The sequence below is a fragment of the Zafaria sp. Z1313 genome, from assembly GCF_050563205.1.
GTDB lineage: Bacteria > Actinomycetota > Actinomycetes > Actinomycetales > Micrococcaceae > JAZDCJ01.
Genome location: NZ_JBNWUK010000003.1, coordinates 86,952 through 198,075, shown reverse-complemented (window position 1 = coordinate 198,075; position 111,124 = coordinate 86,952). Strand labels below are relative to the sequence as shown.

107 protein-coding genes (2 of these 107 only partly in view) are annotated in these 111,124 nt (G+C 72.7%); 46 read left to right on the top strand and 61 right to left on the bottom strand.

Annotated features, from left to right (window positions below; all coding sequences use genetic code 11):
* A protein-coding gene (locus ACQ3I4_RS05680) for a beta-galactosidase (RefSeq protein ID WP_430633067.1) crosses the window boundary here: on the top strand, nt 1-596 show its 3' portion. 1 nt of this gene lie to the left of the window's left edge; the window shows 596 of its 597 coding nt (coding positions 2-597); the start codon is cut by the window's left edge — 2 of its three bases fall inside, at nt 1-2; its stop codon occupies nt 594-596.
* Entirely contained in the window at nt 593-1,624 is a 1,032-nt protein-coding gene (locus ACQ3I4_RS05675) for a beta-galactosidase (RefSeq protein ID WP_430633048.1), read from the top strand. Before ACQ3I4_RS05680 ends, ACQ3I4_RS05675 begins: the two co-directional genes overlap by 4 nt.
* Here ACQ3I4_RS05675 and menD read toward each other — a convergent pair.
* The 3 genes from menD to ACQ3I4_RS05660 form a co-directional block, all read right to left on the bottom strand.
* Nucleotides 1,621-3,558 carry a 2-succinyl-5-enolpyruvyl-6-hydroxy-3-cyclohexene-1-carboxylic-acid synthase gene (gene menD, locus ACQ3I4_RS05670; RefSeq protein WP_430633047.1) on the bottom strand — a complete coding sequence of 646 codons (1,938 nt, stop codon included), beginning with the start codon at nt 3,556-3,558 and terminating at the stop codon, nt 1,621-1,623. The two genes, ACQ3I4_RS05675 and menD, sit on opposite strands and share 4 nt — an antisense overlap.
* 162 nt (nt 3,559-3,720) lie before the next feature.
* The gene (locus ACQ3I4_RS05665; RefSeq protein WP_430633046.1) at nt 3,721-5,889 is read right to left on the bottom strand and encodes a PhoX family protein; all 2,169 of its coding nucleotides are present in this window, start codon (nt 5,887-5,889) and stop codon (nt 3,721-3,723) included.
* A 59-nt stretch (nt 5,890-5,948) separates the two neighbouring features.
* Nucleotides 5,949-6,971, bottom strand: coding sequence for an o-succinylbenzoate synthase (locus ACQ3I4_RS05660; protein WP_430633045.1), 1,023 nt, complete (start codon nt 6,969-6,971; stop codon nt 5,949-5,951).
* Between the two features lie 61 nt (nt 6,972-7,032).
* Between ACQ3I4_RS05660 and ACQ3I4_RS05655 the strand changes: the two genes are divergently transcribed.
* Nucleotides 7,033-7,938 (top strand): phosphatase PAP2 family protein, encoded by a 906-nt coding sequence (locus ACQ3I4_RS05655; protein WP_430633044.1) that lies wholly within the window; start codon nt 7,033-7,035, stop codon nt 7,936-7,938.
* Between the two features lie 46 nt (nt 7,939-7,984).
* On the opposite strand, the gene ACQ3I4_RS05650 is transcribed toward ACQ3I4_RS05655, so the two are convergent.
* The 6 genes from ACQ3I4_RS05650 to ACQ3I4_RS05625 form a co-directional block, all read right to left on the bottom strand.
* Nucleotides 7,985-9,319 carry an MFS transporter gene (locus ACQ3I4_RS05650; RefSeq protein ID WP_430633043.1) on the bottom strand — a complete coding sequence of 445 codons (1,335 nt, stop codon included), beginning with the start codon at nt 9,317-9,319 and terminating at the stop codon, nt 7,985-7,987.
* Between the two features lie 31 nt (nt 9,320-9,350).
* Complete coding sequence (locus tag ACQ3I4_RS05645) at nt 9,351-10,280, bottom strand: MBL fold metallo-hydrolase (RefSeq protein WP_430633042.1); 930 nt, start codon at nt 10,278-10,280, stop codon at nt 9,351-9,353.
* 130 nt (nt 10,281-10,410) lie between these two features.
* Nucleotides 10,411-10,605 carry a hypothetical protein gene (locus ACQ3I4_RS05640; protein ID WP_329861563.1) on the bottom strand — a complete coding sequence of 65 codons (195 nt, stop codon included), beginning with the start codon at nt 10,603-10,605 and terminating at the stop codon, nt 10,411-10,413.
* A 202-nt stretch (nt 10,606-10,807) separates the two neighbouring features.
* Nucleotides 10,808-12,325 (bottom strand): dihydrolipoamide acetyltransferase family protein, encoded by a 1,518-nt coding sequence (locus ACQ3I4_RS05635; protein ID WP_430633041.1) that lies wholly within the window; start codon nt 12,323-12,325, stop codon nt 10,808-10,810.
* A gap of 2 nt (nt 12,326-12,327) precedes the next feature.
* Complete coding sequence (locus ACQ3I4_RS05630) at nt 12,328-13,416, bottom strand: alpha-ketoacid dehydrogenase subunit beta (RefSeq protein ID WP_430633040.1); 1,089 nt, start codon at nt 13,414-13,416, stop codon at nt 12,328-12,330.
* Entirely contained in the window at nt 13,413-14,615 is a 1,203-nt protein-coding gene (locus ACQ3I4_RS05625) for a thiamine pyrophosphate-dependent enzyme (protein ID WP_430633039.1), read from the bottom strand. The genes ACQ3I4_RS05630 and ACQ3I4_RS05625 overlap by 4 nt, the downstream gene beginning before the upstream one ends.
* Before the next feature lie 255 nt (nt 14,616-14,870).
* Here ACQ3I4_RS05625 and ACQ3I4_RS05620 point away from each other — a divergent pair, with 255 nt between their 5' ends.
* Nucleotides 14,871-15,320: an Lrp/AsnC family transcriptional regulator gene (locus ACQ3I4_RS05620; protein ID WP_430633038.1), complete on the top strand. Its 450-nt coding sequence runs from the start codon at nt 14,871-14,873 to the stop codon at nt 15,318-15,320.
* Between the two features lie 550 nt (nt 15,321-15,870).
* On the opposite strand, the gene ACQ3I4_RS05615 is transcribed toward ACQ3I4_RS05620, so the two are convergent.
* The 7 genes from ACQ3I4_RS05615 to ACQ3I4_RS05585 all read right to left on the bottom strand — a co-directional run bounded on the left by ACQ3I4_RS05615 (nt 15,871) and on the right by ACQ3I4_RS05585 (nt 21,995).
* On the bottom strand, nt 15,871-16,650 hold the full coding sequence (locus tag ACQ3I4_RS05615) for an enoyl-CoA hydratase/isomerase family protein (protein WP_430633037.1): 780 nt from the start codon (nt 16,648-16,650) through the stop codon (nt 15,871-15,873).
* 25 nt (nt 16,651-16,675) lie between these two features.
* Nucleotides 16,676-17,845 carry a 1,2-phenylacetyl-CoA epoxidase subunit PaaE gene (gene paaE, locus ACQ3I4_RS05610; RefSeq protein WP_430633036.1) on the bottom strand — a complete coding sequence of 390 codons (1,170 nt, stop codon included), beginning with the start codon at nt 17,843-17,845 and terminating at the stop codon, nt 16,676-16,678.
* A complete protein-coding gene (gene paaD, locus ACQ3I4_RS05605) occupies nt 17,842-18,342 on the bottom strand; it encodes a 1,2-phenylacetyl-CoA epoxidase subunit PaaD (protein WP_329861573.1) in 501 nt (166 codons plus the stop codon). Before paaD ends, paaE begins: the two co-directional genes overlap by 4 nt.
* A gap of 9 nt (nt 18,343-18,351) precedes the next feature.
* Nucleotides 18,352-19,236 (bottom strand): 1,2-phenylacetyl-CoA epoxidase subunit PaaC, encoded by an 885-nt coding sequence (paaC, locus tag ACQ3I4_RS05600; RefSeq protein ID WP_430633035.1) that lies wholly within the window; start codon nt 19,234-19,236, stop codon nt 18,352-18,354.
* Nucleotides 19,233-19,535, bottom strand: coding sequence for a 1,2-phenylacetyl-CoA epoxidase subunit PaaB (gene paaB, locus ACQ3I4_RS05595; RefSeq protein WP_329861574.1), 303 nt, complete (start codon nt 19,533-19,535; stop codon nt 19,233-19,235). Before paaB ends, paaC begins: the two co-directional genes overlap by 4 nt.
* A gap of 2 nt (nt 19,536-19,537) precedes the next feature.
* Nucleotides 19,538-20,527, bottom strand: coding sequence for a 1,2-phenylacetyl-CoA epoxidase subunit PaaA (gene paaA / locus ACQ3I4_RS05590; RefSeq protein ID WP_329861575.1), 990 nt, complete (start codon nt 20,525-20,527; stop codon nt 19,538-19,540).
* Between the two features lie 103 nt (nt 20,528-20,630).
* Complete coding sequence (locus ACQ3I4_RS05585; RefSeq protein WP_430633034.1) at nt 20,631-21,995, bottom strand: DUF2252 domain-containing protein; 1,365 nt, start codon at nt 21,993-21,995, stop codon at nt 20,631-20,633.
* A gap of 267 nt (nt 21,996-22,262) precedes the next feature.
* Between ACQ3I4_RS05585 and ACQ3I4_RS05580 the strand changes: the two genes are divergently transcribed.
* Entirely contained in the window at nt 22,263-23,744 is a 1,482-nt protein-coding gene (locus ACQ3I4_RS05580) for an alanine/glycine:cation symporter family protein (RefSeq protein WP_329861579.1), read from the top strand.
* A 58-nt stretch (nt 23,745-23,802) separates the two neighbouring features.
* Here ACQ3I4_RS05580 and ACQ3I4_RS05575 read toward each other — a convergent pair whose 3' ends face one another.
* Together ACQ3I4_RS05575 and ACQ3I4_RS05570 are read right to left on the bottom strand one after the other, a co-directional pair.
* Nucleotides 23,803-24,405: a response regulator transcription factor gene (locus tag ACQ3I4_RS05575; RefSeq protein WP_329861580.1), complete on the bottom strand. Its 603-nt coding sequence runs from the start codon at nt 24,403-24,405 to the stop codon at nt 23,803-23,805.
* Nucleotides 24,402-25,664: a sensor histidine kinase gene (locus tag ACQ3I4_RS05570; protein WP_430633033.1), complete on the bottom strand. Its 1,263-nt coding sequence runs from the start codon at nt 25,662-25,664 to the stop codon at nt 24,402-24,404. The genes ACQ3I4_RS05575 and ACQ3I4_RS05570 overlap by 4 nt, the downstream gene beginning before the upstream one ends.
* 199 nt (nt 25,665-25,863) lie before the next feature.
* Here ACQ3I4_RS05570 and ACQ3I4_RS05565 point away from each other — a divergent pair, with 199 nt between their 5' ends.
* Complete coding sequence (locus ACQ3I4_RS05565) at nt 25,864-26,328, top strand: hypothetical protein (RefSeq protein WP_430633032.1); 465 nt, start codon at nt 25,864-25,866, stop codon at nt 26,326-26,328.
* A gap of 18 nt (nt 26,329-26,346) precedes the next feature.
* Here the strand turns inward: ACQ3I4_RS05565 and ACQ3I4_RS05560 are convergent, their stop codons facing one another.
* Nucleotides 26,347-27,903, bottom strand: coding sequence for a serine hydrolase domain-containing protein (locus ACQ3I4_RS05560; protein ID WP_430633031.1), 1,557 nt, complete (start codon nt 27,901-27,903; stop codon nt 26,347-26,349).
* A 93-nt stretch (nt 27,904-27,996) separates the two neighbouring features.
* Here ACQ3I4_RS05560 and ACQ3I4_RS05555 point away from each other — a divergent pair, with 93 nt between their 5' ends.
* The 6 genes from ACQ3I4_RS05555 to ACQ3I4_RS05530 all read left to right on the top strand — a co-directional run bounded on the left by ACQ3I4_RS05555 (nt 27,997) and on the right by ACQ3I4_RS05530 (nt 35,471).
* Nucleotides 27,997-30,159 (top strand): S9 family peptidase, encoded by a 2,163-nt coding sequence (locus ACQ3I4_RS05555; RefSeq protein ID WP_430633030.1) that lies wholly within the window; start codon nt 27,997-27,999, stop codon nt 30,157-30,159.
* Nucleotides 30,160-30,291: 132 nt separating this feature from the next.
* Nucleotides 30,292-30,756 carry a hydroxyphenylacetyl-CoA thioesterase PaaI gene (paaI, locus tag ACQ3I4_RS05550; protein ID WP_329861586.1) on the top strand — a complete coding sequence of 155 codons (465 nt, stop codon included), beginning with the start codon at nt 30,292-30,294 and terminating at the stop codon, nt 30,754-30,756.
* Between the two features lie 113 nt (nt 30,757-30,869).
* Nucleotides 30,870-32,189: a phenylacetate--CoA ligase family protein gene (locus ACQ3I4_RS05545; RefSeq protein ID WP_329861588.1), complete on the top strand. Its 1,320-nt coding sequence runs from the start codon at nt 30,870-30,872 to the stop codon at nt 32,187-32,189.
* A 28-nt stretch (nt 32,190-32,217) separates the two neighbouring features.
* Entirely contained in the window at nt 32,218-32,832 is a 615-nt protein-coding gene (locus ACQ3I4_RS05540) for a TetR/AcrR family transcriptional regulator (protein WP_430633029.1), read from the top strand.
* A 45-nt stretch (nt 32,833-32,877) separates the two neighbouring features.
* Entirely contained in the window at nt 32,878-33,570 is a 693-nt protein-coding gene (locus tag ACQ3I4_RS05535) for a nicotinamide mononucleotide transporter (RefSeq protein ID WP_430633028.1), read from the top strand.
* 224 nt (nt 33,571-33,794) lie between these two features.
* On the top strand, nt 33,795-35,471 hold the full coding sequence (locus tag ACQ3I4_RS05530) for a thiamine pyrophosphate-dependent enzyme (protein ID WP_430633027.1): 1,677 nt from the start codon (nt 33,795-33,797) through the stop codon (nt 35,469-35,471).
* A gap of 97 nt (nt 35,472-35,568) precedes the next feature.
* Here the strand turns inward: ACQ3I4_RS05530 and paaZ are convergent, their stop codons facing one another.
* A complete protein-coding gene (paaZ, locus tag ACQ3I4_RS05525; protein WP_430633026.1) occupies nt 35,569-37,704 on the bottom strand; it encodes a phenylacetic acid degradation bifunctional protein PaaZ in 2,136 nt (711 codons plus the stop codon).
* Between the two features lie 220 nt (nt 37,705-37,924).
* On the opposite strand from paaZ, the gene ACQ3I4_RS05520 reads away from it, so the two are divergent.
* On the top strand, nt 37,925-38,857 hold the full coding sequence (locus ACQ3I4_RS05520) for a serine protein kinase RIO (RefSeq protein ID WP_430633025.1): 933 nt from the start codon (nt 37,925-37,927) through the stop codon (nt 38,855-38,857).
* Nucleotides 38,858-38,909: 52 nt separating this feature from the next.
* Here ACQ3I4_RS05520 and ACQ3I4_RS05515 read toward each other — a convergent pair whose 3' ends face one another.
* The gene (locus ACQ3I4_RS05515) at nt 38,910-39,362 is read right to left on the bottom strand and encodes a MarR family winged helix-turn-helix transcriptional regulator (protein ID WP_430633066.1); all 453 of its coding nucleotides are present in this window, start codon (nt 39,360-39,362) and stop codon (nt 38,910-38,912) included.
* 155 nt (nt 39,363-39,517) lie between these two features.
* On the opposite strand from ACQ3I4_RS05515, the gene ACQ3I4_RS05510 reads away from it, so the two are divergent.
* Nucleotides 39,518-39,763 (top strand): hypothetical protein, encoded by a 246-nt coding sequence (locus tag ACQ3I4_RS05510; RefSeq protein ID WP_430633024.1) that lies wholly within the window; start codon nt 39,518-39,520, stop codon nt 39,761-39,763.
* A gap of 30 nt (nt 39,764-39,793) precedes the next feature.
* Here the strand turns inward: ACQ3I4_RS05510 and ACQ3I4_RS05505 are convergent, their stop codons facing one another.
* The gene (locus tag ACQ3I4_RS05505; protein ID WP_430633023.1) at nt 39,794-41,398 is read right to left on the bottom strand and encodes an ATP-binding cassette domain-containing protein; all 1,605 of its coding nucleotides are present in this window, start codon (nt 41,396-41,398) and stop codon (nt 39,794-39,796) included.
* 127 nt (nt 41,399-41,525) lie between these two features.
* Here ACQ3I4_RS05505 and ACQ3I4_RS05500 point away from each other — a divergent pair, with 127 nt between their 5' ends.
* The 4 genes from ACQ3I4_RS05500 to ACQ3I4_RS05485 are packed head-to-tail and all read left to right on the top strand — an operon-like array spanning nt 41,526 to nt 46,788.
* The gene (locus ACQ3I4_RS05500) at nt 41,526-41,711 is read left to right on the top strand and encodes a hypothetical protein (RefSeq protein ID WP_430633022.1); all 186 of its coding nucleotides are present in this window, start codon (nt 41,526-41,528) and stop codon (nt 41,709-41,711) included.
* Nucleotides 41,712-41,720: 9 nt separating this feature from the next.
* Nucleotides 41,721-42,941 (top strand): pyridoxal phosphate-dependent decarboxylase family protein, encoded by a 1,221-nt coding sequence (locus ACQ3I4_RS05495; RefSeq protein ID WP_430633021.1) that lies wholly within the window; start codon nt 41,721-41,723, stop codon nt 42,939-42,941.
* Entirely contained in the window at nt 42,938-44,275 is a 1,338-nt protein-coding gene (locus ACQ3I4_RS05490) for a lysine N(6)-hydroxylase/L-ornithine N(5)-oxygenase family protein (RefSeq protein WP_430633020.1), read from the top strand. Before ACQ3I4_RS05495 ends, ACQ3I4_RS05490 begins: the two co-directional genes overlap by 4 nt.
* Nucleotides 44,272-46,788, top strand: a complete 2,517-nt coding sequence (locus ACQ3I4_RS05485; protein ID WP_430633019.1) for a GNAT family N-acetyltransferase — start codon at nt 44,272-44,274, stop codon at nt 46,786-46,788. Before ACQ3I4_RS05490 ends, ACQ3I4_RS05485 begins: the two co-directional genes overlap by 4 nt.
* 11 nt (nt 46,789-46,799) lie before the next feature.
* Here ACQ3I4_RS05485 and ACQ3I4_RS05480 read toward each other — a convergent pair whose 3' ends face one another.
* The 6 genes from ACQ3I4_RS05480 to ACQ3I4_RS05455 are packed head-to-tail and all read right to left on the bottom strand — an operon-like array spanning nt 46,800 to nt 52,221.
* Entirely contained in the window at nt 46,800-47,870 is a 1,071-nt protein-coding gene (locus ACQ3I4_RS05480) for a hypothetical protein (protein ID WP_329861608.1), read from the bottom strand.
* 50 nt (nt 47,871-47,920) lie between these two features.
* A complete protein-coding gene (locus ACQ3I4_RS05475; RefSeq protein ID WP_329861609.1) occupies nt 47,921-48,508 on the bottom strand; it encodes a GNAT family N-acetyltransferase in 588 nt (195 codons plus the stop codon).
* Between the two features lie 9 nt (nt 48,509-48,517).
* Nucleotides 48,518-49,240, bottom strand: a complete 723-nt coding sequence (locus tag ACQ3I4_RS05470; RefSeq protein ID WP_329861610.1) for a tyrosine-protein phosphatase — start codon at nt 49,238-49,240, stop codon at nt 48,518-48,520.
* Nucleotides 49,241-49,291: 51 nt separating this feature from the next.
* On the bottom strand, nt 49,292-50,161 hold the full coding sequence (locus tag ACQ3I4_RS05465) for a 3-hydroxyacyl-CoA dehydrogenase family protein (protein WP_329861611.1): 870 nt from the start codon (nt 50,159-50,161) through the stop codon (nt 49,292-49,294).
* Between the two features lie 2 nt (nt 50,162-50,163).
* The gene (locus ACQ3I4_RS05460; RefSeq protein WP_329861612.1) at nt 50,164-51,000 is read right to left on the bottom strand and encodes an enoyl-CoA hydratase/isomerase family protein; all 837 of its coding nucleotides are present in this window, start codon (nt 50,998-51,000) and stop codon (nt 50,164-50,166) included.
* Nucleotides 51,001-52,221 (bottom strand): acetyl-CoA C-acyltransferase, encoded by a 1,221-nt coding sequence (locus ACQ3I4_RS05455; RefSeq protein WP_329861613.1) that lies wholly within the window; start codon nt 52,219-52,221, stop codon nt 51,001-51,003. It lies immediately after the preceding gene.
* A gap of 318 nt (nt 52,222-52,539) precedes the next feature.
* On the opposite strand from ACQ3I4_RS05455, the gene ACQ3I4_RS05450 reads away from it, so the two are divergent.
* Nucleotides 52,540-53,973 (top strand): MFS transporter, encoded by a 1,434-nt coding sequence (locus ACQ3I4_RS05450; RefSeq protein ID WP_329861614.1) that lies wholly within the window; start codon nt 52,540-52,542, stop codon nt 53,971-53,973.
* 86 nt (nt 53,974-54,059) lie between these two features.
* Here the strand turns inward: ACQ3I4_RS05450 and ACQ3I4_RS05445 are convergent, their stop codons facing one another.
* Complete coding sequence (locus ACQ3I4_RS05445; RefSeq protein WP_329861615.1) at nt 54,060-55,538, bottom strand: amino acid permease; 1,479 nt, start codon at nt 55,536-55,538, stop codon at nt 54,060-54,062.
* A gap of 184 nt (nt 55,539-55,722) precedes the next feature.
* Between ACQ3I4_RS05445 and ACQ3I4_RS05440 the strand changes: the two genes are divergently transcribed.
* Nucleotides 55,723-56,166 (top strand): VOC family protein, encoded by a 444-nt coding sequence (locus ACQ3I4_RS05440; protein WP_329861616.1) that lies wholly within the window; start codon nt 55,723-55,725, stop codon nt 56,164-56,166.
* Nucleotides 56,167-56,182: 16 nt separating this feature from the next.
* Here ACQ3I4_RS05440 and ACQ3I4_RS05435 read toward each other — a convergent pair whose 3' ends face one another.
* Nucleotides 56,183-57,154, bottom strand: a complete 972-nt coding sequence (locus ACQ3I4_RS05435; protein WP_329861617.1) for a helix-turn-helix transcriptional regulator — start codon at nt 57,152-57,154, stop codon at nt 56,183-56,185.
* A 62-nt stretch (nt 57,155-57,216) separates the two neighbouring features.
* Between ACQ3I4_RS05435 and ACQ3I4_RS05430 the strand changes: the two genes are divergently transcribed.
* From ACQ3I4_RS05430 to ACQ3I4_RS05410, 5 genes are read left to right on the top strand one after another with little or no spacing between them, the layout of a single operon-like run.
* The gene (locus tag ACQ3I4_RS05430; protein WP_329861619.1) at nt 57,217-58,290 is read left to right on the top strand and encodes an ATP-binding cassette domain-containing protein; all 1,074 of its coding nucleotides are present in this window, start codon (nt 57,217-57,219) and stop codon (nt 58,288-58,290) included.
* Nucleotides 58,287-59,039: an ABC transporter permease gene (locus ACQ3I4_RS05425; protein ID WP_329861621.1), complete on the top strand. Its 753-nt coding sequence runs from the start codon at nt 58,287-58,289 to the stop codon at nt 59,037-59,039. The genes ACQ3I4_RS05430 and ACQ3I4_RS05425 overlap by 4 nt, the downstream gene beginning before the upstream one ends.
* A gap of 51 nt (nt 59,040-59,090) precedes the next feature.
* Nucleotides 59,091-60,044, top strand: coding sequence for a 1,4-dihydroxy-2-naphthoyl-CoA synthase (locus tag ACQ3I4_RS05420; protein ID WP_430633018.1), 954 nt, complete (start codon nt 59,091-59,093; stop codon nt 60,042-60,044).
* 3 nt (nt 60,045-60,047) lie between these two features.
* Nucleotides 60,048-61,301, top strand: coding sequence for an AMP-binding protein (locus ACQ3I4_RS05415; RefSeq protein WP_329861622.1), 1,254 nt, complete (start codon nt 60,048-60,050; stop codon nt 61,299-61,301).
* A 37-nt stretch (nt 61,302-61,338) separates the two neighbouring features.
* Nucleotides 61,339-62,232 carry a 1,4-dihydroxy-2-naphthoate polyprenyltransferase gene (locus ACQ3I4_RS05410; protein WP_329861623.1) on the top strand — a complete coding sequence of 298 codons (894 nt, stop codon included), beginning with the start codon at nt 61,339-61,341 and terminating at the stop codon, nt 62,230-62,232.
* On the opposite strand, the gene ACQ3I4_RS05405 is transcribed toward ACQ3I4_RS05410, so the two are convergent.
* Nucleotides 62,229-62,528, bottom strand: a complete 300-nt coding sequence (locus ACQ3I4_RS05405; RefSeq protein WP_329861624.1) for a DUF4229 domain-containing protein — start codon at nt 62,526-62,528, stop codon at nt 62,229-62,231. The genes ACQ3I4_RS05410 and ACQ3I4_RS05405 overlap by 4 nt on opposite strands.
* Before the next feature lie 54 nt (nt 62,529-62,582).
* Here ACQ3I4_RS05405 and ACQ3I4_RS05400 point away from each other — a divergent pair, with 54 nt between their 5' ends.
* The 4 genes from ACQ3I4_RS05400 to ACQ3I4_RS05385 all read left to right on the top strand — a co-directional run bounded on the left by ACQ3I4_RS05400 (nt 62,583) and on the right by ACQ3I4_RS05385 (nt 64,245).
* The gene (locus tag ACQ3I4_RS05400) at nt 62,583-62,975 is read left to right on the top strand and encodes a PLD nuclease N-terminal domain-containing protein (protein WP_329861626.1); all 393 of its coding nucleotides are present in this window, start codon (nt 62,583-62,585) and stop codon (nt 62,973-62,975) included.
* 65 nt (nt 62,976-63,040) lie between these two features.
* Entirely contained in the window at nt 63,041-63,373 is a 333-nt protein-coding gene (locus tag ACQ3I4_RS05395; RefSeq protein ID WP_329861628.1) for a hypothetical protein, read from the top strand.
* 27 nt (nt 63,374-63,400) lie between these two features.
* Nucleotides 63,401-63,913, top strand: a complete 513-nt coding sequence (locus tag ACQ3I4_RS05390) for an SUMF1/EgtB/PvdO family nonheme iron enzyme (RefSeq protein ID WP_329861630.1) — start codon at nt 63,401-63,403, stop codon at nt 63,911-63,913.
* 104 nt (nt 63,914-64,017) lie between these two features.
* A complete protein-coding gene (locus ACQ3I4_RS05385) occupies nt 64,018-64,245 on the top strand; it encodes a formylglycine-generating enzyme family protein (RefSeq protein WP_329861889.1) in 228 nt (75 codons plus the stop codon).
* A 26-nt stretch (nt 64,246-64,271) separates the two neighbouring features.
* Here ACQ3I4_RS05385 and ccsB read toward each other — a convergent pair whose 3' ends face one another.
* The 5 genes from ccsB to ACQ3I4_RS05360 are packed head-to-tail and all read right to left on the bottom strand — an operon-like array spanning nt 64,272 to nt 69,150.
* Nucleotides 64,272-65,390, bottom strand: coding sequence for a c-type cytochrome biogenesis protein CcsB (gene ccsB / locus ACQ3I4_RS05380; RefSeq protein ID WP_329861631.1), 1,119 nt, complete (start codon nt 65,388-65,390; stop codon nt 64,272-64,274).
* 14 nt (nt 65,391-65,404) lie between these two features.
* Nucleotides 65,405-67,063, bottom strand: a complete 1,659-nt coding sequence (gene resB / locus ACQ3I4_RS05375) for a cytochrome c biogenesis protein ResB (RefSeq protein WP_329861632.1) — start codon at nt 67,061-67,063, stop codon at nt 65,405-65,407.
* Nucleotides 67,063-67,854, bottom strand: a complete 792-nt coding sequence (locus tag ACQ3I4_RS05370; RefSeq protein WP_430633065.1) for a cytochrome c biogenesis CcdA family protein — start codon at nt 67,852-67,854, stop codon at nt 67,063-67,065. Before ACQ3I4_RS05370 ends, resB begins: the two co-directional genes overlap by 1 nt.
* A complete protein-coding gene (locus ACQ3I4_RS05365; RefSeq protein ID WP_329861634.1) occupies nt 67,854-68,483 on the bottom strand; it encodes a TlpA family protein disulfide reductase in 630 nt (209 codons plus the stop codon). The genes ACQ3I4_RS05370 and ACQ3I4_RS05365 overlap by 1 nt, the downstream gene beginning before the upstream one ends.
* Nucleotides 68,484-68,487: 4 nt before the next feature.
* Nucleotides 68,488-69,150 (bottom strand): histidine phosphatase family protein, encoded by a 663-nt coding sequence (locus ACQ3I4_RS05360; RefSeq protein WP_329861635.1) that lies wholly within the window; start codon nt 69,148-69,150, stop codon nt 68,488-68,490.
* Between the two features lie 172 nt (nt 69,151-69,322).
* Here ACQ3I4_RS05360 and ACQ3I4_RS05355 point away from each other — a divergent pair, with 172 nt between their 5' ends.
* Nucleotides 69,323-69,868, top strand: coding sequence for a YceI family protein (locus ACQ3I4_RS05355; protein WP_329861636.1), 546 nt, complete (start codon nt 69,323-69,325; stop codon nt 69,866-69,868).
* Nucleotides 69,869-69,976: 108 nt separating this feature from the next.
* The gene (locus ACQ3I4_RS05350) at nt 69,977-70,837 is read left to right on the top strand and encodes a hypothetical protein (protein WP_329861638.1); all 861 of its coding nucleotides are present in this window, start codon (nt 69,977-69,979) and stop codon (nt 70,835-70,837) included.
* A 102-nt stretch (nt 70,838-70,939) separates the two neighbouring features.
* Here the strand turns inward: ACQ3I4_RS05350 and ACQ3I4_RS05345 are convergent, their stop codons facing one another.
* Together ACQ3I4_RS05345 and ACQ3I4_RS05340 are read right to left on the bottom strand one after the other, a co-directional pair.
* Nucleotides 70,940-71,584 (bottom strand): redox-sensing transcriptional repressor Rex, encoded by a 645-nt coding sequence (locus ACQ3I4_RS05345; protein WP_329861640.1) that lies wholly within the window; start codon nt 71,582-71,584, stop codon nt 70,940-70,942.
* Complete coding sequence (locus ACQ3I4_RS05340; RefSeq protein WP_329861641.1) at nt 71,581-71,835, bottom strand: glutaredoxin family protein; 255 nt, start codon at nt 71,833-71,835, stop codon at nt 71,581-71,583. Before ACQ3I4_RS05340 ends, ACQ3I4_RS05345 begins: the two co-directional genes overlap by 4 nt.
* 83 nt (nt 71,836-71,918) lie before the next feature.
* On the opposite strand from ACQ3I4_RS05340, the gene ACQ3I4_RS05335 reads away from it, so the two are divergent.
* Nucleotides 71,919-72,731 (top strand): HAD family hydrolase, encoded by an 813-nt coding sequence (locus tag ACQ3I4_RS05335; protein ID WP_329861642.1) that lies wholly within the window; start codon nt 71,919-71,921, stop codon nt 72,729-72,731.
* Nucleotides 72,732-72,882: 151 nt separating this feature from the next.
* On the opposite strand, the gene ACQ3I4_RS05330 is transcribed toward ACQ3I4_RS05335, so the two are convergent.
* Together ACQ3I4_RS05330 and ACQ3I4_RS05325 are read right to left on the bottom strand one after the other, a co-directional pair.
* On the bottom strand, nt 72,883-72,981 hold the full coding sequence (locus ACQ3I4_RS05330; RefSeq protein ID WP_003792170.1) for a 30S ribosomal protein bS22: 99 nt from the start codon (nt 72,979-72,981) through the stop codon (nt 72,883-72,885).
* A 128-nt stretch (nt 72,982-73,109) separates the two neighbouring features.
* Nucleotides 73,110-73,322, bottom strand: a complete 213-nt coding sequence (locus tag ACQ3I4_RS05325; RefSeq protein ID WP_329861825.1) for a helix-turn-helix domain-containing protein — start codon at nt 73,320-73,322, stop codon at nt 73,110-73,112.
* 285 nt (nt 73,323-73,607) lie between these two features.
* Between ACQ3I4_RS05325 and ACQ3I4_RS05320 the strand changes: the two genes are divergently transcribed.
* Nucleotides 73,608-74,987, top strand: coding sequence for an alpha-hydroxy acid oxidase (locus tag ACQ3I4_RS05320; protein ID WP_329861826.1), 1,380 nt, complete (start codon nt 73,608-73,610; stop codon nt 74,985-74,987).
* A gap of 46 nt (nt 74,988-75,033) precedes the next feature.
* On the opposite strand, the gene gdhA is transcribed toward ACQ3I4_RS05320, so the two are convergent.
* The 3 genes from gdhA to ACQ3I4_RS05305 all read right to left on the bottom strand — a co-directional run bounded on the left by gdhA (nt 75,034) and on the right by ACQ3I4_RS05305 (nt 78,351).
* Nucleotides 75,034-76,374 (bottom strand): NADP-specific glutamate dehydrogenase, encoded by a 1,341-nt coding sequence (gdhA, locus tag ACQ3I4_RS05315; RefSeq protein WP_329861827.1) that lies wholly within the window; start codon nt 76,372-76,374, stop codon nt 75,034-75,036.
* 141 nt (nt 76,375-76,515) lie between these two features.
* Nucleotides 76,516-77,070: an ArsR/SmtB family transcription factor gene (locus tag ACQ3I4_RS05310; RefSeq protein WP_329861828.1), complete on the bottom strand. Its 555-nt coding sequence runs from the start codon at nt 77,068-77,070 to the stop codon at nt 76,516-76,518.
* A gap of 81 nt (nt 77,071-77,151) precedes the next feature.
* Nucleotides 77,152-78,351, bottom strand: a complete 1,200-nt coding sequence (locus ACQ3I4_RS05305; RefSeq protein WP_430633064.1) for an acetoin utilization protein AcuC — start codon at nt 78,349-78,351, stop codon at nt 77,152-77,154.
* Nucleotides 78,352-78,495: 144 nt separating this feature from the next.
* On the opposite strand from ACQ3I4_RS05305, the gene ACQ3I4_RS05300 reads away from it, so the two are divergent.
* The 3 genes from ACQ3I4_RS05300 (at nt 78,496) to ACQ3I4_RS05290 (ending at nt 81,020) form a co-directional block, all read left to right on the top strand.
* Complete coding sequence (locus tag ACQ3I4_RS05300; RefSeq protein ID WP_329861829.1) at nt 78,496-79,914, top strand: TrkH family potassium uptake protein; 1,419 nt, start codon at nt 78,496-78,498, stop codon at nt 79,912-79,914.
* On the top strand, nt 79,907-80,578 hold the full coding sequence (locus tag ACQ3I4_RS05295) for a potassium channel family protein (RefSeq protein WP_329861830.1): 672 nt from the start codon (nt 79,907-79,909) through the stop codon (nt 80,576-80,578). The genes ACQ3I4_RS05300 and ACQ3I4_RS05295 overlap by 8 nt, the downstream gene beginning before the upstream one ends.
* Nucleotides 80,579-80,747: 169 nt before the next feature.
* Nucleotides 80,748-81,020: a hypothetical protein gene (locus tag ACQ3I4_RS05290; protein WP_329861831.1), complete on the top strand. Its 273-nt coding sequence runs from the start codon at nt 80,748-80,750 to the stop codon at nt 81,018-81,020.
* Nucleotides 81,021-81,260: 240 nt separating this feature from the next.
* Here ACQ3I4_RS05290 and proC read toward each other — a convergent pair whose 3' ends face one another.
* From proC to ACQ3I4_RS05260, 6 genes are all read right to left on the bottom strand, one after another.
* On the bottom strand, nt 81,261-82,130 hold the full coding sequence (gene proC / locus ACQ3I4_RS05285; protein WP_329861832.1) for a pyrroline-5-carboxylate reductase: 870 nt from the start codon (nt 82,128-82,130) through the stop codon (nt 81,261-81,263).
* Nucleotides 82,099-82,935, bottom strand: coding sequence for a sugar phosphate isomerase/epimerase family protein (locus ACQ3I4_RS05280; RefSeq protein ID WP_329861833.1), 837 nt, complete (start codon nt 82,933-82,935; stop codon nt 82,099-82,101). The genes proC and ACQ3I4_RS05280 overlap by 32 nt, the downstream gene beginning before the upstream one ends.
* Complete coding sequence (locus tag ACQ3I4_RS05275) at nt 82,932-83,972, bottom strand: Ppx/GppA family phosphatase (protein ID WP_329861834.1); 1,041 nt, start codon at nt 83,970-83,972, stop codon at nt 82,932-82,934. The genes ACQ3I4_RS05280 and ACQ3I4_RS05275 overlap by 4 nt, the downstream gene beginning before the upstream one ends.
* 25 nt (nt 83,973-83,997) lie before the next feature.
* A complete protein-coding gene (gene topA, locus ACQ3I4_RS05270; RefSeq protein WP_329861835.1) occupies nt 83,998-86,739 on the bottom strand; it encodes a type I DNA topoisomerase in 2,742 nt (913 codons plus the stop codon).
* Between the two features lie 112 nt (nt 86,740-86,851).
* A complete protein-coding gene (locus ACQ3I4_RS05265; RefSeq protein ID WP_329861836.1) occupies nt 86,852-87,493 on the bottom strand; it encodes an ArsR/SmtB family transcription factor in 642 nt (213 codons plus the stop codon).
* 11 nt (nt 87,494-87,504) lie between these two features.
* The gene (locus ACQ3I4_RS05260; protein WP_430633017.1) at nt 87,505-89,160 is read right to left on the bottom strand and encodes a DUF7059 domain-containing protein; all 1,656 of its coding nucleotides are present in this window, start codon (nt 89,158-89,160) and stop codon (nt 87,505-87,507) included.
* Between the two features lie 42 nt (nt 89,161-89,202).
* Between ACQ3I4_RS05260 and ACQ3I4_RS05255 the strand changes: the two genes are divergently transcribed.
* Both ACQ3I4_RS05255 and ACQ3I4_RS05250 read left to right on the top strand, forming a co-directional pair.
* Nucleotides 89,203-89,829, top strand: coding sequence for a hypothetical protein (locus tag ACQ3I4_RS05255; RefSeq protein ID WP_430633016.1), 627 nt, complete (start codon nt 89,203-89,205; stop codon nt 89,827-89,829).
* Between the two features lie 4 nt (nt 89,830-89,833).
* A complete protein-coding gene (locus ACQ3I4_RS05250; protein ID WP_430633015.1) occupies nt 89,834-90,454 on the top strand; it encodes a GNAT family N-acetyltransferase in 621 nt (206 codons plus the stop codon).
* 4 nt (nt 90,455-90,458) lie between these two features.
* Here ACQ3I4_RS05250 and ACQ3I4_RS05245 read toward each other — a convergent pair whose 3' ends face one another.
* Complete coding sequence (locus tag ACQ3I4_RS05245; protein WP_430633014.1) at nt 90,459-91,385, bottom strand: rhodanese-related sulfurtransferase; 927 nt, start codon at nt 91,383-91,385, stop codon at nt 90,459-90,461.
* Between the two features lie 152 nt (nt 91,386-91,537).
* On the opposite strand from ACQ3I4_RS05245, the gene ACQ3I4_RS05240 reads away from it, so the two are divergent.
* On the top strand, nt 91,538-92,203 hold the full coding sequence (locus tag ACQ3I4_RS05240) for a GNAT family N-acetyltransferase (RefSeq protein ID WP_329861841.1): 666 nt from the start codon (nt 91,538-91,540) through the stop codon (nt 92,201-92,203).
* A 28-nt stretch (nt 92,204-92,231) separates the two neighbouring features.
* Nucleotides 92,232-94,553 carry a DEAD/DEAH box helicase gene (locus ACQ3I4_RS05235; RefSeq protein ID WP_430633013.1) on the top strand — a complete coding sequence of 774 codons (2,322 nt, stop codon included), beginning with the start codon at nt 92,232-92,234 and terminating at the stop codon, nt 94,551-94,553.
* Between the two features lies 1 nt (nt 94,554).
* Here ACQ3I4_RS05235 and ACQ3I4_RS05230 read toward each other — a convergent pair whose 3' ends face one another.
* The 7 genes from ACQ3I4_RS05230 to ACQ3I4_RS05200 all read right to left on the bottom strand — a co-directional run bounded on the left by ACQ3I4_RS05230 (nt 94,555) and on the right by ACQ3I4_RS05200 (nt 99,567).
* The gene (locus tag ACQ3I4_RS05230) at nt 94,555-94,980 is read right to left on the bottom strand and encodes an Rv3654c family TadE-like protein (RefSeq protein ID WP_430633012.1); all 426 of its coding nucleotides are present in this window, start codon (nt 94,978-94,980) and stop codon (nt 94,555-94,557) included.
* A 79-nt stretch (nt 94,981-95,059) separates the two neighbouring features.
* Nucleotides 95,060-95,413 (bottom strand): TadE family type IV pilus minor pilin, encoded by a 354-nt coding sequence (locus ACQ3I4_RS05225; RefSeq protein WP_329861844.1) that lies wholly within the window; start codon nt 95,411-95,413, stop codon nt 95,060-95,062.
* 9 nt (nt 95,414-95,422) lie between these two features.
* Nucleotides 95,423-95,695, bottom strand: coding sequence for a DUF4244 domain-containing protein (locus ACQ3I4_RS05220; RefSeq protein WP_329861845.1), 273 nt, complete (start codon nt 95,693-95,695; stop codon nt 95,423-95,425).
* A 131-nt stretch (nt 95,696-95,826) separates the two neighbouring features.
* Complete coding sequence (locus ACQ3I4_RS05215) at nt 95,827-96,420, bottom strand: type II secretion system F family protein (protein ID WP_430633011.1); 594 nt, start codon at nt 96,418-96,420, stop codon at nt 95,827-95,829.
* Complete coding sequence (locus tag ACQ3I4_RS05210) at nt 96,417-97,214, bottom strand: type II secretion system F family protein (protein ID WP_430633010.1); 798 nt, start codon at nt 97,212-97,214, stop codon at nt 96,417-96,419. The genes ACQ3I4_RS05215 and ACQ3I4_RS05210 overlap by 4 nt, the downstream gene beginning before the upstream one ends.
* Complete coding sequence (locus ACQ3I4_RS05205) at nt 97,202-98,452, bottom strand: TadA family conjugal transfer-associated ATPase (RefSeq protein WP_430633009.1); 1,251 nt, start codon at nt 98,450-98,452, stop codon at nt 97,202-97,204. The genes ACQ3I4_RS05210 and ACQ3I4_RS05205 overlap by 13 nt, the downstream gene beginning before the upstream one ends.
* The gene (locus ACQ3I4_RS05200; RefSeq protein ID WP_430633008.1) at nt 98,449-99,567 is read right to left on the bottom strand and encodes a hypothetical protein; all 1,119 of its coding nucleotides are present in this window, start codon (nt 99,565-99,567) and stop codon (nt 98,449-98,451) included. The genes ACQ3I4_RS05205 and ACQ3I4_RS05200 overlap by 4 nt, the downstream gene beginning before the upstream one ends.
* Before the next feature lie 134 nt (nt 99,568-99,701).
* On the opposite strand from ACQ3I4_RS05200, the gene ACQ3I4_RS05195 reads away from it, so the two are divergent.
* Together ACQ3I4_RS05195 and ACQ3I4_RS05190 are read left to right on the top strand one after the other, a co-directional pair.
* Nucleotides 99,702-101,408 carry a bifunctional 3'-5' exonuclease/DNA polymerase gene (locus ACQ3I4_RS05195; protein ID WP_430633007.1) on the top strand — a complete coding sequence of 569 codons (1,707 nt, stop codon included), beginning with the start codon at nt 99,702-99,704 and terminating at the stop codon, nt 101,406-101,408.
* Nucleotides 101,409-101,503: 95 nt separating this feature from the next.
* Nucleotides 101,504-103,132 carry a hypothetical protein gene (locus ACQ3I4_RS05190; RefSeq protein ID WP_430633006.1) on the top strand — a complete coding sequence of 543 codons (1,629 nt, stop codon included), beginning with the start codon at nt 101,504-101,506 and terminating at the stop codon, nt 103,130-103,132.
* A 27-nt stretch (nt 103,133-103,159) separates the two neighbouring features.
* On the opposite strand, the gene ACQ3I4_RS05185 is transcribed toward ACQ3I4_RS05190, so the two are convergent.
* Genes ACQ3I4_RS05185 through ACQ3I4_RS05175 form a run of 3 tightly spaced genes read right to left on the bottom strand, consistent with a single transcriptional unit; the run spans nt 103,160 to nt 105,790 of the window.
* Nucleotides 103,160-103,861 (bottom strand): NUDIX hydrolase, encoded by a 702-nt coding sequence (locus ACQ3I4_RS05185; RefSeq protein ID WP_430633005.1) that lies wholly within the window; start codon nt 103,859-103,861, stop codon nt 103,160-103,162.
* The gene (gene nth, locus ACQ3I4_RS05180) at nt 103,858-104,643 is read right to left on the bottom strand and encodes an endonuclease III (protein ID WP_430633004.1); all 786 of its coding nucleotides are present in this window, start codon (nt 104,641-104,643) and stop codon (nt 103,858-103,860) included. Before nth ends, ACQ3I4_RS05185 begins: the two co-directional genes overlap by 4 nt.
* Nucleotides 104,636-105,790: a hypothetical protein gene (locus ACQ3I4_RS05175; RefSeq protein ID WP_329861853.1), complete on the bottom strand. Its 1,155-nt coding sequence runs from the start codon at nt 105,788-105,790 to the stop codon at nt 104,636-104,638. The genes nth and ACQ3I4_RS05175 overlap by 8 nt, the downstream gene beginning before the upstream one ends.
* 249 nt (nt 105,791-106,039) lie before the next feature.
* On the opposite strand from ACQ3I4_RS05175, the gene acs reads away from it, so the two are divergent.
* From acs to ACQ3I4_RS05160, 3 genes are all read left to right on the top strand, one after another.
* Complete coding sequence (acs, locus tag ACQ3I4_RS05170; RefSeq protein ID WP_430633003.1) at nt 106,040-108,040, top strand: acetate--CoA ligase; 2,001 nt, start codon at nt 106,040-106,042, stop codon at nt 108,038-108,040.
* A 108-nt stretch (nt 108,041-108,148) separates the two neighbouring features.
* Entirely contained in the window at nt 108,149-108,604 is a 456-nt protein-coding gene (gene aroQ, locus ACQ3I4_RS05165) for a type II 3-dehydroquinate dehydratase (RefSeq protein WP_329861855.1), read from the top strand.
* Between the two features lie 11 nt (nt 108,605-108,615).
* Nucleotides 108,616-109,590, top strand: a complete 975-nt coding sequence (locus tag ACQ3I4_RS05160; protein ID WP_329861856.1) for a DUF2332 domain-containing protein — start codon at nt 108,616-108,618, stop codon at nt 109,588-109,590.
* Between the two features lie 19 nt (nt 109,591-109,609).
* On the opposite strand, the gene ACQ3I4_RS05155 is transcribed toward ACQ3I4_RS05160, so the two are convergent.
* Nucleotides 109,610-110,770, bottom strand: a complete 1,161-nt coding sequence (locus ACQ3I4_RS05155) for a MarP family serine protease (RefSeq protein WP_430633002.1) — start codon at nt 110,768-110,770, stop codon at nt 109,610-109,612.
* A gap of 235 nt (nt 110,771-111,005) precedes the next feature.
* Between ACQ3I4_RS05155 and ACQ3I4_RS05150 the strand changes: the two genes are divergently transcribed.
* A protein-coding gene (locus ACQ3I4_RS05150; RefSeq protein WP_329861858.1) for a Crp/Fnr family transcriptional regulator crosses the window boundary here: on the top strand, nt 111,006-111,124 show its beginning. 559 nt of this gene lie beyond the right edge of the window; 119 of the gene's 678 nt are visible here — the first part of the coding sequence; the start codon lies at nt 111,006-111,008; its stop codon lies beyond the right edge, outside the window.

Genomic DNA, 111,124 nt, shown 5'->3' with positions numbered 1-111,124 from the left:
TCATCAGCGGAGCCTTCCACTACTTCCGGACGCATCCGGAGCAGTGGCGCGCGCGTCTTCACTGGCTCCGTCTCATGGGGCTCGACAGCGTCGAGAGCTACGTCGCCTGGAACCTGCACGAGCCACGACCAGGGGAGTTCGACTTCACGGGCTTCGGCGACCTCGAGCGCTTCCTCCGCGAGGCACACGAGGAGGGCCTCGGCGTCGTCTTCCGCCCCGGCCCCTACATCTGCGCCGAATGGGACAACGGCGGCCTGCCGTCCTGGCTGACGGGGAAGCCGGGGATCCGGATCCGCACCGCCGATCCCGCCTTCCTCGAGGCGGTCGACGCCTGGTTCGACGAGCTGATCCCGCGGATCCTGCCGCACCTGGCCAGCCGCGGCGGCCCCATCACGATGGTCCAGGTCGAGAACGAGTACGGCTCGTTCGGCAGCGACGCCCGTTACCTGGAGCATCTGCGCGACGGCCTGCTGGCGAGGGGAGTCGACGTCCCGCTGTTCACCTCCGACGGCCCGGCGGACCACATGCTGACGGGCGGGATGGTCGACGGCGCCGCGGCCACCGTGAACTTCGGTTCGCGCGCGGCGGATCCGTGAACTTCTACATGGCCCACGGCGGCACCAATTTCGGCACGGGCGCCGGAGCCAACTACGATCCCCCGGCGGCCCTTTCCGGCGGACGCTACGAGCCCACCGTCACCTCCTACGACTACGACGCGGCCCTCGACGAGCGCGGCGCGCCGACTGAGAAGTTCCACGCCTTCCGCGACGTCATCGCGCGCTTCCGGGCGGTCCCCGCGCTCGAGGACTTCGACGAACCGCTCCTGCCGGCCGCCGCCACGGCGCCGGCGGGCGCGCTGGTGCCGCTCGCCGACGTGCTCGACGCCGTGGACTCCGGCACGCTGCGGCCCCGACTGGCCACCGGCCACGCCGCGACCGTGGCCTCCCCCTACCCCCTGGGCTTCGAGGAGCTCGGCCTCGACCACGGGATCGTCCGCTACCGTTCCACCCTGCCCGGGCCGCGGCGCGAGTACGACCTGACGATCGACGGCCTCGCCGACCGCGCCCAGCTGCTCGTCGGCGGCGTCCCCGCCCACGTGTTCGAGCGCAACGACCAGGAGCCGTACCCGCTGGCCGTGCCGGCGGAGGGGCTCGAGATCGAGCTCGTCGTCGAATCGATGGGCCGCGTCAACTACGGCCGCCTGACGGGCGAGCGCAAGGGCATCACGGGCGCCATCCTGCACGAGCGCCAGGAGGTCCACGGCTGGACGATGACGCCGTTGCCGCTTCCGGAGCTGCCCGATCTGGACGCCGTCCGCGGGTCCGCCGCCCCAGGCCGGGACGTGCCGGCCACCGCCGCCTTCCATTCCTTCCACTTCACGGCGGATTCCCCCGCGGACACCTTCCTCGACACCTGGGGCTGGGGCAAGGGCTACGCGTGGGTCAACGGCTTCTGCCTGGGCCGCTACTGGAACGCCGGGCCGCACGAGACCCTCTACGTCCCCTCCCCCGTGGTCCGGGCCGGTGGGAACGAGGTCGTGCTGCTCGAGCTCGACGCCGCCGGGCCGGCCCCGGCGCTCGTGGAGTCCGCGCGGCTCGGCGCGGTCGAGCCGGCGGGAGCCTAGCCCGCCACTTCGGCCGACCGCGCGGCGAGCGCCGCTTCGGCGGCTGCGCGGGCCGCCTCCGCGAGGCGCTCGTGGAGCGCGGGCAGCCCCGCGCGGTCGATCCGCACATCGAGGATCCGGCGCCGCGGCCCGGCCCCGCCGCGCCCGCGCAGGGCGCGCCCGAGCTCGGCCCGCGTCTGGATCCTCTCGTAGCCGAGCCCGTATGCGGCGGCCAGTCCCTCGATCCGGACGTCGTGCGGGGTCGCGAACAGCCGTTCGACGGCGTCGCCGTAGCGCCCGGAGGCCCCGACCCCGCCGTGCTCGAGCAGCGAGAAGATCGCTCCCCCGGCGTCGTTGAGGACCACGATGTCCAGTTCCGGCTCGGGCTCCCCGCGGCCGATCAGCAGCCCGCCGGCGTCGTGCACGAACGTCACGTCGCCCAGCAGGACGGTGGCCGGGCCGCCCGTGGCGAGCGCGATCCCCGTGGCCGTCGCGAGCATCCCGTCGATCCCGGCGAGGCCGCGGTTGGCGTGGACGCGGGCCCCGGGAGCCGCGGCGGGCGTGCCGAGCAGGTCGGCGTCGCGCACGGGGTTCGAAGAGCCCAGGACGAGCGTTCCCCGCGCGGTCTCCCAGACCGCGCGGGCCAGTTCCGGTCCGCTCAGCGGCGCGTCCTCGAGCACGGCGTCCATCTCGCGCAGCGCGGCCGCGTCGGCCTCCTGCCACAGCCCGAGCCACCCCTCGGCTCCCCGGCCGGCGAAGAGCGCCAGGTCGGCCGGGTCCTCGATGAGGCGCTCGGGACGCCGGCCGGGCTCGAACCAGGCCGCGGGCTCGGGCAGGTAGAGCGCGCTCTGCTGGGCGGAGCCGGCCAGCAGCCGGGCGACGGGGCGGCTGAGCGTCGGGCGCCCGAACACCACGACGCGCTCGATCGCCCCGGCGAGCACGGGCAGCAGCAGGCGGTAGGGGCCGATCGCGTTCGGCCCGAAGCGGGCGTTGGAGCTCGGCTCGGCCAGGAGCGGCAGCCCGTGGCGGCGCGCGAAGGCCTCGGCCTCGGGTCCCGCCCCGTGCCCCGCGACGACGACGGTGCGGCGCTCGGCGAGCGCGGGCGCGCCGCCCCCGTTCGGGTTCCCGCCGGCCGGGTCCGACGCCGGATCCCCCTCCGCGGCCACGGCTGCCCCGGGGCGGGGCGCCTGCCCGTGATCCGACGCCGGCTCCCCGCCTCCCGGCCCGGCCCCCACGGGGGGCGGGGCGACGACGGCGGGCGCGGCCCCGGCGTCGTCCTGGCTCCGGGCCGCGCCGGAGCCGGGCGCGAGGCGGTCCCCCGGCCCGGGGACGAGGGGGTCGCGGAAGGCGAGGTTGAGGTGGACGGGGCCGCGCGCGGTCGTGTGCAGCGCGACGCCCGCGGGCTGGAACGCTCCGTCGCCGGCGGCCTGCTCGGCGATGCCGTCCGCGGCGAGCAGCACACGGCGGACCGCGGACTCGGGGGCCTCGCCGGCCTCGAGCGACGCCTCCGCCCGCACGAACGCCGCGAAGAGCCCGGGCTGGATGGTGGTCTGGTTGGCGCCCGTGCCGCGCAGCTCCTCCGGGCGGTCCGCCGTGAGGACCACGAGCGGGACCCCGGCGTGGTGGGCCTCCATGACGGCCGGCAGCAGTTCGCCGGCCGCGGTGCCGGACGTCGTGCCGACTGCGGCGGGCCGGCCCGTGGCGAGGGCGAGGCCGAGGGCCGTGAAGGCCGCGTCGCGCTCGTCGATGCGCACGTGGAGCACGAGCCGGCCGGCGGCCTCGGCCTCCGCGGCGGCATAGGCGAGCGGGGCGCTGCGCGAGCCGGGGCTGAGCACGAGGTGCCGCAGGCCGGCGTCGTGCAGCCCGGCCAGGACGCGGCGGGCCGTCTCGATCGACGTCGGGCCCGTGTGCCCGGCGGGGACCGGGTTCTCTGCTGCTGTGCTCATGCCGTCCATCCTAGGCTCGTCCTCCCCGGCGCCCTCCGCGCCCGCCACGCCCCGCCCCCGGCGCAACACCCTCCAGGGAATCGTCGGTCCCAGCGCTGGGAACAGCAGTTCCGTGGGTTGTGTTGCGGTCGGGCGGGGCGGGCGAGTGAGGTGGGGCGGGCGGGTTTGGCGTCAGCCGCGGCCCTTGTCCTTGCCGTTGCCGTGGCCGCGGCCCGTCCGGGAGCGTCCGCGGTCGACGTCCCGGCGCTTCCGCCGGTCCTTCGGCCGGCCCTTGCCCTTCCCGCCGGAATCGCGCGTGCTGAAGACCTGGACCACGGAGGGGCGCGGGGCGTAGGCGTCGCCGCGGCGGACCGCATCCGGGGACTCGGCGAAGTCCGGGAAGAGCGAATACGGCTCGGCGAACGTCCCGCCCTCGCCCGGGTGCTGGACCGCGACGAACACGGAGTCGTCCTGATCGTGGATGACCGGCCCGCACGTCTCCGCGCCGGCCGGCACGGCCAGGAACTGCTCGACCCGTCCGCGCCCGCGTCCCTCGAGGGTGACCTTGTGCAGGGCGTCGCAATAGCCGATCGTCCCGGGCTGTCCGTCGGTCGAGATCCAGAGGTTGCCCTTCGAATCGAAGGCCAGGTTGTCCGGGCAGGAGATCGGCGAGACCTTCCCGCGCGGGTACCCGGAGAAGTACGTCGTCGGGTCCTTGGCCGGGTCGCCGGCCACGAGCAGGATGTTCCAGGCGAAGTCGAGCGAGGCGGCGTCGTTGCGCCGCTCGGTCAGCTCGATCACGTGGCCGTCCCGGTTGGCCGTGCGCGGATTGGCCTCGTCCACGGGCGCGTTCGCGCCGACGCCGCGGCCCGTGTTGTTGGTCAGCGCGATGTAGAGCCTGCCGGTCACCGGGTTCGGCTCGACGTCCTCCGGGCGGTCCATCTTGGTCGCCCCGACCTGGTCGGCGGCGAGCCGCGTGTAGACGAGGACCTCCTCCACGCCCATGCCGGGCACCTTGGACCGGCCGTTGACCACGAGCGGAAGCCACCGTCCCGAGCCGTCGAAGGCGCCGTCGGACGGGACGCCGGCCCCGCCGTCGATCTCCGCCGCCGGGGAGTCCCCCGTGAAGCGGGCCACGTAGAGGTCGCCCTCGGAGAGCAGCGTCATGTTGTGCCGCTTGTTGCCCGGCTTGTACTTGCCCTTCGAGATGAACTTGTAGACGTAGTCGAAGCGCTCGTCGTCCCCCGAGTACGCCACGACGCGGCCGTCGCGGGCGATCCGGATGTTCGCGCCCTCGTGCTTGAAGCGGCCGAGCGCCGTGTGCTTCACGGGCGTCGAGGTGGGATCCTGCGGGTCGATCTCCACGATCCAGCCGAAGCGGTTGACCTCGTTCTCGAAGCCCGGGTTCTGCGCCGAGAAGCGCGGGTCGACGTGCTCCCAGCCGCGCTCGGTGGCACCGGCGGAGATCCCGTAGCGGGCATCGGACGCGCTGCCCGTGCCCTGGAAGTACTGGTTGAAGTTCTCCTCGCCGGACAGCACGGTGCCCCACGGCGTCGTGCCGCCGGCGCAGTTGTTCAGGGTGCCCAGGACGCGGCGCCCGCTCGGGTCGGCCGCGGTGCGCAGCAGTTCCGAGCCCGCGGCGGGTCCGTCGACGCGGAACGGCGTGCTGCCCGTGATGCGGCGGTTGCGCCGGCCCCCGCGCACGTAGGACCACGGGGCGCCCGCCTTCTTCCGCACGACCTCGACCACCGAGAAGCCGTGGGCGGCGATCGCGATGCGCCGGACCTCGTCCGGGTTCGCGGCGGCCCAGTCGGCGTCGAACATGATCTCCTCATTGGTGTACTCGTGGTTGCACACGAGCACGCCGGCGCGGCCGGAGCGGTCCGCGAGGATGTTCAGGTAGTCGTTGTTGTAGCCGAACTGTCCGGCCTGCGCGGCGGCGGACTGGCGGTTGACGTCGAAGTCCGGGGTGCGCTTGAAGAGCGGATCGCCCCAGCGGATCACGGGGGCCCAGTCGTAGCCCTTCGGCACGGTCACGGTGTCGACGGTCCGCTCGACCGGCGCGATGGCCGTGAAGCCGAGCCTTCCCCGGCCCTGGCCGAAGCCCCCGAAGTCCGCGGCGGCCTCCGGGGCGGACGCCAGCTCGGTCCCGATGACGACGGCGGACGCGGCCACCGCGCCGGCGCCCAGGAGGGCACGGCGGGACAGGGCGACGTCGACGACGTCCCGGAAGTAGCTGTTTCCGCTGGTGTTGCAGACGTCCTTCGCGCAGGCGTTGCCGCACTTGAAGTGGCAGGTCGCCGCGGAACGGTTGCCCCGCGTGTGGCCGGACATCGGTAGGAGCTTCAGGTCGCTTGGCATGGTGTCCTCCTGGTTGGTGGTTTCCCCCGGGGGCCACACTGCCAGCGGCGTCGAACGGCTCAGTGCCCTGGCGGTGAACTCCCGGGGGCCGCTTCCTTCACCAACAATTCATGGCAGCGGCGTAACCTGTTCAGCCACCACGCGGTGCGCCCGGCGGGGGCGGCATGGCGCTCCAGGAGCTCCGGGTCCGCATCGACGGTGCGCAGGTCGAGGAGGCCGCCGCGCGCCGTGTAGGGTTCGGCGGCGACGTCGGCCGCGAACAGCGAGACGGTCCCGAGCCCGCACGCGTACGGCAGCGTGGGCAGGGCGGCGGCGAGGGCCGCGCCGGCCCGCGTGCCCACGGAGGTGTCGAGCGCCGAGGAGACGACGGCGGGCAGCCCCGCCTGTTGCACGACGGCGAGCGCCCGCCGGATCCCGCCGAGCGGGGGCACCTTGACGACGATCAGGTCCGCGGCGCCGGCCCGGGCCACCGCGAGCGGATCCGCCTCCTTCCGCACGGACTCGTCGGCCGCGATGCCCACGTCGAGGCCGCGGCGCGCCATCTCCTCCCGCAGCCGCGCGAGCCCGTCGATCCCGGCGACGGGCTGCTCCGCGTACTGCAGGCCGTAGGGGGCGAGCGCCTCGAGCGCGGCGAGCGCCTCCTCGTGGCTCCAGGCCGCGTTCGCGTCGATCCGCAGGGCCGCGCCCGGCAGGAGCCGGCGCACCTCGGCGACGCGTCCGACGTCGTCCTGCAGGGACTGGCCCGCCTCGGCGACCTTGACCTTGACCGTGTGCGCCGCGTCGAAGGAGGAGAGGACGCGTTCGACGCCGGGCACGGCCACCGCGGGCACGGTCGCGTTGACGGGGACCTCCGTCCGCACGGGGGCCGGGAAGCCCTCCCATCCGGCCTCGAGGGCCGCCGCGAGCCACGCGGCCGCCTCGGCGTGGCCGTATTCGGTGAACGGGGAGAACTCCGCCCAGCCCGCGGGTCCGTCGAGGAGCACGGCCTCGCGGACCTCGACGCCGCGGAAGCGCACCCGCAGGGGCAGGGCCACGACGTGGGCGCGGGCCAGGACGTCCTCGAGCGGGGGGATCGGTGCCATGGGCTTCACTGTAGCCCGCCGTTCCAGCGCTTCCACAGCCTCGTGTGGGACGCTGGTGGCGATGAAAACGCAGAGGATGCCGCGCGTGGGCGGCCGCGGAACGCCGGTGCTGAGGCCCATCTGGTGGATCCTGGGAATGCTGGCCGTCGCCGGGGCCTTCGGCGCCGCCTACTGGGGATTCGTCCTCACGGCCACGGGACAGCGGGCCGACGAGCTCGCCCTGCGCGGGGCGGCGGCCTACCTCGACGCCGACCTGGCCCGCCGCCCGGCGCTGGCCCTGCTCGGCGACCTCCCGGCCGCCGCCGCGATCCTGCTCGCCGTCGCCGTGCTCGCCGCGGCGATCGCCCGCCGCGACCTCGTGGTCCCGGCGATCGCCCTGGCCGGTTTCGGGGCCGCGGTCGCCAGCACGCAGCTGCTCAAGCACGTGGTCCTGGAGCGCCCGGACAAGAACATCTCCGAGGCGTCCATGAACTCCTTCCCCTCCGGGCACACGACGTTCGCCGCCGCGGCCATGGTCGCCGTCTTCCTGCTGTGCTCCCCGCGGTGGCGCCCGCTCGCCGCCGTGTTCGGCGGCTTCTACGCGGCCGCGGCCGGCGGGGCGACGTTCGTCCTGGGCTGGCACCGCCCCGCCGACATCCTCGCCGCCTACCTCGTCGCCGCCTTCTGGGGGCTGCTGGCCGGACTCGTGATCGTGCTCCGCGAACCGGGCTGGAACACGTGGAATGGTCCGGGGAGCCACTGGGCCGCCGCACGGGCCTGGACCACGCTCCTCTGGGTGCCGGGCGTGCTCGGGATCGCCGGCGCCATCGTCGTCTACTGGCGCGTCTCCGCCGCGCTCGCGCCCGGCAGCGAGGGAAGCCTCCTGGGCCACCTCCTGGCCGGCGTCCTGTTCATCGTGGGCGCCGCGTCGTTCCTGTTCGCCCTCGGATCGGCGTTCTTCTCCTGGCAGACCTCGGCGCGGCGCTAGCGGCCGCGCCGCATGGACGCGGACGGGAACGACGCCGGGGCCCCGCCTACCGCCGTCGGGCCGCCGCGGGCGGGGGCGTGCGCGGGATGAAGTAGCCGAACAGCCCCGCTCCCACGAAGGACAGCGCCGCGACCGCCCACACCCCGGCCGCGAGCGAGGCGAGCCCCGTCACCACGGACAGCACGACGGGCCCCGCCATGACCCCGATGTCCGCGAGCAGTCGCCACAGGCCCAGGAACTGCGGGCGGCCAGCGGCCGGGGAGTGGTCCGCGCCGAGCGTCATGACGATCCCCGAGCCGATCCCGTTGCCGAAGCCGAGCAGCATCGCCACGAGCAGCAGCGACGCCGTTCCCGCCGTGAACGGCAGGAGGGTCAGCGCGACGCCCATGACCGCCAGGCACGGAACGGCCACCCAGACGCGCCCCTTGACGTCCATGACCTTCCCCGCCGGGTAGAACACGAGCATGTCGACGGCGCCGGAGAGGCCGTAGACGAGGGCCGTCGTGGCCGGATCCAGGCCCAGCTGCTCCGCCCACAGCGGGATCACCGCCTGGCGGGTGGCCCGCACCGCGGCGATCACGACCACGCCGAGCCCCAGCGTGCACAGGGTCCTGGCATGGCCGGCTGCGATCGAGCGGATCGTCGGCCGCGCCGGCACTTCCGCCGGGCGGCCCTCGCCGCTCCCGTCCCCCTGCCACTCCCCCGCGCCGGTGGCGGCCGCCGCGGAGGGGGCCACGGCGTCGTACCCGCTGCCCGGCAGCTCCGGGACCCGCACCGACGCCGCCGCGGCGAGCGCCATCGCCGCGAGGCCCACCCAGTAGGCGCCCGGCAGGCCGAGCCACGTCATGGCGGCAGCGCCGGCGAACGGGCCGATGAACACGCCGATGCGCATCGTGCCGCCGAGCATCGACATGGCGCGGGCGCGGTGGCTGACCGGGACGGCCTCGGCGAGGTAGCTCTGCCGGGCCAGGTTGAAGACGGAACCGGCCATGCCGATCATGAGGATGCCCGCCGCGAAGAGCGCCAGCCCGGGCGCCGCGGAGCCGTCCGACGCCGGGGCCCCGCCCGCGCCGGCGACGCCGCCTTCCAGCGCCGGCGCCACGAGCGCCGCCGCCATCCCGAGCGCCGCCCACGCGGCCGCTCCGATCATCGCCGCGCGCTCCCCGAAACGGGCCGTGACGAGGGCCGCCGGGACGTTGGTCATCAGCGAGCCGATGCCGATGAGCGTGATCACGAGCGCCGCGGTCGCGACCGAGGCCCCCAGCCCGCGCGCCGAGAGCGCGACGACCGGCAGGACCGAGCCCATGCCCACCGCGTACAGCAGCGACGGCGCGTAGACCGTCGGGCCGAGCCTCGCGAGGCTGAATCCGCCCTCCGTCACGCCGCCGGGCCCCGCGGGCCGTGCCGCCGGCTCACCGCTGGATGCTGTGGGTGCGGGACGGCCCCGTGTCCTTCATGCGCAGGATCAGGTGCCGCGACTGGATCGGGCCGTACGGCAGCACCGGGATGGCCTTCGTGTAGTCGGTGGAGGACTCGTGGATGGCCGTCGAGCACGTCTTGATGGCCTGGCGCAGCTTGTGGAACTGGGTCCGCACGAAGTCCGGGTCGACGACGTCGCCGTGGCCCGGGACGATGACGGTGTAGAGCTCGTCGATCGCGATGATCTTGCCCAGGACCTTCTGCCACTCGTACGGATAGGAGTCCTCGAACGAGGGATGGGCGCCCTCCTCCACGAGGTCGCCGGCGTAGAGGACCTTGCCCGAGCCGACCAGCAGGTCGCCGGAGGTGTGGCCGCGGCCCAGGTGGAAGAGCGTGACCGTGTGGCCGCCGAGGTCGAGGTCCACCGGGGCCTCCTCGACGAGGCGGTCCGGGACGTGCAGCCCCGTGTGCTCTCCCTCGCCCGCAGCCATGGCCGGATCGGCCGCCCGGACCAGGACACGCTGGCGTTCCCCGTCGTCCCGCATGGACGCCGCCGCCGCCGCATGCGCCCAGAACTCCTCGACGCCGTGGGCGGCGAAATACGCGTTGCCGTAGAAGTGGTCCGCGTGGGCGTGCGTGTTCACGACCGTCAGCGGCAGCTCGGTGACCTCGCGGACGGCGTCGAGGATGCGCGCGGCCTCCAGCGGCCCGGAGCCGGTGTCGACGAGGACGGCCCGCTCGTCGCCGAGGACCAGCCCGACGTTCATGGCGAAGCCGGGCAGCCGCATCACGTAGCTGCGGTCCCCGACGCGGCGCCACGAGTCCGCCCCCGCCCCGCCGGGCCCTGCCGCGGGGTCCGCGTCCGTCGTCGTCCGGTCCGCGGAAGCCGCTCCGCGGGCGTCGTTGCCGTTCTGCTGCGTCATGGCCTGCCTTTCACGCCGGGGACGCCCGCGGGCGTCCACACTCCTGGCTCCAGCTTACTGATGCGCGGCGGCGTGCGGCCACGGGGCACCGCGGCCGGGGCCTCGGGCGCCGGCCGGGGGGCCGGGCCCCTCAGACGACCTTGATCTCGCCGTAGGGGACGTGCTCGTCGACGAGCGCCTGGGCGTGGTGCGAGCCGAGCCCGCGGACCAGGACCCCGAACTCGTGTTCGTGGACGGATTCCACGAACGCCGGGCGCAGGGCGTGCGCTGTGTGCTCGTCGAGGCTCGCCAGGTACTGCTCGTAGGCGGCGGGTAGTGGTTCCATGGCCCAAGGGTAGGTCCGCACCGCACCCGGCACACTGTGGGGATCCCACAACCGGGGGCCGCCCGCTTTGGCCCCCGCCGCCGCCCCTCTCACCCCTCCCAGCGCACCTTTAACGCCTCCTGCGCACCTTTGGCCGGCCCGGAGGCCCCTGACAAGGGACGCAGGGATTACTTGAAGCAAAAAGTGCGCAGGGGGGTGGGGGTTAGAGCTCCGCGAGCAGGCCTGCCGGGTTCTCGATCGCGTCGGCCACGAAGCGCAGGAAGCCTCCCGCGGTGCCGCCGTCACACACCCGGTGGTCGAACGTGAGCGTCAGCTCGGTGACCTTGCGGACCGCGAGCTGCCCGTCCACGACCCACGGCTTGTCGATGATCCGCCCGACGCCGAGGATCGCGGCCTCGGGGTAGTTGATGATCGCCGCGGAGCCGTCGACCCCGAACACGCCGTAGTTGTTGAGGGTGAACGTGCCGGAGGTGAGGTCCTGCGGGCTCGCCTTGCCGTCCCGGGCCAGGGCCGTGAGCCGCTTGAGCTCGGCGTCGATCCCCCGGGCGCTCAAGGTGTGCGCGTCGCGGATGGACGGGACCATCAGCCCGCGGTCGGTCTGCGCCGCGAAGCCCAGGTTCACGCCGTCGAAGGAGACGATCTCCTGACTGCCGTCCGCCGCCGTCTCGACGCGCGTATTGAGCTCGGGGTGCCGGGCAAGCCCGGCGAGCGCGAAGCGGGCGATGAACGCGAGCAGCCCGGGCGTGCCGTGCGGGTCGGCCTTCTTCAGCCCGGCCCGCAGGCGCAGCAGCTCGGTCGCGTCGACGTCGACCCAGACGGTCGCCTCGGGGATCTCGGCGCGCGAACGCGTCATGGCGGCGGCGATCGTCTTGCGCACGCCCTTGACGGGGGTGCGGGCGGCGATGCCGAGGCCGGACTTCGCGTCCCGTTCGGCGCCGGAGGGTACGACGCCGGAGCCCAGCCGCGCGCCCGGCCCCGCCGGGGTGCCGCTGGAGAGGGCGCCGGAAGGGACCGCGCCGCCGGCCGCCGGTGCGGCCGGGGAGACGGTGGGGGCGGCGCCGGGCGCCGCGGCACCGTCGAGGGCCGCCTGGACGTCGGCGCGCAGGATCAGCCCGTCGGGCCCGGAACCGGCGAGCGAGCCGAGGTCGACCCCGTGCTCGCGGGCCAGGCGGCGCACGAGCGGGTTCACGACGAGCGGCGCGCGCCGGGCCGGGCCGGCCACCGGAGCGGCCGGCACCGCGGGGGCAGCGGGGCCCACCGATGCGCCGGGCCGCGCCTTGGGCCGGCGCTTGCGGGCGCTGGACCCGGAGCCGCCGGGGGTTCCGTAGCCGATCAGCACGTTGCCGGAGCCGGACTCGGCGGGCTCCTCGACGGGAACGGCGGGCGGCTGGGCGCCGGCACGTTCCTCCTCGCGGTAGGACTGCGCGGTCTCGGCCGGGGCCGAGCCGTTGCCGGACGGGGCGCCGCCGGTGGCGCCGGAGCCGTCCTCGACGGAGATGAGCGGCTTGCCCACGTCCATGGTGTCGCCCGCGGCGCCGAAGAGCTCGTGCACGGTCCCGGCGAAGGGGCTGGGCACCTCGACCATCGACTTGGCGGTCTCCACCTCGGCGATCGGCTGGTCCACGGCCACGGTGTCGCCGACGGCCACGAGCCAGTTCACGAGCTCGGCCTCGGTCAGGCCCTCGCCCAGGTCGGGCAGCAGGAAGGTCTTCACGGCCATCTCTAGTCCTCCCACTGCAGTTCGTCGACGGCGTCGAGGATGCGGTCCACGCTGGGCAGGAAGTAGTGCTCCAGCTTGGGCGCCGGGAACGGGACGTCGAACCCGGTCACGCGCAGCACGGGGGCGGCGAGCGAGTGGAAGCAGCGCTCCTGCACGCGGGCCGTGATCTCGCTCGCGACGGAGGCGAAGCCCGGCGTCTCGGCGATGACGACGGCGCGGCCCGTCTTGCGCACGGACGCGCAGACGGTCTCGTCGTCGAAGGGGACGATCGAGCGCACGTCGACGACCTCGAGCGAGCGCCCCTCCTCGGCGGCCGCGGCCGCGGCGGCGAGGGCGGTCGGCACGGACGGGCCGTACGCGATCAGTGTCGCGTCCGAGCCGGTGCGCGCGATCGCCGCGCGGCCCTCGGCCCGGTGCGTCCCGGCGTCGTACTCCGCGCGCAGCGCGTCCAGGTCCAGGGTCTCCTTGGACCAGTACATCTTCTTCGGCTCGAAGAAGACCACGGGGTCGTCGGAATCGATCGCCTCGCGCAGCATCCGGTAGGCGTCGGCGACCGTCGCGGGCGTGTAGACCTTCAGGCCCGGGGTGTGGGCGTAGTAGGACTCGGAGGAGTCGCAGTGGTGCTCGACGCCGCCGATGCCGCCCGCGTACGGGATGCGGATGACGAGGGGAAGCTTCACGGCGCCGCGCGTGCGGTTGTGCATCTTGGCGACGTGGCTGAAGATCTGCTCGAGCGCAGGGTAGGCGAAGGCGTCGAACTGCATCTCCATCACGGGGCGCATGCCGTTCATGGCCATGCCGATCGCCATGCCGGCGATCCCGGACTCGGCGAGCGGGGTGTCGAAGCAGCGCTGCTCGCCGAAGCGGGCGGTCAGGCCGTCGGTGATGCGGAAGACACCGCCGAGGGTGCCGATGTCCTCGCCGAAGAGGACGACGCCGGCATCGGCCTCGAGCGCGTCGGCGAGGGCCGTGTTCAGGGCCTTGGCGAAGGTCGTGGGCTGCGGGGCCGCGGCGGCGTCGCGGGCCGCCGCGCGGGCGGTCGCGGCGCTGACGTTGCCGTTGGCCTCGGAGGACGTGGTCACGGTGGTCACTGGGCTGCCTCCTCGCGGCTCAGTTCCTCGGCGAGCTTCGCGGACTGCTCGGCCAGCTGGGGAGTGGGGGTGGTGAAGACGTGGCGGAAGAGGTCCAGCGGATCGACCTGGACGTCCTCGTTGAGCCCGTCACGCAGCTGCGTGGCGACGTCCTCCGCGGCGGCGGCGATGCGCTCCTCGTCCTCGGCGGCCAGGAGGTCCCGGTCCCGCAGGTAGGACTTCATGCGGGAGAGCGGGTCCTTGGCGATCCATTCCTGGACCTCGGCGTCCTCGCGGTAGCGCGTCGCGTCGTCGGCGTTGGTGTGGGCCTGCATCCGGTAGGTGTGCGCCTCGACGAGGAGCGGGCCGGATCCGGAGCGGGCCAGGGACACGGCCCGGCCGAGGACGGCCAGGAGCGCCACGAGGTCGTTGCCGTCCACGCGCTCCCCCGCCATGCCGTAGCCGACGGCCTTGTGCGCGAGCGACGGAGCGACCGACTGGTGCGCGAGCGGGACCGAGATGGCGTACTGGTTGTTCTGCACGAAGAAGACGACGGGCAGGTGGAAGACGGCCGCGAAGTTCAGGGCCTCGTGGAAATCGCCCTCGCTCGTGGCGCCGTCACCGCACATGGCCAGGACGACGGTGTCCTCGCCGCGCAGCTTGGCGGCGTGCGCGACGCCGACGGCGTGGAGCAGCTGCGTGGTCAGCGGCGTGCACTGGATGCCGACCTTGTACTGCTTCGGGTCGTAGCCGCCGTGCCAGTCGCCGCGGAAGAGCGTCATGGTCTCCACGGGGTCCACGCCCTTGGCCATGACGGCGACGGAGTCGCGGTAGGTGGGGAACATCCAGTCGCCCTCGCCCAGGCAGAGGGCGGCGGCGACCTGGCAGGCCTCCTGGCCGTGGCTGGAGGGGTAGACGGCCATGCGGCCCTGGCGGACCAGCGCCGAGTTCTGGTCGTTGACGCGGCGGCCGATCACGAGCTGTTCGTAGGCCGCGCGGAGCTCCTCGGCCCCGGGCAGCGGATACTCGTGGCCGGGAGCCGTGCCCTGGTCCTCGACGGGGCGCAGCCGGCCGGCCTCGTCCACCATCTGGATCTGCCCGCGGGCCGGCAGGAGGTAGTCCTCCACCGTGATCCCGAAGTTGCGGCAGGCCTCGTCCACCACGGTTCCGGCCTCCCGGCCGGCTCCGCCCGCGGCGTGGCCGTCGTCCGTGTGCGTCACTGCACTCCCCTGTCCTCGTTGGGCGCCGCGGCCCCGCCTGTGGCGCGGGACACATTCTGCGGCAAGTCTCCCACCAATTATGCGAACGGAGATCGGTTCGTATCCAGCGGAGCCGTGAACCGTGGAATCTTGGCCATGGACTCCCGCAAGGTGTGGACGAATTGCTAATGTGAGACGCGCAACATCCGTTTTCGTCACCCGGGCCGGACGCCGCGACCCGGCCACCCGTCCCCGTCCGAGACCCGAGGAGGAACCATGGACGCCCAACCCGTCCCGCTGGACGACGTCGACCAGCGCATCATCGCCGAACTGACCCGCGACGGCCGCCAGTCGGTGACCGCCGTGGCCCAGAAGGTCCACATCTCCCGCGCCCACGCCTACTCGCGCATCAACCGGCTGCAGGAGGAGCGCGTCATCACGCGCTTCACGGCGGTGGTGGATCCCGTCCGGGCCGGCCTGCGCGCCTCCGCCTACGTGACCCTGAAGCTGCGCCAGCACTCGTGGCGCGAGATGCGCGAGCGCCTCGCGGCGATCCCCGAGGTCCACCACATCGGCCTCGTGGGCGGGAACTTCGACGTCATCCTGCTCGTGCGCGCCAAGGACAACGTGGACCTGCGCCGCGTCATCTTCGACCAGCTGCAGTCGATGCAGGGCGTCCTGGACACACAGACGTTCCTGATCTTCGAGGACGTCGACACGCGCTGACACCCCCTCCGATATCTGCCTCACCACGACAGGCCCAGCCTGGCTCGACGGCGACCAGGCCAACGTCCGCCGCGATACGCCTCCACGCGACGGGCCGCACCCCGCGATAGGCATCCACGCGACGGGCCCCGCCCCGCGATAGGCATCCACGCGACGGGCCCCGCCCCGCGACATACCCCATGCCCAGTTCACGTCCCCATCCCCGGTCCGCGAGACCACCCAGTTCACGTCATCTCGGCGAGACAGCCGCCGGGCGACGACTTCACGAGGTCTACCCCGTGAACTCGCCAATCAACCGCGCCCTCACCCACAAGACGTGAACTGGGCACGCGGGCGGCCGCCAAACGTTCCGGTCCGCGAGACCACCCAGTTCACGTCATCTCGGCGAGACAGCCGCCGGGCGACGACTTCACGAGGTCTACCCCGTGAACTCGCCAATCAACCGCGCCCTCACCCAGTAGACGTGAACTGGGCACGCGGACGGCCATGGAACGCAGAATCCGGCTCGGCCCCGGCCACGCGCTAAAGCGACAACACGACGAGACGCGGTTCAGCCCTTGAAGACCGGGCGGCGCTTCTCCTGGAAGGCCTTGAACCCCTCGGCGTAGTCCTGGGTCGCGCAGAGCGCGGCCTGGGCCGCGTTCTCCTGCGCCATCGACTCCCAGAGCCCCAGGCGCTGGTCGCGGATCCCGGCGACGAGCTCCTTCGAAGCCCGGAAGGCCCCCGTGGCCCCGCCGGCCACGCGGGCGACGATCGCGCGCGTGGATTCGAGCAGCTCCTCGGCGGGCATCGCGCGGCTGAAGAGGCCCGCGGCGACGGCTTCCGTGCCGCTGATCAGGTCCGCCGTGTAGATGAGGTCCAGGGTCCGGTGGGTCCCGAGCCGCTCGGTGAAGAGCCAGTGCCCGCCGGAGTCCAGGGTCGCCCCCAGGTTGGCGAACGGGGAGCCGATCTTGGCGTTCCCGGCGACGTAGACGACGTCGCTCGCGATCGCCAGGCCCAGCCCGACGCCGAGGCACGCGCCCTGCACGGCCGCGAACGTGGGCGCGGGGAACGCGGCCATCTTCTGCAGCAGGGGCTGCACGAGCCCGCCGAGGTAGCCCTGCACGTCGTCGTCCGCCGGGACGACGCCGGAGATGTCCCGCCCGGCGCAGAAGCCCCGCCCCTCCCCGCGCAGCAGCAGCGCGCGGACCTCGCCGCGCCCCGCGGCGGCCGCGGCGTCGTCGTACGCCGTCGAGAGTTCCGCGAGGGCCTCCGGGCCGAGGGCGTTCATCTTCTCCGGCGCGTTCAGCACCACTTCGGCCACGCCGGCGGAGATCGTCAGCTCGATCATGTCTTCTCCCCTTGGTCCCGCCCGCTCAGGCGTCGAAGTCGACGGACACGGCGTCCGAGGTCGGGTGCGACTGGCAGGTCAGCACGTAGCCGCGCTCGACCTCGTCCGGTTCCAGCGCGTAGTTCTCCATCATCTGGACGCTCCCGGAGACGACCTTGGCCCGGCACGTCCCGCAGACGCCGCCGGCGCACGCGAACGGCACGTCGGGACGGACCCGCAGGGCGGCGTTGAGGATCGTCTCGCGGGCCGAGACGGGGCTCTTGACCTGCCCCTGGAGCCCGTCGAGACGGAAGCCGATCTCGTAGTTCTCCCCGCCGTCGTCCTCCGCCACCGGGCGGCCGATGTGCCCCTCGGGCTTGCTCGGACGTCCCGTCGTGAAGAGCTCGTAACGGACCTTCTCCGCCGCCACCCCCTGGTCGGAGAGCGTGTCGCGGACCAGCTGGACCAGCTCGAACGGGCCGCAGAGGAACCATTCGTCGACCTGCTCGGTGCGGATGACGTTCTCGAGCAGCGTCGTGAGCTTCTCCGCGTCGATCCGGCCCGAGAGCAGCGGCGAGATGCGCTGCTCGCGGGAGAGCACGTGGTGCAGGGCGAACCGGGCGGGATAGCGGTCCTTGAGGTCCGCGAGCTCCTCGAGGAACATGACGTCCATCGCGGCCTTGTTGGCGTAGACCAGGTCGAAGCGCACGCGCTCGTTGGCGGCCAGCACGGTGCGGGCGATCGCGAGGACCGGCGTGATGCCGGAGCCGGCGGCGACGGCCACGAAGGTGTCCTCGGTGTCCGTGTCGATCGATTCCGGATCGTTCAGGCCGGTCATCTTGTGCTTGGAGATGAAGGCGCCGGCGGGGCTCATGACGTCCATCGAGTCGCCGGCCTTGAGCTCCTCGTTGGCCCAGGTGGAGAAGAGGCCGCCGAGGTCGCGCTTGATGGCCACCTTGATCTCGCCCGGCCGCGGCTCGGCGCAGATGGAGTAGCTGCGGCGGACCTCGTGGAGCGCGCCCTCGGCGTCGGGCAGCTCCTTGCGCAGCGCCACGTACTGGCCGGGGAGGTAGTCGTATTCCCCCTCCAGCCCTGCGGGCACCGCGAAGGTCACCTCGATGGCGTCGGCGGTCAGGCGCCGCACCTCGGCGACCTGGAGGGTGTGGAAGGCGGCACGACGGCGGCTGGCCGCCTCGGGCGCGGTGGTTTCGGTCATGAGAGCACCTTGAAGTAGTCGAAGGGCTCCAGGCACTCCTTGCACTGGTACAGCGCCTTGCAGGAGGTGGAGCCGAAGCGGGAGAGTTCCTGGGTCTTCAGCGAATGGCAGCGGGGGCACTTGACGGCCAGGCCGAGCGTCACCGGGCCGCGGTGGCCCGTGCCGGTGGGCGGGGCGATCCCGTACTCGGCGAGCCTGGCCTTGCCCTCCTCGCTCATCCAGTCCGTGGACCAGGCCGGGGAGAGCACCTGCTCGACCCTGATCCGGTCGTGGCCGGCCGCGGCGAAGGCCGTGCCGAGGTCCTGGCGGATGGCGTCCATGGCCGGGCACCCCGAGTAGGTGGGGGTGATCACGACGACGACGGCCCCGTCGTCGTCGAGCCGCACCCCGCGCAGGATCCCGAGGTCCTCGATGCTCAGCACGGGGATCTCCGGGTCCGTCACCTGGGCGGCGATGCGCCGCAGCCCGTCGAGGTCCACGCTCGTGGTCTCAGCCATGGCCGCCGCCTACCAGCTGGCGCCGGGGTGCTTGCGCGCGAGCACCTGCATCTCGGCCAGCAGGTAGCCGAGGTGCTCGGAGTGCTCGCCCTGGCGGCCGCGGCACCATGCCGGCCCCGCGGTGGGCAGTGCGAGTCCGGCCTGCTCGAGGACCGCGGCAAAGCGTGCGTCCCAGGCGTCCTTGAGGCCGGAGGGGCGGACCGCGGCATCGCCGAGCTCGTCGTGCAGCGGCTCGTCGAGGAACAGCTCGCCGGCGTAGGGCCAGAGGTCCTCGAGGGCGTTGCGCATGCGGCGCGCGGACTCCTCGGTCCCCTGGCCGAGGCGCACCGTCCACATCTCGGAGTGGTCCAGATGGTAGTCGACCTCCTTGACGGCCTTGGCGGCGATCGCGGCCAGGGTGGCGTCGGAGGAGTCCAGCAGCGCCGTGTAGAGCAGGTGCTGGTAGATGGAGACCATGAGCTGGCGCACGATCGTCACGGCGAAGTCGCCGTTGGGCTGCTCGACGAGGTGGACGGAGCGGAACTCGTCCTCCTCGCGCCAATAGGCGAGGTCGTCCTCCGTCTTGCCCCAGGCCAGGCCGGCGTAGGAAAGGAACGAGCGGGCGTGGCCGAGCTGGTCGAGGGCGATGTTGCCGAGGGCGATGTCCTCCTCGAGCTCGGGCCCGCGGGAGATCCAGTGGCTCAGCCGCTGGGCCAGGATCAGCGCGTCGTCGCCGAGCCGCACGGCGTAGCGCGCGACGGCGTCGGAGGGCTTCTCCTGCTGGATCTGGATGTCCTCGGGGCGCAGGGCGTTGCCCGGGGTGACGCGGGTCGCGGACGCCATGGAGTCGCCGAAGCTGTCGAGGCTGTGGTCTGCCCCGTGCCCGGAGGCGTGGGTGGTCTCGTGCGCGCTCACAGGTGCTTCACGCCTTCGCTCTTGGTGTAGTACGTCGCGTGGCGGTAGTCCTTGCCCTGCGGCGACTCGAAGAACGCGCCCTTCGCGTCGGGATCGGAGGACACGATGTCCTCCGAGCGCACGACCCAGAGGGACACGCCCTCGTTGCGGCGCGTGTAGAGGTCGCGCGCGTTGCGCACGGCGAGCTCGGCGTCGGGGGCGTGGAGGGAGCCGGCGTGGACGTGGGACAGCCCGCGCGAGGAGCGCACGAAGACCTCCCAGAGGGGCCAGGGGCCGTTGCCGTTCTGCTGTTCGGCCATGCTCAGGCCACCTCTTCCTTGCGTGCGGCCTTGGCGGCGTAGGCGGCGGCCGCCTCGCGCACCCAGGCACCGTTCTCGTGGGCTTCCCGGCGGCGCTGCATGCGCTGGGCGTTGCACGGCCCGTTGCCGGCGATGACGGCCTTGAACTCGTCCCAGTTCAGCTCCTTGTGGATCCACTGGCCCGTCTCCTCGTCGAAGCGCAGCTCGGGATCGGGCAGGGTCAGGCCGAGGACCTTGACCTGCTCGGCGATCATGCCGACGAAGCGCTGGCGCAGGTCGTCGTTGGAGAAGCGCTTGATGTTCCAGGCCATGGACTGCTGGGAGTTCGGGGAGTCGCCGTCCGGCGGGCCGAACATCATCAGGGAGGGCTCGTAGAAGCGGTTCACGGCGTCCTGGGCCATCTTCTTCTGCGCCTCGGTGCCGTGGGCGAGCTCGAGCAGGATCTCGAAGCCCTGGCGCTGGTGGAACGACTCCTCCTTGCAGACGCGCACCATCGCGCGTCCGTAGGGTCCGTAGGAGGCGCGGCAGAGCGGGACCTGGTTGGCGATCGCGGCGCCGTCGACGAGCCAGCCGATCGCGCCCATGTCCGCCCAGGAACGGGCCGGGTAGTTGAAGATCGAGGAGTACTTCGCCTTGCCCGTGAGCAGCTGCTCGTTGAGGACGTGGCGCGGGGTGCCGAGGGTCTCGGCGGCCGAGTACAGGTAGAGCCCGTGGCCGGCCTCGTCCTGCACCTTGGCCATGAGGATGGCCTTGCGCTTCAGGCTCGGGGCGCGGGTGATCCAGTTGGCCTCCGGCTGCATGCCGATGATCTCGGAGTGCGCGTGCTGGGAGATCTGCCGCGTGAGCGTCTTGCGGTAGCCCTCGGGCATCCAGTCGCGCGGCTCGATCCGAGAGTCCTGGGCGATGATCTCGTCGAAGCGCGCCTGGCCGGCCTGCTCCTCGGGCGAGGGCACCGCCGCAAGGTGCCCTCCGGCGTCGTTCTGTGCAGCCATGCTGCCCACCTCACTGTGCTTGGTCCATGGGACGGGTTCGAATTACTGACCGTTCGTTCAGGATATGCAAAGGATGTGGCGTGCGTCAATCGCGCGGCCGGGTTCAGACCCCGGTCTCCGCGGGCAACCGCCCCGAGCGCACGGCCTCCCCCAGCGCGGCGTGGTCCGCCTCGGCGAGGTCCGCGTAGCGCCGCGCCCAGCGGGCGACGGACTCCTCGTAGACGCTGGAGGAGCCCAGGTAGCCGGCGATGAACGCGGCCCCCGGGCTCTGGATGTGGGCGCGGGCCAGCAGGGCGCCGCACACCGCCCCGTACTCCTCGGACTCGCCCGCGGTCAGCCGCTCGAGCGCGAAGGAGCCCTTCATGTCGCGGAACTGGCGGATGTAGTAGTCCCGCCGGCGCCCGTCCTCCCCGGCCACTCCCGCGACCCAGCCGAGCATCGGATCCGATTGCGCCTGCAGGATCCGCTGCGCCGCGACCACGCGCCTCCCCTGGCCGAGGGTCGTGATCTGGCGCTCCACGGCCCACGGGACGTCGGCGACGCGGCCGTGCGTCTGCAGCACGGAGGCGCCGGCCTCCTTGGCCTGCAGGAACAGCGGCTCGCCCTGCGGACCGCGCAGCAGGACGATGAAGCACCGCGTCCCGACGCTGCCCACGCCCACGATCCGCAGCGCGTAGTCGACGAGCTCGTACTGGGCCAGCAGCAGGGCGACGTCCGGGCGCAGCACGGCGCGGTAGTCGCGGAAGAGCCCCTCCATGCGTTCCATGTCCCGCACCCGGGGGTGGCGCACGAGAGGCGGCTGGTCGACGATCCGCTCCCGGCCGCCGTCGGATGCCGTCGCGAGCTTCGCCAGGACCTGTTCCGACGTCCTGGCGCGCGCCTTCCGTGCGGCGGGCCGGGCCATCTTCGGCAGGGCATCGGCCTCGACCTGGAAGTAGTAGCGCTCGAGCGCGCCGAGCGAGGCCAGACGGCCGAGCGAGGTCCGGTAGCTGCCCGCCGCCGCCTCGGCGGCCTCGCGGCAGCGGCCCTCGGAGTGCCCGTTGTTGCGCCCGCTGAGCCACAGGCTGGCCGCGAGCCGCTTGACGTCCCACTCCCACGGCCCCGGATAGGCCTCGTCGAAGTCGTTGAGGTCGAACACGAGGCGGCGCTCGGGCGAGGCGAAGAGGCCGAAGTTGGCCGCGTGGGCGTCGCCGCAGGCCACGACGTGGAAGCCGGTCGCGGTGTCGCGGGCCAGGTCGTGCGCCATGACGGCGGCGGAACCGCGGTAGTACGCGAACGGGGTCTCGAGCATGCGCCCGATCCGGATCGGCACGAGCTCCGGATCGCGCGTGGCGTGCTGGGCCTCGAGGATCTCGACGGGGTCCCGGGGCGGGACGCCGAAGGCGACGTGGGCGCGGCGCGGGACGAGGGCCCGGGCGGCCTTTCCCGCGGCCCGGTCGTCCTCGGCCGCGAAGGCCCTACTGGGCAAGGACCTTCGCCTTCTCCGCCTGGAACTCCCCGTCCTCGAAGCGCTGCTGCTGGCGGCGCTCCACGCGCCCCACGACGGCCGCCCTGCCCGCAGTCCTGAAGAGTCCCATGGCTTGTCCCCTCGCCTGATCGACGACCGGCGCCCGTCCCCCTCCTGGCCGGATGAGTCAACCGTAGACCCGGCCCGGGGCCGAGTCCATGGCCCGGGACATTCCCGCGCGCGGCGCATCCGTGGCCCGCAACACGGCCGTGGGGTACGCTCCACCGCATGGAATTGTTCGAGAACGAAGCCCTGGAAACCTGGCTCGCAGACAGCGGCGACGCGCTGTGGACCTACGTCATGATCCCGGTGATCCTCGCCGTCGGACTGTCCTTCACCGTCAGGACCGGAGTCGTGCAGTTCCGCATGATCCCCAACATGCTCAAGACGCTCACCGACAAGGCCCTCGTCGACGAGGACGGCAACAAGAAATCGATCTCCGCATTCCAGGCCTTCACGGTCTCGGCGGCGTCCCGCGTCGGCGTCGGCAACGTGGCCGGTGTCGCCACGGCCATCGCCGTCGGCGGACCCGGCGCGGTGTTCTGGATGTGGACCATGGCCTTCATCGGCGGCGCTTCGAGCTTCATCGAGTCGACCCTCGGCCAGCTCTACAAAGTCCGGACAAAGGACGGATACCGCGGCGGACCCGCCTACTACATGGAGCGCGGCCTCAAGGCCCGCTGGATGGGCATCCTCTTCGCCATCATCCTCATCGTCTGCTTCCCGTTCGCCTTCAGCTCGCTGCAGGCCAATACGATCGCGCAGTCCGTCTCCGGCGCCATGGGCCAGGAGGCCAACGCCTCGATCGCGATCGTCGTCGGCCTCGCACTGGCCGTGTTGACGGCCCTCGTGGTCTTCGGAGGCATCCGCCGCATCGCGACCGTCACCGAATCCCTGGTTCCCTCAATGGCCGTCCTGTACATCCTCCTGGGCCTCGTGATCGTCGGCGTCAACGTCCAAGAGCTGCCCCGTGTCGTCGGCCTGATCTTCACCGAGGCCTTCAACTTCCAGTCGGCCATCGGCGGCGGGCTCGGAACGGTCATCCTCCAGGGCATCAAGCGCGGCATGTTCTCCAACGAGGCCGGTCTCGGCTCCGCGCCGAACGCAGGCGCGACCGCCTCGGTGACCCACCCGGTCAAGCAGGGACTGGTCCAGACCCTCGGCGTCTACTTCGACACCTTCATCGTCTGCTCCGTTACCGCGTTCATCATCCTGGTCTCCGTCCCCGATCCGGTCGGGGAATCACGGGGCATCGCCCTGACACAGACCGCCGTCACCTCCTCGCTCGGAAACTGGGCTTCCATCCTCCTCGCGGTCATCATCTTCCTGCTCGCCTTCAGTTCCATCATCGGCAACTACTACTACGGCGAATCGAACGTGGGCTTCATGACGGACAATCCGACCGTCATGGGCGTCTACCGGTCACTGGCCACGGCCGCCGTGTTCATCGGATCGATCGCCACCGTCAATGCGATCTGGAACTTTGCCGACGGCATCATGGGCCTCATGGCGCTCGTGAACCTCATCGCCATCTCACTGCTCGCGAAACCGGCCCTGAAGCTGCTCAAGCACTATATGGCCCAGTACCGGGACGGGAAGGACCCCGTCTTCGTCGCGAGCGACCTGCCGGAACTGCACGGCGTCGAGTGCTGGGAACGCGAGGACGTCACGACCCACGCAGTCCCCATCGTCAAGCCGCGGCGCGGCTAGCGCCTGCTCCGCCGTTCCGCCAGCAGGCCCCGTCCCCTGCCGGAACCGGGCAGCTCCGCTAGATCCACCCCTGCTCCCACGCCTGTTCCACGGCCTCCTGCCGCGTGGCCGCGCCGAGCTTGGACATGGCCGAGGAGACGTGGTTCCGCACCGTCCCGGCCGCGAGGTGCAGGCGGCCCGAGACCTCCTGCACGGTCCCTCCACGGCGGACCTCCCGCAGCACGTCCAGCTCGCGGGCCGTGAGCGGGCAGGCCTCGCCCGAGAGCGCGCTCGCGGCGATGTCCGGGTCCACGTAGCGGCGGCCCGCCGCGACGTCGCGGATGACGACGGCGAGGCGCCCGGCCGGCGTCGACTTGGGGACGAAGCCGGAGACCCTGCTCGCGAGCGCCCGGCGCAACACGCCGGGTCGGGCGTGGCGCGTGACGATCACGGTGCGCGTCGCGACGCTCCGGGCGATCTCCTCCGCGGCGTAGATCCCGTCCGTCGGCGGCATCTCCAGGTCCAGCACGCACACGTCGGGGCGGAGCTCGCGGGCCAGCCGGACGGCATCGGCCCCGTTGTCCGTGCTCGCGACGACCTCGATGTCCTCCTCGAGCCCCAGGAGCGCTTCGAGCGCGCCGCGGATCAGGTGCTCGTCGTCGGCGAGGAGGATCCGGATCATGCCGCCTCCTCCCCGCCCGCCGGGCCGGCCGGGAGGAGGGCCCGGACGGTGAACGACCCGCCGTCGGCCGCGGCCTCGAACCGGCCGCCGCGCTCCTCGAAGCGCCGCGCGAGCCCGCTCAGCCCGGTCCCCGGCGCCGCACTCGGCGGGTCCGCGTCCGACGGCGCGGGCCGGGCGACGCCGTCGTTCGCGATCTCGAGGAGCCAGCCGCCCGCTTCCGGACGCAGCGCGATGGAGGCCCGGGAGGCGTCGGCGTGGCGGAGGATGTTGGTCGTGGCCTCGCGCACCACGAGCCCGAGCAGCTTCTGCTCGGCCGTACCGAGACCCCGCGACTCGACCCAGTCCGCGCACCGGATCCCGGCGGCCGCGAGCACGTCGGCGGCGTTGCGCACCTCGTCGGCGAAGCTGATCTGCCGGTAGCCGTAGACGAGGGCGCGCGTGTCCTCGAGCGCCGTGCGGGCGAGTCCCTGGGCCTGCTCGATCTGCTGCCGCGCCTCGTCCGGCCGCGTCGGGAGCAGTCGCGCGGCGAGCTCCGTCTTCAGCGCGATGACCTGCAGGTGGTGGCCCTGGATGTCGTGCAGGTCCGCGGCGAAGCGCAGCCGCTCGCGCGCCACGGCGAGCTGGGAGGACTCGTGGCGGCTGGCCTCGAGCCGGACCACGACCTGCCACCACCAGACGCTGCCGATGACCATGAGCGGGACGAACAGGGCGTAGACGCCCATCATGACGAGCGAGCGGTCCTCCGGAAGCCGGACGGCCGCCGGCCCCGCCACGAGCCCCGCCAATGGCGCGTGGACCACGAGCAGCCCGAGGCCGACGACGAGGAGCAGGTACCGGGCGCGGGGCGCGAGCAGCGCGGCCGCGCAGCAGCAGGCGAGCCACCAGGGGATCGCCGCGAAGAGCGCGAGCGGCGCGTGGAACAGCCCCAGGATCCAGAGGGCGGCCGGCGGCAGGAAGAGCGCCGCGACGGGCCACGAGCCGGGCAGCCCCTGGCCGAGGCCCGCCCGCAGGAACCAGCAGAAGCGGACCGTGGTGAGCGTCGAGAGGATCAGCAGGACGGCGGCGGCCCAGACGGGCCCGTCGCCGGAGGCGCCCGCGGCATCCGCTCCGAGGAGCGCCAGAAGCGTGAGGGAGTTCGCGACGGCCACGAGGAACACGATCGAGACGAGCGTGTAGATCCACGTCGCCCGCACGCCGCGGACCGGTTCCGAGGCGGGATGCCCGGCGGCGGCCGGCGCGGTGTCCTTGAGCGCGTTCATGCCCTCCAGCCTAGGACCATGACGGTTGTCATGCCCGGGCCGTGACGGCACCCCCGACGGGCGGTGACTCGCGGGCACTGGCCGCGGCGGGTCGGCGCTTGGGAGGCTGGAAGCACCAGCCCGGGCCGCACGGCCCGCCCCGCCGGCGCCGAGCCGGCGCCGCCCGCTCCAGGCCTGACGGCCGTGAAAGGAACCCCCGATGATCGAATGGCTCCAGACCCTCGCCGACGGCACCTCCCCGGCCCTGCAGTGGCTCGTGATCATGTTCGCCGGCGCCATCCCGTTCGTCGAGTCCTACTTCGGCTCCGTCCTTGGTGTGCTGGCCGGCGTCTCCGTCCCGCTCGCGATCGCCGCCGCGGTGGTCGGCAACTGGCTCTCGATGTTCCTGCTCGTGGCCTTCGGCGACAAGATCAACGCGCGCCGCAAGCCCAAGGAGCCCACGCGGCGCCAGGAGCGGTTCCGGGCGATGTTCAACAAGTACGGCGTGGCGGGCGTGAGCCTGCTCGGCCAGACGATCCTGCCGAGCCAGGTCACCTCGCTCGCCATGGTCGCCCTCGGCACGCCGCGCCAGGCCGTCGTCTTCTGGCAGACCATCTCGATCATCCTGTGGGGCACCGCGTTCGGCCTGCTCGCCGCGGGCGGCGTGAACCTGATGCAGGGCTGACGCGGGCCGGGAGGGCGCTCAGCCGCCGGGCGCCGGGACCGGGGCGGTGATCCGCTCCGGCAGCCGGTAGTCGGCCTGCCGCACCATGCGCAGCCCGCCGGGCCCGCGCATGGCGGAGGCGCCCGCGGAGTCGAACTCGAAGGACAGCTCCTCGCCGTACCCTCCGAAGCCGTTGGGGTCCTGCGAGCGCAGCGTCGAGCCGTCGACGAACTCGAGCGGCAGGATGTGCTCCGGGTCCAGCAGCGCGGCGAGCGGCAGCGCGTAGAGCCGGCCGCCCAGCAGGACGACGTCCTGCACGCCCCACAGCCCCGCGAAGCGGCCCGTGAACCTCTCCAGCGCCTCGGCGGGGACGTCGGAGTACGACGCCGGGGCCTCCTTGAGCGCGAGCGCCGCCAGGGCGAACACCGCCTCGCCCCACGGAGCGGCCGGCCCGTCGACGGCGTTGGCCAGGACGCTGAGAACGATCCCGGTTCCCGGGCACGCCCACGTGCGCGTGATGTGGCCGGGGTAGCCGCCGCTGTGGCCGAAGGTCGGCGTGCCGTGGACGTCCTGGAGGATCAGCCCCAGCCCGTAGCCGCGGCCGGGCAGCCCCGAGTCCTCGACGCGGCGGCGCATTCGCCGCTTCGAGCGTTCGGAGAGCAGGGGACGCCGACCCGGGCCGGCGTCCGGGCCGGCGCCAGCGGCTCCCGCCGTTTCCACGCCTCCGGAGCCCTCCGCGGCGGGGTCCGACGCAGGCAGGAGCGCGGAGAAGAAGCGGACGAGGTCCGCGGCGGTCGAGTAGAAGCCGGTGGCCGCGTCGAGCGCGCCCGTGTCGACGTGGTCCACGGGCACGCGCTGCCCGAGCGCGTAGGGCTCGCCGGCCGCGGCGAGCGAGGCGTATCCCGTGGCGAGGCCGCCGTGGTCCGGTCCGCGCGCGGAGCGTGGATCCAGGTCCGGCCCGGTGTCGGCGAGTCCGAGTCGGTCCACGATGTGCTCGCGGACGTAGGAGCGGTAGTCCGTGCCGGAGGCGGCGGCGATGGCGAGCCCCAGGAGCCCGTAGCCGATGTTGGTGTACTTGAAGTGCTCGTACTCCCCCGCGATCCGCCCCGCCGCCGCGGCCGCGACGAGCGCGGCCCGGTCCGGGAAGGCGCGGTGCAGTTGCCAGAAGTCTGCGTCCGCGCCGTCGCGGACGATCCCCGTGGAGTGGGAGAGCAGGTCCCCGAGCAGGAGCCCGCCCGCGTCCGTCCCGGCGAGCTCCGGCACGTGCTCCGCGACGGCGTCGTCGAGCCGGAGGGCCCCGGCCTCGACGAGCTGCAGGACGGCGACGGCCGTGAAGGTCTTCGAGTGGGAGGCCACGCGGAAGAGGTGGCCGGTCTCGAGCGGGATGCGGCCGGCCAGGTCGGCGAAGCCCACGGCGAAGCCGCCCAGCGGCTCGCCGTCGAGCGCGGCGGCCACCTGGACGCCGGGTTGGCGCGCCCAGGCGCGCTGGAACCCGAGGTAGCGGGGCGCGTAGTCCAGGACCGAGCGCCAGGCCCCGGCGATGGTCTGCGTGGCGCCGGCGCCCGGGCCGGCGGGGGAACGGGACGCGGAAGACATGCGCCCATCCTCGCACTTCCGGGCGGCGGCACGCGGACACGCTCCGGGCGAACAGGCCGCGCGCGCCGGCCGGCATGGAGTTCAATGGGTGGCATGAGCGAATCCAGTGCAGTGCCGCAGCCGCCCGTGGCCCGGAAGGCCCCCGTCGAGCGGACCCACCACGGCGAGACCTTCGTGGACGACTACGAGTGGCTCCGCGAGAAGGAATCCCCGGAGGTCGTCGAGCACCTCAAGGCCGAGCACGCCTACATGGAGGCCGTCACGGCCCACCAGCAGGATCTGCGCAACGCCGTGTTCAACGAGATCAAGGAGCGCACGGAGGAGACCGACCTCTCCGTTCCGGCCCGGAAGCGCGGCTGGTGGTACTTCACGCGCACGGAGGAGGGCAGGCAGTACACGGTCCAGTGCCGGGTCGCCGCCGCCGACTCGGGCGACCCCGTGGCCGACTGGACGCCGCCAGTCGTCGAACCGGGCGTCCCGTTCGAGGGCGAGCAGGTCCTCCTGGACGGCAACGCGGAGGCCGAGGGCAAGCCGTTCTTCTCCCTCGGCGGCCTCGCCGTGACCGAGGACGGGACCCTGCTGGCCTACGCGCAGGACAACGCCGGCGACGAGCGCTTCACCCTGCGCTTCAAGGACCTGGACAGCGGGGAGCTCCTCGCCGACGAGATCGAGAACGTCTTCTACGGGCTCGCCTTCTCCCCCGACGGGACGCGGATCTACTACACCGTGGTGGACGACTCCTGGCGCCCCCACCAGGTCAAGGTCCACGTCCTCGGCACGCCCGCCGAACAGGACGAGGTGGTGTTCCAGGAGGACGACCCGGGAATGTGGACGGGGTTCGACCTCGCTCCGGACCGCCGCGAGCTGCTCATCTCGGTCGGGAACTCCGAGTACTCGGAGACGCACTCGCTCGACCTCGTGGACCCGCAGTCCGCGCCCCGGCTCCTGCTCTCCCGCGACGAGCGGATCCTGCACGGGATGGACCCGCTCGACACCCCGGACGGGCGTGCCTACCTCCTCACGCACAACCGCGACGCCGTGAACAACATGGTCTCGCTCGTCCCCTCGGCGGAGTTCGCCAAGCCGCTCGCCGAGCAGGAATGGGCGACCGTGCTGCCCCACCGCGACGACGTCAAGGTGGAGGGAACCGCCGTGACGCGCACGCACGTCGTGGTCTCCGTCCGGCAGGACACGACCGAGCGCGTCCTCGTGCTCCCGGCCGCCGGGCTCGGCACGACCGGGCAGGGACCGGCCGCGGAGCCGTCCTTCGACGAAGAGCTCTACACGTGCTCGCTCGCCAACGCCGAGTACGATTCCCCGCTCATCCGCCTGTCCTACACGAGCTACCTCGTCCCGCCGCGCGTCTACGACTACGCGCTGGCCGACGGGACGCTGACCCTGCGCAAGGAGACCCCCGTCAAGGGCGGCTACGATCCCTCCGCCTACGTCGCCGAGCGCGACTGGGCCGTTGCGGCCGACGGCACGCGGATCCCGGTCAGCATCGTGCGGCGGGCCGGGGTGGAAGCGGACGGCACCAACCCGGCGCTCGTCTACGGCTACGGCAGCTACGAGATCAGCATGGACCCCGCCTTCGCGATCCCGCGCCTGAGCCTGCTGGACCGCGGCGTCGTGTTCGTCGTCGCGCACGTCCGGGGCGGCGGCGAGCTCGGCCGGCCGTGGTACGAGGACGGCAAGAAGCTCGCCAAGAAGAACACCTTCACCGACTTCATCGCCGTCACGGAACACGTCGTCGCCCGCGGCTGGGCCGATCCGCGGCGCGTCGCCGCCATGGGCGGCTCGGCGGGCGGACTGCTCATGGGCGCGGTTGTGAACCTGGCCCCGCACCTCTACCGGGCCGTCGTGGCCCAGGTGCCGTTCGTGGACGCGCTGACCACCATCCTCGACCCGGAGCTGCCGCTGTCCGCCCTCGAGTGGGAGGAATGGGGCAACCCCATCACCGACCCGGACGTCTACGCGTACATGAAGTCCTACACGCCGTACGAGAACATCGCGTCCGTCCCCTACCCGCGGATCGCCGCCGTCACGAGCTTCAACGACACCCGCGTGCTCTACGTGGAACCGGCCAAGTGGGTGCAGCGGCTGCGCGAGGAGACCACGGGAAGCGAGCCCGTGGTGCTGAAGATCGAGATGGACGGGGGGCACGGCGGGGCCTCCGGCCGCTACGAGGGCTGGAAGGACCGGGCCTGGGACTACGCGTTCGTCCTCGACGCGCTCGGGGCCGTCGAGCGGATCTGAGCACGGCACACGCCGCCTGAACGGGCCCGGACGCGCGCGTCCGGGCCCCTTCACGTAGCCACCGCGACTTGACTTGGATCACCTTTCGGGATTACCTAATGATCGTTCGGTAATTATTGATCGGAGGCCCGGATGACCGGAACACACGCTGATTCCACGCTCCAGGAGGAGTCCGCCGGCACCGCCGCGGTCCACCCGATCCTCGAGAACGACCACGCCTCCGAATGGATGGGCATCGAGGTGCTCCGCGTCGCCGACGGGCACGCCACCATCACGATGACCCTGCGCCGCGAGATGCTCAACGGCTTCGGCATCGCCCACGGCGGCATGGTCTTCGCGTTCGCCGACACCGCGTTCGCGCTGGCCTGCAACCCCCACACCGGCTCGGAGGACACCATCACCGTCGCCTCCGGCGTGGACATCAACTTCCTCAAGCCGGGCATCCCCGGCCGGACCCTCACGGCCGTCGCCGACCGCCGCGCCGCCGCCGGCCGCAGCGGGATCTACGACATCAGCATCCTGCAGTCCGTTCCGGGAGGCGACGACGAGCTCATCGCCGAGTTCCGCGGCCGTTCCCGGACCGTCCCCAAGCGCTAGGCCGGGGCCACCAGCACCCCGGCACCGGGTGGCGCCCGAGGAGGACCAGCCTCCGGCGTCGCACTCCCCCGGACCCACCACACCACCCGCCACAGCACGCAAAGGCCCCCGCGATGACGCAGACCGTCCCCGAGACCGAGCTTCCCAATCCCCTGGATCCGGAAGAGACCATGAGCCGCGATCAGATCGAGTCGATCCAGCTCGCGCGGCTGCAGGAGACCCTCGCCTACGCCTACGACCGCGTCCCTCTCTACCGGGAGAAGTATGACGCCGCCGGGGTCCACCCCTCCGACCTCAAGGAGCTCGCCGACCTCGCCCTGTTCCCCTTCACCGAGAAGGAGGACCTGCGCCGGACCTACCCGTTCGGCATGTTCGCCGTGCCCCAGCACGAGGTCGCCCGCATCCACGCCTCCTCCGGCACCACGGGCCGCGCGACCGTCGTCGGATACACGCGCTCCGACCTCGACGACTGGGCCAAGCTCGGCGCCCGCTGCCTGCGCCTCTCCGGGGTCAAGCCCGGCTGGAAGGTCCACAACGCCTACGGCTACGGGCTGTTCACCGGCGGCCTCGGCGCCCACGCGGCCGCCGAACGCCTCGGCGCCACCGTGATCCCCATGTCCGGGGGCCAGACGGAGAAGCAGATCACCCTGATCCAGGACTTCGCGCCCGACGCGATCCTGTGCACGCCGACCTACCTGCTCACGATCGGCGACGCCATGCAGCGCGCCGGGATCGACCCCCGCTCGACCTCCCTCAAGACCGCCGTGCTCGGCGCCGAGCCGTGGACCGAGGAGATGCGCCACGAGCTCGAGGTCATGTTCGACCTCGACGCGTGCGACATCTACGGACTGAGCGAGGTCATGGGCCCCGGCGTCGCCGGCGAGTCGAACCAGACCAAGGACGGCAGCCACATCTGGGAGGACCACTTCCGCCCCGAGATCATCGACGCGTTCGACGAGTCCAAGGTCCTCGGCGACGGCGAGCACGGCGAGCTCGTGTTCACCTCGCTGACCAAGAAGGCGCTGCCCATCATCCGCTACCGGACGCACGACCTCACGCGGCTGCTCCCCGGCACCGCCCGCGCCGGGCACCGCCGCATGGGCCGCATCACGGGCCGCAGCGACGACATGATCATCCTGCGCGGCGTGAACCTCTTCCCGACCCAGATCGAGGAGCTCGCGCTCAAGGTCGACGGGCTCTCGCCGCACTTCCAGCTCGAGATCACCCGGCCGAACCGCATGGACGAGCTCGCGGTGAAGATCGAGCGCCGCGACGACTGCACGTCCGAGCGGGCCGGCGAGGCCGCCCGGGAGCTGCAGAAGCTCATCAAGATCCACGTCGGCTCGAGCTGCCGGATCGACGTCGTGGACCCCGAATCGCTCCCGCGCTCCGTGGGCAAGCTCAAGCGCATCTACGACCTGCGCGACAAGTAGCCCGGCGGTTCGTGGAAGAATCGACGCCATGCCCCGATCCCTTGAGCAGCCCGCCGCGAAACGCGGTCGGCCCGGCTACGACCAGGACTCCGTCCTGAACGTCGCCGTCCAGGTCTTCAACAAGTACGGCTACGACGCCACCTCGATGGGCACGCTCGCGGACAACCTGGGGATCTCGAAGTCGGCGATCTACCACCACGTGCCGTCCAAGGGCGAGCTCCTGCGGCTCGCCCTGGACCAGGCCCTCGTTCCCCTCGAGGCGATCGGCGAGGACGAGCGCGCGCTGACCGGCACGGCCGAGGAGCGGCTCGAGTTCATCCTGCGCTCCACGATCCGCGTGCTGATCGAGCGCCGTCCGTTCGTGACCCTGCTGCTGCGCCTGCGCGGCAACACCGAGATCGAGCGCACGGCGCTCGATCGGCGCCGCGCGGTGGACCGCCAGGTCGCCGAGCTCGTGGTGAAGGCCCAGGAGGAGGGATCGCTGCGCCGGGACATCGACCCGCGGACGATCTCCCGCTTGTTGTTCGGCACCATCAACTCCGTCGTGGAGTGGTACCGGCCCGACGGCCCCGTCACGGCCGCGGAGGTGGAGGAGAACGCGATCCGGATGATGCTGGACGGCGTTCACAGCCGCAACCGGTAGGATCGTTCCGCCCCTTTCCCCGCTCCCCAAGGCAGTCGGTTTTCCGTGGATCAGCTCTTCTTCGACCTCTTCGGGCAGGTGCCCGGCACCAGCACCGCCATGATCGTGTCCCTCTCCGCCCTGAGCACCGTGCTCTCCGGGCTGGCGCTCGTGCTGCTCGCCGTCCGCAGCGACCTGGGCTGGTGGGCGAAGGTCCTGTCCGTCTTCGCCGGCCCCCTGACCATCGCCCTGCTCTACACCTACGCGGACCTCGTCCACGCGCTGCCGCTCATGGCCGTCGCCGCCTACGGCCTGTGGCGTTTCTCCAAGTATCCGACGGCGGGCCGCTTCGGCCGCGACGTCCGCGTCCGGGGTGCGTCCGCGCGCGCCGTCGCGTGGGGCGTCGCGCTGGTCCTGGCGTTCACTGCACTGGGCCTGGGGCAGATGCTCACGAGCGGGCTCGCGTTCTCCCCCGCCGCGTGGGGGCTGTGGGCCAACGCGGCGCTCGGCGCCGTCGTGACGGCCGGATTCGTCGGCATCGCGCACGGGATCCGTGCCGCGTGGCTCGCCGTGGCGGCCGCCTCGGCCGGATTCATCGCCCTCTTCTTCGCCAACCAGCCCGCCCTGGCCACGCTCGGCGCCCTCGTGCTGCAGCTCTTCGCCGCCCTCTACGGCTGGTGGGCCTGGCGCCCGGCCCCGGCCGAGGCGGCCCCGGCCGCCGCGGACGAGGCCTACCCGCCGAGCCCCTACACCACCTGACCCCCGCCTTTCTGCGCAACAGGATCCACTCAGCTGCCGTCTTGAGCGCGGCTCGCGGGGGACGACGGCGGGGCGTGACGCCGCGCACGTCTGTGAACCCTGCGCGTCACGTGCGACTGCGCGGAAGCGCCCGGCGTCGGGTACCTTGAACGCTGGCGGCACCGTGCGTCCCGGCCCGGTGCGCCCCAGGGATTCGAATTTCAATGGCGAAAGTAGATGACTCCATGACTGACACCGCGACCGCGCCCACCGAGTCCGGCACCGACGCCGGCCTGAAGTCCGCCGGCCACGTCATCGTCGACACCCTCGTGGCCCACGGCGTCAAGCGCAGCTACGTGGTTCCCGGCGAGAGCTACCTCGATGTGCTCGACGGCCTCCACGACTCCCCCATCGACACGATCGTCTGCCGCCACGAGGGCGGCGCCGCCTACATGGCCGAGGCGGACGGCAAGATGAACCAGCTCCCCGGCATCGCGATGGTCACGCGCGGCCCGGGCGCCGCGAACGCCCACGTCGGCCTGCACACGGCCTGGCAGGACTCGACGCCGATGGTGCTGTTCGTGGGCCTGATCCCGTTCGAGCACCGCGAGAAGGAGGCCTTCCAGGAGTTCGATCCGAAGGCCTGGTTCGGCACGGGCGCCAAGCGCGTCATGATCCTGGACCACGCCGAGCGGGCGTCCGAGGTCGTGGCGGAGGCGATGTTCGCGGCGATGTCCGGCCGGCCCGGCCCCGTCGTCGTCGGCCTGCCCGAGGACATCATCAAGCACCGGGTCTCGGCGGAGATCCACCCGCAGATCCCGGTCGCGGCGGGCGGCATGACCGTCACGGACTGGAAGGCGCTCAACGACGCCCTCAAGGAGGCGGACAAGCCGCTGTTCATCTTCGGCGGCAACGACTGGACCACCGAGGGCGCCGCGGAGTTCACGCAGTGGCTCGAGGAGCACGACCTCCCGGCGGCCGCGGAGTGGCGTTGCGAGGGCACCGTCCCCTTCGATTCGCCGTCCTACGTGGGCCCGATCGGCTACGGCCGCCCGAAGCCCACCTACGACCTGCTCGAGGAGACGGACCTGCTCGTGTTCGTCGGCACGGTCCCCGGCGACGTCATCACGGACGGCTTCAACATCCGGCAGAACTGGGAGAAGAAGAACTTCCTGGTCACGATCGACCCCTCGCTGCGCGGCCGCTCGGGCCCGGTGTCCTACCAGATCGTCGCCAAGCCGGACGTGTTCGTCCGCGACCTGGTGCGCATGGACCTGCCGGTGAAGGACTCGTGGCGCGAGTGGACGGCGCGCATGCGCGGCGAGCAGGAGGCGTTCGCGGCGCTGCCCCCGGCGGCCCCGCAGGGCGGGCAGGCGAAGATGGCGACGCTCATGGCCAACCTCGTACCGACCCTGCCGCGGGACGCAATGGTGACCTTCGGGGCCGGAGAGCACACGAACTGGGCGCACCGCTACTTCCCCACCAACGGCTACGCGACGATGATCAGCGCGCGCAACGGCTCCATGGGCTACTCGATCCCCTCGGCGATCGCGGCCTCGCTGGCCTCCCCGGGCCGCCGCGTGGTCACGATCGCCGGCGACGGCGAGTTCCTCATGAACGGCCAGGAGCTGGCGACGGCCGCGCAGTACGGGGCGACGCCGCTCGTGGTGGTCATGGACAACCAGGAGTACGGGACCATCCGCACGCACCAGGAGCGCGACTACCCCGAGCGCGTGTCCGGCACGCAGCTGAGGAACCCGGACTTCGCGAAGATGGCGGAGGCGTTCGGTGGCTTCGGCATCCGCGTGGAGGCGGACGACGACGTCCCGGCGGCCGTCGACGCCGCCCTGAAGGCGATCGACGAGGACGGCGTGTTCGCGCTCGTCCACCTCATCGTGGAGCAGCGGGTCAAGGCCTACTAGCGCGCCGCCCTCCGGGAGGAGGACGGACGACGGCGGGGCGGCACCTGGTGTGCCGCCCCGCCGTCGTTCCCGGGCCCTTCCGGGCCGGCCTTCCGGGCTACTTCGCCCAGTCCGCGTAGGTCGTGTCTTCCTTCTCGACGAGCGTGAGCACGTCGTAGGTGGCCACGATCTCGCCGTCCTGGTTGTTGATGACGGCGTCCCAGCGGACCTCGCCGTACTCGTCGGTGACGCGCGGGGTGATCTGCTTGGCCGTCAGGGTGACGCGGATGGAGTCCCCGGCCGGGACCGGGGTGATGAAGCGCAGGTTCTCGAGCCCGTAGTTCGCCAGCACGGGTCCCGGCGCCGGCTCGACGAAGAGCCCCGCGGCCCAGGAGACGAGCAGGTAGCCGTGGGCGACGATGCCCGGGAAGAACGGGTTCGCCTCGGCCGCGGCGGCGTCGGTGTGCGCGTAGAAGGTGTCGCCGGTCTCCTGTGCGAAAGCCGTGATGTCCTCGAGCGTCACCTCGCGCAGGCCCGACGCGAAGGCGTCGCCGATCCGCAGCTCGGCGAGGGACTTGCGGAACGGGTGGGTGTTCGAGGCCTCGGCGCCGAACTCCTCCGCCCCGGCCACGATGCGGTCGGCGCCGGCGTGCCACACGCCCGTGAGCGCGGTGAGCATGTTGGGCGAACCCTGCACGGCGGTGCGCTGCATGTGGTGCTTGACGGAGCGGATGCCGCCGAGCTCCTCGCCACCGCCGGCGCGTCCCGGGCCGCCGTGGACCAGGTGCGGCACCGGGGAGCCGTGGCCCGTGGAGGAGCGGGCGGTCTCGCGGTTGAGCACGTGGACGCGGCCGTGGTGGCCGGCGATCCCGACCGTCAGGGCGCGCGCGGCCTCCGGGTCGTTCGTGCAGACGGTCGCCACGAGGGAACCCGCGCCCTTGGCCGCGAGCCGGACGGCGTCGTCCAGGTCGGCGTAGCCGATCACGGAGGTCACCGGGCCGAAGGCCTCGCGGCTGTGCACGGACTCGTTCTCGACGTCGTCCCAGGTCAGGACCAGCGGAGACATGAACGCGCCAGCGTCGACGACCTCTTCCGCTCCGGCGGCCGTGCGGACCACGGGGGCGTCGAGCGTGCCGTAGGCGAGCTCGCCGCCGGCCGCGAGCATCGCCTCGACGGCGCCGCGCACGTCGCGCAACTGCTCGAGCGAGGCCAGCGCGCCCATCGTGACGCCCTCGGCCCGCGGATCGCCGACGACGACGCGCTGGCTGATGCGCGCCCCGATCGCGTCGACGACGGCCTGCTCGAGTCCCGCGGGGACGATCGTGCGGCGGATGGCGGTGCACTTCTGGCCGGCCTTGACCGTCATCTCGGTGACGACCGACTTGATGAAGGCGTCGAACTCCGGAGTGCCCTCGACGGCGTCCGGTCCGAGGATCGCCGCGTTGAGCGAGTCCGTCTCGGCGGTGAAGCGGACGCCGCCGTCGATGACGTTGGGGTGGGACTTGAGCGAATTCGCCGTCGAGGCCGAACCGGTGAAGGAGAGCAGGTCGCGGTAGTCGAGCACGTCCAGCAGCGTGCGGGCGGACCCGGAGATGAGCTGCAGCGATCCGGCCGGCAGCAGGCCGGATTCGACCATGAGCCGCACGACGGCCTCGGTCAGGTAGCCCGTCGGGGTCGCGGGCTTGACGATCGTCGGCACGCCCGCGACGAAGGCCGGGGCGAACTTCTCCAGCATGCCCCAGACGGGGAAGTTGAAGGCGTTGATCTGCGCCGCGACGCCGGGGATGCGGGTGTAGATGTGCCCGCCGAGGAACGACCCGTCGCGGGAGAGCGGCTCCGCGGCGCCGTCGACGATGACGTTCGAGTTGGGCAGCTCGCGGCGGCCCTTGGAGGAGAAGGTGAACAGCACGCCGATGCCGCCGTCGACGTCGATCATCGAGTCGATCTTGGTGGCGCCGGTCTTGTAGGAGATCTCGTAGAGCTCGTCGCGGCGGCCGTTGAGGTACTGGGCGAGCTCCTTGAGGCGCAGGGCGCGCTCGTGCAGGGTGAGCGCCCCGAGCTCGCGCTGGCCGACCGTGCGCGCGTGGTGGACCATGGCGCCGAGGTCGAGTCCGTCGGCGCTCACGGCGGCGAGCCGTTCGCCGGTGTTGGCGTCCAGCACCAGCGCGGCGCCGTCGCCGCTGGCGGGGGTCCACCACGCGTCCTGGACGTAGCTGGGGACAAGTGCTGCGGGCTGCTCGGTCTGGGTGGTCATCGTCGACGCGTCCTCCTGAACGATCGGTCAGTAATCCCGCACAACACTAGCAGGCGCACGCCCGGGCGGACAGCCCCCCGGGCACTCATTGACCAATCCCAATCGCTCGTGGTTCACTGGGACGACACCCGTTGGACCCGAACAGAGGAGGACACGATGAGCGTCTTTGCCGTGCACCACGCCCGCACCGTCCTTCCCCTCACCCGGAGTTCAACCACCCATGAAGATCCCCGCTGACTTCCAGCACCCCGATTCCTTCGAATCCACCCTCCGCACCACCGACAGGACCGCAGACGACGACGGGGCCGCGCCCCGGCGTCGTACCCGCCCGCCCCGGCCCGACCGGAGCGCCGAATGGAACGTCCTCGACGACGCCCTGGGCCCCGACCAGCGCTGGTCCACCTGGCCCGGTCTCGAGAAGCTCATGCGCGGCCCCGCGCCCTACCCGGAGTTCGTCCTCGAGGACGCCGCCGCGATCGACACCGAGCTCGGCGTCCTGAAGACCGGCAAGGAGGCGGACGTGTTCCTGATCGAGCGCGCCACCGCCGAACGCCGCGCCATCCTGGCCGCCAAGCGCTACCGGACCCCGGAACAGCGGCTCTTCCACCGCTCCTCCGCCTACAACGAGGGCCGCTCGGTCAGGCGCTCCCGCGACGCGCGCGCCCTGAAGACCGGCAGCAGCTACGGCCGCCTCGTGGAGGCCGGGCGCTGGGCCTCCTCCGAGTGGAACTACCTGCGGATGGCGTTCGAGGCCGGCGCGCCCGTGCCCTATCCCGTGCAGATCTGCGGCACCGAGATCCTCATGGAGTTCATCGAGGATCCGGAGGTCCCGGGGGCAGCGGCCCCGCGCCTGCAGCAGACCACCCCGGATGCCGCCCGTCTGGCCGGGTACTGGGAGCAGCTGCTCGAGGCCATGCGCGCGTTCGCGCGGCTCGGGTTCGCCCACGGCGACCTCTCCCCCTACAACGTCCTGGCCGCCGGCGACCGGCTCGTGGTGATCGACCTGCCGCAGTTCGTGGACCTGGCCGGGAACACGCAGGGCATGGAGCTGCTCGCCCGGGACTGCCGCACGATGTGCGGCTGGTTCGCCGCGCGCGGACTGGAGCACGATCCCGAGGAGCTGTTCGGCGAGCTCGTCGCCTCCGCCTGGTAGCCGGCTGCGGGCGCGGCACTCCTCGCCGGCACGGCCTGCCCGGCGCTCCCGCCTACAGGGTGCGCCGGGCGGCCTCGGCCAAGCGGTTCATGAGCCGATGCAACGAGGCCAGCTCCTCGACGGACATGCCGAGGCGGCGCATCATCTCCACCGGAACGCGCTCGGCGTCGCGGCGCAGCGCGATTCCCGCAACCGTGGGGACCACCGCGAGGGCGCGCCCGTCCTCGGGGCGGCGCTTGCGCTCCACGTATCCGGAGGCCTCCAACCGCTTGAGCAGCGGGGACAACGTTCCCGGATCAAGCTGGAGGCGCTCGCCCAGCTCCCTCAACGTGAGCGGGGACTCCCCCCACAGCGCGAGCATCACCAGGTATTGCGGATGCGTCAGTCCCAGCGGATCCAAAACCGGCCGATAGGCGGCCACGACGTTCCTCGACGCCACGGACAGCGCGAAACACAACTGGCGTTCCAGCGCCAGGTCGTCCACGCGTTCCTCTTCCACCGTCATTCCGCCTCCCGTCGAGCGCACGTTCCCATCGTCCCATCGATTGGCCCTCCGGATGTCGTCGAGCTATTTACTTTGCGCACAAATGATTTGTGTACAATCTATTGTTGGAGGAGCGCCTGATGCGCCCCTCGAGCCGACTCTCCAGCGAGGAACCGATGACCCCCAACCCGGACACCCCCCTGCCCATCGTCACGGACACGACGGGGCTCACCCGCGGCTACCGGGTCCGCTGGCGGCTGCAGTACCTGGGCTTCTCGATCTTCGGACCGGCAGACCAGCGCATCGAGAACAGCCCCAAGGAGCGCCTGAAGCTGGAGCGGGCGCGCAAGGTCCTCCGCACCTACGAAGAGCTCGGGCAGCCGGCGCCGGACGAGGTGGTGGAGACGGCCCGGAGGTTCTAGCCTCCGTGCGGTCGGGACGTCGCCGCCGGGTCACCCCTCCTCCGCGGCGTGCGGCGCGAGCTCCCAGCGCCGCAGCGGCCCGAGCCGTTCCAGGAACGCGTCGTCGTGGCTCACCACCACAAGCGCCCCGGCGTAGGCGCCCAGCGCGGAGACGAGCTGGTCCACGGAGACCGGGTCCAGGTTGTTGCAGGGCTCGTCGAGCAGGAGCAGTTGCGGCGACGGGTCCGCGAGAAGGATCCGGGCCAGGGCCACCCTGAACCGCTCCCCTCCGGAGAGCTGTCCGCACGGCTGCTCCACACGGGCGCCGCGGAAGTGGAAGCGGGCGAGCTGCTCGCGCACGGCCCCGGGCGGCGCACCGGGTGCCGCCGCGCGGACGGTGTCCAGCACGCTCGCCTCGTCGTCGAGCCCCGCCCACTCCGCGCCTGCACCGCGCACGGCCCCACCCACGGCCCCGCCAGCGTCTGGGACGACGGCGTCGATCCGCTGCCGCAGGTACCCGAACGGGACGGCGGCCGCGCCGGCGAGCGCGGCCAGCAGCGTCGTCTTCCCGCTCCCGTTCCGGCCGGTCAGGGCCACCCGCTCCGGTCCGCGCAGCACCAGGCGGGCGCCGGGCGGAAGGGGAGCCCCGTCGTCGTACACCACCGCCGACGGCAGTGGCGTCACGGCGGCGTCGAGGACGGTCCGCCCGACCGGCACCCGGGTTCCCGGCAGCTCGATCCGGATCGCGGCGTCCTCCGGCACCGCGTCGCGAGCCTCCTGCAGCCCGCGCGCGGCGTCCGCCTCGCGGGAGCCCTGGAGGCCGCGCATCTTCCCGGCGCTCTCCTCGGCCCGCTTGCGCAGCTCGTTCGCGAGGATCTTCGGCAGCGACTCGCCGGCCTGGCGGCCCTGCCGGGCCCGCCGGGCGATCTTGGTCTCCGCCTCGATCCGCTGCCGCTTCTCGGCGGCCAGGGCCGCGGCGGCGTCGCGGACGCGGTGTTCCGCGAGGTCCCGCTCAGCCTCCCGGACCGCGAGGTAGTGGTCCCAGTCGCCTCCGTGGTGGACGAGCCGGACGGCGCCGTGCGCGGCCGCCGGGCCGTCCGGGCGGAGCTCGGCGATGGCGTCCACCCGGCGCAGGAGCTCGGCGTCGTGGCTCGAGACCAGCACGGTGCCCTTCCAGCGCTCGATCGCGGCGTAGAGGCGGTGCCGGGCCTCGCGGTCGAGGTTGTTGGTGGGCTCGTCGAGCAGGGTGATGGGCCGCCCGGCGAGCTCGAGTCCGGCGAGCGCGGCGATCATCGCCTCGCCCCCGGAGAGCGTGCCGACGGTGCGGTCCAGGAACTCCGGTCCGGTCGCGGGCAGCCCGTAGGAGGCGAGGGCGGCGACGGCCCGTTCCTCGATGTCCCAGTCGTCGCCGACGGCCTCGAGGTTCGCCTCGAAGCCCTCCTCGCGCCCGGCGAGCACGGCGTGGAGGGCGCGGCGGACGCCCTCGATGCCGGCCAGCGAGGCCACGGTGCGCTCCGTGTCGAGGGTCAGGCGCTGGGGCAGGTACGACGCCGGCGCCTGGGTCCGCGCGCGGCCGGCCGTGGGTGCCAGCTCGCCGGCGACGAGCCGCAGCAGGGTGGTCTTGCCCGTACAGGGCGCCGCAACCCCGGAACGCAAAGCGTGAAGAAGATTACATTATTTGTATTAGGGATGCTGCGCGTGCCTTTAATGTCGGCGTATTAGGCAAGGCTTACTTGATGCGTCAAGAACCTCGCCGTTGCTCCCCATCCCCCAGGAGAGACGCATGTCCATCCACACTCCCACGCCCGACTCCCCGTTGGCGCCCACGCCCGGTGCCCCGCTGGCGCCCACGTCCGGGTCCCTCGCCGACGCCCCGCTCGGCAGCACCGACGCCGCGCTCGCCGAGTCGGCGGACCTGTACCTGCGCGACGCCGTCTACTTCCACCATCCGCGCTACGCGGCGCACTAGAACTGCCCCGTGGCGATCCCCGCCGTGGCGGCGGAGGCCGTGGTCACGTCCCTGAACAGCTCCATGGACACGTGGGACCAGAGCGCCGGCGCCACGCTCATCGAACGCCGGCTCGTGGACTGGGCCGCCGGGCTCGCCGGGCTCGGCGCCGACGCGGACGGGATCTTCACGAGCGGCGGCACGCAGTCCAACGTCCAGGCGCTGCTGATGGCCCGCAACCGGGCCGTCGCGGGCCTGTCCGGACGCCTGCCCGAGCGCCTCGCGGACCTGCGGATCTACGCGTCCGCGGACAGCCACTTCAGCATCCGCCGCGCCGCCTCGATGCTCGGCCTCGGGGACGACGCCGTGACGGCCGTCCCCGTCGACGCGCAGCACCGCATGGACGCCGAGTCCCTCGGCGCCGCCCTCGCCCGCGGCGAGCAGGAGGGGACGCGCGCCCTCGCCGTCGTCGCGACCGCCGGCACCACCGACTTCGGTGCGGTGGACCCGCTGCGCGAGTCCGCGGCCCAGGCCCGGGCCTACGGCGTGTGGTTCCACGTCGACGCCGCCTACGGTTGCGGGCTCCTGGCCTCCGAGCGGCACCGGGGCATGCTCACGGGCATCGAGGCCGCAGACTCCGTAACCCTGGACTTCCACAAGTCCTTCTTCCAGCCGATCGGATCTAGCGCCCTGCTGGTGCGCGACCGGGCCGACTTCGCCCACATCACCCACTACGCCGAGTACCTCAACCCGGCAGCGGAGGCCGGGGCGGCGCCGAACCAGGTCGACAAGTCGCTGCAGACCACCCGCCGCTTCGACGCGTTCAAGCTCTGGGTGACGTTGCGGTCCCTGGGCACGCAGGCCATCGGCACGCTCTTCGATGTCCTGCTCGAGACCGCCTCCGCGGCCGGCGAGCGCGTCCGGTCCGAGGAGCTCCTCGAACTCGCGGCTCCGGTCCAGCTCAGCACGGTCGTCTTCCGCTACGCCCCGCCGGGGCTCGGCGAGGAGGCCACGGACCGGCTCAACGACGCCGTCCGCGCCTCGCTCTACGCCTCCGGCGAGGCGATGGTCGCCGCGACCACGGTCGACGGCCGCCGCCACCTCAAGCTCACGCTGCTCAATCCGCGCACCACGGCCGACGACGTCGACGCGATCCTCGACGCCGTGCTCGCCCACGGCGCCCTCCTGGCGCGGGGCGCCGATCCTGCCGCCGCACCCGCTGCCCCTGCCACGGACGGGGGCCGGGCATGAGCGCCGCACGCATCCTCGACGCGGCCGGCATCGGCGCCGGACCGTTCAACCTGGGCTTCGCGGCCCTGGCCGGCTCCGTTCCGGGGCTCGACGTGCAGGTCTTCGAGGCCGCCGAGGGGATCGACTGGCACCCGGGCATGATGCTCGAGGGCACGCACCTGCAGGTCCCCTTCATGGCGGACCTCGTGACGATGGCCGATCCCACCCACCCGCTGTCCTTCCTCGCCTTCCTGAAGGACACGGGCCGCCTCTACCCGTTCTACATCCGCGAGGACTTCTACCCGCTGCGCGCCGAGTACAACCGCTACCTGCGCTGGGCGGCCTCCCGCCTGCCGGCGGTGCGCTTCGGCCACCGGGTCGCCGGCTGCTCCCACGACGGCGCCTCCTACGTCCTCGAGCTCGCCACGGCCGACGGCCCGCGGAGCATCCGGGCCCGGAGCCTGGTCCTCGGCACGGGCACGCAGCCGCACGTCCCGTCCGTGGTCTCCCCCGCGGCGCTCGCCTCCGGCGCCGCGTTCCACACCTCCGAATACCGCGCACGACGCCGGGGCCTGGCGTCCGCGCGCCGGATCGCCGTCGTCGGCTCCGGGCAGAGCGCCGCGGAGGTCTTCGCGGAACTGCTGGCCGGGCTCGGCCCGGGGCAGGAGCTCGCGTGGGTGACGCGCTCGGAGCGCTTCTTCCCGCTCGAGGACACCAAGCTCACCCTCGAGATGACCTCGCCCGAGTACATCGACCACTTCCACGGGCTCCCGCAGGGCACCCGCGACCGCCTCGCCGCCGGCCAGAAGGGCCTCTTCAAGGGGATCAACGCGGAGCTGGTCAACCACATCCACGAGCTGCTCTACCAGCGCAGCGTCGACGGGGCCGCCGGCGTGCGGCTCATGGCCTCCACGGCCCTCGAATCGCTCGAGCCGGGCCCGGGCGGGCTGCGCCTGGCGCTGCGGAACCAGGACGACGGCGGGGCGCACGCCCTGGGCGCGGACGCCGCGGTGCTCGCGACGGGCTACTCCTACCGCGAGCCGGAGTTCCTGGCCGGGATCGGGGAGCGGATCCGGCGGCTGCCGGACGGGCGGCTCGACGTGGACCGCGGCTACTCGGCCGGCGTCCACGGGGACGTCCTGGTGCAGAACGCCGAGCTGCACACGCACGGCTTCACCGCCCCGGACCTCGGCATGGGCGCCTACCGCAACTCCGTGATCCTCAACCGCCTCTCCGGGCGGGAGCACTTCGCGGTGGAGCGCCGGATCGCCTTCCAGGAGTTCGGCACGCCGGTCGACGCCGCGCCCGACCCCCTTGAATCCCTCGACTTCGACCTCCAGGAGGCCACCCGATGACCAGCAGCACGCTCGAGCACGCCGCGCCGGACACCCCGGGCCCCGCCGTCGATCCGGTGACGGCGGCCGGATCCGCACCGTCCCCCCACGCCACGCCGCCCGCGGCCGGCGCCTTCCGAGCCGTCGACCCCGACGCCGACGCGGCCCTGCTGCACGCGTGGATCGCCACGGAGCACGCCCGCTTCTGGGGCATGCCCCAGGCGTCCGTGGACGAGGTCCGCGCGGAGTACCGGCGGATCGACGCCGACCCCCACCACCACGCCCTGATCGGGCGCCTGGACGGGGCCGACGCCTTCCTCCTGGAGCGCTACCGCCCGGAACGCTCTCCCCTCGCCGGCCGCTACGCATGGCGCGACGGCGACGCGGGACTGCATCTCCTGCTCCCCGCCCCCGGCGACGCGCCGGTCGCCGGCTTCAGCGAACGGGCCATGAGGGCCTCCCTCGAGCACGTGTTCGCGGACCCGGGCGTGCTGCGCGTCGTCGTCGAGCCCGACGCCCGGAACACCGCCGTGCAGGCGCTCAACGCCCGCCTCGGCTTCCGGCCCCTCGAGCGGATCGAGCTCCCGGCCGCCGACGGGCAGCCGGCCAAGCGCGCCCTGCTCTCGCTGTGCACGCGGGACGGCTTCGCCGCCGCGACGCGCGGACCGTCCACCCTCGCCGCCCACCTCGACCCGCAGCGCTGGGCCGCCGCCAACCGCCACGTCGTCGCCAAGGCCATCGCCGAGTTCAGCCACGAACGCCTCCTTGAACCGGTCCCCGCGGACGCCTCCCCCGCGACCGCCGCGCCCACGGCTCCCGGCACCCCGGGCCCCGGCGGCACCCGGAGGGCTGCCCCGGCGTCGGAATGGGTCCTGGAGTCCGGCCCGCACCGCTACCGCTTCGCCGCCACGCGGCACGCCCTGGACCATTGGCGCGTCGACCCCGCGAGCCTGGTGCACGAGGACGGCGCCGGGCCGGCGGACGTCGACGCGCAGGAGTTCGTGGTGCGGTTCCAGTCGGCGCTCGGGATCGCGGACGAGCAGCTGCCCACCTACCTCGAAGAGATCGGCAGCACGTTGTCCAGCCACTGCTACAAGCAGCTGCACTCCACGGCCACGGCCGCGGAGCTCGCGGCCGGGTCCGGGGATCCCGTCGCCGACTTCCAGCGGATCGAGGCCGCGATGACGGAGGGGCACCCCTGCTTCGTGGCCAACAACGGCCGGATCGGGCTCGGCGCCGACGACTACCTGGACTACGCGCCCGAGGCCGGCGCCGCCGTCGTGCTGGACTGGCTCGCGATCCACCCCTCCCGCGGCCGCTACACCGCCGTGGCCGGGCTGGACCACCGGGCCCTGCTCGCCGAGGAGCTCGGGCGGGACACGCTCGCGGCGTTCGACGCCGTCCTGCGCCGCGCGCTCGCCGGGACGGGGCACGACGCGTCCAATTATCTCTACCTCCCCGTGCACCCGTGGCAGTGGCGGAACAAGCTCGCGGTGGCGTTCGCGAACGACGTCGCCCGCCGCCACCTCGTGCATCTGGGATCCGGGAGGGACCTCTACCAGCCGCAGCAGTCCATCCGCACGTTCTTCAACCGCTCCGCGCCCGGGAAGCGCTACGTCAAGACGGCCCTGTCCGTGCTGAACATGGGCTTTATGCGCGGCCTCTCCGCGCAGTACATGGAGGCCACCCCGGCCATCAACGCATGGCTGCAGGGGATCGTGGACGCGGATACCGAGCTGGCGGAGCGCGGCGTGGAACTGCTCCAGGAGGTCGCGGCGGTCGGCTACGAGAACCCGCTGTTCCAGGCGGCGACGACGAGCGGCTCGCCCTACCGCAAGATGCTCGCGGCCCTGTGGCGCGAGTCCCCTGCCGACCGGTTGGGCCCGGACGAGTCGCCGGCCACGATGGCCTCGCTCCTCCACGTGGACCACGAGGGCCGGTCCCTCGCCGCGGCGCTCGTCCGGCGCTCGGGGCTCGAGCCGGCCGAGTGGATCGCCCGCTACCTCGACGCCTACCTCGTCCCGCTCGTGCACTGCCTCATCGCGTACGACCTGGCGTTCATGCCGCACGGCGAGAACGTCATCCTGGTGCTGCGGGACGGGGTCCCCGTGCGCGTGCTGCACAAGGACCTCGCCGAGGAAGTCGCCGTGCTCGGGGACCGGATGCCCCTTCCGGAGGCGGTTGAGCGGATCCGCGTCGACGCGCCCGACGAGGAACGCCCCATGACGATCTTCACCGATGTCCTCGACTGCTTCCTGCGCTTCCTCGCCCCACTGCTCGCGGCCGAGGGGCTCCTGGACGAGGAGGAGTTCTGGGGCGTCGCGCGGGGGCGCCTGCTGGCCTACCGCGACCGGCACCCGGAGCTGGCCGCGGAGTTCGACGCGCTCGGGCTGTTCGCCCCGGAGTTCCGCTTGTCCTGCCTGAACCGCCTGCAGCTGCGCAACAACCAGCAGATGCTCGACCTGGCGGACACGGTCGGCGGCCTCGTCTACGCGGGGACGCTGCGCAACCCGCTGGCCCCGCCCGTGCAGTAGCGGAGCGGGCCTCAGCCGGCCGGTTCCCCGGCAGCCCGGCCGGAGGCCCCGCCGGCGAGCGCGGCCAGGAGCGTGGCCTCGTCCTGCGGGGCGAGTCCCGCTCCGGCCGCCGCGGGCACCACGGCCCCGGCCGCGGCGTCGTCCTCCAGGATGTCCGCGAACGTCTCGGCGAGCGGGCGCCGAACCAGGCCCCAGCGCAGGGCGCGGGCGTCGTCGCGGCGCGCGAAGCCCGCGTACTCCGGGGTGGGCAGCAGCACGAGCGGGAGGGAGCGCGGGCCCGCCCACGCGTCGACGCCGTCCCGCTCCATCCGCTCCACCGGGTAGCCCGCGGTGGGGCCCGCGTAGCCGGCGGCGCTCGCGGCACTGGCGAGGACGTCGCCGAGCGGCATGGCCGCGCCGACCGCGTTCACCGGGCCTCCGCGCCCCGCCAGGCCGGCCTCGAGGATGAAGGCCGCGAGGTCTCGCACGTCGACGATCTGCACGGAGCCGGGGGCGGCGGAATCGTCCGGCACCAAGACCGGACCCGCCGTGCCGTCCTTCTCGGCGGCGGCATCGCGGGCCGCGGCGAAGCGGCGGGGCCAGTACGTGCTCCGTCCGGACGGGTCCCCCGGGCCGCCGATGAGGCCCGCGCGGACCAGCAGGGCGGCGTTGCCGCGGCTCGCCACGGTCAGCCACTCGCATCCCGCCTTCGCCTCTCCGTAGAGCGCGTCCGCGTACTCCTCGGTCGAGGCGAGGGCCGGCAGCAGCGGCGCGTTCTCGTCGGCGCCCGGAACGGACTGCTGCGCGTAGACGGAGCAGGAGGAGACGAAGGCCCAGTGCGCGGCGTCGGGCGAGAGCGCCTCGACCGCGGAGCGCGCGTAGGCGGGGAAGCGCGTCAACTCGACCACCAGGTCCCACGGCCGGCCGGCCACCGCGGCGTAGGCGCCGGAGGTGTCGCGGTCGGCGCGCACCGCCTCGGTCCCGGGCTCGAAGGCGTCGGAACCGCGGGCCAGGCAGGCCACGGCGTGGCCCTGCCGGAGGGCGGTGCGTACGAGGGTGCGTCCGAGCCAGCGCGTGCCGCCGAGGATGAGGATCTGGGCCATGCCGTCCAGCCAACTCCCCCGGGCGGCCATCTGGCAAGTGCGCCCCTCCGTCAGCGGCGCTCGAGGCGGTGGAGCAGCCCGGACCGGACCTGCTCCCACTCACCCGCGGTGACCGAGTAAACGCACGTGTCCCGCAGGGAGCCGTCCGCCATGCGCGTGTGCGCCCGGAGGACGCCGTCGAGCTTGGCGCCGAGCCGTTCGATCGCGGCGCGGGACTGGTGGTTCATCCAGTGCGTCCGGAATTCGACGGCGGGGCAGCCGAGGACCTCGAAGGCGTACGTGAGCAGCAGCAGCTTCGATTCGGCGTTGGTGCCCGTGCCGTGGGCGGAGGCGCGGTTCCAGGTGGAGCCGATCTCCACGCGCGGGAGTCCGCGGTCGATGTTCATGAACGTCGTCATGCCGAGCACCCCGCCGTCGGGCCGGCGGGCGGTGAAGGGCAGCATCGTGCCTTCCCGGTACAGGCCCAGGCGCCGCTCGATCTCGGCGGCCATGCCCTCCGGCGTCGGAACGGAGGTGTACCACAGGCGCCAGAGACCGCCGTCGCGCGCCGCGTCCACGAGGCCGTCGTGGTGGGCGTGGGAGAGCGGCTCGAGGACCACGAGCTCGCCGGACAGGGTGGGGATGGTCCAGTCGGTCATGCCCTCAGGCTACGACGCGGGCGGTCCGATGCCGGCCTTGGCGCGCACGGAGGCCAACTCGCGCTCCGTGAGTCCGTGCTGCCGGAGGTAGTCCTCGACGGCGAGCGCGTCGGCGAACTCCTCCAACACCTCCAGGCGCGGGACGAGCGCCTCGCGGAACTCGTCGTCGTCGAGGTGGCGCTCGTAGGGGTGCTTGACCGGGCTGATCCTGTGCCATTCGTTGATCCCGCGGGCGCCCGCCCGGTACTGCGGGACCACGAGGTCGCGGCGGCCGGCGAGGATCAAGAGCAGGGTCACGATCAGGCCCGTGCGGTCGCGCCCGGCCGAGCAGTGCAGCACGACGCCGCCCTCGGCCGCACCGAGGGCGCGGAAGACCTCCGCGATCTTGTCCGGGAAGTACTCGAGGTTCGCCGGGTAGTAGCGCGGGTGGCTCAGGTAGGGCCCGACGGCTTCCATAAAGCCCTCATGCGACTGGTCCTCCGTGGGCCGGTTGAGCACCTCGATGCCTTCCCAGGCCTCCGGGCCCACGACCGGATCACTGGGACGGCGCGTGCGCTCGGCCGGATGACGCAGGTCGATCACCGTGCGGATGCCGTCCCGGTGGGCCTGGCGCCAGCCCCGCCCGGTCAGCCACTCGCTGCGGCCCATGCGGTAGACGTCGCCGATCACGTGGCGTGCGTTGACGGCGCCCTCCCAGCGCATCTCCCGCCCCTCTCCGCGCGACTCCTCCATGGGAAACACCCTGCCACACCCCGACACCGCGCGGGCGGGTCGCGGGCCGGATCAGCTCCAGTCGAAGAAGCCCCGGCCGCTCTTGCGGCCGAGCTCGCCGCGGGCGACCTTGTCCTTGAGGATCTGCGGCGGCGCGAAGCGCTCCCCCAGCGTCGAGTGAAGGTACTCGGCGATGCCCAGGCGCACGTCCAGCCCCACGATGTCCGTGGTCCGCAGCGGCCCGGTGGGGTGCTTGTAGCCGAGGACCATCGCGTTGTCGATGTCCTCCGCGGACGCCACGCCCTCCTCGACCATCCGCATCGCCTCCAGGGCGATCGCGACGCCGAGCCGCGAAGACGCGAAGCCGGGGGCGTCATTGACCACCACGGCCGTCTTGCCCAACGCCCGCACCCAGCCCCTGGCCGCGTCCACGAGCTCCGGGCGGGTCCGCTTCCCGATGACGACCTCGATCAGCGTCGAGGCCGGGACCGGGTTGAAGAAATGCAGGCCCAGGAAGCCCCCGGGCCTCTCGAGCTCCTGGGCGAGCCCGGACACCGAAAGCGAGGACGTGTTCGAGGCCAGGACCGCGTCCGCATCCAGGTGCTCCTCGACCGCACGCAGCGAGGACACCTTCAGCTCCCACAGCTCCGGCACGGCCTCCACGACCAGGCCCCGGCCCGCGAAGTCCGCGTAGTCGACGGAGACCGTCAGCCGCGAGGCCATCTCGTCCAGGTTCCCGTCGACCGCGCCGCGCTCGATCGACGTCGCCGCCGAGGACTCCACGCGCTCGCGGGCCGCCTGCGCCGAGGCCTCGTCCCGCTCCACGACGACGACGTCGGCCCCGTTGACGAGGAACGCGTGCGCGATCCCGGCCCCCATGCGTCCGCCGCCGAGCACCCCGACCCTCGCCGGAAGCGCGTCCGGACGTTCGATGTTGCCCATGCCTAGTTCTCCTTCTTCGTCTGGCCGCTGCTCTTCTTGTCCAGGAACGCCTGCATGCGCTCGAACTTCGCCTCCGACTCGAACAGCATCCCCTGCGCGAGCGTGTCGATCACCGGGTGCGCCTCCCGCGGCGCGTGGAACACCGTCTTGGTGATCCGCACCGCGAGCGGGTCCTGGCGTCCGATCCGGTCCGCGAGCGCGTGCGCGGCCCCCAGCAGCTCGGGCCCCTCCACGAGCTCGGTCACGAGCCCCGCGGCCAGGCACTCCGCCCCGTCGAGGATCCTCCCGGCCAACAGGATCTCCTTCGCCAGCGGCTCGCCCACGAGCTCCTTGAGCCGCCACACCGCCCCGGCCGCGGCCATGATGCCCAGGCCCGTCTCCGGCTGGCCCATCCGCAGCGCGGGCGTACCGATCCGGAAGTCGGCCGCGAGCGCGAGCTCCGCGCCTCCGCCTAGGGCATAGCCGTCCAGCGCCGCGATCACGGGCATCGGCAGCCGCGCGATCCGGTTGAACACGGTCGAGTTGATCCCGGCCAGCGCGTCGTCGCGGCGCCGCTCACGCAACTGCGCGATGTCGGCGCCCGAGGCGAAGATCCCCTTCGCCCCGGTCTCCGGATCCGACGCCGTCCCGGCCAGGATCAGCACCTTCGGCACCGACTCGAGGTACGCGCACACCGCGTGCAGCTCATCGACCATCGCCCGGTCGATCGCGTTGCGGACCTCGGGCCGGTGCAGCCTCACGAGCAGGCGGTCCCCCACCTCCTCGACCCGCAGCGTCCCGAAGCCCGAGGCGTCCAGCCCGGCCCCGGCGTCGTACGCCGCGTCCTCCGGCGCCCCCACCTAGACCGACTCCACGAGCAGGGCCGAGCCCTGTCCCACGCCGACGCACATCGTCGCCAGTCCGAGGGAGCCGGCGGACGCCTCGCGCTCCAGGCGGCCGAGCAGCGTGATGACGATCCGCGAGCCGGAGGACCCGAGGGGGTGCCCGAGGGAGATCGCCCCGCCGTCGTTGTTCACGGTCCCCGCGTCCAGGCCGAGCTCGCGCATCGAGGCGAGGGACTGGGAGGCGAAGGCCTCGTTGAGCTCGACGGCGGCGAGCTCGCCGACCGTGCGGCCGGCGCGTTCGAGCGCCTTCCGCGACGCGGGCACGGGGCCGATGCCCATGATCTCCTGCGCGACGCCGGCGGAGGCCCCGTCGATGATCCGCGCCCGGGCGCGCAGCCCGTACTTGGCCACCGCGGCCTCGGAGGCCACGATGATGGCCGAGGCGCCGTCGTTCAGGGTCGAGGCGTTGCCCGCGGTGACCACGGAGCCGCCCTTCACGACGGGACGGAGCCCGGCCAGGACCTCGGCCGTGGTCCCGGGGCGCGGCCCCTCGTCGGTGTCGACGACGGTCTCGGCGCCCTTGCGGCCCTTGACCGTCACGGGCACGATCTCCTCGCGGAAGCGCCCCGCCTCGATCGCGGCCAGCGCCCTTTCATGGGAGCGGACCGCGAACGCGTCGCAGTCCTCGCGCGAGGTCCCGAACACGCGGGCGACCTCCTCGGCCGTCTCCGGCATCGAGAACACGGCCTTGCCGTCGCGGGAGAGCTCGCCGGAGAGGAACGCGGGGTTGGGGAAGCGCCAGCCGATCGAGGTGTCGTAGGAGGCCCCGGGCTTGGCGAACGCCGTGGCCGGCTTCTCCATGACCCACGGGGCGCGGGACATCGACTCGACGCCGCCGGCGACCACGATGTCCGCCGCGCCGGCCTTGACCATGTGGGAGGCCATCGTGATGGCGGACATCCCCGAGGCGCAGAGGCGGTTGACGGTGATGCCGGGGACGGTGTCGGGGAATCCGGCGAGCAGCCACGCCATGCGGGCCACGTTGCGGTTCTCCTCGCCGGCGCCGTTGGCGTTGCCGAGGATGACCTCGTCGACGAGGGCCGGGTCGATGCCGGCGCGTTCGACGGCGGCGCGCACGGTGAGGGCGGCGAGGTCGTCCGGGCGCACGCTGCTCAGCGAGCCCCCGTACCGTCCCACCGGGGTGCGGACCCCTCCGACCAGGAAGGCTTCGGCCATGTCACAACTCCTTTGTCCGGACGCCGCGCACGACCCGTCCAGCGGGGTGTGAAGGCACGGCGGCACGATTTACCGACCAATCGTTCACAAATAGATTCCCACCCCGCCGCCACCCCGGTCAACCCGCGGATCCGCTCCCCTCGAAAGCCCCACAGAAAAGGCGATGGTTTTGACGAAACAGTAAAGCCCTCGCTAACCTTGACGGCTGACCGATTCCGGGGCGACGCCCCGGATCGTGGACCGTCACTGCTGCGGGGCCCCACCGGGCCCGGCCAGGCATCCGGTCGACGCACGCTGAACGACCTTGGGAAGGCAGCCATGCCACCGGAAAACAGCAAGCACACCACTCCCGCCGCCCCCGAAGCGCAGGCGGCGGCCGCCATCGACTACAGCGAGGACATCGGGCCGGACACCGGCACCGTCGAGGGCCGCCGCGAGATCCGCAAGGCCACCGCCGCCTCCGCCATGGGCAACGCCACCGAGTGGTTCGACTACGGCGTCTACGCCGTCGCGGTCACGTACATCACCGCGCACTTCTTCCCCGCCGAGGGCGGCACCGCGATGGCGCTCGCGACGTTCGCCATCTCCTTCCTGGTCCGCCCCCTCGGTGGCCTGGTCTGGGGCCCGCTCGGCGACAAGCTCGGCCGCAAGACCATCCTCGCCGCCACCATCCTGCTGATGTCCGGCGCGACGTTCCTGATCGGCGTGCTGCCGACCTTCGAGGCGATCGGCATCTGGGCGCCGATCCTGCTGGTGCTGCTGCGCATGCTGCAGGGCTTCTCCACAGGCGGCGAATACGGCGGGGCGGCGACGTTCATGGCCGAGTACTCCCCCGACCGCAAGCGCGGCTTCTTCGGTTCGTTCCTCGAGTTCGGCACGCTCGGCGGCTTCGCCCTGGGCACGGCCGTGATGCTCGTGCTGCAGGTGGCGCTGAGCGACGAGGCCATGATGGAGTACGGCTGGCGCATCCCGTTCCTGCTGGCCCTGCCGATGGGCCTGATCGGCCTGTACCTGCGCTCCAAGCTCGAGGACACCCCCGTGTTCCAGGAGCTCGAAGAGCGCGGCGAGGTGGAGCAGGGCGGCAGCCTCAAGGCCCTCGTGGCCGAGTACTGGCGTCCCATGCTCGTGATGGCGGGCCTCGTGATCGCCCTGAACGTCGTGAACTACACCCTCATCAGCTACATGCCGACGTACCTCGAGCAGCAGCTCGGGCTCGAGGCGCAGTCCACGCTCGCGGTCATCCTCGTCGGCGAGGTCGCCATGATGGCGGTCATCCCGTTCGCCGGCGGGCTCTCGGACAAGATCGGGCGCAAGCCCATGTGGTACATCTCCCTGATCGGCCTGCTCGTGATGTCGCTGCCGATGTTCTGGCTCATGGGGCAGAGCTTCCTACTCGCCATGCTCGGCTTCGCCGTCCTGGGCCTGCTCTACATCCCGCAGCTCGCCACGATCACGGCGACGTTCCCGGCGATGTTCCCCTCCCACGTGCGCTTCGCCGGCTTCGCGATCACCTACAACCTCGCCACCGCGGTGTTCGGCGGCACTGCGGCGTACGTCAACGAGGCCGCCATCGGCGCAACGGGCAACCTCCTGTTCCCCGCGATGTACATGATGGGCGCCTGCGTGATCGGCCTCGTGGCCGTGAAGTTCATGCCGGAGACGGCCGGCGCCTCGCTCCGCGGCACCGAGATCCCGGACGCCGCCGAGACGGGCATCCTGGCGGACGACGCCGGGGCCGCACCCGTGCGCTAGCGCGGCGGCCCGGGGGCCCTTCCCCAGAAGAGGGACGATGGCGGGCGCCGGGTTCGGGAAACCTGGCCCCCGCCGTCGTCCTGTCCTCAGGCGAAGAAGTCGTTCGCGGGCTTGTTGCCGCGGACCTTCCGCCAGCCGAGCCACAGGGCCGCGGCGATCACGGGGATGCAGGCCACCGTGTACAGGCCCAGGCGGAACACCTCGCCCGTCACCGGATCGGTCATGGAGTCGAAGGCGATGAGCACGGTGATGACGAGGAGGCTGACGAGCCCCGCCCAACCGGTCCACGGCGAGCCCGGCATCGGCAGCGGCGAGACCCTGCCCCGGCGGCGGCGGAGCATGAGTTGGCACGCGAAGATCGAGCCCCACGTGAACAGGACGCCGATCGAGGCCGTGTTCAGGGCCAGGTCGAACGCGTAGGTGCCGCCGAGCCAGATGTTCAGCAGGATCCCGGCCAGGTAGACGCCGCCGACGGCGAGGATCGCCGCGTAGGGCACGTGGCGCTTGTTCATCCGGGCCAGCCACTGCGGGGCGTGGCCGTTGTTGGCCATGGCGCGGAAGATCCGGCCGATCGAGTAGAGGCCGGAGTTGCAGGAGCTCAGCGCGGCCGTGATGACCACGAAGTTCATGATGTCGCCGATCCAGCCCCAGCCGAGCTGCGCGAACACGGTGACGAACGGGCTCTCGCCGGCCTTGTACTGGTCCCACGGCAACAGCATGGCCAACAGCGTCACGGAGCCGACGTAGAACACGACGATCCGGAACACGACGGCGCGGATGGCGCGCGGCACCTCGCGGGCCGGGTCCTCCATCTCGCCCGCCGTGATGCCGACGAGCTCGATCGCGTTGTAGGCGAAGATCACGGCGTTGAGCACCAGGATGCAGACCAGGAAGCCGCGCGGGAACATCCCGCCGTCGGAGGCGAAGAGGTTGGAGACGGAGGCGGTGTGCTCGCCGATCCGCGTGTTCATGGCCACCATGACGGCGCCCGTGCCGAGGAAGAGCACGATCGCGGCGACCTTGAGGAAGGAGGCCCAGAACTCGAACTCGCCGAACGCCTTGGCGCTGAACAGGTTCACGGCCACGAGCAGGGCCAGTGCGCAGACGGCGGAGACCTCGATCGGCACCCCGGGGAAGAAGAAGCGGAAGTAGAGGCCGATCGCGATGAGTTCGGCGATGCCCGTCATGACCCAGTTCAGCACGTACATCCAGCCGGACAGGAAGGCGCCCTTGGGGCCGAAGAGCTCGCCCGCGTAACTGACGAACGAGCCCGAGGACTGCCGGTACATGATCAACTCGCCGAGGGCGCGCATCAGGAAGTAGGCGATGACGCCGGCGATCGCGTAGGAGAAGATCAGCGCCGGACCCGTGGAGGCGAGGCGGCCGCCCGCGCCCATGAACAGGCCGACGCCGATCGCGCCGCCCATCGCGATCATCTGGACGTGGCGGCGCGTCAGGGTCTTCTTGTAGCCCTCCGCGCTGACCGCAGCCTCGGCCGTGGAGGCGTGGTGCGGCCTGGGGTGTGGCGGGGGCGCAGCCTGGGTCGTGTGGTCGGGGTGGGACACACGGACTCCTTCCGGGATCCGGGCACATCGATGTGGCCGGGCGTTTCGAGGGGACGTAACAGTGTAGGACCCCGGTCCGGGGCACTGGTTAATCGGCCTTGTCAGCACACCTTCGCGGCCCTTTACGGGTGGCCCACCGCACCGTAGGGTGGCCAGCGACGATTCCCCGAGCAAGGAGCAGGCCATGGGCTTCCATCTCCAGACCACCGTCGATTCCGCCGATCCACACGCGCAGGCCGAATGGTGGGCCGAGACGCTCGGGTGGAGCGTCGAGCCGACCGAGGAGGCCTTCATCCGGCGGATGATCGAGGAGGGCCACGCGGGCGAGGACGACACCCGGGTCTTCAAGGGGCAGCTCGTCTGGAAGGACGGCGCCGCGATCTGCCCCACGGAACAGCTCGGACAGAAGCCGCGCCAGCGCATCCTGTTCCAGCTGGTCCCGGAGCCGAAGACCGTGAAGAACCGCGTGCACTGGGACATCAACCTCACCGAGGCGGACACGGACAAGGAATCGCTGCGCACGGGCCTCGAGGCGCGCGGGGCCCGCTTCCTCTACGAGGCCCATCAGGGGCCGTTCACCTGGTTCACCATGGCCGACCCGGAGGGCAACGAGTTCTGCTTCGGCTGAATCCTGGCGGCACGCCTCATCCTGCCGGTCCGGAGGTGGCGCGGAGCAGCCGCGCGGCGATCTCGGCCAGCTCGGCGCGGGCCGGCGCGGGGAGCCGGACCTCGTAGTCCACGCCGGCGGGGATCCAGGACAAGCCGAACAGCACGTCCTGGATCGAGGCGCCGCCCATCGGCCAGGACGTCCGCCCGTCCGGCATCTCCTCGGCCCCCTCGGCCCAGGGCCCGAACGCCGCACGCACCTGGTCGAGGCCGAGGTCGATCACGGCACGGCCTTCGAGCGGCTGGGGTCCCGAGAGCGCCGCGGCGGCCACGAACTGGGCGGCGCCGCCGGGCGGCAGGGGCCGGGGATCGAAGCGCGCCCGGGTGTGGAAGAGCCCGTCGAGCCGGTCGACGCGGAAGGTCCTCCAGTCGTCGCGTTCGAGGTCCCAGGCCAGGAGGTACCAGCGGCCTTCGGCGGGGACCAGGGTGTAGGGCTCGGCGTGCCGCTTCGATGCCTCGCCGCCGGCGGCGGTGTAGCCGAAGCGGATGCGTTCGTGGTCGCGGCAGGCCAGGGCCAGCTCCCCGACGACGTCGGGCGAGACGGGCGGCGCGTCGGGGCCGGCGGGCTGGACGAACTCGGCGAGCGCGCTGACGCGGCGCCGCAAGTGCGCGGGCAGGACCTGTTCCAGCTTGCCGAGGGCCGCGAGGGTCGTGTGGGGGCCGTCGACGAGTCGCTGGGTGGCGGCGACGCGCAGGCCGATCGCCATCGTCACGGCCTCCTCGTCGGTCAGCAGCAGCGGCGGCACGGCCGAACCGGCCTCCAGCCGGTAGCCGCCGTCGGCGCCCGGGACGGATTCGACCCGGTACCCGAGCTCGCGGAGGCGTTCGACGTCGCGGCGCAGCGTCCTCTCCGAGACGCCGAGCCGCACGGCCAGCTCCGGGCCGCCCCAGTGCCGGTGTGTCTGGAGCAGGTTGAGCAGGTTCAGCGTCCGCGCTGTCGTATCGGCCATGGCTACATTCTGCCGGTCATTGCGGACTAAAACTGTCCGCAATGCTCCGTAGCGTGGGTTCCATGAACTCCGACACGATCATCCACAGCCGCGGCCTCGCCAAGCGCTTCACGTCCAAGGGCCAGGACGTGCAGGCGGTGGCGGGACTCGACCTCGACGTCGCCCGCGGCGAGCTGCTGGCCTTCCTGGGCCCGAACGGCGCGGGCAAGTCCACGAGCCTGCGCCTCCTGACCACCCTGCTGCGCCCCTCGGCCGGAACCGCGGCCGTCGCCGGGTGCGACATCCTGGCCGATCCGGCCGGCGTCCGGTCCCGGATCGGCTACGTCGGCCAGGGCACGAGCGGGAGCTTCTCCCAACGCGTCCGGGACGAACTGCTGAGCCAGGGCGCCTTCTACGGCCTGGGACGGCGCGAGGCCGCACGGCGCACCGACGAGCTCATCGAGTCGCTCGAGCTGGGGCCGATCGCCACGCGCACGGTCCAGCAGCTCAGCGGCGGGCAGAAGCGCCGCCTCGACATCGCGCTGGGACTGGTCCACGCTCCCGAGCTGCTGTTCCTCGACGAACCGTCCACCGGGCTGGATCCGCAGAGCCGCGCGAACCTCTGGGAGCACATCCTGCAGCTGCGCCGCAGCCACGGGACCACGGTGTTCCTCACAACGCACTACCTCGAGGAGGCCGACCGCTACGCCGAACGCGTCATGGTGATGGACCGCGGCCAGGTCATAGCTGACGACACCGCGGACGCCCTCAAGGCCGGCCTCGCCGGGGATGCCGTGACGATCGGATTCGCCGATCCGGCGCGGGCGCAGGACGCCCGCGCGGCCCTCTCCTCCGCCGTCGGCGCCGAGGCACGGCAGGAGGAGGACGACGCCGGACGCCCCGTCCTCGCGGTCACCGTCCCCGATGGCGCGGGCCGGCTGCCGGACATCGTCCGGGCGCTCGACGCGGCGGGGCTGCCGCCCCGCTCCGCGGCGGCGGTACCGCCGACCCTCGACGACGTCTTCCTGGCCCTCACGGGGCGTTCGCTGCGCGAGGCCGACCTGGCCTCCGAGGACGCCGGGGACGCCGACACCCCCACCACCCACGACACCTCCACCACGCACAGCACTCCGAACGAGAAGGCGGGCCGGCCATGAGCAGCATCGTCAACGACAGCTTCAACGTCCTGGTCCGCGAGCTGCGGCCCGTCCGGCGGGATCCGTTCTCGCTGATCTTCAGCCTCCTGCAGCCGCTGGTCTTCCTGGGCCTGTTCACGCCGCTGCTGATCGGCCAATCCGGGGCCCCGGCGGCGGAGACGCTGCAGTGGTTCGTCCCGGGGATCCTCGTGATGATCGTGCTGTTCGGCACGGGGGCGGTGGGCTCGAACCTGCAGTACGAGATGATGACGGGCGCCCACGAGCGCACGCTCGTCGCCCCGATCGCCCGCTCCTCACTCCTCGTCGGCCGCGCCCTGAAGGAAGTGGTGCCGATCGCCGTGCAGGCCCTCGTGATCGTGGCGATCGCCTTCCCGTTCGGCTTCCGGGCCCATCCGTTGGGCCTCGCGGCCGGGCTCGTGCTGCTCGCGGTCTTCGGGATCGGCCTGGGATCGCTCAGCTACTCCCTGGCGCTCGCGACCCGCGAGCACGAGTGGCTGTTCTGGGGCGTACAGCAGATGCTGATCTTCCCGCTGCTGATCCTCTCCGGGATGCTGCTCCCGCTCGAGGACGGCCCCGGCTGGATGCGGGCCGTGGCCGCCGTGAACCCGCTCAGCCACCTCGTCACGGCCGAGCGCGCCCTGCTCGGTGGCGAGCTCGGCGCGCCCGTCGTGTGGTGGGGACTGCTCGCGGCCGTCGCCGTCGCCGCCGTCGGACTCGTCGTCGGGATCCGTTCCATGCGCCGCAGCTGACGTGCCGCACCCGCCCCGTCCGGACCGCGGCCGCGGTCTAGACTGGGGCGGGTGAGCACCGCAGCCCTTCCCCCCCAGGTTTCCGACGTCTTCGACCCCGTCCGCTGGCGCGAGGTCGAGGGCTTCGACTTCGAGGACATGACGTACCACCGCCAGGTCGAGCGCGCCGCCGACGGCACGATCGTCCGCGATCTGCCCACGGTCCGCATCGCGTTCAACCGCCCCGAGGTCCGCAACGCGTTCCGCCCGGGCACCGTGGACGAGCTGTACCGGGCCATGGACCACGCCCGCATGACGCCCGACGTCGCGACCGTCCTGCTCACGGGCAACGGCCCCTCCCCCAAGGACGGCGGCCACGCCTTCTGCTCCGGCGGCGACCAGCGCATCCGCGGACGCGACGGGTACCGCTACGCCGAGGGCGACACGGCCGAGACGATCGACCCGGCCCGGGCCGGCCGCCTCCACATCCTGGAGGTCCAGCGGCTCATGCGCACCATGCCCAAGGTCGTGATCTCCGTGGTCAACGGCTGGGCGGCCGGCGGCGGGCACTCCCTGCACGTCGTCTCCGACCTGACGATCGCCTCCCGCGAGCACGGCCGCTTCAAGCAGACCGATGCGACCGTGGGCTCGTTCGACGCCGGATACGGCTCCGCGCTCCTCGCCCGGCAGGTCGGCCAGAAGACCGCGCGGGAGATCTTCTTCCTCGCACGGGAGTACTCGGCCCAGGACATGGTGGCCAAGGGAGCCGTCAACGAGGCCGTCGAGCACGCGCGGCTCGAGGACGTCGCCCTCGAATACGCCGCCGACATCGCCCGGCAGTCCCCGCAGGCCCTCCGGATGCTCAAGTTCGCGTTCAACCTGGCCGACGACGGGCTCGCCGGCCAGCAGGTCTTCGCCGGCGAGGCGACCCGCATGGCCTACATGACCGACGAGGCCGTCGAGGGCCGCGATGCCTTCCTCGCCAAGCGCGATCCGGACTGGTCCAACCACCCCTACTACTTCTAGACCATGGCGCCCCCGACCCCCGAGCACCCCTCCACCGATGCCCAGCCGGCCCTCGCGGCGCTGACGGCCGCCCTCGGAGGCGAGGGCCCCGCCGTCGAACTCCTCCCCGGCGGCACCCCGGGCGCCTACCGGATCGCGGCCGCGGCGGACGCGCCCGAGGGGACGGCCGCCGTCGTCCGCACCTCCGGAAGCACGGGAACGCCCAAGCGCACGGCGCTGACCGTGGAGTCGCTCGCGGCGTCGTCGATGGCCACGGCCCTCCGGCTGGGCTTCGAGGGCCAGTGGCTCCTCGCCCTGCCCGTGCACTACGTGGCGGGGCTCTCGGTGCTGACGCGGAGCCTCTTCGCCGGGACCCGCCCCTGGGCCCTCGACCTCTCGCGCGGTTTCACGGCCGAGGCGTTCACAGAGGCGGCCGGCCAGCTGACGGACCGCACGCGCATCACCTCGCTCGTCCCCACCCAGCTGCAACGGCTCCTCGCCGACGGTTCGGCCACCACGCTCGCGGCCCTGCGGCGCTTCGACGCGATCCTGCTCGGCGGCGGCCGGGCCCCGGACGCGCTCCGCGAGGAGGCCCGGCGCCAGGGGCTGCGCATCCACCTGAGCTACGGGATGAGCGAGACGTGCGGCGGGTGCGTCTACGACGCCGAGCCGCTGCCCGGCGTGCGGATCGCCGCGCGGGAGGGCCGGATCTGGATCGGCGGGGAGGTCGTGGCCGGCGGGTACCTGGGCGACCCGGAGCTGGACCGGCGACACTTCAGCGTCGACGCGGACGGCACGCGCTGGTTCATGACCGACGACCTGGGCACCGTGGGCGGCTCCGCGGACGCCGAGGCCGAGGGCCCGGAGGACGACGCCGGTTCCGCCCGCCCGGGCGCGGGAGGAACGCTCGTCATCGAGGGCCGCGTCGACGACGTCGTGAACACGGGGGGCGTCAAGGTCTCCGCCGGCCAGGTGCAGCGGGTGGCCGAGGCCGTGCCCGGCGTGTCCGCGGCGCTCGTCGTGGGGGTCCCGGACGAGGAGTGGGGCACCGCCGTCGGAATCCTGCTGGTTCCGCACACGGGCGGGGCCACCCCGGGCCAGGCGCCCGCCGCGGCCGCCGGTCTGCGGGAGGAGATCGCGCAGGCGGTGCGCACGGAGCTCGGCGCGGCGGCGGTCCCCCGCCGTTGGGCCGTCCTCGACGCGCTGCCGCTGCTGCCCCACGGCAAGCCCGACCGGCAGGCGGCGATTTCGCTGCTGGAGCGGGCGGGGAGAGAATAGGGGGCTGGAACCCCGCCGTCTGCCCGGAAGGATCACCGTGGCCACTGCCGCCCAATGGATCGAAGGCGCCCGCCTGCGCACCCTGCCCATGGCCGTGGCACCCGTCGTCGTGGGTACGGCCGCGGCGTACGAGGTCGACGGGAACCTGCACTGGGTCCGCGCCCTCCTCGCGGCCGCCGTCGCCCTGCTGCTGCAGATCGGCGTGAACTACGCCAACGACTACTCGGACGGGATCCGGGGCACCGACGACGTCAGGGTCGGCCCGTTGAGGCTGACCGGTTCCGGCGCCGCGTCCCCGCGCCAGGTCAAGGCCGCCGCGTTCGCCTGCTTCGGGGCCGCGATGCTGGCCGGCGCCGTGCTGATCCTCGTGTCGACGGCGTGGCCGCTGGTCCTCGTGGGTCTGGCCGCCGTCTTCGCGGCGTGGGGCTATACGGGCGGCAGGAACCCCTACGGCTATCTCGGCCTCGGCGAGGTCTTCGTCTTCCTGTTCTTCGGCCTCGTCGCCACGCTCGGCACGACGTTCACCCAGGTGTTGCGCCTCACCGCGCCGGCCTGGGTCGGCGCGATCGGCATCGGGCTCATCGCGACGGCGCTCCTGATGGCCAACAACGTCCGGGACATCCCCACGGACCGCGAGGTCGGCAAGCGCACCCTCGCCGTCCGGATGGGCGACGACGCCGCCCGGATCAGCTACGTCATGATGCTGGCGCTCGCGCTGCTGCTGCCGCTCGTCCTGCTCGGCGACCACCCGTGGCTGCTGCTGGTCCTGCTGATCGCGCCGCTGTGCCTGGTGCCCTCGTGGACGATGCTCAAGGCGCAGGACCGGGCCGCCATGATTCCCGTGCTCAAGCAGACGGGCATGATCAGCCTCGGCTATGCGGCCTTGTTCGCCGCCGGCCTCGTGATCACCGTGGCCCTGCGGACGGCCTAACCGCGGGGTCCGGTTCCGGGCCGGGGATCGGCTCCGGGGTCGATCCCGTCCTCGGCGGCCTCGTCGTCGAGCTCGACCGATCCCTTGTGGCGGCTGCGGCGCCCGGCCAGCCCGTCACGCAGTTCCTCGGTGGCTGCGATGCGCAGGCGGTTGAAGAACAGATAGCTCACGCAGAAGGCGAAGACGAGGGCCACGGCTCCGGCGGCGTAGAGGTTCCAGCGCAACCCCCAGGCCAGTCCGATGAAGACCGTGAAGAAGAGGGCGAGCCGCAGGGCGGTGTACTTGAGGAACTGCACCGGTCCATTCTACCGGCGGTAAAACTGGGCCGTGATCTTGACTAGACTGTAGGGATGGTGAGGAACATCATCCTGGCGTCCCTGGTGGCGCTGGCGATCACGATCTACGCGCTCATTGAGTGCATCAGGACCCGCCCGCAGGACGTGCGCAGCATCTCCAAGCCGGCGTGGATCCTGGCCATTGTGCTGCTTCCGCTGATTGGCGCGGGCTTGTGGTTCTGGCTGGGGCGGCCCCGCTTCGGAAACGGCGGTGGAGCGCCCGGCAACCGGGGCGGCAGCGCGCCGCGCCCCTCTGCACCCGACGACGACACCGAATTCCTCCGGAACCTGGAGCGCCAGCGCCGGCAGCAGGCGCGCGAGGAAGGGCTGCGCCGCAAGGAAGCCGAGCTCAAGGCCAAGGAAGAGCAGCTGAAGAAGGACAAGCCGCAGGACCCCAACCAGAACTGACGCAGCCGGATGCCCGTCCGGCACGTTGGGGTCGCAGATCCTGTGTCTTTCGGGCCGGCGGAGGAGTGCAGGCCTTTGAGGCAGGGGAATGCGGCGGTGCCGTTGAGGATGATGCCGAGGCGGCCGACCAGCTGCGCGGCCACGCCTTGCCTCCCGTCTCACGGAACATCACGCTGGACGTCGCGGAGCCCGGGCGCACCCACGCCGCCAGCGCACGGGCCGGCATCGAGTCCTTGCGGGCGATCGAGGACGTCGTCACGGCCGCGCCAAGGCCGTCACAGGAAGGTTCGAGCGTGAACGAGGCCGGTAGGGACCCGAACCTGGAGCAGGAGTCCGCGTTGGACAGCGGGCCCGGTGGAGCCGCGGCGTCCGCGTCGGGGACCCCGGCGTGCCCGTGAAGCCCGCCCTCCCGCACGCCTCCCGGCATGCCGGACCAGGGCCTGCGGCCCGTCTTCGGATCGTCGAGGGGTTCTGAACCAGCCGCCGGGGCGAGGCGGGCGACGCACGACATCGAGCAGTGCCTCATTCCATCGGGAACGTTCACGATGGGCGATTCCTCGGGGGACCGCAATCCCGCCGACGGCGAGGTGCCACGGCATTCGGTCTCGCTCGCGGCATTCTTCATCGACGCGACGCCGGTCACGAACGACGCGTTCGCACGCTTCGTCGGGGACACCCGGTATGCAACGGAAGCGGAGTCGTTCGGATTCTCGGCGGTCTTCCATCTCGCGCTCGCCGCCCCGGAGGAGGACGTCATGGGCATCACCGCCGGGGCCCCTTGGCGGCTCGGCGTGCGGGGAGCCGACTGGCGGCGTCCGGGCGGCCGTCGCTCTTCGATCGAAGGCCTGGGGCATGACCCGGTCGTCCACGTCAGCTGGAACGACGCGACGGCGTCCTGCGAGTGGGCCGGCCGGCGCCTCCCGACCGAGGTGGAGTAGCACGCCGCACGCGGCGGCATCGACGCGGCCACGTACCCGTGGGGAGACGATGAGGTCGATGCCGGGGGTGGCGCGCCAACATCTGACAAGGCGAGTTCCCGGGCCTGAACACGCAGGATGACGGGTTCCTCACCACGGCCCCGGTCCGGACGTTCGAGCCGAACGGATTCGGCCTGTGGCAATCGGTCGGGAACGTGTGGGAATGGTGCCCGGACTGGTTCGATCCGGACTACCACCGCCACTCACCCGGTGCCGCGCCGGCCGGTCCGGACCAAGGGCAGGCCCGTTTGGGTTGCAGATCCTGCGCCTTCCAGGCTGCCGAAGCCACCTGATCTGCAAGGCAGACCCGTGGGATCCCCTAGACGCCTGCGTAGGAATGCAGGCCGTTGAAGTAGAGGTTCACCACGGTGAAGTTGAAGATGATGCAGAGGTAGCCGATGATGCTGAGCCAGGCCGAGCGCGCGCCGGTCCAGCCCCGCGTGGCCCGCGCGTGCAGGTAGCCCGCGTAGACGACCCAGATGACGAAGCTCCAGACCTCCTTGGTGTCCCAGCCCCAGTATCGGCCCCAGGCGGCTTCGGCCCAGATGGCCCCGGCCATGACCGTGAACGTCCACATGACGAACGAGATCGCGTTGACGCGGTAGGCGAAGTTCTCCAGCGACGCGGCAGAGGGTACCAGGCGCAGGAACGGCAGCTTGTCCGGCTTCCCGGCGGCCAGGGCGTCCTGGCGGCGGTGCTGGATCAGCTGCAGTACGGCCATGGCAAACGTGATGGTGAAGAGGGCCGAGGCGAGGACCGCGATGGAGACGTGGATGATGAGCCACGGGCTCTGCAGCGCCGGAACCAGGTGGGCCACGGGCGTCGGGAAGCCCATCGTCGCCCCGCACAGCATGAGCGTGACCAGGCCGATCACGAACGTCCCCATGAACCTCAGGTCCTTGCGCAGCAGCACGCCGAGGAACACGAGCGCCACGACGAGGGCGCCGGTCGAGAGGAACTCGTACATGTTCCCCCACGGCATGCGTGCGGCCGCGATGCCGCGGGAGACCACGGCGGCCAGGTGCACGACGGCGGCGATCCAGGTCAGCGAGACGGCCACCTTCGCGGCGAGCCGCCTCGCGGCACCGTCGGTGTAGTCCATCGACTCGTGCACGAGCGCTCCGTCGGCCCCGATCAGGCCGTCCTCGGTCCCCTCGCCGGCGGACGCGGCGCCGGAAGGCGGGCCGTCCGGCGTCGTCTCCGGGCTGGCGCCCACGGTACCGGAACCCGCCGCTCCGGCGCCCGCGGCCTGCACGTGGCCGGCGTGGGCGAGCTGGCGCGCCTCCTCGGCGAGCGAGCGGGACTCGAGCTCTCGGATCGTGCGGCTGGACTTCGCCAGGTCCCAGGCGAACGCGATGAACGCCACGGCGTACGCCAGCGCGGCGAGCAGCATGAACAGGTCGCTGTAGGCGCCGAGGTCCTCGTTGATGGTGGGCATCGTCGTTGCTTCTCCTAGACTGGCACGCGCTCGGCGCCGGTGAATTCACGCTCGAAGAGCGACTGCAGTTCGCGGGCCTCGGTGGCGAGTCGCGGATCCTCGCCGCGGGCCAGCAGTCCGTATTCAAGGATACGCCCGTGCTCACCCGAGCCGCCGTCGCCTCCGTCACCCTCGCCGCCGTCCTCCAGGATCTTGACCCAGGCGCGGCGGCGCGGCGTGAAGAGCGACACGGCCAGGCCCAGGAGCGCGAGCGCCGCGAAGACGGCCACGGGGACCTTGGCGGGGTCGTGGTGGATGTCGAGGGCGACGTAGCGCTTGAGCCCGTCGAAGCTGATGGAGCCGTGGCCGTCCGGCAGCTCGATCGTCTCCCCGGGATTGAGGACCAGGCCGCCCGCGTCGAGGGTCCGGCTATTGAGCTCCGTCAGCTCGTCGGTGTCCAGGACGTAGACGTTCTGCGGCGCCCCGTCGTCGAGCCCGAGGTCCCCGAAGTAGGAGTTCAGCTGCAGCTGCGGCAGCGCGGGGCTGGGGTCGAGGGAGATGCCGACGCCGTCCAGCACGCCCGCCGTGGGCAGGAACAGGCCGACGAAGCCGAGCTGCTCGGGCCGCGCGTCGGGCACCTTGGCCACCATCAGCGAGGTGTAGACGCCGTCCTGCGGGACCGCGATGACGGGTTCCTGCAGGGCGATGTCGCCGTTGCCGTCGCGGACCGTGATGACGGGGGCGTAGCCGTTGCCGACGAGGTAGACGTCCGAGCCGCCGATGCGCAGCGGGTGGTTGACGCGGATCTGGCGCGGGGTCTCCTCGCCGCCGGGCGTGTCCGTGGTGCGCACGCTCGCGTTGAAGTCGATCGGCTGGCCGAAGTGCGTGCTGGACTCGCGGTCGAACGTGACCTCGAACTTGTCCAGCGCCACCGTGAACGGGCTGAGCCGGTCGACGTCGACGGCGGTTCCGGGCGAGAGCGCGTCGTAGGCGACGGCCGTGTTGACGAAGGTGTCCCCCTCGACGAGGATCCGCTGGCCGTTGTAGCCGAACGCGCCGCCGACGGCCACGCCCGCGAGGATCCCGATGAGGGAGGTGTGGAAGACGAGGTTGCCGATCTCCCGCACGTAGCCGCGCTCGGCACCGACGGAGGCACCCTGGGCGCCGTCGCGGACCTCGGTGCGGTAGCCGCGCTTCTTCAGCAGTGCGGCGGCGCGGGCCGCGGTCTCGGAGGACGACGCCGGGGCCGCGCCGGGTGCCAGGGCGATCCTTCCGTGCTCCGGCAGCCGGGACAGGCGCGCCGGGGTGCGCGGCGGCGGGGTGCGGAGCGCCTGCCAGTGCTTCTTGGCCCGGGGGATGATGCAGCCGATCAGGGAGATGAACAGCAACAGGTAGATCGAGGAGAACCAGACGGACGAGTAGACGTCGAACAGCTGGAAGCGGTCGAGCCACTCCCCCAGCACGGGCTCGTTCTGCAGGTACTGGGTGACCTGTTCGGGGTTGACGCCGCGTTGCGGGAAGAGCGAGCCGGGCACGGCGGCGACGGCGAGCAGGAGCAGCAGGAACAGGGCCGTGCGCATGCTCGTGAGCTGCGTCCAGGCCCAGCGGATCATGCCGAGCGGGCCGAGGGCGGGCAGCGCGGCGTCGGCCTTGGCCTGCGCCGTGGCGGAACGGGGCTTCGTGTCTTCTGCCATCAGATGGGCAACCTCACCTCGTTGGCGAACCAGTTCTGTAGTTGCATCACCCAGGTGTCCCACAGCCCGCTGACCATGACGAGTCCCAGGAGGATGAGCATGCCGCCGCCGGCCAGCATCACGGCGCGCTGGTGGCTGCGGAAGAAGCGCAGGGCGCCCATGCCCCGGCGCAGGCCGAGGGCGATCAGGATGAACGGCACGCCGAGGCCCATGCAGTAGGCGAACGTCAGCAGCCCGGCGCGGCCGAGGTCCGGGTCGGCGCCGCTGCTCATGAGGATGACGGCGGAGAGCGTGGGGCCGATGCAGGGGGCCCAGCCGAGGCCGAAGACCATGCCGAGGACGGGGGCCCCCCAGAGTCCGGCGGGTGGGCGGGCGTGGATCTTGCGGTCGCGCTGGAACCAGCTGAAGCCGCCCATGAAGACGACGCCCATGAGGATCACGACGACGCCGAGGATCCGGGAGACCCAGTCGCTGTTGAGCGTGAACCAGCTGAGGATCTGGGTGAAGAGGACGCCGACGGTCACGAACACGGCGGTGAAGCCGAGGACGAACAGGCCGATCCCGGCGACCATCCGCCCGCGCTTCTGCTCGGCGAGGTCGACCCCGGTCAGCCCGGTGACGTAGCCGAGGTAGCCGGGAACGAGCGGCAGGACGCACGGCGAGAGGAAGGACACGAGCCCCGCGAGGACGGCGATGGGCGCGGCGACCAGGAGGGAGCCGTCGAGGGCGATCTCCGCGAACGGGTTCGCCTGCGCGGCCAGCCCCGGGCCGGTCGTGACGAGGGCGGGGATCACGCGGGCTCGGCGACGCGGTCGGCGATGAGCGTCTTCAGCGTGGACTTCTCGATGGCGCCGAGCACGCGCGCGGCGACCCGGCCCTGCTTGTCGAGGACGAGCGTGGTGGGCACGGCGCGCGGGTTCACGTACTGGGTCAGGCCCATGAGGATCGACCCGGTGGTGTCCGGCGCGGACGGGTAGGGGATCTTGAAGTTGCGTTCGAAGGCCTCGGCCGTGGCCTTCTGGTCCCGGACGTTGACGCCCAGGAAGTCGACGCCCTGGTCCTGGAACTCCTCGTAGAGCTCGACGAGGTGCGGCGCCTCGACGCGGCAGGGGGCGCACGCGGCGTACCAGAAGTTCAGGACCGTGACGCGCCCGACCCAGGCGGAGGAGTCGATGTCCGTGCCGTCGTAGAGCGTTCCCGTGAGGCGCACCGGTTCACCGCGCGACTCCGCCGCGTATTCCTGGACGGAGCCGTCGCCGGCGATGTAGTTCTTGTTGTCGCCTTCGCGGGCCTGCTTCGCGAGCGGGTCCTCGACCGCGCTGCACGCGGCCAGGGGGACGACGGCGGCGAGCAGCGCGGCGGCGCGCAGGACGGTGCGGCGGCCCGGCTCGGGGGAATCGGATGGGTGGGCAGGGGTCATCGGGTCAGGCTCCAGGGAGGTTCGCGGCGTTGACCAGGAGGTCGGCGCAGGGTTCGGCGTAGCGGACCGACGAGAGGGCCTCCCCCTCGAAGTCCAGGCTGGTCACGGAGGCGAGAGTGCATTCGCGGCGACGCGGATCGTGCCAGAGCCGCCGGCCTTCGGCCGCCAACCGGGTCACCCAGATCGGCAGCTGGTGGGCGACGAGGATGACCTCGGCGCCCGGCCCCCCCTGTGCCACGGCGGCGTCGCGGTGTTCCCGCACGGCGGCCATGACCCGCTCGACCTGGTCCCGATAGGGCTCCCCCCAGGACGGACGGAAGGGATTGACGAGGTAGGGCCACAAGCGGGGGTCGCGGAGGCGCCCGGCCATGTGGGACATGCCCTCGAAGTGGTTGCCCGCCTCGACGACGCGCTGCTCCGTGCCGAGTTCGAGCCCCAGGGCGCGGGCCGTCGGGGCGGCCGTCTCCTGGGCCCGCAGCAGGGGCGAGGCCGCGATCGCGACGATGTTGGCTCCGGCGTCGCGCCGCTGCGCGAAGTATTCGGCGGCGCGGTCGGCCATTTCGCGGCCGAGCCCGGAGAGCCGGTAGCCCGGCAGCCGCCCGTACAGCACCTTGTCCGGATTGTGGACTTCTCCATGGCGGAGCAGGTGGACGGTGGCGGTGGGCATGCCTCCAGTGTCTCAAACCTTTGCGGGCTGGCCTAAATGCGGGCCGTGATTCCGGTCGCGCTCCGCTCTGGAAGACGGGGTGGGCCTTCCCTAGAGTGGAGGGACGAACGACGCACGACAGGTGAGGCACCACGGCGGCACGGGTCCACGGCCCGGGGCAAGGAGCACCGCGATGAGGATCCCCGAGGGCATCACGTCTGGACGGTGGACGCTGGATCCGACCCACTCGGAGGTCGGCTTCACGATCCGGTACGCCGGGATCAGCAAGGTGCGGGGCCGCTTCACGGACGTCGAGTCCGTGATCTCCGTCGGTCCGACCGTGGACGACTCCGCCCTCTACGCGGTGATCCAGGCGGTGTCCTTCGACTCCCGCGACCCGGCGAGGGACACCCACGTGCGCAGCCCGGACTTCTTCGACGTGGAGCGCTTCCCGACCCTGGGCTTCACGGCGACGTCGATCACGGGCGACGGCCACGAGTTCCTGCTGACCGGCGACCTGACCATCCGCGACGTCACGCGCGCGGTGGAGCTCTCGGTCGAGTACGCCGGCACTGCCGTGGATCCGGCCGGCGTGGTGCGGGCCGGTTTCTCCGCCGAGACCGTCATCTCCCGGAAGGACTTCGGCCTGACGTGGAACGCGGCCCTCGAGGCCGGCGGGGTCCTCGTCGGGGACAAGGTGACGATCGTCCTCGACGTCGCCTTCATCCGCTCCGGATAGCGGCACCACTGGCGCAATCATCCTCCACATCATCCTTGGTGATGATGCCCCCCGGCCGGGCCCGGCGGCTACTGTGGGATTCAGAACCACCAACGCCCAGGAGGAATCATGAGCACTCCCGAGAACAACCCCGAGGTCCCCGAGCCCCCGCGCTACGGGCAGCGCCTTCCGCAGCCCGGCCAGGACGGATCCGGCCAGGGGGCCGGACAACAGGGGCAGCAGCCCGCGCAGCAGCCGGGCCAGCCGCAGCAGGGCGGCGCCGCCGGCTCGTACCCCCCGGCTCCCCCGCAGTCCTACGGCCAGCCGGGGCAGCCCCCGGCCGCACAGCCCGGCCAGTACGGCCAGCCCGGCGCCTACGGACAGGCCGGACAGCAGGGACAGTCGGGGCCCTACGGACAGCCTGGCCAGGGCGCACCGTACGGGCAGCCGGGCCAGCAGTCCTACGGCTACCAGCAGCCGATGCCCGGGAGCGCCGGTTTCGGCGCGCCCGCCGGCCCGCTCGAGCGGCCGAAGGAACTGAACATCTCCTTCTGGCTCGTCCTCGCCGCCGGCGCGCTGACCCTCGTGTCCGGACTCGTCCTGCTGCTGATGCCCTCCTCCGCCCTCGAGACCGCCATCCAGGACGCCTTGACGATGCAGGGCTCCGCGACCCAGGACGAGCTCGCGGCGGCCGGCGTCGACGCGGCCGCCCTGGCCTCCATGACCCGGACGGTCGGCTTCGTGGTCATGCTCATCGGTTCGGGCATCTACGCCCTGCTGGCGTTCTTCATCCGCAAGGGCAGCAACGGCGCCCGCATCACGGCCACGATCCTCGCCGGACTGTCCGTGATCGGCCTCTTCGGCGCCGACGTGCTGACGCTCGTGGTCATCCTGGTCGGCATCGCGGGCGTCGTGTTCGCGTGGCTCAAGCCCTCGAGCAACTACATCGCGGCCAAGAAGGCCGCGAAGCACCAGGGCTTCGGCGCCTGACGCCGGGGCACCGACCCCGCCGGCCGAAGCGCCGGCCAATCACCGACAAGGCGGCCGGACGGAGTAATCCGTCCGGCCGCCTTGGCGTTCGGGATCCACAGGCTAGAGGTGGCTGCCCGGCGTCGTCGCGTAGTAGGCCAGGAGCTGCAGCTCGCGGGCCATGTCCACCTTGCGCAGGACGACGTCCGGCGGAACCTGGAGGACGACGGGGGCGAAGTTGAGGATGTTGCGCACGCCGGCGGCGACGAGCCGGTCGCACAGCTCCTGCGCGGCCGCCGCGGGCACGGCCAGGACCGCCATGTTGATGCCCTCGGCCAGCACGGCGTCCTCGAGGCCCGCCGCGTCGGCGACCACGAGGTCGGCGTAACGCCGCCCCACGAGGGAGGCATCGGCGTCGTACAGCCCCACCAGACGGAAGCCGTTCTCGCGGAACCCCGCGTACCCGGCCAGCGCGCGGCCCAGGTTGCCGGCGCCGACGATCCCCACGCGCCAGTCGTTGTTGAGCCCGAGGGTCGTCGCGATGGAACCGGCCAGCTGCATCACGCCATAGCCCACGCCCCGCCGGCCGAAGCTGCCGAGCATCGACAGGTCCTTGCGCAGGATCGCCGGGTTGACGCCCGCGGCATCGGCCAGGACCTCCGAGGACACCGTCTCGAGCCCGGCGGCGCCGAGGCGCTCGAGCACGCGCCGGTAGAGCGTCAGGCGTTCCAGCGTCGCCTCGGGAAGCGTCTTCTCCGCCGGCCTCATGCGCCCAGGAGCCCCGCGAGCCGCGCGGGGTCGATGACCCAGAAGTCGCGCTGCACGCCGTCGATCATCAGCACCGGGACCTCCTCGCCGAAGCGGTGCCGCAGCTCCGGGTCGTCGTCGATCCCCCGTTCCGTCCAGGGCACGCCCAGGCGGCCGCACACCTCGTCGAGGGTGGCACGGGCCGCGGCGCACAAGTGGCAGCCCTCGCGGGTCAGCAATTCGACGACGGGCGCCTCGGCACGTGCTTCCATGCCGACTAATCTACCGGCGGACCGGCCGCGCACGGGCACGGACGGCGCCCGGCCCGCTGTGGCGCGTGCCATAGACTGGGGCCATGCCACAGCCGCCCGCCGGCCGCACCGTGCCCTCGCCCGTGCGCCCGATGACAGGAGCAGAGGCCGCCTTCTTCGACGTCGACAACACGATGATGCGCGGCGCGAGCCTGTTCGCCGTCGCCCGGAAGATGTATGCGCGCAAGGCCTTCAGCCTCCGCCACGCGGCCTCCTTCGGCCTCAAGGCCCTCTGGTACGCGGTGCGCGGGGAGCACGTCGGCGACATCCACGCCGTGCGGGACCAGGCGCTCGCCCTCGCCGCGGGGGTCCTCGTCGACGACTTGTCGAGCCTGGGCGACGAGGTCTACGACGAGTTCATCGCCTCCAAGATCTGGCCCGGAACGCGGGCCCTCGCGGACCAGCACCTGCGCGCCGGGCGTCGCGTCTGGCTCGTGACGGCCACGCCGCTCGAGGTCGCCACCGTGATCGCGGACCGGCTCGGGCTCTCCGGGGCGCTCGGCACGCAGGTGGAGCACACCGACGGCGTCTACACCGGCCGGCTCGTGGGAGAGATCCTGCACGGCCCCGCGAAGGCCGTCGCCGTCGCCCGGCTCGCCGAGGAAGAGGGGCTCGACCTGGCGCAGTGCTGGGCCTACAGCGACTCGTCCAACGACCTTCCGCTCCTGGAGGCCGTGGGGCATCCCGTGGCGATCAACCCGGACGCCAAGCTGCGCCGCCACGCCGTGCGCAACAACTGGCCCGTCTACGACTTCAGGACCGGCCGCCGCGCCGCGACGTGGACGCTCAAGGCGGCGACCGTGTCCGGGGCCGTCTACGGACTCTGGCGCGGTCTGGGGCGGGTCCGCGGCCGCTGATCCGAGACCCCGCCGGGCGCTGGCCCGGGGGCGTCCCCGGGGCGGTCCGGCACCTGCCGTGATCGCACGTCGGGGAGAACGACGGCGGGGCCGCACCCTCGAGAGATGCGGCCCCGCCGTCGTCATCACCTGCCGCGTCGGCGGCCGGCGCCTACTTCTTGTTGCGGCGCTGGTGGCGGGTCTTGCGAAGCAGCTTGCGGTGCTTCTTCTTGGCCATACGCTTGCGGCGCTTCTTGATCACAGAGCCCATTGGTTCCTCACAAACTTCAGATTCGGTGGTTGCGTTCCCGCCGCAGACGGTCGGACTGCAACCAACACGGACGTTAAACGTTCCTTAACAGGTTACCTGCTCCGCGCGGCGGCCCTGACCACTTCCGGTCAGGCGGTCTCGGAGGCCCCGTCGATCCGGGCCTTGCGCAGGTAGTCCTCGACGGCGGTCTCCGGGACGCGGTAGGAGCGGCCGAAGCGCACCGCGGGCAGTTCCGCCGAGTGCACCAGGCGGTACACGGTCATCTTGGAGACGCGCATGACCTCGGCGACCTCGGCCACCGTCATAAAGCGCGCGTTCGCAAAGTTCTTCGCGTCAGCCATCCCCGGTTCTTCTCCTGCCCTTGGACAATTCCCCCACCGCACAACGGCGTTCGCATGTCCCCGATGGGATGCCGTCTAAGGGGCAACTCTAGTGGCAGATGGGGCGATTGTGAAACCTCGGCTCCACCGTGTGGACACGATCGGGCGGCTCCGGGCGCCCTCGCGGCCCGGACGGCGGAGCGATGCCCCTTGATGTGAGCCGCACCACGGGTCTAGAGTGTGGTCTAACCACACGCTGTGGTCTTACCACAAGCGATCCGCGTGCCACGCCTCCAAGGAGAGTCCATGACCACCCAGTCCGTGACCCAGCAGCCGGCAACCACCGAGGACACGGCCCGGCAGTCCGCCGCCGCGGCGTCGGAGCCGGCCCCCCTCCAGTCCCCGGCCCCGGCGCGTCCGGGTGCCGGGGACGCCGTTCCGGCCGACCGCCCCGTGCCGCCGGCGCTGCGCCGCCGCGTTCCGAAGTACTCGGACCTGGCCCCGCTCATGCAGTTCAAGAAGCCCTCCTTCGGCAACGCCTCCCGCCTCGCGGCGGCGCAGACCATCGGCGATCTGCGGGCCCTGGCCAAGCGCCGGACGCCCCAGGCTCCCTTCGACTACACCGACGGCGCGGCGGAGGCCGAGGTCACGCTCAACCGGGCCCGTTCCGCGTTCTCCGAGCTCGAGTTCCGCCCCGGCATCCTGCGCGACGTCTCCCACGTGGACCTGAGCACGGACATCCTCGGCGGCACCTCCCGCCTTCCCGTCGGGATCGCACCGACCGGCTTCACCCGCATGATGCAGTCGGAAGGAGAATACGCGGGATCCCGCGCGGCCGAGGCCGCGGGCATCCCCTACACGCTGTCCACGATGGGCACGGCGTCGATCGAGGACGTCGCCGCCGCCGCGCCCGCGGGCCGCAACTGGTTCCAGCTCTACCTGTGGACGGACCGCGAGAAGTCGCGCGAGCTGATCGACCGGGCCGCGCGCGCCGGCTACGACACCCTCATGGTCACCGTGGACACGGCCGTCGCCGGGGCCCGGCTCCGCGACGTGCGCAACGGCATGACGATCCCGCCGTCGCTGACGCTCAAGACGGTCCTGGACGCGTCCTACCGGCCGGCCTGGTGGTTCAACTTCCTGACCCACGAGCCCCTGACGTTCGCCTCGCTGTCCCGCTACACCGGCACCGTCGCCGAGCTGATCGACTCCATGTTCGACCCCTCGCTGACCTACGACGACCTGGACTGGCTGCGCGGGACCTGGAAGGGCAAGCTCGTCGTCAAGGGAATCCAGACGGTCGAGGACGCCCGCAAGGTGATCGAGCACGGGGCGGACGGCGTCGTGGTCTCCAACCACGGCGGCCGGCAGTTGGACCGCGCACCCGTGACCCTGCACCTGCTCCCCGAGGTCTCGGCCGCCGTGAAGTCCGTCAACCCGGACGCCGCCGTCATCCTCGACACCGGCATCATGAGCGGGGCCGATATCGTCGCCGCGCTCGCCCTCGGCGCCGACTTCACGCTCATCGGCCGCGCCTACCTCTACGGGCTCATGGCCGGCGGGCGCGCCGGCGTGGACCGCGCGCTGGCGATCCTGGAGAAGGACATGAAGCGGACCCTGGCGCTCCTCGGCGTCTCCCGGCTCTCCGAGCTCACGCCGGAACACGTCCGCATTCCGCGGCCGTAGCGCGCGGCGGTCGCGCCGGCCGCACGACGCCGATCGGGCCCGAGAGCTAGATGACGCCGAGGGCCAGCATCGCGTCCGCGACCTTGACGAAGCCGGCGATGTTGGCGCCCGCGACGTAGTTCCCCGGCTGCCCGTAGGCCTCGGCGGTGCGGGCGCAGTCATCATGGATGGAGACCATGATCTGGCCGAGGCGCCGCTCGGTGTGCTCGAACGACCAGGCGTCGCGGCTCGCGTTCTGCTGCATCTCCAGGGCGGACGTCGCGACGCCGCCGGCATTGGCGGCCTTGCCCGGGCCGAAGAGCACGCCGGCCTCCTGGAAGATCTGGGTGGCCTCGGCCGTGCAGGGCATGTTGGCGCCCTCGGCCACGGCGAGGACGCCGCGCTCCACGAGCCGCTTGGCCGCCGTGGCGCCGAGCTCGTTCTGCGTGGCCGACGGGATCGCGACGGTGGCATCGACGTCCCACACGTTGCCGTCGGCCACGTAGGCCGTGCCGTTGCCGCGCCGCTGGGCGTACTCGCTGATGCGGCCGCGCTCGTTCTCCTTGATCTGGCGCAGCAGGTCCACGTCGATCCCGTGCTCGTCCACGATGTACCCGGAGGAATCGGAGGCGGCGACGACGAGGGCACCGAGGCTCTGGGCCTTCGCGACGGCGTTGATCGCGACGTTGCCGGAGCCGGAGACGACGACGCGTTGCCCGTCCAGGCTCTGCCCGCGGGTCTTGAGCATCTCGGCGGCGAAGAGGACGGCCCCGTAGCCGGTGGCCTCCGGGCGCACGAGCGAACCGCCCCAGCCGATCCCCTTGCCCGTCAGGACGCCTGACTCATAGCGGTTGGTGATGCGCTTGTACTGGCCGAACAGGTAGCCGATCTCCCGGCCGCCCACGCCGATGTCGCCCGCGGGGACGTCGGTGTACTCGCCGATGTGGCGGTAGAGCTCCGTCATGAACGACTGGCAGAACCGCATCACCTCGGCGTCGGACTTGCCGCGCGGATCGAAGTCCGAGCCGCCCTTGCCGCCGCCGATCGGCATGCCGGTCAGGGCGTTCTTGAAGACCTGCTCGAAGCCGAGGAACTTGACGATGCCCAGGTAGACCGAGGGGTGGAAGCGCAGGCCGCCCTTGTAGGGGCCGAGGGCCGAGTTGAACTCGACGCGGAAGCCGCGGTTGATCCGCACCTGGCCCGAGTCGTCGGTCCACGGCACGCGGAAGATGATCTGCCGCTCGGGCTCGCACATGCGCTGCAGGATCGCGGCGTCCATGTACTCGGGGTGGCGGCGTGCCACGGGCTCGAGGGTCTCGAAGACCTCGTTGACGGCCTGGTGGAACTCGGCCTCGCCGGGGTTCCGGCGGAACACCTCGTCCCGGATGCTTGCCAGATGCTGGTCCACTCGTGCTCCTCCTTGCGGCGCGGTGCGGCTCCCCGGTGCGGGCACCGGGGGACGGTCTCGGTCATCGAGCTTGCCACGCGGCGCCCGGACGGGGCGCGCCGGGCTGCAACAATGCCCGCGCGGCACGTAACACCCCCTGGCTCAGCGGCGGCGTCCGAAGCGGGGCTTCGGGAGCTTGTCGAGCAGGTCCTGCGCGCGGCCGGTGACCTGCTCCACGGTGCGCCCGACCGTCCGCCCGATCTGCTGGGCGCCGGCGGCAGCCTCGCGGGAAGGCACGACGCCGGAGCCCGGCACCGCGGCCGGCCCGCCGGAGGCGGGACGTGCGTCGGGGTCGTCCGCGGCACCGCCGGGGGCCGAGGCGGCAGGGGCGGCAGAGGCGGTGGCGCCCGTCGTCCCGACCGGGCCGGCCGCCTCCACGCCGGCGGGGTCGTCGGCGGCCCGGGGGCTGAACCGGGCGATCCACTCCGCGGCGGGTTCGAGCGGGGCCAGGTCGATCCCGTAGAAGCGCCGCTGGCCGACGGCGCGCGTCGTGACGAGCCCGGCCTCGCGCAGGACCTTGAGGTGCTTGGAGACCGTGGGCTGGCTGACGCCGAGGACCTCGACGAGCTCGCCGACCGAGCGCTCCGCGCCGTGCAGCTCGTCGAGGATGCGTCGTCGGGTCGGTTCAGCGATCACGGGGAAGACATCGGCGGCCATCCCATCACCCTAACCGCATATACGCCGCGGGGCATTCTTCGCTACGCCGTCGTGACGCGGAAGCGCCCCTCGACAGGGGAGCTAGTCGAACCAGGGGTCGAGGCCGAAGAGGGGGAAGACCTCCTTGCGGGTGGCCATGACCGTGCGGTCGACGGGGTCGGCGGGGTCGTAGCCGACCTCCCACGAGCGCCACCACAGCTCGGCGTCGTCGTTCATCCACTGCGGGGCTTCGCCGTAGCGCTCCTCGACGTAGCTGCGCCACGGGGCCGGGACCTCGGTGCGCAGCGGGACGGGGCGCCCGGAGGCGATCGCGACGAGGTGCGCCCAGGCCCGGGGCACGACGTGTGTGATGTTGTACCCGCCGCCGCCCGTGGCGATCCACCTCCCGGCGCACAGCCGTTCGGCGAGGTCGGCGATGTCCAGCATGTTCTGCCGCTGGGCGTCGACGCTGAGGCGGAGGTTGGTCAGCGGGTCCTTGGCGTGGCCGTCGCAGCCGTGCTGGCTCACGATCACCTCGGGTGCGAAGGCGGCCGTGATCTGCGGGACGACGGCGTGGAACGCGCGCAGCCAGCCGGCGTCGCCCGTCCCCGCGGGGACGGCGACGTTCACGGCCGTGCCCGGCGCCCCGGGGCCCCCGGACTCGTTCGCGAAGCCCGTGCCCGGGAAGAGGGACATCCCGGACTCGTGGAGGGAAATCGTCATGACGCGGGGATCGTCCCAGAAGATCGACTGCGTCCCGTCGCCGTGGTGGGCGTCGACGTCGATGTAGGCCACGCGCTGCACGCCGCCGTCGAGCAGGCGCTGGACCGCCAGCGCGGCGTCGTTGTAGATGCAGAAGCCGCTCGCGGCGGATCGGGAGGCGTGGTGCATGCCGCCGCCGAAGTTCACGGCGTGCACGGCACGGGAGTCCAGGATCGCGTCGGCCGCGAGCAGGGAGCCTCCGGCGAGGCGGGCGCTGGCCTCGTGCAGTCCCGGGAAGAGCGGGTTGTCCTCGGTGCCGAGCCCGCGGGCCGCGTCGGGGACGTCGGGGTGCTCGCTCGCGCGGCGGACGGCGGCGATGTAGTCGGCGTCGTGCACGAGCCCCAGTTCGGCATCGTCCGCGACGGACGGCTCCGCGAGCGAGACGGTCGGCGCCTCGAGGACCCCGAGTTCGTCGATGAGCCGCTTGGTGAGGTCGAGGCGGGCCGGGTGCATGGGATGGCTGTCGCTGAAGCGGTAGGCCATCATGCCGGGGCTCCACACGAGCTGCGTGGGGGGCAACGGCGCCGTGCTCTTGATCATCACCGTTTCAGGCTAACGGACGCGCGTGTGTCCCAGCGCACGGCGGCCCCGCCGGCCTGCCACTCCACGGGGTCCGCGGGTGGTTTACTATGGTTGTCGCCAGGATCGTCCTGGCCTCCCTCCGACCGGAGCCGTCGAGCCGCCATGCCGCACCAGCCGTCACCGCACGTACCGCGCCAGCCCGGCGCGCTGGTCCGCGTCGTCGCCGCGGGCCGGGACCTCGTCGACTCCTTCGCCGCGAGCTCCCCCGCGCGACTGGCCCTCGCCGTGTTCGCCCTCGTCATCGCCGTGTTCACGGGCCTGCTGGCGCTGCCGGCCGCTTCCTCCACCGGGACATTCACCCCGCTCCACGACGCCCTGTTCACGGCCGTGTCCGCCGTGTGCGTCACAGGGCTCACCGTGGTCTCGACGGCCGCGCACTGGTCCTTCTTCGGGCAGGTCGTCATCCTCGTCGGCGTCTTCGTGGGCGGCCTCGGGATCCTGACCGTGGCGTCGATCCTCTCGATGGCGGTGAGCAGGCGGCTGGGCGTGCGCGGCAAGCTGCTGGCCCAGGAGGCCATGAACACGCAGGCCGCCGGCCGGCTCGGCGAGGTCGGCACGCTGCTGCGGATCGTCATCACGACCTCGGTGGCCATCGAAGTGCTCCTGGCGGTGATGCTCGTCCCCCGTTTCCTGGTCCTCGGCGAACCCCTGGGACAGGCCGTGTGGCACGGCGTCTTCTACTCGATCTCCGCCTTCAACAACGCCGGATTCACGCCGCACTCCGACGGACTGGTCCCCTACGAGACCGACCTGTGGATCCAGGTTCCCCTCATGCTCGGCGTCGTCATCGGCAGCCTCGGCTTCCCCGTGCTCATGGTGATGATCATCCTGCGCTCCAGGATCCGCCGGTGGACCCTGCACGCGAAGCTCACCCTCGTCGTGACGGGGATCCTGCTCGTGCTCGGCACCGTCGGCTGGGGCGCCCTCGAGTGGTCCAACCCGGACACGATCGGCGACTTGTCGCCCGTTGACAAGGTCATGCACGCCCTCTTCGCCTCCGTCATGACCCGGTCCGGCGGCTTCAATCTCGTGGACCAGAACCAGCTCGAGCCGGCCACCATGCTCGTCACCGACATGCTGATGTTCGCCGGCGGCGGCTCGGCCTCGACGGCGGGTGGCATCAAGGTCACCACGATCGCCGTGCTCTTCCTCGCCATCATCGCCGAGGCCCGCGGCGACTCCGACGTCAAGGCCTTCGGCCGCCGGATCCCGGAGGGCACGCTGCGCGTGGCGATCTCCGTCGTCGTCCTCGGCGCCACGCTCGTCAGCGTCGCCACGGGGCTCCTGCTGGGCATCAGCGGGCAGTCCCTGGACCGCGTGCTGTTCGAGTCGATCTCGGCGTTCGCCACCGTGGGCCTGAGCACGGGGCTGTCCGGGGAGCTGCCCCCGGCGGGCAAGTACGTCCTCTCGGCGCTCATGTTCGCGGGGCGGGTGGGCACCATTACACTGGCTGCGGCACTGACTCTGCGCCAGCGCGACCAGCTGTACCACTTCCCGGAAGAGAGGCCGATCATTGGCTGAGAAGACCGTAGACCACAACGCACCGGTCCTGGTCATCGGCCTCGGGCGCTTCGGTGCCGCCGTCGCCGAGCAGCTCGTGAAGCAGGGCCGGGAGGTCCTCGCGATCGAGCGCAATCCCGCGCTGGTCCGCACGTGGGCCGGCGTCCTGACCCACGTCGTCGAGGCGGACGCCACCAACATCGACGCGCTGCGCCAGCTCGGCGCGCAGGACTTCAGCTCCGCCGTCGTCGGCGTCGGCACGTCGATCGAGCCCTCCGTCTTGATCGCGGTCAACCTCGTCGACCTCGGGATCGAGCACCTCTGGGTCAAGGCCATCACGCCCTCCCACGGCAAGATCCTCACCCGGATCGGCGCCAACCACGTGATCTACCCGGAGGCCGACGCCGGCGTGCGGGCCGCGCACCTCGTCGGCGGGCGCATGCTGGACTTCATCGAATTCGACGACGGCTTCGCGATCGTGAAGATGTACCCGCCGAAGGAGACGCAGGGCTTCACGCTCGCCGAATCCCAGGTCCGTTCCAAGTACGGCGTGACGATCGTCGGCGTGAAGTCGCCCGGCGAGGACTTCACCTACGCCCAGCCCCACACCAAGGTCACCCGCCGCGACGTGCTGATCGTCTCCGGCCACGTCGACCTGCTGGAGCGCTTCGCCGCCAGGCCGTAACCCGGGGACCCCGGAACGCAGGCGGGGGACCCTCGTCGGCTACTCCTTCACGTCGGTCAAGGGACGTCAGCGTCGACGCGTCGGTGATCGGTGTCCCGCCACTCGGTCGGAGCCGCCCCTCCGAGGAGGAGAACCGTCCCGACGGCCCACCGACGACGACGAAGACACCGTGATCGGGGACGTAGCGGAGAAACACGAGGACTTCTTCACCTGGACGAAGCAGCGGGTCGTCACCGATTTCATACGATGTTCCGTCGACGTATCCACCTATCTGCCGCAGGATGAGATGATCTTCAGTGGCTGCCGCAGGGCGTATGAACCATTCGAGCACGTCCAATCCGACGTCGGACAGCGGTCCCGTCTCGATCACTTCAGCAACGCCCACGGTCCTCACCCGGCCGAGGACCACACCGGCGGCAACGAAGACACTTATCACCCGTGACGATGTGAGCATATCGACCCCGATTCTCGTCGAGCGCGTTGACGCCATTGATGTCGTCCGGTCGCGGCTGATGGTCGGTCCGCGTCGAGGTGAATCCGTGCATCACTGCAGCGGAGCTCGAAACGCGGCCCACCTTGAAACAACCGCCACTAGATGTCCACTGAGCCAAGCCATCCCAGGCAACATCCGAACGATTGGACGTTGCCAGAGCAATGCCAGCCAACGGTGACGTGGTGCGCCCTATCCGGCGAGCTCGCGGCTGATCTCGGCGGCGCGGTCGGAGGCGGCGCGGGCGCCGCGGGCGATGATCGACGGGATGCCCGCGTCGTCGAACGCGGCGATCGCGCGCTCGGTGGTGCCGTGGGGGCTCGTCACGTTGCGGCGCAGCTCGGCGGGGTCCACCGCGGCGTCGTCGAGCATGCGACCCGCCCCGGCGACGGTCGCGCGCGCGAGGTCGCGGGCGAGGTCCGCGTCGAGGCCGAGCTCCTCGCCGGCCTTGGCCATCGCCTCGGCCAGGTAGAAGGCGTAGGCGGGACCGGAGCCGCTCACCGCGGAGACGGCGTCGAGCTGCTCCTCCGGGACCACGCGGACGAGGCCGGAGCCCTCGAAGAGTCCGACGACGGCGGCGACGTCCGCCTCCGTCGCCGCGCTCCCTCCGCTGAGTCCGACCGCGCCGCGGCCCACCATGAGCGGGGTGTTGGGCATGGTGCGCACGACGGGCTGACCGGGAGCGAGCGCGTCCTCGATCATCGCGATGGTGACGGCCGCGGCGACGCTGACGACGACGGCCCCGGGGCGCAGCGCCCCGGCGATCTCGCGGCAGAGCTCCTGGATGCCGACCGGCTTGACGCCGAGGAAGACGACGTCGGCCCCCGTGACGGCGTCGATGTTGGCGTCCGGGGACTGCTCCGTGGCGAGGGCCTTGACGCCGGTGTCGGCGGCGAGGGCCTCGGCCTTGCCTGCGCCGCGCACGGTCGCGGTGATGGAGGAGGGATCGTGCCCGGCGGCCAGGATGCCGCGCAGGATCGCCCCGTTCATCGAACCGGTGCCGAGGAAGGCCAGCCGGTGGGTCGTGGTGTCAACGGGATAGTCGGTGCTGTTGCTCGCCATGCGGCAATTCTTCCACGGCCGCGGCCTCGAGGTGCCGGCGCGCGAACTCGAGCGTCTCCCCGAGCCACTCCTCGCGTTCCCCGGCGCCCTTGGCCTTGCGCGTGGAGACCTCGACGGCGACGACGCCGTTCCACCCGCTCGAGCGCAGGTGTCCCATGGCCTCGGAGACGGGCTGGGTGCCGCGGCCGGGGACGAGGTGCTCGTCCTTGCCGTTGTCCCGCCCATCGCACAAGTGCACGTGCGTCAGCCGCTCCCCGAGGGCTTGGAAGGCCTCGTGGGAGTCCATGTCGGCGATCGCCGCGTGGGAGAAGTCCCACGTCACGTAGTCGTACGGCTGCGGGACGGGGTTCCAGTGCGGCAGGTACATCTTGGCCTCGCGCCCGCGGGCCCTCCAGGGGTACATGTTCTCGACGGCGATCTTCACGCCGTACTCCTCCATGATCCGCCGGACGCCCTCGGCGAAGCCGGTCGCATAGGTCCCCTGCCAGCGGAAGGGGGGGTGGACGACGACGACGTCGCAGCCCACGTCCGCGGCCATCTTCGCGGAGCGCTCGATCTTGTTCCAGGCGCTGCCCCAGACCTGCTGGGTGAGCAGGAGCGTCGGCGCGTGGATGGCCATGATCGGCTGCCCGTAGCGGGAGCTGAGGTCCATCAGCTTGCCGGGGTCCTGGGAGATGTGGTTGCCGGTCACGAGGACCTCGACGCCGTCGTAGCCAAGGTCGTGGGCGACGGAGAACGCGTCGTGGACGTTGAGCGGGTAGACCGAGGCGCTCGAGAGGGCGACCGGTACGTGCTGCTGGGTCATGCTCTGTTCCCCGCTTCCTCGTCGACGACTCCAAGCTGCGGCACGGCGGGCTGCTGGCCCAGTTCCACGTGCCCCACCCCCACGCTACTCCCCAAAGGCAACGGCCCGTCGAACACGAGGTGGTCGAAGCGGCGCAGGATGAGGCCCTCGCGCAGCGCCCAGGGGCAGATCCGCAGCGACTTCACGCCGAAGGCGCTCATCGCGGCCCCCGCGACGACGGAGCCGGCGAGCAGCTGCGGGGCCCGGACCGCGGAGACGCCGGGCAGCTCGCTGCGCTCCGCCGCGGTCATCGCGGCGAGCCGGTTGGTCCAGAGCTTGAGGTCCTCGAGCCGCAGCACGCGCTTGACGTAGGGCCCCTCGGCGCTCGGCGCGGCGCCGGTGACGCGGGCGAGCGAGCGGAAGGTCTTGGACGTCCCGGCGACGAGCGCGGGCTTGCCGAGCGCGCGGATCTCGGCCACGGGGCCCTCCAGCACGTCAGCGACGTAGTGCTTGAGCGCCTTGAGGTCGCGGATGGACGGCGGGTCCCCGGGCAGCCGGTCCCGCGTCAGGCGCCCGGCGCCGAGCGGCACGGAGCGGGCGATCGCCGGGAACTCGTCGGTCCCCATCGCCATCTCGAACGATCCGCCGCCGATGTCGAGGTCGAGGATCGTCTCCGCGCCCCAGCCGAACCAGCGCCTCACGGCGTAGTAGGTCATGCCGGCCTCCTGCTCGCCGCTGAGCTCGGCCAGGTGGATGCCCGTCTCGGAGACCACGCGTTCCAGCACGGCCTCGCCGTTCGCCGATTCGCGGATCGCCGAGGTGCAGAAGGCCAGCAGGTCCTCGGCCCGGTGCCGCACGGCGAAGCGCGAGGCCTCGTGGATGAAGTCCAGGAGCTCCCGCTGGCCCTCCTCCGTGATCGCGCCGTCGCCGTCGAGGTAGCTGACGAGCGACAGCGGCCGCTTGTGGGACGCGAACGCCACCGGACGCGCCCCGGGGTAGGCGTCCACCAGCAGGAGGTGGACGGTGTTGGATCCGATATCCAGGACTCCGAGGCGCATGCCGGTGGACGCTTTCCGTGGGCCGTTACGTGGACTTGCCCGTGGTCCGCCGTGCCGGGGCCTTGCGGGCCGGCCGCTTGGCGGGGCCCTTGGCCCGCTTCTCTGCGAGCAGCTTCACGGCGCGTTCCCGCGTGAGCTCTTCGATGGCGGTGTCGCGGGGGACGGTGATGTTGGTGATGCCGTCGGTGATGTAGGGGCCGAAGCGGCCCTCCTTCACGACGATCGGCTTCTCGGAGACCGGATCCGCTCCGAACTCCGCGAGCGGCGCGGCGGCGGTCCGGCCGCCCCGCTGCTTGGGCTGGGAGTAGATCTCGAGCGCCTGCTCGAGGGTGATCGTGAAGATCTCCTCCTCCGAGCCGATCGACCGCGAGTCGGTGCCCTTCTTCAGGTACGGGCCGAAGCGGCCGTTCTGCACCGTGATCTCGACGCCCTCGGCGTCCTGGCCGAGCACGCGCGGCAGGGAGATGAGCTTGAGCGCGTCCTCGAGCGTCACGGTCTCGACCGTCATGGACTTGAAGAGCGAGCCCGTGCGCGGGCGGACCTTCGCGGGCTTCTTCGGGGGCTTGGGCTTGCCGTTCTTGTAGTACTCGACCGGCTGGGCCGCGAGCTCCTCCGCCGTCGGCTCCGGGATGACCTCGGTGACGTAGGCGCCGTAGCGCCCGTCCTTGGCCACGATCAGCCGGCCCGTCTCCGGGTCCGTGCCCAGCTCGCGCTGCTCGGGGCCCGTGGACTCCATGAGCTCGCGGGCCTTCTCGGCCGTGAGCTCGTCGGGCGCCAGGTCCTCCGGGACGTTGGCGCGCTGCGGCTCGGTGCCCTCGGGCGATCCCTCCGGCACCGGCGTCTCGAGGTAAGGGCCGAACTTGCCCACGCGCAGCACGATCCCGGGGGCGATCTCGACGGAGTTGATGGCCCGGGCGTCGATGTCGCCGAGGTTCTCCACGACCTCCTGCAGTCCGGCGTCCTCGCGGTCCTCGCCGAAGTAGAAGGAACGCAGCCACGCGCTGCGGGCCAGGTGGCCCTTGGCGATCTCGTCGAGGTCGTCCTCGAGGCGCGCCGTGAAACCGTAGTCGACGTACTTGCCGAAGTGCTCCTCGAGCAGGCGCACCACGGAGAAGGCGATCCAGCTCGGCACCAGGGCTCCGCCCCGCTTGGTCACGTAGCCGCGGTCCATGATCGTGGAGATCGTCGGCGCGTAGGTGGACGGGCGGCCGATCTCACGGGCCTCCAGCTCGGCCACGATCGAGGCCTCGGTGTAGCGCGCGGGAGGCGAGGTCTCGTGCCCGAGCGCCTCCACCCCCGCCCCGGTGAGTCCCTGGCCGGAGGTCAGCTGCGGAAGCCGGCGTTCGGCGTCGTTCTCCTGCTCCTCCTGCTCCGTCGTGTCCTTGCCCTCCTCGTAGGCGGCGAGGAAGCCGCGGAAGGTGATGACGGTGCCGGAGGCCGTGAACTCGGCCGTGCGGCCGTCGGCCGCGGTCCCAGCCAGCCGGACGGAGGCCGTTGAGCCCTTGGCGTCGGCCATCTGCGAGGCGACCGTGCGCTTCCAGATCAGCTCGTACAGCTTGAACTCGTCGGCGCCGAGCTGGCTGCGCACGTCCTGCGGGCGGCGGAAGGAGTCGCCGGCCGGGCGGATGGCCTCGTGGGCCTCCTGCGCCGCATCCGACTTGGCCTTGTACACGCGGGGGGACGCGGGCACCGAGTCGGGCCCGTACAGCTCCGAGGCCTGGCGGCGGGCCGCCGAGACGGCCTCGTTGGAGAGGAAGACCGAGTCGGTACGCATATAGGTGATGTAGCCGTTCTCGTACAGCCGCTGCGCCACCTGCATCGTGGACTTCGAGGACCAGCGCAGCTTCCGCGAGGCCTCCTGCTGCAGCGTGGACGTCGTGAACGGCGCGGCCGGGCGGCGCGTGTAGGGCTTGGTGTCCAGGGACTGGACCGAGAAGTCCGCCCCCTGCAGCCCCTCGGCCAGCGACGTGGCCCCGTCCCGGTCCAACACGACGACGGCGGCGCCGGACTTCGGCGTCTTCAGCTGCCCGCGGTCGTCGAAGTCGCGGCCCGAGGCGACGCGGGCTCCGTCGACGGCGGCCAGCTTGGCGCGGAACGACTCCCCCGCCGCGGTCGCGAACTCGCCGACGAGGTCCCAGTAGGACGCGGCGCGGAACGCCATGCGCTCGCGCTCGCGCTCCACGACGAGGCGCGTCGCGACGGACTGCACGCGGCCGGCCGACAGGCCCGGGCCGATCTTGCGCCACAGCACGGGCGAGATCTCGTAGCCGTAGAGGCGGTCGAGGACGCGCCGCGTCTCCTGCGCGTCCACGAGGTCGGTGTCCAGCTCGCGGATGTTGTCCAGGGCGCGGGCGATGCCCTCCTTGGTGATCTCCGTGAACGCCATGCGGTAGACGGGCACCTTGGGCTTGAGCACCTCGAGCAGGTGCCACGCGATGGCCTCGCCCTCGCGGTCCGCATCGGTTGCGAGGTAGAGGGCGTCCGCGTCCTTGAGCTGCGCCTTGAGCTCGGAGACCTTCTTCTTCTTGTCCGGGTAGACGACGTAGTAGGGCTCGAAGTCGTTGTCCAGGTCGACGGCGAACTTCCCGACCGAGGTCTTCTTCAGCTCGGCGGGCAGCTCCTTGGGCTGCGGCAGGTCGCGGATGTGGCCCACGGAGGCATCGACGACGAAGCCCTCGCCGAGGTACTTGGCGATCGACTTGCTCTTGGCCGGGGACTCGACGATGACGAGCTTCTTGCCGGACTTTTCCTTGGCCTTGGCGGGCACAACACTCCTCTAGCAGCCGGTGGCCCGCATGAGACGCGGACCTGCACATACCTGCTCTAGGGTAGCGGCATCACGGCCGCGGGCCGCAAGCGGCTCCCGCGCCCCGCCCCGCTCAGGCCCCGGGTTCCGGGTGCTCCGGCAGGAACGAGAGCATGTAGTAGACGCGTTCGCCGTCGATCCCGCGTTCCGAGGGATCGGCCATGGCCTCGAACTCGTCGACGAGCGCGTAGACGCGGCGGACGAACTCGGCGCGCTGCTCGCCCTTGAGGAACACCATCCCGGTCGTCAGCACGGGCGCCCGGCCCGCGGGCGGTTCGATCCCCGCGCGGCGCTCGGCGTCGCGGCGGGCGATCTCCGCCGAGAGGCGTTCGCGGAAGGCGTTGAGCTGCACGTTCAGGAACGCGTTCTTCGCGGCTGTGGAATCGCTCAGCGAGCCGACGACGAGCTGGTCGCCGGCGGCCTTCCAGCGCCGCTCGCGGCCGTCGCCCTCGCTCGCGGCGCGCTCGACGTAGCCGTACTTCTCCAGCGCCCGCAAGTGGTAGCTCATGGCGCTCGGCGTGAGGTTGCAGCGCGAGGCCAGCTCCGTGGCCGTCCGGGTGGACTGCGACGCGAACAGCTCCTCCAGGACCTCGAGGCGGGCCTCGTGCGCGAGGGCGCGGATCGCCTGCGGGTCGCTGATGACCACGGGGTTCTCCGTCTGGCGACGGACTTCGGGAGTCCCGGCGTACTTCGCCTCGGATGTGTTCTGCGTCATGTGGAAAAACTTTAGCCTTTGTTTCGTATCTCCGACAGAAAGCCGGTGGTAACAAGTCGATCAACACTGTCGAGTAGTCGTGGGACGAGTTCCGCGGCGTCCTCGCCCAGGAGCGCCGCGAGCGCGTGGGCGATCTGCCCGGCGGTGAGCTCCCCGTCGCAGGCGGAGACGAGCCCCGCCTCCTCGGAGGACAAGAGCGTCGTCCGCCGCAGGCCGGCCCCCTGGCGCAGCAGGATGACGCCCGGGTGCTCGGCGCCGGGCCGCTGGTGCCGCTCCTCGGTCACGTCCTCGGCGACCTCGAAGCGGAGCGGAGCGAGGTCCCTCCCGGCGAGGGAATCCGCGGCGTCCACCTCGAGGGCCAGATGCGGGCCGATCGGCTGCTCGATCGGGTAGCCGATCGCCTCGAACCGCGCACCCACGGGGGCCACGGCCGGGTCGGCGGGGCGGCGCAGCCAGACCATGCCGAAGCCGATCCCGCCCACGCCGCGGGACGCGAAGTCGGCCAGGTACTGCGCGTAGCGCTCGGCGTAGCGGGCCGGATCCCGGGCCTCCGCGGCGTCGCGCAGCCAGGTCTCGGCGTACTCCGCGGGCGACTGGACCTCCCGCTGGATGAACCACGCCTCCGTCCCCGGCCGGATCCAGGTCCGCGGCCGGGCCGACCAGTCCCCGGCCCCGCCCGCGCCGTCGCCCTCGCCGCCCTCAGGGCCGTCCTGGATCTCCCAGTTGGCGAGCAGCTGGGCGGTGCCGCCCGGCGTGAGGACCCCCGGCAGCGCCTCGATCAGCCCCGAGACGAGCGCGTCGCCCGCGAGCCCGCCGTCGCGGTAGGTGAAGCGCTCCTCCTCGGAACCACCGGGGGCGCGGGGCGTGATGACGAACGGCGGATTGGAGACGACGAGGTCGAATTCCTCCCCCGCGACCGGCTCGAGCAAGCTGCCCTGGCGCAGCTCGACGCGGTCCTCGAGGCGCCGCGGATCCAGTCCCAGCGCTTCGTGGTTGAGCAGGAGGTTGAAGCGCGTGAAGGCCAGGGCCCGCCACGAGAGGTCGGTGGCGACGACGTGGCGTGCGTGGGCGAGGAGGTGGAAGGTCTGGATCCCGCATCCCGTGCCGAGGTCCAGGGCGCGCTCCACCGGGCGGCGGACGGTCGCCTGGGCCAGGGTCAGCGACGCCCCGCCGATGCCCAGGACGTGGTCGCCGCGCAGGACGCCGGGCCGGTGCAGGGCCCCGAGGTCGCTCGCCACCCAGAGCTCGGCGTCGGCGTCGGAGGCGTGGGGCCGCAGGTCGACGGCGGCCCGCACGGATCCGCGGGCGGGGGCGTCCTCCACGAGTCCGAGGGCGAGCAGTCCGACGACGCCCGTGCGCGGCAGCGCGGCGTCAACGTGACCGGCGGCGACGTCGTCGCCGAGGAGCCACAGCGCGGTCGCGACGGCGACCGCCGGCACGGGATCCGCGGCCAGGGCGCGGGCGATGACGAGCCGCGCGGGGACGGGCTGGTCGCGGTGCAGGGCCGCGTTCGCCTCGTCGCCGAGGAGCCCCGCGACGCCGTCGTGCGTGTATCCGGCGGCGGCGAGATCGGCGGACAGGGCCTCGAGGAGGGGCAGCTCGTCGCTGCGCGGGGCGTCGGGGACGCCGGGCAGCCGGGACGGGAGGGAGGCGGGGGACTCGGGCACAGGGCGAGTCTAGCGAGGACCGGGAGTGCCTAGGATGGCGATATGCCCCCAACAGCCCCCGTCCCGCCGTCCGCACCTGCGTCCGCCCCCGGAAGAATCGAGGTCCTGGTGGACCGCTCCGCCCCGCCGAGCGGTTCGCCCGCGCGGCGAGTCGCCGCGGGCGCGGCCGCCGCCTGCGCCGTCCTGCTGGCCGCCGCCTGCACGTCGCCCACCGCTCCCGCGGGCGGGACCGGGGGCGCCGCGGAGGACACCGCCTGGCCGGAGCCGTCCTTTTCCCGGCAGCCCGTCGAGGCCGTGGCGGGCGTGCCGGCGATCGACCACGAGGCGTTCCTCGGGGGCGAGCCGCTGGCGGCCGGCAGCAGCATCCCGGCCGGCACGCCGCAGAACGTCCCGTCGACCCTCACCGTCGCCCGTCCCCCGCTGCCGCCCGGCGCGTACACCGCCAGCGTCGCGTGCTCCTCTCCGGTCGACGGGGCCACCGTCTCCGTCCTCGCGCTGGACGACGCGCAGACGCCGCTCGCCGTGACGGAGCTCGAGTGCGCCGTGGCGCCGGACGTGACCGAGGAGGCCCTGCAGTTCCTGCTCGCCGAGGAGTCCGGGCTGACCGTCACCGTCGATTCCACCCAACCCGCCCTGGACCTCGCCGTCCGCGTGGACCCGGCCGGTTAGCGCCATGACCCGGACCGTCACCACCACGCACCTGCAGATGTCCTCCGCCGACGCGCTGCGCCCCTCCGCGACCCCGCTGCCGCCGGGCTGCCGGATCGAACGCGCCGTCGACGCCACCCCGGAGTTCAGCCGCTTCCTCTACCAGGGCGTCGGCAGCGGATGGAACTGGGCCGACCGGCTCGCCTGGTCGCGCGCGCACTGGGCCGAGGTCCTCGCCGCGCCGGGCACCGAGACGTGGGTGCTGTACCGGGACGGCTCGCCGGCCGGATACGTGGAGCTCGCCGCGCGGACGGCGGGCTCGGGGGCGACGCCCACGGTGGCGGCGAACGGTGCCCCCGGGACCGCAGTGGAGATCGTGTACTTCGGGCTCTTCCCCGGCCACCTGGGGCTGGGCCTCGGCGGGGCGCTGCTCACCGAGGGCATCCGCCGCGCCTGGGACCTGGACGCCCGCCACCCCGGCCTGCCCCCGGTGGGCCGGGTCTGGGTCCACACGTGCTCGCTGGACGGACCGGCCGCCCTGGCCAACTACCGCGCCCGCGGCCTCGAGGTCTTCCACGTCGAGGACGAGGAGCTCGAGCCCGTCGACGCCTCGGCCGGACCCTGGCCCCGGGAATCAGGCGACTAGTCCCCTAGGAGACGAGGTCCGGCGTCGTTCTCTGCGGCGCCGTCCCGGCGCACTCCGGGCACAAGCGCAGCGCGGCATCGGCCGCGCAGTCCGCGCAGAACAACCGCAGCCGGCGGCAGCTCGGCTCGGCGCAGTTCTCGAACTTGCTCGTCGGTCCCTCGCAGCCCACGCAGCGCCCGATGGTCTCCGCGTCGGGCGAGAACTCCACGTGCATCCGACGGTCGAAGACGTAGAGGGAACCCTCCCAGAGCCCGCGGTCGCCGAACGCCTCGCCGTAGCGGACGATCCCGCCGTCGAGCTGGTAGACCTCCTGGAAGCCGCGCTTGACCATCAGCGCCGAGAGGACCTCGCAGCGGATCCCGCCCGTGCAGTAGGTCACCACGGGCTTGTCCTTGAGCTCGTCGTACTTGCCCGAGTCGAGCTCGCGGATGAAGTCGTGCGTCGTCTCGACATCGGGAACCACGGCGCCCTTGAAGCGGCCGATCTGTGCCTCGAAGGCGTTGCGCCCGTCGAAGAACACGAGCTCCTCGCCCGCGGCACGCTTGGCGTCGACGAGCTCGTGGAGCGCCTCGGGGCCCACGTGCACGCCGCCGCCGACCACGCCGGTCTCGTCCACCTCGAGCTCCCCCGGGGCGCCGAAGGAGACGAGCTCGTCGCGGACCCGCACCGAGATGCGCGGGAAGTCCGCGGCCCCTCCGTCGCTCCACTTCACGTCCAGGGAGCGGAACGCCGGATGCTCGCGGGTGGCCTTCACGTACGCCTTGACCTCGCGGATCCCGCCCCCGGCCGTCCCGTTGATGCCGTGCCGCGAGACCAGGATGCGCCCGCGGAGGCCGTGCTGCTCCAGGAGGGAGCGCTGCCAGAGGCGGACCGCCTCCGGATCGGCGAGCGGGGCGAAGGCGTAGAAGAGGACGATGCGGTTCTGGGACACGCCTTCTAGGGTACTGCGGGACAGGGCACGGACCGCGCCCCCGGCGCCCCTCCCGGGCCCGCGCATCGGCCCATGTTAACGCTTCTTTTCGGTAAGGCAACGGTTCCCGTTACCGACTGCACAGCCATGATCGCTCGGGGTATGGTCTTGGCATGGGATCCTCCGCGAGCGATGAACTGATCGGAACCTGGGTGACCGGCTGGGCCGGAGCGCGGGGCTACGAAAGCCGGCATGAAGGCCGGGTGCACGCGGCGCTGCGCCACGACACCACCGGCGACTGGGAATACATCGTCTTCGAGCCGACGTCCGAGGAGCTCGTGGCCGTCGCCGAGACCCTCGCCAAGCACCCCTCGCGACGCCTCACCGCGTTCGCCAACGACTCCTCGGCGCTCGTCGACGCGGCCCAGGCCGCGGGCCTGGACGTCGTGGCCGCCGAGGAGGCCCTCATGGTCGCCGAGATGGACGGCCAGGACGTCGAGGACCCCCGCGCGCCGGAGGGCTTCACGATCGATGCCGAGCGCGACGGCAAGCACGCCTATGTGTCCATCCATGACGCCGACGACCACGACGTCGTCGCCGCGAGCGGCCACGTCTCCGTCGTCGGCGACTACGCGGTCTTCGACCGCATCATCACCGCCCCCGAGTTCCGCCGCCGCGGCCTCGGAGCGCTCGTGATGCGGGCCCTCGTGGCCATCGCCCTCGAGCACGCGGTCGACGAGGGCCTGCTGATCGCCTCCATCGAGGGCCAGGCCCTCTACCAGTACCTTGGCTGGACCCCGCTCGGCACCGTGGTCACCCTGGAGGCCCGGCGCGCCTAGCGTCAGTCCCGGGTGCCACAATGATGCGGTGACCGACTTCCGCACGCTCGTGCCCCTCCTGGGCCACGGCTCCGACCCCGAGGCGCTGCGCCACCTGCGGATCCTCCCGGCCCGGGACGCGGTCCACGGCCCCTGGCCGGAGTGGGTCCATGCCGACGTCGTCGCCGCCTACGCGCGGCTCGGCGTGGAATCCCCCTGGCTGCACCAGGTGCAGGCGGCGGGCCTCGCCCACGACGGCCTCCACACCGTCGTCGCCACCGGCACGGCCTCGGGCAAGTCGCTCGCCTACCAGCTGCCCGCGGTCGACGCGATCCACCGCTCCGTGACCGCGGGGAGGGTCGCGCTCGAGCCCACCGACGCCGTCGCGCTCTACCTCTCGCCCACCAAGGCCCTCGCGGCCGACCAGCTCAAGGCGGTGAACGCGCTCGGGCTGGACTCGATCCGCGCGGCGGCCTACGACGGCGACACGGATCCCGGAGAGCGCCGGTGGATCAGGGACCACGCGAACTTCGTCCTTGCCAATCCCGACATGCTGCACTTCGGGATCCTCCCGAACCACCCGTGGTGGGCGCGCTTCTTCCGCCGCCTCGCGTTCGTCGTCGTCGACGAGGCGCACAGCTACCGGGGCGTGTTCGGATCCCACGTGGCCAACCTGATGCGGCGACTGCGCCGGATCTGCGCCCACTACGGTGCCGACCCGGTGTTCATCGGCGCCTCCGCCACCAGCGCCGAGCCCGCGGCGTCCTTCGGGCGCCTCATCGGGGCACCGGTCCATGCGGTCACGACGGACTTCTCCCCGCACGGCGAGACGGCCGTGGCGCTGTGGGAACCGCCGCTGACCGAGTTCAAGGGCGAGAACGGGGCACCGCGGCGCAGGACGTCCGTCGCCGAGACCTCCGACCTGCTCGCGAACCTGGTCAGCTCGCACGTTCGGACGATCGCCTTCATCAAGTCCCGCCGGGGCGCCGAGACGATCTCCACAATCGCCCAGCGGCTCGTGGACGAGGTCGATCCATCTCTGCGTGGACGGATCGCCGCCTACCGCTCCGGCTACCTGCCCGAGGAGCGGCGCGGACTGGAGCGGCAGCTGCGCAGCGGCGAGCTGCTCGGGGTCGCCTCCACGTCGGCGCTCGAGCTCGGGATCGACGTCTCCGGCCTCGATGCGGTGCTCGTCGCCGGCTGGCCGGGCACGCGGGCGTCGTTCTTCCAGCAGATCGGGCGGGCGGGGCGGGCCGGGCAGAACGCGCTCGCCGCGTTCGTGGCGAGCGACGACCCGCTGGACACGTACCTCGTGAACCACCCGGAGGCGATCTTCGACCTCCAGGTGGAGGCGACCGTGTTCGATCCGGAGAACCCGTACGTCCTGGGACCACACTTGTGCGCGGCGGCCTCGGAGCAGCCGATCCGCCCGGAGGAGGTGGAGGCGTTCGGGCCCACGGCCGCCGGCATGCTGGACTCGCTCGTGGAGCGCGGCTACCTGCGCCGCAGGCCCTCGGGGTGGTTCTGGACGCACGCGGAGAGCGCCGCCTCGATGGTGAACCTGCGCGCCGACGGGGGCGGCCCCGTCAACGTCATCGACTCGGAGACCGGCGCCCTCCTCGGGACCATGGACTCCCCGCAGACGCACTACCAGGCCCACACCGGCGCGGTCTACATCCACCAGGGCGCCAGCTACCTCGTCGACGAGCTCAACGAGGAGGACCACTGCGTCCTGGTCCACCGCGCCTCCCCCGACTTCTACACGCAGGCCCGCGACATCACGACGATCGAGGTCCTCGAGGTCCTGCGCAGCGAGGACTGGGGCGAGGTCGCGGTGCACTTCGGCGACGTGCGGGTGACGACCCAGGTGGTCTCCTTCCAGCGCAAGGCGCTCGTGAGCAACGAGATCCTCGGCGAGGAGCCGCTGGACCTCGGCGCCCGCGACCTGTTCACGCGCGCCGTCTGGTTCACCGTCCCGGAACGGCGCCTGGCCGCGGCCGGAATCATCGCCGGCTCGATCCCCGGGGCGCTGCACGCGGCCGAGCACGCGGCGATCGGCCTGTTGCCGCTCGTCGCCTCGAGCGACCGCTGGGACATCGGAGGCGTCTCGACGGCGCTGCACGCCGACACGGAACTGCCGACGATCTTCGTCTACGACGGGCATCCCGGGGGCGCGGGCTTCGTCGAACGCGGCTACGAGCAGGCGAGGTACTGGCTGAAGGCGACCCGGGACGCGATCGCGGCGTGCGAATGCGAGCGCGGGTGCCCGTCCTGCGTGCAGTCCCCCAAATGCGGCAACAAGAACAATCCCCTCGACAAGGCCGGGGCCGTCTCCCTGTTGGGCGCCCTCCTGCGCGACGCCGGGGCGTAGCTCAGTCGCCGGCCGCCTCCGGCAATGCCGGCTGAACCGGCGGCGCCCACGGCTGCGGGGGCGGCCCGGCGCGCGCACGCCCGGAGGCCTCCAGGCCGAGCGCGCGCATCCACGCCCAGTCCGGCCCCAGGGGAACCGACGTCCACACGTCGACGAGCTCTCCCGCGCTGCCCGCGATCCGGCACTCGGACAGCTGCGCCCCGTTGCGTCGGGCCGTTTCCCGGGCCACGGCACAGGGATCGCCCGGGGCGAGGCCGCGGGCGGCATCGGCCCCCGAGAGGGCGGCGAGGTCCGCGGCCGTGGCCGCTGTGGCGGCCGCACCGGCGGCATGAGCGAGGGCCAGGACCGCAGTCAGCGCCAGCAGCGCGGCGGCGACGAGGCCCACAACGAGCGCCGATCCGGCCCCGCGCTCGTCGCCCCCACTCACGCCCGCCCCGCGCCCCTTCACCCCGCCCACGCCCACGCCCGACCCTCGCCCGCCGGCTCCGGGGCACGGGGACCAGCACCTAGCCACCGGGCCCTCCTTCCGCGCGGGCCTCGGCCCGGGCCGTGAGGACGAACCGGCCTTCGAGGCCGGGGACCCCGATCCCGGCGCTGACGCTCACGCTGTGGTACCCGGCGGCGGCCCCGATGTCGACCGACGCCGATGTCCCGGCCACCCGCTGGGCCGCCGCCCGTGCGGAACCGGCCGGTTCGCCCCGGGCCAGCTCCCGCGCGGCGGCGCGAGCCGCCTCCTCGAGCCGCACCTGGGTGGAACCCACCGCGCCGGCCGCGAGGACGACGACGAGCAGCAGGGCCACCGCCGGGAGCAGCACGGCGGTCTCCGCCGTGCTGCTCCCCCGCTCCGATCCACGGAACACGCGGCGTTCCTAGTAGCTCAGCGCCTGGCGCACCAGGCCCATGAGCAGCTCGCGCACGTCGCCGCTGCTGAGGATCGTCACGAGCAGTCCGGCAAAGCCCACGGCCGCGAGCGTCACGATCGCGAACTCCGCCGTCGCGATGCCCTCCTCTCCCGTGGACTCCGCTGCTTTCCCCGAAGCGTCCCGGCCCGGTTCCAGTCCGGTGTCCTGCCCCTGCTCCAGCCCCGGTTCCAACTCCGCCGGCCCGAACTGCGTCGCCGTCCGTCCCATCGTGTCCTCCATGATCGTCTTCCCTTCCTTGTACGGTCCGCGGTTCGGACCACTTCCACCCTCCCGCCGCCGTGCCGTCCCCGCGACGGCCCAGGGTCGGTCTCGGGATGACGGCCCCCTGCCCGGGGGTTGTGGAGGACCATTCAGCCGAGCCGGGGCAGCAGGGAGATGACGACCGGGACGATTCCGAGGCAGATGAAGGAGGGCAGGGCGCAGACCCCGAGCGGCACGACGAGCCGGACCCCGAGCTCGGCCGCGCGCTTCTCGGCGTTCCTCACGTCCGCGGCCCGGCGTTGGGCGGCGGCCGCGCGGAGCATGCCGGACATCCCGGTCCCGGTCAGGTGGGCGAATTCGAGGGCCTCGCCGAGCGGACGCAGCTCCGCGGGGACGCCGGCCCAGGCCCGCTCCCACGACAGCGACAGCCCGAGTCCCCGGGCGACGCCCTCCAGCGGGCCGCAGCCCGGGACCGCCGCCGCGAGGGCGCGCAGGACGCCGTTGATCGGCAGCCCCGAGTCCAGCAGCGACGCGGCCAGGTCGAAGAGCAGGGCGGCATCCTCGGCGGCGAGTCGTTCCCCGGGCGGTTCCCGTCGCTGAGGGCCGCCCGGAGGCGCATACGCGGGCACGCCACCGCCACCGCCACCGCCACCGCCACCGCCACCGCCACCGCCACCGCCACCGCCACCGAGCATGATCCACAGGGCGGCCGCTGCCGCCGCGGCGGCGAACCAGGCCGTCACGGAGCCGCGCCCGGGCGTTCGGCGGCGGCCAGCAGCCGGCGCCCCCACACGCGGTTCGCCCACCACAGCGCCACGCCGGCCAGCAGGCCGAGGCGCCCGATCGGATGGGTGAGGAGCACGCCGATCGGGTCGGCCCCGATGAGCTGCGCCAGGACGAGCCCGAACGCGGGCAGCCAGGCCAGGAGCCGCTGGGTCGTGGCGGGCCCGGCGAGCGCGGTCTCCCGCGCGCGGCGGCTGTCTCCGGCACCCTCGAGCTGCCCGGCGAGGCGGTCCAACAGCTCGGACAGGGCGACGCCGGTGCCCTCCGAGAGATCCACGCACCAGGCGAGCCGTTCCCAGACGGGCCGGTAGCCGTCATCGCAGGCCACGAGGTGGCGCCGCAGGCCCGTCGAGGGGGCCAGTCCGAGCCGGTGGGCCGCCGTCGCGCTGCGGCACGCGGCCAGGATGTCCTCTGCCGCCGGCCCGTCGGCGCGCCGCCAGGCCTGTTCCATGAGCTCCCACATCCGGGACGCCGTCCGCCCCGAGCGCAGCAGCGCGGCGCATTGCCGCACGGCGCGGGTGTGGGACTCGCCATGGTCGTCCTCCCGCCGCCGGCCCCATGGGATCCGCCGGGACATGCCGGGAGCCACCGACCGCGGGGAGCCCGTGCCCGTCAGCGGGCTCGGGCGTCGTGCCCGCCATCCCGTGGGGGAGCGTCCTACCCCGAAGGCCCGACCGGGCCGGGCCGGCCGGGACTGCAGGAGCCAGGCGGCCGCCGCCGCCGCGACCGCGGCCGCCGGGATCAGCCCGTCCACGGCACACCCCGCCGGGCCAGAAGGTCGCCCAGGCGCCCGGCGGCGGGCCCCGGGCCCACGACGCCGCCGGGCCCCTCCTGCCACGCGCTCTCGATCGCCAGGCCGTCTCCGGCGGGCTCGAGCAGTCCGATTCCGACGGGCCGCCGGCGCCCTCCGGAGCGCTCCATGTGGACGACCAGGTCGATCGCGCTGCCCGCCTGCACCGCAACGGCCGCCGGCGACAGCCCCGCGAGGGCCCCCATGGCCGCCAAGCGGGCCGGGACGGCGGCCGCGGCGCTCGCGTGCAGCGTGCCGCCCGCGCCGTCGTGGCCCGTGTTCATCGCGGCCAGGAAGTCCCCGACCTCGGCGCCGCGGCACTCCCCCACGATCAGCCGGTCCGGGCGCATCCGCAGCGCCTGGCGGACGAGCTCCGGCAGTCCCACGCCTCCGCTCCCCTCGATGTTCCCGCTGCGGCACTGCAACCCCACGACGTGGGGATGGTCCGGGCTCAGCTCGCGCGAGTCCTCGACGATCAGCAGGCGCTCGTCGGGACCGGCCTCGGCGAGCATCGCGGCGAGCAGGGTCGTCTTGCCCGTCCCCGTACCGCCGCTGATCAGGAAGTTCAAGCGGGCCGTGACGACGGCGCGCAACGGGGCCAGCCACGGGTCCCCGGCACCGCCGGGCAGGATGTCCACGAGCCGGGCGGCCGCGGCCCGCTTGACGCGGACCGAGAGGAGGGGACCCTCGGTGGCGACGGGCGGCAGCACGGCGTGGATCCGGTACCGGCCCGCCACGACGTCGGCGAACGGCTGGGCGTCGTCGAGCCGCCGTCCGCCCGAGGCCACGAGCCGGACGGCGAGCCGCCGCACGTCCTCGGGCGAGGCGAAGACGAACCCCGTCTCCGCCAGCCCGTCGGCGGAATCCGTCCAGACGCGCCCCGCCCCGTCGACGAGCACGTCCGTGGTGCCCGGCTGCTCGGCGAACTCCTGCAGCGGGCCGAGCCCCTGGAGGTCCTCCTGCAGCATCCTGACCACGCGGGCCGCACTGCCGCTGCCGACCACGAGCCCCGAGGCCCGCACGGCCCCGGCGAGGTCGGCCCCCGACAGCGAGGTTCCCGTGGCCAGGGCCCGCTCGCGCACGTGTTCGACGACCCGCTCGTCGACGGGAGCCGCGCGGTCGGCGAGGTCCGGTTCCGTGCCCTCGGTCCCCGTGCCGGATTCGTCCCAGCGGTGCCGTCCGCGCAGCCGTTCCGGGCTCACGCGGCCTCCCGCCCGGGCCCCGGGGTCCCGCCATGGAGTCCCGGCGGGACGAGTGGCGCGGGCCCCACCAGCGTCCCGACGGCGGCGCGGACGCTCCGGCGGGACAGCGCCGCCACGAGGCGCCCCTCCCCCGCCGCGCGTTCCACGGCCCGGGACCACGGCACGTAGGCGGCGAGCCCGAGCCCGGCGGCCGCCGCGACGGCCCGGGCGTCGCTGCCCGCGGGAAGGCGTCCGACGACGGCGCCCGTCCACGCCGGCCCCTGCGCGTCGGCCGGTGCGCCCGGAGTCCCGACGGGCCGCCGGGCGGGGAGGACGGCCACGGCCTCGTCCGCAAGGGCTGCCACGGAGGGGCCGGTCCCGGCCGCGCGGCCGGCATCGACCACGACGAGGTCGTAGATGCGCCGGGCCGCGGCGACGACCTCGTGGAGGACGCCACCGGGCAGCTCGGCGGCAGGGCCCCGTTCGCTCCAGCTGAGCACGGCGGTCCCCTGGGCGAGCGGGAGGACCTCGGCGAGCTGGGACGGCGCCATCCGGCCGTGCGAGCGGGCGAGGTCCTCCCAGCCGAGGACCCCGGCCCGGTCACCGCCGAGCAGCGGCCAGACCCCCGGGCTGAACGGGTCCGCGTCGATGAACAGCGTGCGGGCTCCGTCGAGCGTGGCCGCCGCGGCGTGCAGCAGCGCGGTCGTGGTCGTCCCCGCGCCGCCCGCGGCCCCCGCGAACAGCCGGACCGTTCCGGGGCCCCCCTTGAGCCCCAGCTCGCCGAGGAATTCGCCGAGCCAGGCGGCGGCCTGCGGCAGCACGGCGACGCGCGCCCCGGGGCGCCGGGCCGCGGCCCGCCACAGGACCTCGGCGTCCTCGGGGTAGCCGGTGAGGATCACGGGGGTGCCCGGCGGGGACCCGTCGGCGCTCCCGACGCCGTCCGGGCCGAGCAGCAGCGCCGCGCACCCCGGGCCGGGCCGGGGATCGGGTTCGCGTTCGACCCGGAGCACCGCGCCGGCCGCCGCGGCGATGAGCGCCACGTGGTCGGCGAGCGCGTCGTGGCGCGTGCGCAGGAGGCAGTCGGTGCCCGCGGACGGTTCCGGGGGCCGGGCGGCGAGGCGTTCGGCGTCGTTCATGCCCACCACCGTGCCGCCCGGCGCCCCACCGCGCAGCGCCCGGCGTCCCGCCTGTGGACACGACGCGCCCCACCCCGCGCCGCCGCGTCCTGTGGAGGGGAACCGCCGCTCCCGGCGACTGGCAGAATGGCGTGGTGCCCCGCTACGCGCTCCTCGCGACGCATTCGAGCGGACAGCCCCCCGCCGAGGCCGGCGCGGCGTCCGGCGTCGTCCTGTTCCTCGATGCCTCCGGCAACCCCGAGGGCCACCCCGTGGCCGCGTTCGCAGGCCAGCTGCCCGGCGTCGTGCGCGAGATCGAGTCCCGGGGCCTGCGCTGGGTCTGGGAGCACACGCGGGACTGGTATCCGCAACTGCTCGCGGCGGGCGTGCGGATCGAGCGGGCGCACGACCTCGCCCTGTCCCGCGCGATCCTGCGCCACGCCCCGGCGGCGGCCGGGAGCGCCTACGCCGCCGGTCTGGGAACGGCCGGGGACGACGCCGCGCCCGTCCCGGCCGCGCTCCTTCCGCCCCCACGCACCCCGGCGAACCAGGGCTCGCTCTTCGAGGAACCGCCGCCCGCCGCGGCCTCGGCCGAGGCCCTGGCCGCGGAGTTCGCGCGGCAGCTGGCCGCGGTGGACGCCTCCCCGCAGGGCCGCCGCCTGCAGCTGCTCCTGGCCGCGGAGGCCGCCGGCGCGCTCGTGGCGGCGGAAATGGAGCACCACGGCGTGCCGTGGGACACCGCGCGCCACGTGGCGCTCCTGGAGGACTCGCTCGGGCCCCGGACGCCCGAGGGCTCGCGCCCGGCGCGCCTCGAGGAGCTCGCCGCCGAGCTGCGCGCCGCCCTCGGCGCACCGCAGCTTAATCCGGATTCGCAGCAGGAGCTGCTGCGGGCGCTGCACCGTTGCGGGATCGAGGCCCGGAACACGAGCCAGTGGGAGCTCGCGGAGTTCGACCATCCCGCGCTCGAGGTCCTGAACCGCTACAAGAAGCTCTCCCGGCTGCACTCGGCGAACGGCTGGGCGTGGCTGGATGCGTGGGTGAGCGAAGGCCGCTTCCGGCCGGAGTACGTCGTCGGCGGGGTCGTGACGGGCCGCTGGTCTTCGCGCGGAGGCGGGGCGCTGCAGATCCCGCACTCGATCCGCGACGCCGTGCGCCCCGATCCGGGGCACGTGCTCGTGGTCGCCGACGCGGCGCAGCTCGAGCCGAGGATCCTGGCGGCCCTCTCGCGGGACCGGGCCCTCGCGGACGCCGCGCGCGGGCGCGACCTCTACCAGGGGATCGCGGACCTGGGCTTCGGCGGGGACCGGGCGAGCGCGAAGATCGCGATGCTCGGGGCGATGTACGGAGGCACGAGCGGGGAGTCGGGGCGCCTGCTGCCCCAGTTGACGCGCACCTTCCCCCAGGCGGTCGCGTTCGTCGAGGACGCGGCGCGAACCGGAGCCGCGGGCGGGGACGTGGCCACCTACCTGGGCCGCGGGGCCCCGCCGGCGTCGTCGGCGTGGCGGGCGGCGCAACGCAGTACGACGGCGGACGAGCAGCGCCGCGCGGACGCCGCGGCCCGGGCGCGGGGGCGGTTCACGCGCAACTTCGTGGTCCAGGGCACCGCGGCCGAGTGGGCGCTGTGCTGGCTCGGCGGGCTGCGGCGCCGGCTGCACGCGGAGTCCGTGCCGCTGGGCCGCGGGGGCCTCGTGTTCTTCCTGCACGACGAGGTCATGCTCCACGTGCCCGCGGAGTCGGCGGACCAGGTGGTCCGGATCGTCCAGGAATCCGCGGCGGAGGCGGCCGAGCTGATCTTCGGCCGGATTCCCGTGGAGTTCCCCGTCGGCGTCGCGACCGTCGACTCCTACGCCGACGCGAAGTAGCTCCCGGCTTATCCACAGGCCCGCCGTCGGCGGTGGCCGGCGCCGGGGCGCCTCCGTAGGCTCGCCGTAGGCCGGACGAGCGAAGGGAGCAGCGGATGACGGCAGTGGTCATCGACACGGGGGCGCTGTTCGCGTCCGCGCGCACCACGGGGGTGCTCGCCCAGCAGGTGGAGACGATCGCGGCATCCCTCGGACCCGCACTGTCCGGCAGCGCGGGGATGGCGGGCGGGGACGAGACGGGGCGGGAGTTCGGGACGGCCTACGACGCCGCGGCCAACGGCATCCTCGAGGGGCTGCGGTCCCACGCGCTCCACTTCGAAACGCTCGGGCGGATCCAGCACATCGCTGGCGCGGTGTACGAGGCCGTCGAGGCCGCCAACGCCGGGCTGGACGCCCCGGCCGTTCCGGCGGCCCCTGGCGGAACCGCGGCGCACTGCCCGCCCGGGCCGCCGAGCGCCGTGGGCGGAACGTGGGCCGGCGCGGACGAGTTGCAGTGGCTCCTCGACGCGGTCGGCGTCGGCTGGCCCCAGGCCTCCGCCCCGTCCCTCCGCTCCGCCGCGGCGGCGTGGTCCGCCACGGCCGCCCGGATCGACACCGCGGCCATCACCTTCCCCACCGATGCCGCCCGCCTGCTCTCCGGATGCTCGTCACGGGACACGTCGCTCGTCATCGCTGCGCTGCACCACGGAGCGGGCCAGCTGGGAGCGGTGGCCCAGGGCTGCCGCGACGCGGCCGCGGTGTGCGACGAGTTCGCCGCCGAGGTCGACGCCGCCCACGCCCAGTTGCGGACCGAGCTGCTCAACGCGGCACTCATGGTCGGCGTCGTCGGACTCGCGGGAGCGGCTCTGACACCCGTGACCTTCGGCGGAGGCGCCCTCGCGGGATCGGCCCTCAACGCGGGGCGGCTCGCCACGCTGGGCGCGGTCCTGAGGGGGATCGTCGGGCGCCTCGCCGGCGTCGGGGCCCAGCTCGCGTCCCGGCTCGGCCCCGTCGGGGAGGCCGTCCGCGGGGCGGTCTCCGCTCTCGGTGCGGCGACCGCCCCGTTGGGCGGCGCGGCCACGCGCTTCGCCGGCCACGTCGCCGCGGGCACCACCGGAATCCGCGCCATCGACGTGGGCAGCCGCGCGGTGACCTCGTTCGCGGCCACGCGGACCGGGAAGGCGCTCGGCTACGGCGCGGGACTGGCGCGCGACGTCGTGGCCGACGGCGTCGTGGCGACGGTGGCCAGCCGCGGGGGCGGCAAGCTCGCCGAAGGCGCCGTGACCCGGTGGCGCGCCGCCGGCAGGGATCCCGCGGTGCGCGCCGCGGCGGGGCGGGGCGGCCTCCTCGTTCCCCCGGGCGCCGCGCTGGCGGCGACGGCCCTGACGGTCCACAAGCGCCTCGGTGCCGTCGAGAACACCGTCGATCTCCTGCCCGGCCGCCGGTACGCCGACCAGGCAGGGACACCGCGGGCCCCGGGGCACGCGGGCCGGCTCGAGCGCCTCCAGTCCGTGGAACAGCGCGCGAACGCCTCGGGCCGCTGGGCCGCCCAGCCCGTGCGGCCCGGCGCCTCGGCGGCGGCGCTCGGAGCGCCGAACGTCCTGCACACGGGCACGGGCTCGGCGGCGCGCATCCCGGCTCCCCGGCCCGCTCCGCCGGTGAAGCCGGCACCGCCACCGGTTGAGGCGGCCACGCCGCGCCCCTCGCCAGAACCGCCGCAGGACTCGGACAACGAAGGCCGATGAACCCGCGCCGCGCCGCCGGGCCGGACCCTACAGCGGGGCGGGGACCTCGCGGCCGCGGTCCCACGGCTGGGTCCAGCCGAGCTCGTCGAACATCCGGTCCAGGACGATCGCCGTGAACCCCCAGATGAACGCGCCGTCGACGTCGAACGCGGGGGCGGCCCGGCGCAGTCCGTCCCGCTCCACGACGGCCATGACGCGGTTCGCCGGGTCCAGCAGGTCGGCCACCGGGACGCGGAACACCTTGGCCGACTCCGCAGGGTCCACGGCGAAGACCTCGGACTCGCGGCTCCACCATCCGATGACGGGCGTGACGAGGAAGTTGCTCACGGGTAGCTCGGCCTCCGGCAGCTCGCCGAGGATCTCGACGCCATCGGGGTCGAGCCCGGTCTCCTCGCGGGCCTCGCGCAGCGCGGCGGCGGTGCTGCCGTGATCGTCCGCGTCGATCCCGCCGCCCGGGAAGGCGATCTGCCCGGGGTGCTTGCGCAGGGTGTCGGCGCGCTGGACGAACAGGACGTCGAGGTCGGCGGGCACGGCCCGCGACTCGTGGTGGGCGGCGACGTCATCGAGCCGCCCGAAGAGGATCAGGACGGCGGCGCGGCGGGCACTGCCCGGCTCGACGGGCTTGAACCGCCAGCTGCCCGGCATCCGCACGGGGCCGGCGTCGGGGAGGCCCGCCCGTTCCCGGCGGGTGCGGCGGACGAGCTCCGCGAGCTCGCTGCGGGCGCTCACGCGTCCAGCCCGTAGCCCAGCGCCCGCAGTTCGCGCCGCGTGGCCCCGGACCGCATGAGCTCCAGGAGCTCGGTCCTGGCCGGGGCCAGCTCGTACTTGAGCAGCTTCGCGGCCCGTTCCGGGTCCGTCTCGCCCTCGCCGTAGGACGGGCAGAGCGTCGCGACGGAGCATGCGCCGCACGCGGGCTTGCGGGCGTGGCAGACGCGGCGTCCATGGAAGACGACGCGGTGGGAGAGCATCGTCCAGTCGGAGGGCTCGAACAGCTCGCCGACGGCATGCTCGACCTTGACGGGGTCCTGCTCCGCGGTCCACCCGAAGCGGCGGGAAAGCCGGCCGAAGTGGGTGTCCACCGTGATCCCGGGGACGCCGAACGCGTTGCCGAGCACCACGTTCGCCGTCTTGCGGCCGACCCCGGCGAGCGTGACGAGGTCCTCGAGGCGGCCCGGGACCTCGCCGTCATACTCGTCGACGAGCCGCCGGGCGAGCTTGAGCAGGTTCTCCGCCTTGGCGCGGTAGAAGCCCGTGGGCCGGATGAGCTCCCGCAGCTCCTCCGGGTCCGCCTCCGAGAGCGCGCGGGCGTCCGGGTAGCGGGCGAAGAGCGCCGGGGTCGTGGCGTTGACGCGCACGTCGGTGGTCTGGGCGGAGAGCACGGTCGCCACGACGAGCTCGAACGGGTTCTCGAAGTCCAGCTCCGGGACGGCGTAGGGATAGTCCTCCCCCAGCATCCGGTTGATCCGCCGGGCGCGCCGTTTCAGGGCGAGCGGGGTCTCTCCGCTAGGCACGTTCGACGTTGGCCAGATCGCGCAGGACGCCGATCCGGCCGTCGTTGTCCTGGACCAGGAACTCCCCGCCGCGGTCCTCGAGCGCGAGGATCCAGGCTCCGGGCTCCACCGTGAACAGGGCCGAGCCGGTGCGCTCGTCCCAGATCTGGCGGGTCTGCGGGACGGCGAACCAAAACGCCTGGTAGACGGGGGCGTCGTCGGCGCGGCGCGTGGCCTCCCACGGTTCCTCGTCCTCCTCCGGCTCCGGCTCCGCTGCCGGGGCGGGTTCGACGACGGACGCCGCCACCGTCTCGGGCGCCGGCTGGTGGGCGACGACGGAGCGGATGGCGGTCTCGGGCGCGGGCTCTTCCGCGGGCCCGGGTTCAGGCACGGACTCGGGCTCGGACGCGGACTCGTCGGCGGTCTGGTCCGCCACGTTCTCCGCGGCGGCCCCGGCGGCCCGCGCCCCGGCGGGATCCGAGGTGGCGGAGGCCTCGGCGTCGTCCCCTGCGGCGGGGGCCGCCGGCATCCCGGTCGCCCCGGGGGCGGGGACGGAGACGGGAACGACGGCGCTGCCGCCGGCCGCGGGATCGGCACCGTCGCTGCGCCCGGAGGTCGCCCGCGCCCAGAGCGCGGCGGCCTTCGAGGGGGCGGTTCCGGACCCGGGCGCCGAAGCGGCTTCCGTGGCGCGGACGGCGCGGAGCAGGAGCGGCCCGTCGCCGTCCTCGAAGTCGGCCGCGAAGCCGGGGATGGCCGCCGCGGCGGTGGTCGCGGAGATCAACGCGGCCGCGCCGAGCAGGCCCAGGAGGAAGGACGCATTCATGGACAGCACCGCGGCGAAGAAGAAGTAGAGGCCCGTGAGGATGCCGACGACCGATCCGAGCTGGTCGAGGGTCAGGGATCCGATCCGGACGAGGCGGCGGCCGCTGGCCCGGCGCCAGGCGAACGCCCCGGCGACGGCGAGCGGGAGGGCGAGCGTCACGAGCTGGTTGAACAACAGGCCGTTGAGGATCCAGAGGTTGGTCCACGTCCCCGGCACGGTCTGGAAGGGCAGCACGGAGCCGATGAGCAGCAGGAGCCCTCCGCCGATCGCCACGAGCTCGCGAAGCGTGAACGGTCCGGCCAGGGCCGTGGCGGTGCGGTCGTCCTGCGTGGCTGACAAGGCCATGGCGTCTCCTCTATGGTTCCCCCGCGTCCGGCCGGACGGCCGGAGTGCGTTCCGCTCCCCAGCTTAACCGTGCCGCGGCACCGCGGGGCCGTCCGCACCGCCCACGCGGCTCCCATCCGCCGCCGGCGGCGACCGTTCACCGCAGAATCCGCACGCTTCCCGTCTCGGAGTGTGACGGAGGACACCACAGGCCAGAGGCGCGCTGTAGCCTTGCTCACAGCACTTTTTACCGCTCCGAAAGGATCCGCCGTGCCTGAAACGACCACGTCCGCCCTGGACAATCTGCTGCACGAGAACCGCCGATTCGCCCCGGACGCCGGATTCGCCGCCCAAGCGGTCGCCGGCGCCGACCGCTACGAACGCGCGGCGGAGGACCGGCTGGGCTACTGGGCCGACCGCGCCCGCGAGACCCTCACGTGGGAGTCCGACTTCACCGAGACGCTCGACTGGACGGGCGCGCCGGTGGCGAAGTGGTTCGTCGGCGGGACGGTCAACGCCGCCTACAACGCCCTCGACCGGCACGTCGAGAACGGCCTGGGCGAGCGCGTGGCGATCCACTTCGAGGGCGCCCTCGGCGATTCGCGCTCCTACACCTACGCGGAGCTGACCGATGAGGTGAAGAAGGCGGCGAGCGCGTTCGAATCCCTCGGCGTCTCCAAGGGCGACCGCGTGGCCGTCTACCTGCCGATGATCCCCGAGGCCGTCATCACCATGCTGGCCTGCGCGCGGATCGGCGCCATCCACTCGGTGGTCTTCGGGGGCTTCTCCGCCGACGCCCTGCGTTCGCGGATCGACGACGCCGAGGCCAAGCTCGTGGTCACGGCGGACGGCACGTGGCGCCGCGGCAAGCCGAGCCCGCTCAAGCCCGCCGTCGACGCGGCCCTCGCCGCCCCGGGCCACACCGTGGAGAACGTCGTCGTGGTCAAGCGCAACGGCGAGCCCACCGAGTGGACCGAGGGCCTGGACCGCTGGTGGGACGACGTCGTCGGCGCCGCGGAGCCCGTGCACACGCCCGTCGCGCACGATTCCGAGCACCCGCTGTTCATCCTCTACACCTCCGGTACCACGGGAAAGCCCAAGGGCATCCTGCACACGACTGGCGGCTTCCTGGTCCAGGCCGCGGCGACCCACCGCGACACGTTCGACCTGCACCCCGAGACGGACGTCTACTGGTGCACGGCGGACATCGGCTGGGTCACGGGGCACTCGTACGTGGCCTACGGCCCGCTCGTGAACGGGGCCACCCAGGTGGTCTTCGAGGGCACCCCGGATGCGCCGCACCAGGGCCGCTGGTGGGAGATCGTCGAGAAGTACGGCGTCACGATCCTCTACACCGCGCCGACGGCGATCCGCACCATGATGAAGTGGGGACGGCACATCCCCGACGGCTACGACCTCTCGAGCCTGCGCGTCCTCGGCTCGGTCGGCGAGCCCATCAACCCCGAGGCGTGGATGTGGTACCGCGACGTCATCGGCTCCAACAACGGCAAGGGGGCCGACGGGCAGCCGGGGCCGCGCAAGGAGCACCCCGCCCCGATCGTGGACACCTGGTGGCAGACCGAGACGGGCGCGCACATGATCGCCCCGCTTCCGGGGGTGACGGAGACCAAGCCCGGCTCGGCGCAGGTCGCGGTCCCCGGCATCGCCGTGGACGTCGTGGACGAGCTCGGGGCGCCGGTGGCCAACGGCGAGGGCGGCTACCTCGTGATCCGCGAACCGTGGCCGTCGATGCTGCGCGGCATCTGGGGCGACATGGACCGCTACAAGGACACCTACTGGTCCCGCTTCGACGACATGTACTTCGCGGGCGACGGCGCCAAGAAGGACGAGGACGGCGACATCTGGCTGCTCGGCCGCGTCGACGACGTCATGAACGTCTCCGGCCACCGCCTCTCCACGACGGAGATCGAGTCCGCGCTCGTGTCCCACCCCACCGTCGCGGAGGCCGCCGTCGTCGGCGCGAAGGACGAGACGACGGGGGAGGCCGTCGTCGCGTTCGTCATCCTGCGGGGGGGCGCGGGCGAGAGCGAGGACGCCGTCCAGGAGCTGCGCAACCACGTGGCCAAGGAGATCGGCCCGATCGCCAAGCCCCGCACGATCCTCGTGGTCCCCGAGCTGCCGAAGACCCGTTCCGGGAAGATCATGCGCCGCCTGCTCAAGGACGTCGCCGAGGGCCGTGAGGTCGGCGACGCGTCGACCCTCGCGGACAACTCGGTGATGGCCCAGATCGCCGAGTCGCTGCGCAAGTAGCGCCGACAGCGGGGTGGGAGGTCCGGTCGCGGGCCTCCCACCCCGCCGTCTTGTCGCCGGACGACGCATCGTTCGCCCCCGCCGGGGCCCGGGGGTTTAATGGGCGCTATGACTGAAGCGACCACGTCCGCCCCGCGGAGAATCCTCGTCCTGAACGGCCCCAACCTGAACCTGTTGGGCACGCGCGAGCCGGAGGTCTACGGCCACCAGACGCTCGCCGACGTCGAGGAGGCCTGCCGCGCGGCCGCCGGCGAGGCGGGCTTCGAGCTCGAGTTCGCCCAGTCCAACCACGAGGGCGTCCTCATCGACGCGATCCACGCGGCGCGCGGCCGGGTGGCCGGCATCGTCTTCAACCCGGGCGCGTTCACCCATACCTCGATCGCCCTGGCCGACGCGGTCTCGGGCGTGCAACTGCCCGTCGTCGAGGTCCATTTGAGCAACGTCCACCGTCGCGAGGCCTTCCGCCACCATTCGTACATCTCCCCGGTCGCCGCGGCCGTGATCGTCGGCGCCGGGGTCAACGGCTACCGCCTCGGCATCGCGCACGTCGCCTCCCTGGGCTGAAGGGGGACGCCATGACCGTGGGGGCCACGGCCGCGATGTTCCAGGAGTACGCGAGGACCTGGTTCCCGGGGCATTCGGACGCGTACGCGCAGTGGGCGGCCGGCGTCGCCGCCGACGAGGGCCTGCTGGAGCTCCTGGTGGGGCTCCCGTCGCAGAAGCGCCAGCCCAATCTCGTGTTCGCCGCCGCGCGCTACCTCGGCTTCCCCGACGGGGACTTCGAGGAGCTCGCCGCATTCCTGCGCGGGCGCTGGGAGGAGGTCGCCGCCGTCGTCCTGGCCCGCCGCACGCAGACCAATGAGCCGGGCCGCTGCGCGACGCTGCTGCCCGCCTTCGCCCGGATCGCGGAGGAGACGGGCCGCCCGCTCTCCCTCATCGAGGTCGGCCCGTCGGCCGGGCTGTGCCTGCTGCCGGACCTGTATTCCTACGAGTACGACGCCGGGGCCCGGCTCGGGAGCGGCACCCCCGTCCTGTCCTGCACGACCTCGGGAGCCCCGCCGGTGCCGGCCCGGCTTCCGGAGGTCGCCTGGCGCGCGGGGGTGGACCTGAACCCCCTCGACGGCCGGGACCCGGACACGGTGCGCTGGCTCGAGTGCCTCGTCTGGCCGGGCCAGGAGCACCGGCTCGCGCGGCTGCGCGAGGCGCTCGCGACGCTGCAGTCGCTCGGGCCCGGCGTGCCCCGGCTGCGGCAGGGCGACCTCAACGAGCACATCGCGGACCTCGTCGCCGAGGCCCCCGCGGGGACCACGCCCGTGGTGTTCCACTCGGCCGTGCTCGCGTACCTGTCGCCGTACGACAGGAGCCGCTTCGCCCGGACCGTGCGCTCGCTGGACTGCCGCTGGGTGTCCAACGAGAGCTTCTTCATGGAGCCCGCCGGCGAGACGGTGCCGAGCGGGCGCCCGGGCTGGTTCACGCTCGCGGTCGACGGCGTGCCCGTGGCGCACACGGGCCAGCACGGCGCGGAGCTGCACTGGCTCGAGGGCGCGTAGGCCCGGCCGCCGTCCGCCGCTACCGCGGCGAGCAGGCGCCCGTGGAGACCTCGTCGGAGAGCGAGGGCGCCTCCTCGATGACGGGTGCGACCTCGTCGAGGGACAAGGCGTAGCCGACGTCGAGGTCGCCCTTGGCCTTGGCGAAGACGACGCCGACGAGCCGGCCCTGCGTGTCCACGAACGGGCCGCCCGAGTTGCCCTGCTCGACGTCCGCGCCGAGCTGGTAGATCCGCAGCGGCGAGGGGTCGGCGCCGTAGATGTTCTGCACCATGACGGAGCGCAGGGACTGCACGGTGGCGGCCTGGTTCTGGAACGGGCCGCCCGCCGGGTGGCCGAGAAACGCGCCCGCGTCGCCGACGCCGAGGTCCTCGCCGACCGGGATCGGGTCCAGGTCGAGGCCGTCGGTGGCGAGCACGGCGAGGTCGGCGGCGGCGTCGAAGTGGACCACGCGGGCCGGGACGGCACGGCCGTCGCGCGTGTTGACCACCGGCTCGGCGATGCCGGAGACCACGTGGGCGTTGGTGACGACGCGGTCCTCGGCGGCGACGAAGCCGCTGCCGGTCTGGTTCACGCCGCAGGCGAACGCGGTTCCGGTGATCTTCACAACGGATTCCCCGGCGCGCGCGACGCCCTCGGTGTCGACCTCGGCGTCCGGGACGGGCGTGGTGTCCGTCGGCGCGAACGGCTCGAGGAGCTCGGGGATGGTCTGGCCCATGACGAGCGAGCGGGCCTCGGCCATGGCGCCGGCGACGGGGTCGGGCGTGAGGGAGCGGATCGTGGAGATCACGCGGGAGTCGGCGAGCTGCTGCGAGAGGAGCGGGAAGCCCATGCTGGACACGGAGAACGCGATCGCGGAGAGCACGAGCGCCGCGACGGCCGTGTTGGCGAGGCCGCCGAGGATCCGGTCGAAGCTCTTGAGCACCGGGAAATTCAGCCACAATCGGATCCGGCCGCCGATCGCCGCGCCGATGCCCTGCCCGATGATGATCAGGACGACGGCCGCGGCGATGATCCAGAAGAGCCGCCACCCGGGATCCGCGACCCAGCTGGAGACGAGCGGGATCGAGAAGAACGCCGCGACGCCGCCGGCGACGAAGCCGACGATCCCCCCGAGCGTGACGAACAGGCCCTTGCGCAGGCCGGAGACGAGGAAGAACAGCAGCACCACGAGGAGCGCCACGTCCAATCCGCTGAAACCGAAGAACAACCCGAGACTCCCTACTGTTGCGGCCCCATTCCGCCCTTCGGAAAACCGTCCGCCCCACGGGCGGGCCGTGCCTCCAGTCTACGTTCCACGGCGGCGGAAACCGGTTCGCGCGAAGTCAACTCGGGCAATCGCCGCTGTGGAAGGTGTCACAACCCCCGGCTCTACGGCACAATGAGAAAAGCGCCAACGACACCTGACAGGAGATTTCATGGACATCGAGGTACTTCGCCGGGCACCACTCTTCGCGACGCTGGGCGACGACGTGTTCGGCGCGCTGACCGAGGAGCTCACCGAGGTCGACCTTTCGCGCGGGGCATCGGTCTTCCG

Coding starts and splice junctions, on each gene's coding strand:
- menD (WP_430633047.1), bottom strand. CDS start 3,558: ATGGACGGCATGAGCACAGCAGCAGAGAACCCGGTCCCCGCCGGGCAC.
- ACQ3I4_RS05665 (WP_430633046.1), bottom strand. CDS start 5,889: ATGCCAAGCGACCTGAAGCTCCTACCGATGTCCGGCCACACGCGGGGC.
- ACQ3I4_RS05660 (WP_430633045.1), bottom strand. CDS start 6,971: ATGGCACCGATCCCCCCGCTCGAGGACGTCCTGGCCCGCGCCCACGTC.
- ACQ3I4_RS05655 (WP_430633044.1), top strand. CDS start 7,033: ATGAAAACGCAGAGGATGCCGCGCGTGGGCGGCCGCGGAACGCCGGTG.
- ACQ3I4_RS05645 (WP_430633042.1), bottom strand. CDS start 10,280: ATGACGCAGCAGAACGGCAACGACGCCCGCGGAGCGGCTTCCGCGGAC.
- ACQ3I4_RS05640 (WP_329861563.1), bottom strand. CDS start 10,605: ATGGAACCACTACCCGCCGCCTACGAGCAGTACCTGGCGAGCCTCGAC.
- ACQ3I4_RS05635 (WP_430633041.1), bottom strand. CDS start 12,325: ATGGCCGTGAAGACCTTCCTGCTGCCCGACCTGGGCGAGGGCCTGACC.
- ACQ3I4_RS05620 (WP_430633038.1), top strand. CDS start 14,871: ATGGACGCCCAACCCGTCCCGCTGGACGACGTCGACCAGCGCATCATC.
- ACQ3I4_RS05615 (WP_430633037.1), bottom strand. CDS start 16,650: ATGATCGAGCTGACGATCTCCGCCGGCGTGGCCGAAGTGGTGCTGAAC.
- paaE (WP_430633036.1), bottom strand. CDS start 17,845: ATGACCGAAACCACCGCGCCCGAGGCGGCCAGCCGCCGTCGTGCCGCC.
- paaD (WP_329861573.1), bottom strand. CDS start 18,342: ATGGCTGAGACCACGAGCGTGGACCTCGACGGGCTGCGGCGCATCGCC.
- paaB (WP_329861574.1), bottom strand. CDS start 19,535: ATGGCCGAACAGCAGAACGGCAACGGCCCCTGGCCCCTCTGGGAGGTC.
- paaA (WP_329861575.1), bottom strand. CDS start 20,527: ATGGCTGCACAGAACGACGCCGGAGGGCACCTTGCGGCGGTGCCCTCG.
- ACQ3I4_RS05580 (WP_329861579.1), top strand. CDS start 22,263: ATGGAATTGTTCGAGAACGAAGCCCTGGAAACCTGGCTCGCAGACAGC.
- ACQ3I4_RS05575 (WP_329861580.1), bottom strand. CDS start 24,405: ATGATCCGGATCCTCCTCGCCGACGACGAGCACCTGATCCGCGGCGCG.
- ACQ3I4_RS05570 (WP_430633033.1), bottom strand. CDS start 25,664: ATGAACGCGCTCAAGGACACCGCGCCGGCCGCCGCCGGGCATCCCGCC.
- ACQ3I4_RS05565 (WP_430633032.1), top strand. CDS start 25,864: ATGATCGAATGGCTCCAGACCCTCGCCGACGGCACCTCCCCGGCCCTG.
- ACQ3I4_RS05560 (WP_430633031.1), bottom strand. CDS start 27,903: ATGTCTTCCGCGTCCCGTTCCCCCGCCGGCCCGGGCGCCGGCGCCACG.
- ACQ3I4_RS05555 (WP_430633030.1), top strand. CDS start 27,997: ATGAGCGAATCCAGTGCAGTGCCGCAGCCGCCCGTGGCCCGGAAGGCC.
- paaI (WP_329861586.1), top strand. CDS start 30,292: ATGACCGGAACACACGCTGATTCCACGCTCCAGGAGGAGTCCGCCGGC.
- ACQ3I4_RS05545 (WP_329861588.1), top strand. CDS start 30,870: ATGACGCAGACCGTCCCCGAGACCGAGCTTCCCAATCCCCTGGATCCG.
- ACQ3I4_RS05540 (WP_430633029.1), top strand. CDS start 32,218: ATGCCCCGATCCCTTGAGCAGCCCGCCGCGAAACGCGGTCGGCCCGGC.
- ACQ3I4_RS05530 (WP_430633027.1), top strand. CDS start 33,795: ATGACTGACACCGCGACCGCGCCCACCGAGTCCGGCACCGACGCCGGC.
- paaZ (WP_430633026.1), bottom strand. CDS start 37,704: ATGACCACCCAGACCGAGCAGCCCGCAGCACTTGTCCCCAGCTACGTC.
- ACQ3I4_RS05520 (WP_430633025.1), top strand. CDS start 37,925: ATGAAGATCCCCGCTGACTTCCAGCACCCCGATTCCTTCGAATCCACC.
- ACQ3I4_RS05515 (WP_430633066.1), bottom strand. CDS start 39,362: ATGACGGTGGAAGAGGAACGCGTGGACGACCTGGCGCTGGAACGCCAG.
- ACQ3I4_RS05510 (WP_430633024.1), top strand. CDS start 39,518: ATGACCCCCAACCCGGACACCCCCCTGCCCATCGTCACGGACACGACG.
- ACQ3I4_RS05500 (WP_430633022.1), top strand. CDS start 41,526: ATGTCCATCCACACTCCCACGCCCGACTCCCCGTTGGCGCCCACGCCC.
- ACQ3I4_RS05490 (WP_430633020.1), top strand. CDS start 42,938: ATGAGCGCCGCACGCATCCTCGACGCGGCCGGCATCGGCGCCGGACCG.
- ACQ3I4_RS05485 (WP_430633019.1), top strand. CDS start 44,272: ATGACCAGCAGCACGCTCGAGCACGCCGCGCCGGACACCCCGGGCCCC.
- ACQ3I4_RS05480 (WP_329861608.1), bottom strand. CDS start 47,870: ATGGCCCAGATCCTCATCCTCGGCGGCACGCGCTGGCTCGGACGCACC.
- ACQ3I4_RS05475 (WP_329861609.1), bottom strand. CDS start 48,508: ATGACCGACTGGACCATCCCCACCCTGTCCGGCGAGCTCGTGGTCCTC.
- ACQ3I4_RS05470 (WP_329861610.1), bottom strand. CDS start 49,240: ATGGAGGAGTCGCGCGGAGAGGGGCGGGAGATGCGCTGGGAGGGCGCC.
- ACQ3I4_RS05465 (WP_329861611.1), bottom strand. CDS start 50,161: ATGGGCAACATCGAACGTCCGGACGCGCTTCCGGCGAGGGTCGGGGTG.
- ACQ3I4_RS05455 (WP_329861613.1), bottom strand. CDS start 52,221: ATGGCCGAAGCCTTCCTGGTCGGAGGGGTCCGCACCCCGGTGGGACGG.
- ACQ3I4_RS05450 (WP_329861614.1), top strand. CDS start 52,540: ATGCCACCGGAAAACAGCAAGCACACCACTCCCGCCGCCCCCGAAGCG.
- ACQ3I4_RS05440 (WP_329861616.1), top strand. CDS start 55,723: ATGGGCTTCCATCTCCAGACCACCGTCGATTCCGCCGATCCACACGCG.
- ACQ3I4_RS05435 (WP_329861617.1), bottom strand. CDS start 57,154: ATGGCCGATACGACAGCGCGGACGCTGAACCTGCTCAACCTGCTCCAG.
- ACQ3I4_RS05430 (WP_329861619.1), top strand. CDS start 57,217: ATGAACTCCGACACGATCATCCACAGCCGCGGCCTCGCCAAGCGCTTC.
- ACQ3I4_RS05425 (WP_329861621.1), top strand. CDS start 58,287: ATGAGCAGCATCGTCAACGACAGCTTCAACGTCCTGGTCCGCGAGCTG.
- ACQ3I4_RS05415 (WP_329861622.1), top strand. CDS start 60,048: ATGGCGCCCCCGACCCCCGAGCACCCCTCCACCGATGCCCAGCCGGCC.
- ACQ3I4_RS05400 (WP_329861626.1), top strand. CDS start 62,583: ATGGTGAGGAACATCATCCTGGCGTCCCTGGTGGCGCTGGCGATCACG.
- ACQ3I4_RS05390 (WP_329861630.1), top strand. CDS start 63,401: ATGCCGGACCAGGGCCTGCGGCCCGTCTTCGGATCGTCGAGGGGTTCT.
- ccsB (WP_329861631.1), bottom strand. CDS start 65,390: ATGCCCACCATCAACGAGGACCTCGGCGCCTACAGCGACCTGTTCATG.
- resB (WP_329861632.1), bottom strand. CDS start 67,063: ATGGCAGAAGACACGAAGCCCCGTTCCGCCACGGCGCAGGCCAAGGCC.
- ACQ3I4_RS05365 (WP_329861634.1), bottom strand. CDS start 68,483: ATGACCCCTGCCCACCCATCCGATTCCCCCGAGCCGGGCCGCCGCACC.
- ACQ3I4_RS05360 (WP_329861635.1), bottom strand. CDS start 69,150: ATGCCCACCGCCACCGTCCACCTGCTCCGCCATGGAGAAGTCCACAAT.
- ACQ3I4_RS05355 (WP_329861636.1), top strand. CDS start 69,323: ATGAGGATCCCCGAGGGCATCACGTCTGGACGGTGGACGCTGGATCCG.
- ACQ3I4_RS05350 (WP_329861638.1), top strand. CDS start 69,977: ATGAGCACTCCCGAGAACAACCCCGAGGTCCCCGAGCCCCCGCGCTAC.
- ACQ3I4_RS05345 (WP_329861640.1), bottom strand. CDS start 71,584: ATGAGGCCGGCGGAGAAGACGCTTCCCGAGGCGACGCTGGAACGCCTG.
- ACQ3I4_RS05340 (WP_329861641.1), bottom strand. CDS start 71,835: ATGGAAGCACGTGCCGAGGCGCCCGTCGTCGAATTGCTGACCCGCGAG.
- ACQ3I4_RS05335 (WP_329861642.1), top strand. CDS start 71,919: ATGCCACAGCCGCCCGCCGGCCGCACCGTGCCCTCGCCCGTGCGCCCG.
- ACQ3I4_RS05330 (WP_003792170.1), bottom strand. CDS start 72,981: ATGGGCTCTGTGATCAAGAAGCGCCGCAAGCGTATGGCCAAGAAGAAG.
- ACQ3I4_RS05325 (WP_329861825.1), bottom strand. CDS start 73,322: ATGGCTGACGCGAAGAACTTTGCGAACGCGCGCTTTATGACGGTGGCC.
- ACQ3I4_RS05320 (WP_329861826.1), top strand. CDS start 73,608: ATGACCACCCAGTCCGTGACCCAGCAGCCGGCAACCACCGAGGACACG.
- ACQ3I4_RS05310 (WP_329861828.1), bottom strand. CDS start 77,070: ATGGCCGCCGATGTCTTCCCCGTGATCGCTGAACCGACCCGACGACGC.
- ACQ3I4_RS05305 (WP_430633064.1), bottom strand. CDS start 78,351: ATGATCAAGAGCACGGCGCCGTTGCCCCCCACGCAGCTCGTGTGGAGC.
- ACQ3I4_RS05300 (WP_329861829.1), top strand. CDS start 78,496: ATGCCGCACCAGCCGTCACCGCACGTACCGCGCCAGCCCGGCGCGCTG.
- proC (WP_329861832.1), bottom strand. CDS start 82,130: ATGGCGAGCAACAGCACCGACTATCCCGTTGACACCACGACCCACCGG.
- ACQ3I4_RS05280 (WP_329861833.1), bottom strand. CDS start 82,935: ATGACCCAGCAGCACGTACCGGTCGCCCTCTCGAGCGCCTCGGTCTAC.
- ACQ3I4_RS05275 (WP_329861834.1), bottom strand. CDS start 83,972: ATGCGCCTCGGAGTCCTGGATATCGGATCCAACACCGTCCACCTCCTG.
- ACQ3I4_RS05265 (WP_329861836.1), bottom strand. CDS start 87,493: ATGACGCAGAACACATCCGAGGCGAAGTACGCCGGGACTCCCGAAGTC.
- ACQ3I4_RS05255 (WP_430633016.1), top strand. CDS start 89,203: ATGCCCCCAACAGCCCCCGTCCCGCCGTCCGCACCTGCGTCCGCCCCC.
- ACQ3I4_RS05250 (WP_430633015.1), top strand. CDS start 89,834: ATGACCCGGACCGTCACCACCACGCACCTGCAGATGTCCTCCGCCGAC.
- ACQ3I4_RS05240 (WP_329861841.1), top strand. CDS start 91,538: ATGGGATCCTCCGCGAGCGATGAACTGATCGGAACCTGGGTGACCGGC.
- ACQ3I4_RS05220 (WP_329861845.1), bottom strand. CDS start 95,695: ATGGAGGACACGATGGGACGGACGGCGACGCAGTTCGGGCCGGCGGAG.
- ACQ3I4_RS05200 (WP_430633008.1), bottom strand. CDS start 99,567: ATGAACGACGCCGAACGCCTCGCCGCCCGGCCCCCGGAACCGTCCGCG.
- ACQ3I4_RS05190 (WP_430633006.1), top strand. CDS start 101,504: ATGACGGCAGTGGTCATCGACACGGGGGCGCTGTTCGCGTCCGCGCGC.
- ACQ3I4_RS05175 (WP_329861853.1), bottom strand. CDS start 105,790: ATGGCCTTGTCAGCCACGCAGGACGACCGCACCGCCACGGCCCTGGCC.
- aroQ (WP_329861855.1), top strand. CDS start 108,149: ATGACTGAAGCGACCACGTCCGCCCCGCGGAGAATCCTCGTCCTGAAC.
- ACQ3I4_RS05160 (WP_329861856.1), top strand. CDS start 108,616: ATGACCGTGGGGGCCACGGCCGCGATGTTCCAGGAGTACGCGAGGACC.